At 74.0% G+C, this 115,343-nt stretch carries 100 protein-coding genes, 1 tRNA gene, 1 pseudogene and 1 riboswitch (2 of these 103 only partly in view); of the genes and pseudogenes, 43 read left to right on the forward strand and 59 right to left on the reverse strand.

From position 1 onward, the window contains the following. Positions 1–138, forward strand: the 3' end of a protein-coding gene (locus PP1_RS04255) for an MBL fold metallo-hydrolase (RefSeq protein WP_010225571.1). 537 nt of this gene lie to the left of the window's left edge; the window shows 138 of its 675 coding nt (coding positions 538–675); the start codon falls outside the window, past its left edge; it ends in the stop codon at positions 136–138. A 24-nt stretch (positions 139–162) separates the two neighbouring features. Here the strand turns inward: PP1_RS04255 and PP1_RS04260 are convergent, their stop codons facing one another. After that, positions 163–993: an AraC family transcriptional regulator gene (locus PP1_RS04260; RefSeq protein ID WP_010225574.1), complete on the reverse strand. Its 831-nt coding sequence runs from the start codon at positions 991–993 to the stop codon at positions 163–165. A gap of 49 nt (positions 994–1,042) precedes the next feature. Here PP1_RS04260 and PP1_RS04265 point away from each other — a divergent pair, with 49 nt between their 5' ends. After that, complete coding sequence (locus PP1_RS04265) at positions 1,043–1,498, forward strand: DUF2000 domain-containing protein (RefSeq protein ID WP_010225576.1); 456 nt, start codon at positions 1,043–1,045, stop codon at positions 1,496–1,498. Here the strand turns inward: PP1_RS04265 and PP1_RS04270 are convergent. After that, complete coding sequence (locus tag PP1_RS04270) at positions 1,473–1,805, reverse strand: hypothetical protein (RefSeq protein ID WP_010225578.1); 333 nt, start codon at positions 1,803–1,805, stop codon at positions 1,473–1,475. The two genes, PP1_RS04265 and PP1_RS04270, sit on opposite strands and share 26 nt — an antisense overlap. Positions 1,806–2,468: 663 nt before the next feature. Between PP1_RS04270 and PP1_RS04275 the strand changes: the two genes are divergently transcribed. The 11 genes from PP1_RS04275 to pqqE all read left to right on the forward strand — a co-directional run bounded on the left by PP1_RS04275 (position 2,469) and on the right by pqqE (position 13,351). After that, on the forward strand, positions 2,469–3,116 hold the full coding sequence (locus tag PP1_RS04275; RefSeq protein WP_139323859.1) for a hypothetical protein: 648 nt from the start codon (positions 2,469–2,471) through the stop codon (positions 3,114–3,116). Positions 3,117–3,134: 18 nt separating this feature from the next. Continuing rightward, positions 3,135–5,753: a ribonuclease HI gene (gene rnhA / locus PP1_RS04280; protein ID WP_010241638.1), complete on the forward strand. Its 2,619-nt coding sequence runs from the start codon at positions 3,135–3,137 to the stop codon at positions 5,751–5,753. A 249-nt stretch (positions 5,754–6,002) separates the two neighbouring features. Beyond that, a complete protein-coding gene (locus PP1_RS04285; protein ID WP_010241637.1) occupies positions 6,003–6,224 on the forward strand; it encodes a rubredoxin in 222 nt (73 codons plus the stop codon). Between the two features lie 13 nt (positions 6,225–6,237). Next, on the forward strand, positions 6,238–7,005 hold the full coding sequence (locus PP1_RS04290) for a ribonucleotide-diphosphate reductase subunit beta (protein WP_010241636.1): 768 nt from the start codon (positions 6,238–6,240) through the stop codon (positions 7,003–7,005). A 982-nt stretch (positions 7,006–7,987) separates the two neighbouring features. Then, positions 7,988–8,452, forward strand: a complete 465-nt coding sequence (locus PP1_RS04295; RefSeq protein ID WP_010241632.1) for an MSMEG_3727 family PQQ-associated protein — start codon at positions 7,988–7,990, stop codon at positions 8,450–8,452. A 12-nt stretch (positions 8,453–8,464) separates the two neighbouring features. Further along, on the forward strand, positions 8,465–10,153 hold the full coding sequence (locus tag PP1_RS04300; protein ID WP_010241631.1) for a PQQ-dependent dehydrogenase, methanol/ethanol family: 1,689 nt from the start codon (positions 8,465–8,467) through the stop codon (positions 10,151–10,153). 53 nt (positions 10,154–10,206) lie between these two features. After that, positions 10,207–10,296: a pyrroloquinoline quinone precursor peptide PqqA gene (gene pqqA / locus PP1_RS04305; protein ID WP_249265973.1), complete on the forward strand. Its 90-nt coding sequence runs from the start codon at positions 10,207–10,209 to the stop codon at positions 10,294–10,296. 66 nt (positions 10,297–10,362) lie between these two features. After that, positions 10,363–11,256: a pyrroloquinoline quinone biosynthesis protein PqqB gene (gene pqqB, locus PP1_RS04310; protein WP_010241627.1), complete on the forward strand. Its 894-nt coding sequence runs from the start codon at positions 10,363–10,365 to the stop codon at positions 11,254–11,256. A gap of 1 nt (position 11,257) precedes the next feature. Further along, a complete protein-coding gene (gene pqqC / locus PP1_RS04315) occupies positions 11,258–11,971 on the forward strand; it encodes a pyrroloquinoline-quinone synthase PqqC (RefSeq protein ID WP_010241625.1) in 714 nt (237 codons plus the stop codon). 4 nt (positions 11,972–11,975) lie between these two features. Beyond that, entirely contained in the window at positions 11,976–12,272 is a 297-nt protein-coding gene (gene pqqD / locus PP1_RS04320) for a pyrroloquinoline quinone biosynthesis peptide chaperone PqqD (protein ID WP_029239985.1), read from the forward strand. Further along, entirely contained in the window at positions 12,269–13,351 is a 1,083-nt protein-coding gene (pqqE, locus tag PP1_RS04325) for a pyrroloquinoline quinone biosynthesis protein PqqE (protein WP_010241623.1), read from the forward strand. Before pqqD ends, pqqE begins: the two co-directional genes overlap by 4 nt. Before the next feature lie 69 nt (positions 13,352–13,420). Here pqqE and PP1_RS04330 read toward each other — a convergent pair whose 3' ends face one another. Both PP1_RS04330 and PP1_RS04335 read right to left on the reverse strand, forming a co-directional pair. After that, positions 13,421–14,503: a sodium:calcium antiporter gene (locus PP1_RS04330; protein ID WP_010241622.1), complete on the reverse strand. Its 1,083-nt coding sequence runs from the start codon at positions 14,501–14,503 to the stop codon at positions 13,421–13,423. A 192-nt stretch (positions 14,504–14,695) separates the two neighbouring features. Next, the gene (locus PP1_RS04335; RefSeq protein WP_010241621.1) at positions 14,696–15,319 is read right to left on the reverse strand and encodes an SMI1/KNR4 family protein; all 624 of its coding nucleotides are present in this window, start codon (positions 15,317–15,319) and stop codon (positions 14,696–14,698) included. Positions 15,320–15,495: 176 nt separating this feature from the next. Here PP1_RS04335 and PP1_RS04340 point away from each other — a divergent pair, with 176 nt between their 5' ends. After that, a complete protein-coding gene (locus tag PP1_RS04340) occupies positions 15,496–15,873 on the forward strand; it encodes an FKBP-type peptidyl-prolyl cis-trans isomerase (RefSeq protein WP_010241620.1) in 378 nt (125 codons plus the stop codon). Further along, the gene (locus PP1_RS04345) at positions 15,870–16,379 is read left to right on the forward strand and encodes a metallophosphoesterase family protein (RefSeq protein WP_033200555.1); all 510 of its coding nucleotides are present in this window, start codon (positions 15,870–15,872) and stop codon (positions 16,377–16,379) included. The genes PP1_RS04340 and PP1_RS04345 overlap by 4 nt, the downstream gene beginning before the upstream one ends. Here PP1_RS04345 and PP1_RS04350 read toward each other — a convergent pair. Beyond that, on the reverse strand, positions 16,376–17,470 hold the full coding sequence (locus PP1_RS04350; RefSeq protein ID WP_010241618.1) for a TerC family protein: 1,095 nt from the start codon (positions 17,468–17,470) through the stop codon (positions 16,376–16,378). The genes PP1_RS04345 and PP1_RS04350 overlap by 4 nt on opposite strands. A gap of 379 nt (positions 17,471–17,849) precedes the next feature. On the opposite strand from PP1_RS04350, the gene PP1_RS04355 reads away from it, so the two are divergent. Together PP1_RS04355 and PP1_RS04360 are read left to right on the forward strand one after the other, a co-directional pair. Then, a complete protein-coding gene (locus tag PP1_RS04355; RefSeq protein WP_249265972.1) occupies positions 17,850–20,972 on the forward strand; it encodes an ATP-binding cassette domain-containing protein in 3,123 nt (1,040 codons plus the stop codon). Further along, a complete protein-coding gene (locus tag PP1_RS04360) occupies positions 20,969–21,895 on the forward strand; it encodes an ABC transporter permease (RefSeq protein WP_010241612.1) in 927 nt (308 codons plus the stop codon). Before PP1_RS04355 ends, PP1_RS04360 begins: the two co-directional genes overlap by 4 nt. Before the next feature lie 40 nt (positions 21,896–21,935). Here PP1_RS04360 and PP1_RS04365 read toward each other — a convergent pair whose 3' ends face one another. The 4 genes from PP1_RS04365 to uvrB form a co-directional block, all read right to left on the reverse strand. Further along, complete coding sequence (locus tag PP1_RS04365; protein WP_010241611.1) at positions 21,936–22,703, reverse strand: acetoin reductase; 768 nt, start codon at positions 22,701–22,703, stop codon at positions 21,936–21,938. A gap of 159 nt (positions 22,704–22,862) precedes the next feature. Then, entirely contained in the window at positions 22,863–24,140 is a 1,278-nt protein-coding gene (locus tag PP1_RS04370; RefSeq protein ID WP_010241610.1) for a GAF domain-containing protein, read from the reverse strand. An 84-nt stretch (positions 24,141–24,224) separates the two neighbouring features. Next, the gene (locus PP1_RS04375; protein ID WP_010241609.1) at positions 24,225–25,502 is read right to left on the reverse strand and encodes a glycosyltransferase 87 family protein; all 1,278 of its coding nucleotides are present in this window, start codon (positions 25,500–25,502) and stop codon (positions 24,225–24,227) included. 130 nt (positions 25,503–25,632) lie between these two features. Then, positions 25,633–27,861: an excinuclease ABC subunit UvrB gene (gene uvrB, locus PP1_RS04380; RefSeq protein ID WP_010241608.1), complete on the reverse strand. Its 2,229-nt coding sequence runs from the start codon at positions 27,859–27,861 to the stop codon at positions 25,633–25,635. Positions 27,862–27,935: 74 nt separating this feature from the next. Between uvrB and PP1_RS04385 the strand changes: the two genes are divergently transcribed. Continuing rightward, positions 27,936–28,478, forward strand: coding sequence for a DUF402 domain-containing protein (locus PP1_RS04385; protein WP_033200552.1), 543 nt, complete (start codon positions 27,936–27,938; stop codon positions 28,476–28,478). 12 nt (positions 28,479–28,490) lie between these two features. Here PP1_RS04385 and PP1_RS04390 read toward each other — a convergent pair whose 3' ends face one another. The 5 genes from PP1_RS04390 to rpsA form a co-directional block, all read right to left on the reverse strand. After that, the gene (locus PP1_RS04390; protein WP_075314161.1) at positions 28,491–29,306 is read right to left on the reverse strand and encodes a hypothetical protein; all 816 of its coding nucleotides are present in this window, start codon (positions 29,304–29,306) and stop codon (positions 28,491–28,493) included. Then, positions 29,303–30,076 (reverse strand): RNA polymerase sigma factor, encoded by a 774-nt coding sequence (locus PP1_RS04395; protein WP_010223728.1) that lies wholly within the window; start codon positions 30,074–30,076, stop codon positions 29,303–29,305. Before PP1_RS04395 ends, PP1_RS04390 begins: the two co-directional genes overlap by 4 nt. 213 nt (positions 30,077–30,289) lie before the next feature. Beyond that, on the reverse strand, positions 30,290–31,417 hold the full coding sequence (gene coaE, locus PP1_RS04400) for a dephospho-CoA kinase (protein ID WP_010223727.1): 1,128 nt from the start codon (positions 31,415–31,417) through the stop codon (positions 30,290–30,292). Positions 31,418–31,453: 36 nt separating this feature from the next. Continuing rightward, positions 31,454–32,269, reverse strand: coding sequence for a hypothetical protein (locus PP1_RS04405; protein ID WP_010223725.1), 816 nt, complete (start codon positions 32,267–32,269; stop codon positions 31,454–31,456). 260 nt (positions 32,270–32,529) lie between these two features. Next, positions 32,530–34,038, reverse strand: coding sequence for a 30S ribosomal protein S1 (rpsA, locus tag PP1_RS04410; RefSeq protein WP_010223723.1), 1,509 nt, complete (start codon positions 34,036–34,038; stop codon positions 32,530–32,532). A gap of 299 nt (positions 34,039–34,337) precedes the next feature. Here rpsA and PP1_RS04415 point away from each other — a divergent pair, with 299 nt between their 5' ends. Then, entirely contained in the window at positions 34,338–35,186 is an 849-nt protein-coding gene (locus tag PP1_RS04415) for a class I SAM-dependent methyltransferase (RefSeq protein WP_033198561.1), read from the forward strand. Positions 35,187–35,223: 37 nt separating this feature from the next. Here the strand turns inward: PP1_RS04415 and PP1_RS04420 are convergent, their stop codons facing one another. Together PP1_RS04420 and PP1_RS04425 are read right to left on the reverse strand one after the other, a co-directional pair. Beyond that, positions 35,224–35,817 carry a carbonic anhydrase gene (locus PP1_RS04420; protein ID WP_050802168.1) on the reverse strand — a complete coding sequence of 198 codons (594 nt, stop codon included), beginning with the start codon at positions 35,815–35,817 and terminating at the stop codon, positions 35,224–35,226. Positions 35,818–35,951: 134 nt separating this feature from the next. Beyond that, positions 35,952–36,641 carry a carbonic anhydrase gene (locus tag PP1_RS04425; RefSeq protein WP_202796279.1) on the reverse strand — a complete coding sequence of 230 codons (690 nt, stop codon included), beginning with the start codon at positions 36,639–36,641 and terminating at the stop codon, positions 35,952–35,954. 194 nt (positions 36,642–36,835) lie between these two features. On the opposite strand from PP1_RS04425, the gene PP1_RS04430 reads away from it, so the two are divergent. The 5 genes from PP1_RS04430 to PP1_RS04450 all read left to right on the forward strand — a co-directional run bounded on the left by PP1_RS04430 (position 36,836) and on the right by PP1_RS04450 (position 41,693). After that, positions 36,836–37,264: a PaaI family thioesterase gene (locus PP1_RS04430; RefSeq protein ID WP_010223717.1), complete on the forward strand. Its 429-nt coding sequence runs from the start codon at positions 36,836–36,838 to the stop codon at positions 37,262–37,264. Between the two features lie 252 nt (positions 37,265–37,516). Further along, positions 37,517–38,812 carry a branched-chain amino acid ABC transporter permease gene (locus tag PP1_RS04435; RefSeq protein ID WP_010223715.1) on the forward strand — a complete coding sequence of 432 codons (1,296 nt, stop codon included), beginning with the start codon at positions 37,517–37,519 and terminating at the stop codon, positions 38,810–38,812. A gap of 10 nt (positions 38,813–38,822) precedes the next feature. Continuing rightward, entirely contained in the window at positions 38,823–39,818 is a 996-nt protein-coding gene (locus PP1_RS04440; RefSeq protein WP_010223712.1) for a branched-chain amino acid ABC transporter permease, read from the forward strand. Further along, a complete protein-coding gene (locus tag PP1_RS04445; protein WP_010223710.1) occupies positions 39,808–40,881 on the forward strand; it encodes an ABC transporter ATP-binding protein in 1,074 nt (357 codons plus the stop codon). The genes PP1_RS04440 and PP1_RS04445 overlap by 11 nt, the downstream gene beginning before the upstream one ends. Then, the gene (locus tag PP1_RS04450; RefSeq protein WP_010223708.1) at positions 40,878–41,693 is read left to right on the forward strand and encodes an ABC transporter ATP-binding protein; all 816 of its coding nucleotides are present in this window, start codon (positions 40,878–40,880) and stop codon (positions 41,691–41,693) included. Before PP1_RS04445 ends, PP1_RS04450 begins: the two co-directional genes overlap by 4 nt. Positions 41,694–41,841: 148 nt before the next feature. Here the strand turns inward: PP1_RS04450 and PP1_RS04455 are convergent, their stop codons facing one another. The 6 genes from PP1_RS04455 to PP1_RS04480 form a co-directional block, all read right to left on the reverse strand. Then, entirely contained in the window at positions 41,842–43,155 is a 1,314-nt protein-coding gene (locus PP1_RS04455; RefSeq protein ID WP_010223705.1) for an ABC transporter substrate-binding protein, read from the reverse strand. Between the two features lie 366 nt (positions 43,156–43,521). After that, positions 43,522–44,154 (reverse strand): ANTAR domain-containing response regulator, encoded by a 633-nt coding sequence (locus PP1_RS04460; RefSeq protein ID WP_010223703.1) that lies wholly within the window; start codon positions 44,152–44,154, stop codon positions 43,522–43,524. Between the two features lie 274 nt (positions 44,155–44,428). Then, positions 44,429–44,502, reverse strand: a tRNA-Leu gene (locus PP1_RS04465). Between the two features lie 74 nt (positions 44,503–44,576). Further along, positions 44,577–45,278 (reverse strand): metallophosphoesterase, encoded by a 702-nt coding sequence (locus PP1_RS04470; protein WP_010223701.1) that lies wholly within the window; start codon positions 45,276–45,278, stop codon positions 44,577–44,579. Further along, positions 45,275–46,453 (reverse strand): class I SAM-dependent RNA methyltransferase, encoded by a 1,179-nt coding sequence (locus PP1_RS04475; RefSeq protein WP_033198554.1) that lies wholly within the window; start codon positions 46,451–46,453, stop codon positions 45,275–45,277. The genes PP1_RS04470 and PP1_RS04475 overlap by 4 nt, the downstream gene beginning before the upstream one ends. Before the next feature lie 32 nt (positions 46,454–46,485). After that, positions 46,486–48,561 (reverse strand): APC family permease, encoded by a 2,076-nt coding sequence (locus PP1_RS04480; RefSeq protein ID WP_010223697.1) that lies wholly within the window; start codon positions 48,559–48,561, stop codon positions 46,486–46,488. A gap of 149 nt (positions 48,562–48,710) precedes the next feature. Between PP1_RS04480 and PP1_RS04485 the strand changes: the two genes are divergently transcribed. Together PP1_RS04485 and PP1_RS04490 are read left to right on the forward strand one after the other, a co-directional pair. Continuing rightward, entirely contained in the window at positions 48,711–49,373 is a 663-nt protein-coding gene (locus PP1_RS04485) for a potassium channel family protein (protein ID WP_010223695.1), read from the forward strand. Next, positions 49,373–50,032, forward strand: coding sequence for a potassium channel family protein (locus tag PP1_RS04490; RefSeq protein WP_029239113.1), 660 nt, complete (start codon positions 49,373–49,375; stop codon positions 50,030–50,032). Before PP1_RS04485 ends, PP1_RS04490 begins: the two co-directional genes overlap by 1 nt. A gap of 10 nt (positions 50,033–50,042) precedes the next feature. Here the strand turns inward: PP1_RS04490 and PP1_RS04495 are convergent, their stop codons facing one another. From PP1_RS04495 to dut, 4 genes are all read right to left on the reverse strand, one after another. After that, positions 50,043–50,741: a DUF3159 domain-containing protein gene (locus PP1_RS04495; RefSeq protein WP_010223691.1), complete on the reverse strand. Its 699-nt coding sequence runs from the start codon at positions 50,739–50,741 to the stop codon at positions 50,043–50,045. Positions 50,742–50,757: 16 nt separating this feature from the next. Beyond that, the gene (locus PP1_RS04500; RefSeq protein WP_010223689.1) at positions 50,758–51,135 is read right to left on the reverse strand and encodes an OB-fold nucleic acid binding domain-containing protein; all 378 of its coding nucleotides are present in this window, start codon (positions 51,133–51,135) and stop codon (positions 50,758–50,760) included. A 238-nt stretch (positions 51,136–51,373) separates the two neighbouring features. Beyond that, positions 51,374–54,625, reverse strand: a complete 3,252-nt coding sequence (locus PP1_RS04505) for a DUF3710 domain-containing protein (protein WP_075314160.1) — start codon at positions 54,623–54,625, stop codon at positions 51,374–51,376. Further along, positions 54,625–55,140, reverse strand: coding sequence for a dUTP diphosphatase (gene dut / locus PP1_RS04510; RefSeq protein WP_010223986.1), 516 nt, complete (start codon positions 55,138–55,140; stop codon positions 54,625–54,627). Before dut ends, PP1_RS04505 begins: the two co-directional genes overlap by 1 nt. Before the next feature lie 25 nt (positions 55,141–55,165). On the opposite strand from dut, the gene PP1_RS04515 reads away from it, so the two are divergent. Beyond that, on the forward strand, positions 55,166–55,669 hold the full coding sequence (locus tag PP1_RS04515) for a DUF3093 domain-containing protein (protein ID WP_029239131.1): 504 nt from the start codon (positions 55,166–55,168) through the stop codon (positions 55,667–55,669). Positions 55,670–55,742: 73 nt separating this feature from the next. Here PP1_RS04515 and PP1_RS04520 read toward each other — a convergent pair whose 3' ends face one another. Further along, on the reverse strand, positions 55,743–56,045 hold the full coding sequence (locus tag PP1_RS04520) for a DUF4193 domain-containing protein (protein ID WP_010223990.1): 303 nt from the start codon (positions 56,043–56,045) through the stop codon (positions 55,743–55,745). A gap of 317 nt (positions 56,046–56,362) precedes the next feature. Here PP1_RS04520 and PP1_RS04525 point away from each other — a divergent pair, with 317 nt between their 5' ends. Next, on the forward strand, positions 56,363–57,457 hold the full coding sequence (locus PP1_RS04525; RefSeq protein ID WP_010223991.1) for a phosphotransferase family protein: 1,095 nt from the start codon (positions 56,363–56,365) through the stop codon (positions 57,455–57,457). Next, positions 57,457–58,092: an envelope integrity protein Cei gene (gene cei, locus PP1_RS04530; protein WP_010223994.1), complete on the forward strand. Its 636-nt coding sequence runs from the start codon at positions 57,457–57,459 to the stop codon at positions 58,090–58,092. The genes PP1_RS04525 and cei overlap by 1 nt, the downstream gene beginning before the upstream one ends. Positions 58,093–58,099: 7 nt before the next feature. On the opposite strand, the gene PP1_RS04535 is transcribed toward cei, so the two are convergent. After that, positions 58,100–58,933 (reverse strand): inositol monophosphatase family protein, encoded by an 834-nt coding sequence (locus tag PP1_RS04535; RefSeq protein WP_010223996.1) that lies wholly within the window; start codon positions 58,931–58,933, stop codon positions 58,100–58,102. A gap of 232 nt (positions 58,934–59,165) precedes the next feature. Here PP1_RS04535 and PP1_RS04540 point away from each other — a divergent pair. Then, a pseudogene (locus PP1_RS04540) lies at positions 59,166–60,593 on the forward strand (RNA polymerase sigma factor); the annotation flags it as partial. A 165-nt stretch (positions 60,594–60,758) separates the two neighbouring features. Here PP1_RS04540 and PP1_RS04545 read toward each other — a convergent pair. The 5 genes from PP1_RS04545 to PP1_RS04565 are packed head-to-tail and all read right to left on the reverse strand — an operon-like array spanning position 60,759 to position 65,126. Next, on the reverse strand, positions 60,759–61,727 hold the full coding sequence (locus PP1_RS04545) for a vWA domain-containing protein (RefSeq protein ID WP_249265971.1): 969 nt from the start codon (positions 61,725–61,727) through the stop codon (positions 60,759–60,761). Next, positions 61,724–62,623: an AAA family ATPase gene (locus PP1_RS04550; protein ID WP_075301432.1), complete on the reverse strand. Its 900-nt coding sequence runs from the start codon at positions 62,621–62,623 to the stop codon at positions 61,724–61,726. Before PP1_RS04550 ends, PP1_RS04545 begins: the two co-directional genes overlap by 4 nt. Then, on the reverse strand, positions 62,620–63,432 hold the full coding sequence (locus PP1_RS04555) for a mycofactocin-coupled SDR family oxidoreductase (RefSeq protein ID WP_010232311.1): 813 nt from the start codon (positions 63,430–63,432) through the stop codon (positions 62,620–62,622). Before PP1_RS04555 ends, PP1_RS04550 begins: the two co-directional genes overlap by 4 nt. Before the next feature lie 13 nt (positions 63,433–63,445). Next, entirely contained in the window at positions 63,446–64,282 is an 837-nt protein-coding gene (locus PP1_RS04560; protein ID WP_010232312.1) for a mycofactocin-coupled SDR family oxidoreductase, read from the reverse strand. 37 nt (positions 64,283–64,319) lie between these two features. Further along, complete coding sequence (locus PP1_RS04565) at positions 64,320–65,126, reverse strand: SDR family oxidoreductase (protein WP_033199827.1); 807 nt, start codon at positions 65,124–65,126, stop codon at positions 64,320–64,322. Between the two features lie 149 nt (positions 65,127–65,275). Here PP1_RS04565 and PP1_RS04570 point away from each other — a divergent pair, with 149 nt between their 5' ends. Both PP1_RS04570 and PP1_RS04575 read left to right on the forward strand, forming a co-directional pair. Next, positions 65,276–65,995: a helix-turn-helix domain-containing protein gene (locus PP1_RS04570; protein WP_010232316.1), complete on the forward strand. Its 720-nt coding sequence runs from the start codon at positions 65,276–65,278 to the stop codon at positions 65,993–65,995. Positions 65,996–66,057: 62 nt separating this feature from the next. Further along, a complete protein-coding gene (locus PP1_RS04575; RefSeq protein ID WP_212592098.1) occupies positions 66,058–69,567 on the forward strand; it encodes an ATP-binding cassette domain-containing protein in 3,510 nt (1,169 codons plus the stop codon). A gap of 20 nt (positions 69,568–69,587) precedes the next feature. Here the strand turns inward: PP1_RS04575 and PP1_RS04580 are convergent, their stop codons facing one another. From PP1_RS04580 to PP1_RS04595, 4 genes are all read right to left on the reverse strand, one after another. Next, the gene (locus PP1_RS04580; RefSeq protein WP_075314158.1) at positions 69,588–70,394 is read right to left on the reverse strand and encodes an alpha/beta fold hydrolase; all 807 of its coding nucleotides are present in this window, start codon (positions 70,392–70,394) and stop codon (positions 69,588–69,590) included. Positions 70,395–70,597: 203 nt separating this feature from the next. Then, positions 70,598–71,533 (reverse strand): cation diffusion facilitator family transporter, encoded by a 936-nt coding sequence (locus PP1_RS04585; RefSeq protein WP_010240302.1) that lies wholly within the window; start codon positions 71,531–71,533, stop codon positions 70,598–70,600. Positions 71,534–71,619: 86 nt separating this feature from the next. Further along, entirely contained in the window at positions 71,620–74,124 is a 2,505-nt protein-coding gene (locus tag PP1_RS04590; RefSeq protein ID WP_010240303.1) for an ATP-dependent Clp protease ATP-binding subunit, read from the reverse strand. Between the two features lie 78 nt (positions 74,125–74,202). Further along, positions 74,203–75,102 carry a hypothetical protein gene (locus PP1_RS04595; RefSeq protein ID WP_139323857.1) on the reverse strand — a complete coding sequence of 300 codons (900 nt, stop codon included), beginning with the start codon at positions 75,100–75,102 and terminating at the stop codon, positions 74,203–74,205. Between the two features lie 251 nt (positions 75,103–75,353). Between PP1_RS04595 and PP1_RS04600 the strand changes: the two genes are divergently transcribed. Next, on the forward strand, positions 75,354–76,829 hold the full coding sequence (locus tag PP1_RS04600) for an amino acid permease (RefSeq protein WP_029239895.1): 1,476 nt from the start codon (positions 75,354–75,356) through the stop codon (positions 76,827–76,829). A gap of 10 nt (positions 76,830–76,839) precedes the next feature. On the opposite strand, the gene PP1_RS04605 is transcribed toward PP1_RS04600, so the two are convergent. Beyond that, complete coding sequence (locus PP1_RS04605) at positions 76,840–78,102, reverse strand: FAD-dependent monooxygenase (RefSeq protein WP_010240311.1); 1,263 nt, start codon at positions 78,100–78,102, stop codon at positions 76,840–76,842. 95 nt (positions 78,103–78,197) lie between these two features. Beyond that, positions 78,198–79,463, reverse strand: a complete 1,266-nt coding sequence (locus PP1_RS04610; RefSeq protein WP_029239896.1) for an FAD-dependent monooxygenase — start codon at positions 79,461–79,463, stop codon at positions 78,198–78,200. A 260-nt stretch (positions 79,464–79,723) separates the two neighbouring features. Here PP1_RS04610 and PP1_RS04615 point away from each other — a divergent pair, with 260 nt between their 5' ends. Continuing rightward, a complete protein-coding gene (locus PP1_RS04615; RefSeq protein ID WP_010240316.1) occupies positions 79,724–81,109 on the forward strand; it encodes a lipopolysaccharide biosynthesis protein in 1,386 nt (461 codons plus the stop codon). Positions 81,110–81,157: 48 nt separating this feature from the next. On the opposite strand, the gene PP1_RS04620 is transcribed toward PP1_RS04615, so the two are convergent. Continuing rightward, positions 81,158–82,060, reverse strand: a complete 903-nt coding sequence (locus PP1_RS04620) for an ATP-grasp fold amidoligase family protein (protein ID WP_010240318.1) — start codon at positions 82,058–82,060, stop codon at positions 81,158–81,160. Positions 82,061–82,317: 257 nt separating this feature from the next. On the opposite strand from PP1_RS04620, the gene PP1_RS04625 reads away from it, so the two are divergent. The 3 genes from PP1_RS04625 (at position 82,318) to PP1_RS04635 (ending at position 86,054) form a co-directional block, all read left to right on the forward strand. Beyond that, positions 82,318–83,319 carry a glycosyltransferase family 2 protein gene (locus tag PP1_RS04625; protein ID WP_157179021.1) on the forward strand — a complete coding sequence of 334 codons (1,002 nt, stop codon included), beginning with the start codon at positions 82,318–82,320 and terminating at the stop codon, positions 83,317–83,319. Positions 83,320–83,374: 55 nt separating this feature from the next. Then, complete coding sequence (locus PP1_RS04630; RefSeq protein WP_010240321.1) at positions 83,375–84,595, forward strand: MFS transporter; 1,221 nt, start codon at positions 83,375–83,377, stop codon at positions 84,593–84,595. 97 nt (positions 84,596–84,692) lie between these two features. Further along, complete coding sequence (locus PP1_RS04635) at positions 84,693–86,054, forward strand: MFS transporter (RefSeq protein WP_075314157.1); 1,362 nt, start codon at positions 84,693–84,695, stop codon at positions 86,052–86,054. Between the two features lie 95 nt (positions 86,055–86,149). Here PP1_RS04635 and PP1_RS04640 read toward each other — a convergent pair whose 3' ends face one another. Continuing rightward, positions 86,150–87,622 carry an MFS transporter gene (locus PP1_RS04640; RefSeq protein ID WP_075314156.1) on the reverse strand — a complete coding sequence of 491 codons (1,473 nt, stop codon included), beginning with the start codon at positions 87,620–87,622 and terminating at the stop codon, positions 86,150–86,152. A gap of 116 nt (positions 87,623–87,738) precedes the next feature. On the opposite strand from PP1_RS04640, the gene PP1_RS04645 reads away from it, so the two are divergent. Next, a complete protein-coding gene (locus PP1_RS04645) occupies positions 87,739–89,295 on the forward strand; it encodes an acetolactate synthase large subunit (RefSeq protein WP_075315048.1) in 1,557 nt (518 codons plus the stop codon). 54 nt (positions 89,296–89,349) lie between these two features. Further along, positions 89,350–90,723, forward strand: a complete 1,374-nt coding sequence (locus tag PP1_RS04650; RefSeq protein WP_083697103.1) for an MFS transporter — start codon at positions 89,350–89,352, stop codon at positions 90,721–90,723. Between the two features lie 7 nt (positions 90,724–90,730). Here the strand turns inward: PP1_RS04650 and PP1_RS04655 are convergent, their stop codons facing one another. From PP1_RS04655 to PP1_RS04670, 4 genes are all read right to left on the reverse strand, one after another. Then, positions 90,731–91,789 carry an alpha/beta fold hydrolase gene (locus PP1_RS04655; RefSeq protein ID WP_010239719.1) on the reverse strand — a complete coding sequence of 353 codons (1,059 nt, stop codon included), beginning with the start codon at positions 91,787–91,789 and terminating at the stop codon, positions 90,731–90,733. Then, positions 91,786–93,033, reverse strand: a complete 1,248-nt coding sequence (gene fmdA, locus PP1_RS04660; protein ID WP_029239853.1) for a formamidase — start codon at positions 93,031–93,033, stop codon at positions 91,786–91,788. Before fmdA ends, PP1_RS04655 begins: the two co-directional genes overlap by 4 nt. Positions 93,034–93,058: 25 nt before the next feature. Then, positions 93,059–93,343, reverse strand: a complete 285-nt coding sequence (locus PP1_RS04665) for a zinc ribbon domain-containing protein (RefSeq protein ID WP_060576176.1) — start codon at positions 93,341–93,343, stop codon at positions 93,059–93,061. 62 nt (positions 93,344–93,405) lie between these two features. Continuing rightward, positions 93,406–94,461 carry a substrate-binding domain-containing protein gene (locus PP1_RS04670; protein WP_010225987.1) on the reverse strand — a complete coding sequence of 352 codons (1,056 nt, stop codon included), beginning with the start codon at positions 94,459–94,461 and terminating at the stop codon, positions 93,406–93,408. 41 nt (positions 94,462–94,502) lie between these two features. Between PP1_RS04670 and PP1_RS04675 the strand changes: the two genes are divergently transcribed. Continuing rightward, positions 94,503–94,973 (forward strand): MarR family winged helix-turn-helix transcriptional regulator, encoded by a 471-nt coding sequence (locus PP1_RS04675; protein WP_082398998.1) that lies wholly within the window; start codon positions 94,503–94,505, stop codon positions 94,971–94,973. A gap of 53 nt (positions 94,974–95,026) precedes the next feature. Here the strand turns inward: PP1_RS04675 and PP1_RS04680 are convergent, their stop codons facing one another. The 9 genes from PP1_RS04680 to PP1_RS04720 form a co-directional block, all read right to left on the reverse strand. After that, complete coding sequence (locus tag PP1_RS04680) at positions 95,027–95,572, reverse strand: YbhB/YbcL family Raf kinase inhibitor-like protein (RefSeq protein WP_010225983.1); 546 nt, start codon at positions 95,570–95,572, stop codon at positions 95,027–95,029. Next, complete coding sequence (locus PP1_RS04685; protein WP_033198903.1) at positions 95,569–97,140, reverse strand: GMC family oxidoreductase; 1,572 nt, start codon at positions 97,138–97,140, stop codon at positions 95,569–95,571. The genes PP1_RS04680 and PP1_RS04685 overlap by 4 nt, the downstream gene beginning before the upstream one ends. 2 nt (positions 97,141–97,142) lie before the next feature. Next, positions 97,143–97,529, reverse strand: a complete 387-nt coding sequence (locus tag PP1_RS04690; protein ID WP_010225979.1) for a hypothetical protein — start codon at positions 97,527–97,529, stop codon at positions 97,143–97,145. 239 nt (positions 97,530–97,768) lie between these two features. Then, positions 97,769–101,362, reverse strand: coding sequence for a cobaltochelatase subunit CobN (gene cobN, locus PP1_RS04695; RefSeq protein WP_010225977.1), 3,594 nt, complete (start codon positions 101,360–101,362; stop codon positions 97,769–97,771). Positions 101,363–101,453: 91 nt separating this feature from the next. After that, a riboswitch (cobalamin riboswitch) is annotated at positions 101,454–101,529 on the reverse strand. A gap of 53 nt (positions 101,530–101,582) precedes the next feature. Then, positions 101,583–102,188, reverse strand: coding sequence for a hypothetical protein (locus PP1_RS04700; protein WP_010225975.1), 606 nt, complete (start codon positions 102,186–102,188; stop codon positions 101,583–101,585). 16 nt (positions 102,189–102,204) lie between these two features. After that, entirely contained in the window at positions 102,205–103,524 is a 1,320-nt protein-coding gene (locus PP1_RS04705; protein WP_010225973.1) for an MFS transporter, read from the reverse strand. Positions 103,525–103,562: 38 nt separating this feature from the next. After that, positions 103,563–104,093 (reverse strand): 3-isopropylmalate dehydratase, encoded by a 531-nt coding sequence (locus PP1_RS04710; RefSeq protein ID WP_010225971.1) that lies wholly within the window; start codon positions 104,091–104,093, stop codon positions 103,563–103,565. Beyond that, complete coding sequence (locus PP1_RS04715) at positions 104,090–105,358, reverse strand: 3-isopropylmalate dehydratase large subunit (protein ID WP_170918886.1); 1,269 nt, start codon at positions 105,356–105,358, stop codon at positions 104,090–104,092. The genes PP1_RS04710 and PP1_RS04715 overlap by 4 nt, the downstream gene beginning before the upstream one ends. Positions 105,359–105,360: 2 nt before the next feature. Beyond that, on the reverse strand, positions 105,361–106,212 hold the full coding sequence (locus PP1_RS04720) for an isocitrate lyase/PEP mutase family protein (RefSeq protein WP_010225967.1): 852 nt from the start codon (positions 106,210–106,212) through the stop codon (positions 105,361–105,363). A gap of 154 nt (positions 106,213–106,366) precedes the next feature. On the opposite strand from PP1_RS04720, the gene PP1_RS04725 reads away from it, so the two are divergent. After that, positions 106,367–107,137 carry an IclR family transcriptional regulator gene (locus tag PP1_RS04725; protein ID WP_227012633.1) on the forward strand — a complete coding sequence of 257 codons (771 nt, stop codon included), beginning with the start codon at positions 106,367–106,369 and terminating at the stop codon, positions 107,135–107,137. A gap of 13 nt (positions 107,138–107,150) precedes the next feature. On the opposite strand, the gene PP1_RS04730 is transcribed toward PP1_RS04725, so the two are convergent. Beyond that, entirely contained in the window at positions 107,151–108,719 is a 1,569-nt protein-coding gene (locus PP1_RS04730; RefSeq protein ID WP_170918885.1) for a PucR family transcriptional regulator, read from the reverse strand. Positions 108,720–108,817: 98 nt separating this feature from the next. On the opposite strand from PP1_RS04730, the gene speB reads away from it, so the two are divergent. Then, complete coding sequence (gene speB, locus PP1_RS04735) at positions 108,818–109,759, forward strand: agmatinase (protein ID WP_010223879.1); 942 nt, start codon at positions 108,818–108,820, stop codon at positions 109,757–109,759. A gap of 8 nt (positions 109,760–109,767) precedes the next feature. Next, the gene (locus PP1_RS04740; RefSeq protein ID WP_010223876.1) at positions 109,768–111,195 is read left to right on the forward strand and encodes a sodium:solute symporter; all 1,428 of its coding nucleotides are present in this window, start codon (positions 109,768–109,770) and stop codon (positions 111,193–111,195) included. Between the two features lie 148 nt (positions 111,196–111,343). Here PP1_RS04740 and PP1_RS04745 read toward each other — a convergent pair whose 3' ends face one another. The 4 genes from PP1_RS04745 to PP1_RS04760 form a co-directional block, all read right to left on the reverse strand. Continuing rightward, positions 111,344–112,609 carry an HNH endonuclease gene (locus PP1_RS04745; protein WP_010223872.1) on the reverse strand — a complete coding sequence of 422 codons (1,266 nt, stop codon included), beginning with the start codon at positions 112,607–112,609 and terminating at the stop codon, positions 111,344–111,346. A 97-nt stretch (positions 112,610–112,706) separates the two neighbouring features. Further along, a complete protein-coding gene (locus PP1_RS04750) occupies positions 112,707–113,774 on the reverse strand; it encodes an ABC transporter ATP-binding protein (RefSeq protein ID WP_010223869.1) in 1,068 nt (355 codons plus the stop codon). Further along, positions 113,762–114,649 (reverse strand): nitrilase-related carbon-nitrogen hydrolase, encoded by an 888-nt coding sequence (locus PP1_RS04755; protein ID WP_010223867.1) that lies wholly within the window; start codon positions 114,647–114,649, stop codon positions 113,762–113,764. Before PP1_RS04755 ends, PP1_RS04750 begins: the two co-directional genes overlap by 13 nt. 13 nt (positions 114,650–114,662) lie before the next feature. Continuing rightward, a protein-coding gene (locus tag PP1_RS04760; RefSeq protein ID WP_010223865.1) for a hypothetical protein crosses the window boundary here: on the reverse strand, positions 114,663–115,343 show its 3' portion. 486 nt of this gene lie beyond the right edge of the window; 681 of the gene's 1,167 nt are visible here — the last part of the coding sequence; the start codon falls outside the window, past its right edge; the stop codon is at positions 114,663–114,665.

Genomic DNA, 115,343 nt, shown 5'->3' on the forward strand with positions numbered 1-115,343 from the left:
CAGCTGCTCACCGATCTCGAGGGCCGCGTGTTCGACACCCTGCCGGACGACACCTGGTTCTACCCCGGCCACGGCGACGACTCGACGCTCGGCGAGCAGCGCCCGGGCCTGCCGGAGTGGAAGTCGCGCGGCTGGTGACGCAGGAGGGCCGCCCGGTCGTCGTCAGCGCGTCGCCGGTGCGCCCGGTCGTGACCGGGAGTACCGCCCGGGGGTGACGCCGAGCAGCCGGACGAACCGCCGGTGCAGGTGCGCCTGGTCGTGGAACCCGGCGGTGACGGCCGCCGTCGCCGGGGCCATGCCGTCCAGCAGGAGCCCACGGGCCCGTTCGACGCGGCGGGCGTCCAGGTAGCGGTGCGGGGGCAGCCCGAACCGCCGGGAGAACGCCCGCACCAGGTGACCGGGATGGGCGTGCAGCAGGCGGCCCGCCTCGTCGAGGGTGATCCCGTCCGCCGTGCGGGCGTCGAGGAGGTCGCGCAGCCGCCCGGCGAGGCCGTCGCCGGGCGGCCCCGGATCGGGCGTCCCGGCGGGGGCGAGGTGCCGGGCGAGCCGCTCGGTGACGAGTGCCAGCCGGCTCTCCGCGTGCAGGTCCGTCCCGGACGCGGTCAGCACCCGGTGCAGCTCGTCGAGGCGACGGCGCAGCACCGGGTCGCGCACCCCGGGGTGGTCGACGGCGGGCCCGATCCCGTGGTGCCCGAGCAGCCCGGGCTCGAGGTAGAGCACCCGCTTGCGGAAGCCCGCCCCGCTCGCTGCGCGGCCGTCGTGCGCGACGCCCGGGGGCAGCAGCGTCACCGGGGCCTCCTCGGTCCCGTGCGGCCGCCGGTCCAGGTCGTAGCGGACGGCACCGTCGTCGACGATCAGCAGCGTCCACGTCGCGTGCGCGTGCACCGGGTAGCGGTGCGTGCCGAACCGGGCGTGCAGGACCTCGGCGATCCCGGGGACCCGTTCCGGGCGCCAGGCGACGACGTCGTCCGGTGCCCGCTCCGCTCGGGACATGTGAGGAACGTACAAGACCCGCCGGGCCCGCCACCGGAGGATCGGCCGGGTGACCGCACCCGACACGACGACCGTCCCCGCCCCGGCCCCGGTCGAGCGCCCCGCGACGAAGATCGTGGTGGTGCTCCGCGACGATCTCGCCGGCTGGCAGGTCGCGAACGTGACCGCCTTCCTCTCCGCCGGCGTCGCCACCGCCGTCCCGGAACTGATCGGCGCCCCCTACGCCGACGCCGACGGCAACACCTACCTCCCCACACTCGGCCTCCCGGTGATCGTCCGGGCGGCCGACGCCGCGACGCTCGGGACCTGCCGGGCCCGGGCCGTCACCCGCGGGCTGCCGGCCGCGATCTACACCTCGGCGATGTTCGGCACCGGCAACGACGACGACAACCGGGCCGTCGTCGCCGCCGACCGGGCCGAGGAGCTCGATCTCGTCGGTGTGGCCGTGCACGGGCCGCGGAACGCCGTCGACAAGATCGTCAAGGGGACGCGCGTCCATCCGTGATCCGCGGCGCCGCCTCGTCCGTGACCGCCGCGCCGGGCGGGACGGGGAGCCCGGCCGCCGCGAACAGCTCGGCCCAGCGTGCGGGGCCCAGCCGGTCGATGGCGTCGTCGGCCCCCGCCCAGGCCTGCCGGACCGCCGCGGGGAGGAGCTCGTCGTCCAGCAGGCCCGCGTCGTCCAGCTCGGCGAGCAGCAACGGCACCCGGTTCCCGCCGACGCGGGCGGCCGCCGCGTCCCACTCGGCGGCCGTGAGCGGGCGGTCGCGGTCGAGCAGCGCGTTCACGGTGATCTCGTAGAGGGCCTGGCTCACCCGGCCAGGATGCCGTGACGCGCGGGCCCCGTCGGCGACCGGGCCCGTCCGAGCGGCGTACGGGCTCCGGTCGTGCCGGCGGTACGTCCGTCGCTGTCGTTCACGCACGGTCATCGTTGCAGGACGACCGGCCGCCGTTACTGCTCCGAACGGACGCTGTGCGCGACCACGAGGTGCACTTACCGTGCCCGATCGATGAGCGCTCCCCACGCCGACGACCGTGCCCACGACCGAACCGAGGACCGCCGCAACGGCCATCCGGCCGCCGGTGTGCTCGACGGACCACCGTTGCCGCGTCCCCGTCCGGCACCGTCGCCCGGCGCCGGCGCCGATCGCCGCGCCGCCCCGGACGGAGCGGGCGTTCCCGGCGGCCCCGGTGAGGCGGGGACGCCGGACGGGCCGGGCGCCCTCGGGCAGGCCGACTTCCCCGGGGTAGCCGGTGTCCCCGGCCCGCGCCGCGACGCCGGACCGATCGCTCCACCGCGCCCACAGGTCCCGGGTCCGCGTGCACCCGGGACCGCCGGACCGGCCGGACACGGGCCCGCCGCACCGGCGGGCCCGGCCCCCGGGGCGACCGAGCTGACCGGCCCCGTCCAGGGCCCGCCGGCCGGCCCGCGCACTCCCCCCATGCCCTGGCCTGCGGTCCCGCCGCCCGGAGCGCCCGTGCCGCAGGTGTACCCCGGCGGCCGTCCGCAGCACGACCAGGACCGGCAGGCGGGCCGGTGGAACCCCCTCGTCGCCCTGCGTGCCGTCGACACCGAGCGGTTCACCGGGACGCTCCGGTCCGCGGTGCCGCACCGGACCGCCGCGGTCGCCGTCGGCGCGACGCTGGCGCTCGCCGTCGGCGTCGTCGTCGCCGCCTACGCGGGGACCGGCTCCGGGACGGACGCCGCCGGTGTGGGTGCACCGACGACGGACGCGACCGTCCCTGCCCCGGCCGACCTGGTCGCGGGCAGCACCGCCGCCGACCCGGCCGCGTTCGGCGACGTCGCGGCCTTCACCTCCCCGACCGGCAACATCACCTGCCGCGTCGACGGCGGCGAGGCGCGCTGCGACGTGCGGAACCGGCAGTGGACCGCCGAGGGCACCGACGGCTGCACCGACCCCGGCCTCGTCGTCGGCCGCGCCGGCGGCGCGCGGGCGAGCTGCGACGGAGTCCCGGCGCCGACCGACGGGACGGCCCTCGGCTACGACACGCACGTGACACGCGGCGACGTCACCTGCGTCAGCCGCCGGACCGGTGTCGAGTGCCGTGATGCGGCGTCCGGCCACGGCTTCAGCGCGGCCCGGGCGTCGTACCGCCTGTACTGACGGCTAGCGTCGCGGCCCGTGACGGTGGTCGTGGAGATCTTCACCGACGGTGCCTGCGTGCCGAACCCGGGTCCCGGTGGCTGGGGTGCGGTGCTGCGTTACGGCGAACACGAGCGGGAGCTGCACGGCGGGGAGCCCACGACCACGACGAACAACCGGATGGAGCTCACCGCGCCGATCCGCGCGCTGGAGGCGCTCACCCGGCACAGCGTCGTCCACCTGCACACCGACAGCACCTACGTGCGCAACGGGATCACCCAGTGGCTGCCGCGCTGGAAGACGCGCGGCTGGCGCACCGCCGCCGGGGAGCCGGTGAAGAACGACGACCTCTGGCGCGAGCTGGACGCCGCCGTCCGGCGGCACGACGTGACCTGGTTCTGGGTGAAGGGCCACTCGGGGCACCCGGAGAACGAGCGCGCCGACCGGCTGGCGGCGCAGGGCTGCGCGGAGGCCGGTGGCCGGGCGGCGCCGGCGCGCACGGCCGCGACGGGGCGTCGGATACGGTCCGGCTCGACCCCGGACCTCCCCGGAGAGACGCCCGTGACGGACACGTTCCCCCGCCTGCACGCCCGCACCCGACGGTTCTCCCTCGGCGTCCCCCGCGGGTTCACCGTCGCCCCGGACGGGTCCCGCGCGGTGTTCCTGCGCACCCGGTCGGGGACCGACCCGGTGACGTGCCTGTGGTCGGTCGACGCGGCGACCGGCGAGGAGCGGCTGCTGGTGGACCCGGCGCAGGTCCCGGGCCTGCCGGGCGAGGAGGACCTGCCCGCCGCGGAGCGCGCCCGCCGGGAGCGGGTGCGCGAGCAGGCGGGCGGCGTCGTCGGGTACACGGTGGACGCCGCCGTCGAGCGGGCCGTGTTCGCGCTGTCCGGGCGTCCGTTCACCGTCGCGCTCACCGGGGACCCGCAGGTCCGCCCGCTCGACGTGGGCGCGGTGGAGGCCGTCGTCGACCCGCGGATCGACCCCACCGGTTCCCGGGTCGCGTTCGTCGCCGACCGAGCACTGCACCTGCACGACCTCGCCACCGGTACGACGACGCGGCCGGCCGTGCCCGACGCCGACGACGTGTCCTACGGACTCGCCGACTTCGCCGCGGCCGAGGAGATGGGCCGCACCCGCGGCTTCTGGTGGTCCCCCGACGGCGACGCGCTGCTCGTCGCCCGGGTCGACGAGTCCCCCGTCGCCCGCTGGCACATCGCCGATCCGGCCCACCCGGACCGGGTCCCGGCCGAGGTCCGGTACCCCGCGGCGGGCACTCCGAACGCCGTCGTCGGCCTGGAGATCGTGACCCTCGACGGCACCCGTACGCCGGTGCGCTGGGACGCCGGCGCCCACGAGTACCTCGCCACCGCCGGGTGGGACGCGCACGGCCCGCTGCTCTCGGTGCAGCCGCGCGACCAGCGGGAGGTGCGCACCCTCGCCGTCGACCCCGCGACGGGCACCACGACCACCCTGCACTCGCAGACCGACCCGGTGTGGGTGGAGAACGTCCCGGGCGTGCCGGCCCGCACGGAGTCCGGTGCGCTCGTCCGGGTCACCGACGACGGCGGGGCGCGCCGCCTCGTGCACGGCGACACCATCCTCACCGGACCGGACCTGCAGGTCCGCGACGTCCTCGGGATCGACGGCGAGACCGTCCTGTTCCGGGCGTCGGCCGACCCGACGTCGGTGGCGCTGTACTCGGTCGCCCCCGGCGGTACGCCCGTCCTGCTCTCCCCCGCCGACGGCCTGCACTCGGGGACCGCGGCGGGCGGCACCCTGGTCCGGACCTCCCAGGACCTGGTGACCGCGCCGCACGCGGTGCTGGTGACCGCGGACGGCACCGAGCACCCGGTCGCCGGGCACGCCGTCGAGCCGGGCCTTTCCCCCGCGCCCGCGCTGCACGCGTTCGGCGAGCGGGCGCTGCGGACCGCGGTGTTCCTGCCGTCCGGGCACGTCCCGGGGACGAAGGTCCCGGTCCTGCTCGACCCGTACGGCGGGCCGCACTCCCAGCGCGTCGTGCGGTCCCGCAACGCGCACCTGACCAGCCGCTGGTTCGCCGAGCAGGGTTTCGCGGTGGTCGTCACCGACGGCCGCGGCTCGCCGGGGCGCGGCCCGGAGTTCGAGCGGGCGATCCACGGCGACCTCGCGGGTCCGGTGCTGGAGGACCAGGTCGCGGCGCTGCAGGCGGCCGCCGACGAGTACCCGGACCTGGACCTGACCCGGGTCGGCATCCGCGGCTGGTCGTTCGGCGGGTACCTGGCCGCGCTCGCGGTGCTGCGCAGGCCGGACGTGTTCCACGCGGGTGTGGCGGGCGCGCCGGTCACCGACTGGGCGCTGTACGACACCCACTACACCGAGCGCTACCTGGGGCTGCCCGGCGGCGAGTCGTACACCCGGTCGTCGATCGTCGACGACGCCGCGACCCCGCCGACCGCGGACGCCCCGCACCGCCCGCTGATGATCGTCCACGGCCTGGCCGACGACAACGTCGTCGCCGCGCACACGCTGCGCCTGTCCTCGGCGCTGCTCGCCGCCGGCCGCCCGCACCAGGTGCTGCCGCTGTCGGGGGTCACGCACATGACCCCGCAGGAGGTCGTCGCGGAGAACCTGCTGCTCCTGCAGGTCGGGTTCCTGCGCGAGGCCCTCGGCGGCTGAGTCCCGCCCCCGGTGCACCCGGTGCCGGTACCGGGCACCGCGACGGGCCGCATCACCCGAAACACGTGTTTCGCGGTGGACCTTGCGAGGGCGGCACGTGGTGTGGCTCCCTGGTCACAGGACGACCGTGACCGGCCTCGTGCGGCGCGGCCGGTGTCGTCCGGTGGTACGGCAACGACGCCGTGGGAGGCACATGACGATGCACGAACACACCACGCGGCGCCGGTCCGGTCCGGTCCGGAGCGGCGTATGAGCGGCGGCGGGACGGCGGTCGCCGAGGCGCAGGCCCGGCTGTGGTTCTGCGAACCGTGCGGTTTCGTCTACGACCCGGCCGAGGGCGATCCGGACAGCGGCATCGAGCCCGGCACCCCCTTCGAGGACATCCCGGACGACTGGATGTGCCCCATCTGCGGCGCCTCGAAGTCGGACTTCCGCGAGCTCGAGCCGGGCGAGGAGTTCCCGGGACTGTGAGGACGGTGCGGTCATGGCCATGATCGGCAGCTACGACCACTTCGTGACGCTGGCCGCGTCGCTGCAGTGGGACGAGACGGAGATCGACTTCTCGGAGGACCGCGCCGCCTGGCCGGCGCTGACCGAGTGGGAGCACGAGCGGGTCCTCGGGCTCATCGCGGGCTTCTGCATCGCCGAGACCTCGGTGGCGGGACAGCTCGGCTCCTACCAGGCGGCGGCCCGTGAGGACTCGATGGAGGCGGCGTTCCGGGCGCAGGCCCGGGACGAGGCGCGGCACGCCCGCTTCTTCGACCGGGTCGCCTCGGACGTCGCCGGGATCCCGGGGGCGAACCCGGCCGCGCGGCAGGACGTGCTGCGCGCGCAGGTCGGTGCCGAGCTCGTCGACCTGTTCGAGCACCGCCTGCCGGCCACCGCGCGGCAGCTGGCCGAGGACCCGGCCGGATTGACGGGGGCCGTCGGGCTCTACCACATGGTCATCGAGGGGGTCGTCCTGCTGGCCGGGCAGCACGCGATGCTCGACACCCTGGAGGGCCTGTCCCGCCCGCTGCCGGGGGTGCGGAAGGGGATGGAGCTCGTCCTGCGCGACGAGCGGTGGCACATCGGGTTCGGCTCCCGGATCGTGCAGTGCGCCGACATCGGCCGTGAGGACGCCGACGCGCTGCTGGAGCAGGGCGAGAACGCGGCGAAGGTCTGGGGCGACCTGATCACCCCGGAGGCGATCGACACCGCGGTGCGTCAGCACCGCCGGCGACTGAAGGCGGCCGGCATCAAGTTCTGGTGACGACGACCGGACGGCACGAACGGCGGCGACCCTGACCGTAAGGTCAGGGTCGCCGCCGTCTTTCCGCCCGCCCGTGGCGGGTCCGCCGCCACGGCCGCCACCTGCGGGCACCGGGCCCGGCGCCGTGTTCCTGCCCTCCCGCGCCGTCCCTGTCCCGGGCCCCGCGCCCGCACCACGGTGACGCCTCGCCGGAACCGACCCGGGAAACACATGTTTCATTCGCCCCGGTACCGCGCGGACCAGCGGGAAATACCTCCCGGCACCGCCCCGGGACGCGCCGGGAGCGGGCGTCGCACTCGATGTCCACATCAGACAGAGCGACCACCGGACGATCTTCGTCTACGGGAACGCTGCACGTCACAGCGTCACGGGCCGGGCCCGCTGGAGTGACGGGCGCCACCCACCGGGCGACGGAATCGCACACCGGACAGAAGCCGGAACGAATTCCGGAAAGCTCACCGACACAGGCTCGACGTTTCTTCCCGGCCAGAGGTGCGGTGTCCGGAGAAATGTGTTCGAACACGTCCCGGAGCAATTCCCGGAACAGCTACGAACGGCACTTCCGGATCAGCACCCGGTGCTCGGGCGCACCACCGGAGCGGACGACCTCGACGCCCGGCCCCGATCCCCCGGCCCCCACCCACCCGCGCCCCGGCGCGCCGCCACGGCCGACCACGCCGTCGACCGTGCACCGCCGTGACCAGGAAGATCCTCCCGTGGAGCGTGCCGGTGCCGGCGGACACCACGTCCCACCGGCAGCGCCCCGGCGCCGGACCGGCCACCCGGACCTGCTGCGCGACACCGGACGGTGAGCCCCTCGCGAAGCCTGCGGGAGCGCCGTCGTATTCACGTCCGGATCGCCCCCGGGGGACCGCGTGATCGTTCTCCGGAATTCCCACGATCCTGGGGTTGACGGCCGTACCGACCAGTGTGAAAGTGATCACGCAACCCGCCGACGAATTGCGCTCGGGAGGATATGTCAATGACGACGACTTCAGGTGATCGGACGGCCGAACTGGCCGCTGCGGGCCTGGACGGGCAGAACAGGACCGCACTCGGCCGACTGCTCAACACCGGGAGCATCGGCAACGCCGAGGAGGGTGCCGACGGTGTCCTGCGCGCCACCATCCGGATCCCGGAGGACGAGCTGCGCTACGACCCCGCCATCCTCGTCCTCCCGCACGGCGGGGACATCGAGCTGACGCTGATCAACGACGACAAGAACACCCACTGTGCGGTGCTGCCGAGCAACGGCGACCCCAAGTTCATCTGGCTGGTGAACCACTCCAAGGGCACCGCGAAGCTCAACCTGGACGGGCCGGGCACCTACTACTACGGCTCCGCGAGCGGGAACGACGAGGGCCGCGGTCTCACCGGGGCGATCGTCATCGGTGGCGAGGTCCCCGACAGCGCCAAGCTCGACCGACCCCCGCAGCCGCGCCCGTAGGAAGGAGACGAGATGACCGACTACGTCGACGCGGGCGAAGCCATCCCGCACGCACAGCTCAGCAACGTCAAGGGCGAGGCCCCGGCCACCCGCAACGTGGACTACGACCGGATCCTCGGTGCCCGCTCGGAGCCGGACAACTGGCTGACCTACTACGGGACCTACGACGGTCAGCGCTACAGCGAGCTCGACCAGATCAACAAGGACAACGTCCGCCGCCTCACCCCCGCGTGGGTGTTCCAGGCCGGCGCGGTGGGCATGCAGTCCGGCGCCTCGACCTACTCGTTCGAGGCGTCGCCGATCGTGGTCGAGGGCGTCATGTACGTCTCCGGCCCGGACGGCCGGGCCTGGGCGATCGACGCCAAGACCGGCGAGGAGCTCTGGCGCTACAAGCACGCCTCGCCGTACGACGTGTCGCTGTGCTGCGGCAACGTCAACCGCGGCGTCGCCGTGGGCCACGGCAAGGTGTACATGTACACCCTCAACGCCCACCTCATCGCGCTCGACGCGCGGACCGGCGAGAAGGTCTGGGACGTCGTCAACGGTGACGTACGTGCCGGCGAGAGCGGCTCGGTCGCGCCGCTGATCGTCAAGGACATGGTGATCTGCGGCAGCGCGGGCGGCGAGTTCGGCGTCCGCGGTCACCTGGACGCCTTCGACGCGCAGACCGGCGAGCGGCGCTGGCGCTGCTACATGGTCCCGAAGCCGGGCGAGCCCGGCTCGGAGACCTGGCCCGACGACGGCGAGGCGTGGCAGCGGGGCGGGGCGAACTGCTGGGTCACACCCACCTACGACCCGGAGCTGGAGCTGCTGTTCCAGGGCACCGGCAACCCGGCGCCGGACTTCGACGGCGCGGTCCGCCCCGGTGACAACCTGTACACCGACAGCACCGTCGCGGTGGACGTCAACACGGGGCAGATCCGCTGGCACTACCAGTTCACCCCGCACGACCTGTGGGACTACGACTCCACGATGGAGAACGTCCTGTTCGACGCGCCGGACGGGCGGAAGCTCCTCGCGCACGCGGACAAGAACGGCTACTTCTTCGTCCTCGACCGCACCAACGGCGAGCTCGTCCGCGTGTTCCCGTTCGTCGACCGGATCACCTGGGGTGAGATCACCCCGGAGGGCAAGGTCACGCCCAAGGTGTATCCGGACGAGGAGGGCGTCCCGGTGCACTTCTGGCCGGGTCCGGCCGGCGGCAAGGAATGGACGCACATGTCCTACAGCCGCCAGACCGGGCTGATCTACGTCCCGGTGCAGGAGGTCGGGGCGACGGCGACCCGCAGACGCCGGGAGTTCAAGGAGTCGATCCCCTACTGGGGCGCGGGCGTCGCCGTCGACCTCGAGGACTTCTACGGCTTCGTGAGCGCGATCGACCCGCTCACCGGCGAGGAGAAGTGGCGCTGGCGCAACGAGTACCCGATGTGCGCCTCGAACGTCACCACGGCGGGCGGCCTGGTCTTCCAGGGCACGCCGACCGGTGAGTTCGTCGCGCTCGACGCCGAGACCGGGGAGAAGCTCTGGTCGTTCCAGTGCGGCAGCGGTCACCACTCCAGCCCGACGGTCTTCAGCGTCGACGGCCGGCAGTACATCGCGGTGCCGACCGGCTGGGGCGGCTGGATCGAGGGCTTCCTGCCCGGCCTGCTCGGGGCCGCCGCGGGCGACGCGCTGTTCTGCTTCGCCCTGCCGGAGGACTGAGGACCGGCCATTCTGGACACGGCAGACCCGAGACCCGGAAGGAGGTGTCCGCCGTGGAGAGCATCACCGAGTGGGAGGCCCCCGACTTCGAGGAGGTCGGTTGCGCGCCCGAGGTGACGATGTACATCGCCCGCACCGCGTGACGGAGTGAACGTCCAGGGGCGCCGGAGAGGATCCGGCGCCCCTGCGGCGTGCCTACGAGGAGGAACATGCGCGTCCGGATCCTGGGTTCGGCAGCCGGTGGTGGATTCCCGCAGTGGAACTGCGGCTGCCCGGGGTGCCGGGCGGTGCGCGACGGCACGCGCCCCGCGACACCGCGTACCCAGTCGTCGATCGCGGTCAGCCCGGACGGGGAACGGTGGTGGCTCGTCAACGCCTCCCCCGACGTCCGCACGCAGCTGGCGGACACCCCCGCGCTGCACCCCACCGGCGACCGGGCCTCACCGCTGCAGGGCGTGCTGCTCACCGACGCCGAGATCGACCACACGCTCGGCCTGGTGCTGCTGCGCGAGGGCAGCGGTGTGCACGTGCACGCGACCGCCGCCTCCGAACGCACCCTGCGCGCCGGCACCGGTCTGCTGGACACGCTCGAGAAGTTCTGCCCCGTGCACTGGACACCCGTCGTCCCCGGGACCGGGCACGACCTCGGCGGGCTCGTCTACCGGGCGTTCGACGTGCCCACCGCGAAGCACGACCGGTTCGGCACCGGCGGCGACGGCGCGGGCCGGGTCGTCGGCTACCGGTTCACCGACACCGCGAGCGGCCGCAGCGCGGTGTACCTGCCCGGGGTCCAGCAGCTGACCCCCGCGGTGCTCGGCGAGCTGGCGGGTGCCGACGTACTGCTGATCGACGGCACCACCTGGCACGACGACGAGATGATCCGGCTCGGCCTGGCCTCCAAGACCGCGCACGACATGGGACACCTGCACGTCGGGGGCCCCGGTGGCAGTCTGGACGTGCTGTCCCGGCTGGGCCTGCCGCGGGTCGTCTACGTGCACGTCAACAACACCAACCCGATCCTGCTCGACGACTCGGACGAGCGCGCCGAGGTGGAGAAGGCCGGCTTCACGGTCGGCACCGACGGACTGGACCTGGAGGTCTGAGGTGAGCGCAACGCTCGACAGCGGCACCGGCACCGCGCTGGTGGAACGCCTGCGCGCCCACGCCCGCAGCTACCACAGCGCGCACCCGTTCCACCTGCGGATGAACGAGGGCACGCTGACGCCCGACCAGATCCGCGGGTGGGTCGCGAACCGGTTCGCCTACCAGGAGGCCATCCCCGTCAAGGACGCGGCGATCCTCTCGAACTGCCCGGACGTCACGGTCCGGCGGCGCTGGATCCGCCGGATCACCGATCACGACGGCACCGCCGCCGACGGCCCCACGAGCGGCGGGATCGAGGCGTGGCTGCGACTCGGCGAGGCGTGCGGCCTGAGCCGGGCGGAGATCCTCGACCACCGGCACGTCCAGCCGGGTGTCCGGTTCGCCGTCGACGCCTACGTCACCTTCGCCCGCACGAAGCCCTGGGTCGAGGCGGTGGCGTCCTCGCTGACCGAGCTGTTCGCGCCCGACCTGATGGCCGAGCGGCTGGCCGCGTTCGAGAAGTACTACACCTGGATCGAGCCGGACGGCCTCCAGTACTTCCGGAACCGGTTGTTCCAGGCACCGCGGGACTCCGAGCACGCGCTCGAGGTCGTCGTCGAGCACTGCCACAGCGCCGCCGAACAGGACGCCGCCGAGGCCGCGCTGTCCTTCAAGTGCGACGTGTTGTGGTCCATGATGGACGCGATCGACCATGCCTATCCCGATCGTGGGTGACACCGTGACGGAGGTTCCCGGCGACGCCCGTCCCCGGCTCGGCCAGTTCGTCCGGATGCGTCCGGACCGGGCCACCGGCGGGCACGTCCTGCTCGGACCGGAGACCGTCGTCGTACTGAACCCCACCGGGCACGCCGTGCTGGCGCTGTGCGACGGCGGCCGGACGGTCGACGAGATCGTCGCCGCGCTCGTCGCCGGGCACGAGGGTGCCGACGAGGCCACGGTCGCCGGCCAGGTGCGCGACTACCTGGGCCGGCTCGCGGACCGGAACCTCGTGACCCTCGGCGGAGCGGGCCGATGACCGCGCCGCGCCCGTTCGGGCTGCTCGCCGAGCTCACCTACCGCTGCCCGCTGGCCTGCGCCTACTGCTCCAACCCGATCGAGCTCGCCCGCTACGACGACGAGCTCTCCACCGCCGACTGGCAGCGGGTGTTCGCCGAGGCGGCCGACCTCGGGGTGCTGCAGTGCCACCTGTCCGGCGGCGAGCCGCTGCTGCGCCGCGACCTGACCGAGCTGGTGCGCACGGCGCAGTCCCTGGGGATGTACACGAACCTGGTCACCAGCGCGATCGGGCTGTCCCGGCCGCGTGCCGAGGCGCTGCGCGCCGCCGGGCTCGACCACGTGCAGGTCAGTGTCCAGGCCGACGAACCCGCCACGTCCGACCGGATCGCCGGGGTCCGCTCCTTCGAGCGCAAGATCGAGGCGTGCCGGCTGGTCCGGGAGCTGGGCTGGCCGTTGACCGTCAACGTCGTGCTGCACCGGCAGAACATCGACCGGATCGGCGAGATCATCACCCTGGTCGAGGAGCTGCAGGCCGACCGGGTGGAGCTGGCGAACACCCAGTACTACGGCTGGGCGTGGAAGAACCGGTCGTCGCTGCTGCCCAGCCGCGAGCAGCTCGACCGCGCCGAGGAGATCGTCACGGCGGCCCGCTCGCGGTTGGCCGGGCGCATGGAGATCGTGCACGTGCTGCCCGACTACTACAGCCGCTACCCGAAGCCCTGCATGGGCGGATGGGCGCAGCGACAGCTCACCGTCGCGCCGGACGGGCACGCACTGCCCTGCCCGGCCGCGCAGACCCTGCCGTTGCCGCCCGCGTCCGTCCGGGAGTCCTCGCTCGCCGACATCTGGACCTCCGCGCCGCTGTTCACCGCGTACCGCGGCGACAGCTGGATGCAGGACCCGTGCCGGACCTGCGACCGCAAGGAGATCGACCTCGGGGGCTGCCGCTGCCAGGCCTTCCAGCTGACCGGGGACCCGGCGGCGACCGACCCGGTCTGCCACCTCTCCCCCGAGCACGCCCGGGTGGAGGAGGCCGTGGCCGAGGCGAACCGCCCGGACCCCGTCGACCTCGAGCTGGTGCCGCGGCCGCATCGGTAGGCGCTCCGCGCTCGTGAGTGGAAAAGTGGGTCAGGGCCACGTTTTCCACTCACGGGCGCGCAGCGCCCCCTAATCGTCGTCCGCAGGGACGACCCCGAAGACGACGAAGCTGACGATCCAGTAGAGGACGTAGCCGACGAGCAGCACGACGCCGTGCCAGCGTCGCAGCCGTCCGGTCCACAACGCGTACGTCGAGAACCCGATCAGGAGGATCAGCGCCGGCAGGTGCCAGACGAAGACGTCGTCGCCCACCTCGATCGCACCGCCGGCCAGCACGATGATGCCGAGCTTGGCCGTCACCGAGAACACGACCGACCCGATGACGTTGCCGACGCCGATCAGCGGCGCACCGCGGCGGGCGGGCTCGACGGTGAGGAAGATGTCCTCCAGGGTCAGCACCAGGGTCGCGATGGTCGCGCCGAACACGGTGCCGGCGATCCCGAAGTCCTCCAGGATGCCCTCGGTGCCCTCGGCCATCACCCAGGCGCCGACGACCAGCCCGACCAGCGACAGCACCGCCAGCCCGAGCAGTGCCCAGCCGGGCAGGTGCCGCTTGGAGGTGAGTGTCATGTCGCCGGTGCGGGAGACGTCGTCGGACAGTGTGCCGCCACCTCCGTTCCCGGCCCCCTCCATGACCTCGCTGTCGCGGAACACCGCGACCGACCGGGTGCGCTCGCGCACCGCGACGTAGGCCACGAACGCGACGAACAGCGCGATCAGCAGGATCGCCAGTGCCGTCCCGATCTGGCCGACGAACGCCAGCGCCACCAGGACCAGCGGGGACGCCGCGAAGATCACGAGGTAGTCGCGGGGCACCTGGACGCGGCACGGCACCAGCAGTGCGGCCAGTGCCAGCACCACGCCGACCATCGAGATCACCGTGCCGAAGACGACGCCGAGCGCGACGTCCTCCATGCCCTCCAGGTTGAGCGCGACACCGAACACGAGGTCGTCGAACTCGATTCCGGTGAAGATCACCGCGAGGAGGAAGACGGAGATCGCGAGACCGCGGGCGGCCCCGACCAGATAGGTGATCAGTTTCTCGGCGCTGTAGATCAGCAACGCGGCACCGGCCGCGAATATGAGGATCGACATCATCGGCGGTCGCAGCCTCCTCGTCGCCACACCGCCGCGGACCAGCGCGAACGCCATCGGCGAACTCGTCGTGTGAGTATTCGTGCGCGCACCACGACACCGGCGTCACCCCACCGGGATCGATGCTGTGATAGATGCTCGCAAGAATGTGACGGCCACGACAGAGTTGATTTCCGATCCTCATCGGAGCACTATGTCCTGTTCGCGGTGATCGACACCACACCGTCCGATCCGGACCGCTGGGGCGGTTCAGCGCAGGTCGGGCAGGTCCCAGAAGCAGTACGACGACCCGCCGGGGTCGGGGTCCTGCGGTGCGGGCAGTGCGGAGGCGGCCAACCGGCGCAGGTAGTCGGTGACGCCGGCCCCGACGCGCCGGCGTTCGTCCTCGTCCGGCCCGGCGACGACGACCTGGCCCACGTCCCCGCCCGGCTCCGGGACGACGTCGACGGCGAGCGCGTTCCCACCCCCGTCGAGGGCGAGCGGCCACCAGCCCGCGTCCCAGTAGCGGGCCCGGACCGGGTCACCGGCGCGGACGGTCACGTGGTCGTGGCTGCCGTCCTCCAGCACGTCCAGCCAGCCGCGGTAGATCACCACGGCCTCCGCGACCGGGAGCATCCGGTAGGTCGCCGGGAAGAGGCTGGTGAACCGGTCCGGCTTGTACCCCGGCACCCGCGGGTGGTCGTTCCACTGACCGTCGCAGAGCAGGTAGAGCGCCCGGAGCGCGGCCGGGAACGGGCTGCCGAACACGACCTCGGCGGCGTCGACGTCGGCCGGGCCGGCGGGCGGGCGGGCGTTCTCCGATGCGGGGTAGCCGGCGGTGTCGAGGGCGGCCAGCCAGGTGGTCCAGGCGACGCGCGGGTCGGGATCGGTCATGGGGCGCAGCCTGGCACGAACCGGGTGGTCACCGGGCCGGATCGGGGACGACCGGCACCGGGCGCTCCGCGAGCGGCACGGCCCGGGGTCCGGCGCGTCCCGGTGGACCCCGTTCTGGCAGGGTCCCCGGGGACAGCCGACCGAGGTCGGGATCCAGCCCGCTGGGAGCACGCACCGTGACCGCACCGCAGAAGCCCGCCGTCGAGATCGTCGACGGCCCGCTGCCCACCGACCTGGTGGTCGAGGACCTCGCCGTCGGCGACGGCCCGGAGGCCAAGCCGGGCGACGCCGTCGCCGTGCACTACGTCGGCGTCTCCCAGTCCACCGGCCGCGAGTTCGACAACTCCTACGACCGTGGCCAGCCGCTGCAGTTCGGCCTCGGCGCCGGCCAGGTCATCTCCGGCTGGGACACCGGCGTCGTCGGCATGAGGATCGGCGGCCGTCGCCGGCTCGTCATCCCGCCGCACCTGGGCTACGGCGCCCGTGGCGCCGGCGGCGTCATCGCGCCGAACGAGACGCTGATCTTCGTCTGCGACCTGGTCGGCGTGAACTGAGCTCGCTCGTCCTGATCTCGGACACCCATGCCCCGGCCCGGGGAGGCGCCCACGAGGGCGGCCTCCCCGGGCCGGTCTGGGATGCGGTGGACGCCGCCGACGTCGTCGTGCACGCGGGCGACTGGTGCTCGGTGGAGCTGCTCGACCGCCTGTCGGCGCGGGCGGCCCGGCTGGTCGCCTGCTGGGGCAACAACGACGGCGACGACCTGCGGGCCCGGCTGCCGGAGACGGCCCGAGTGGTGATCGACGGCGTCCGGGTCGCGGTCACCCACGAGACCGGCGCGAAGCAGGGCCGGGAGAACCGGGCACTGCGGGCACACCCGGACACCGACCTGCTCGTGTTCGGGCACTCGCACATCCCGTGGGACACGTGCGCGGGCGGGCTCCGCCTGCTCAACCCGGGGTCGCCGACCGACCGCAGGCGGATGCCCACCCACACCTGGATGACGCTCACGCTGGACGACGGCCGGATCGGCGACGTCGTCCTCCACCACCTCGAGGGCTAGTCGCGCGGCGGGGACGACACGTGGTGGTCGGCCTGCTCGTCGGCGGCCACGATCCGCGCGGCCTCCTCCTTCGAGCGCGCCAGCGGCGGCGCGGTGATGGCGCTGCTCTGCTCGGCCAGCTCCGGCTTGAGGCGCACCGCGACCAGGCTGGAGATCGTGGTGATCGCCAGGACGCCGATGATGACGGCCAGCGACAGCCCGATCCCGATCTCCGGCACCGGCAGCGGCTCCCCGCCGTTCAGGAACGGCAGGTCGTTCTCGTGCATGGCGTGCAGCGCGAGCTTCACGCCGATGAAGGCCAGCAGCACGGCCAGCCCGTACGACAGGAACACGAGCTTGTTGAGCAGGCCGCCGAGCAGGAAGTAGAGCTGGCGCAGGCCCATCAGCGCGAACGCGTTCGCGGTGAAGACCAGGTAGGCCTCCTGGGTCAGGCCGAAGATCGCCGGGATCGAGTCCAGCGCGAACATGATGTCGGTGACGCCGATCGCGATCATCACGATCAGCATCGGCGTCAGCCAGCGCTTGCCGTCGATCTTCACGATCGTCTTGGCGCCCTGGTAGTCGTCGGTGACGGGGAAGACCTTGCGCACCCAGCGGAGGACGCGGCCCTCCTCCCACTCCTCGTCGTCGCCACCGGCGGCCTGCTTGACCAGCGTGATCGCGGTGTAGACGAGGAACGCGGCGAACAGGTAGAAGACCCAGCTGAACTCGTTGATCACCGCGGCGCCCGCCGCGATGAAGATGCTGCGCATGATCAGCGCGATCACGATGCCGACGAGCAGCACCCGGTGCTGGTGGATCACCGGCACCTTGAACGCCGACATGATGATCAGGAAGACGAACAGGTTGTCGACCGAGAGCGAGTACTCGGTGAGGTAGCCGGCGAAGAACTCACCGGCGTAGGTGCCTCCGGCGACGAACCAGATGCCGATACCGAAGGCCACGGCGAGCGCGACGTAGAAGGCGACCCAGCGCGTCACCTCGCCGAGCGTGACGGCGTGCGGCTTGTGGTCGTTCAGCCAGAGATCGGCGCCGATGACCAGGACGAACCCGGCGATCGTGACCAGCCAGACCCACAGGGGGACGTTCACGTACTTCCTCCAGACCAGGGCAGCATGAGACGGCCCGAGGTCTCTCCCGCCACGTCGCCGCGGTGGCGGCGCCAGGCGTGGCCGGTGGTGCCGGGTCCACCGGGAACAACGCTCCCGTCGGCACCGTGCTGACGACACCACCGCGGTAGGGATACTCCCCTGCGGTTCGCGTGGAGTGTCCACCTCAGAACCGTTGCGTGGCGAGGCGGGGTGACCGACAGCACCCGGTACCACCCGGACGGGGACCCCGTCCGTCCTTTTTGCCCGGTCCGATTCCGGATGCCGGAAGCGTCCCACCCCGGCCGGTGGCGACGTGACTCGCCGGACACCGCACCCGGCGCGGGGGCGCGGCCGGAGCGTTCTGCGTAGTTTCGGTGTGGTGCACGTCCTCCCCCGGGCCCGCCGGCTCACCGGTCCGCTCGTCGCCCTGCTCGTCGGCGGCCTCCTGGTGTCGGTCGCCCCCGTGGCCGCCGCCGCGACCGGCGACGACGGCGGTGCCGTCACCGTCTCCGAGGAGCGGGTCGCTGTGCCCGCCGGGCCCGGTGAGCCGGGGTCGGTCGGGATCGACACCTCGCTGTACGTCCCGGCCTCCGCGACGGCGGCCACGCCCGCACCCGCGGTGCTGGTCGCCCACGGCTTCGGCGGGTCGAAGCAGTCGGTCGACCGCGACGCCCGCGAGCTCGCCGCACGCGGCTACGTCGTGCAGACCTGGACCGCCCGCGGGTTCGGTGCGTCCGGCGGCACGATCGGGCTGAACGACCCGCAGCGCGAGGTCGCCGACGCGTCCCGGCTCCTCGACCGGCTGGCCGCGCGGCCCGAGGTCGCGCAGGACGGCGCCGGGGACCCGCGGGCCGGCGTCACGGGCGGGTCCTACGGCGGCGGGCTCGCACTGCTCCTCGCCGGCACCGATCCCCGCATCGATGCGCTCGCCCCGGTGATGACCTGGAACGACCTCGGGCAGTCCCTGTTCCCGAACAACGCGGTCCCGGCCGGCGAGGACCTGCCCGGCACGCCCGCCGCGGCCGCGGACGGTCCGGACGGGGTCTTCAAGAGCGGCTGGGCCGGGGTGTTCTTCGGCTCCGGTGGCCGGGTCGCCGGAGGCTCGGGCGGGTCGGGTGGCCCGGACGACTCGAGTGGTTCCGGTGGCTCGGACGGCACCGGTGACTCCGGCGGTTCCGCTGGTCCGGGTGGCTCCGGTGACTCAGCGTCCGACGACGCCGCGGGGGGCGGCGGATCGTCGGCCGGTGGCTCCGGTGGCTCCGGTGGCTCCGACGCGCCCGGAGCCGGATCGTCCGCCGGGAGCGGCGGCCCGGCCGGCGGGGCCGTTCCCGGCTCCGCCGCCCCCGGAGCCGGAGGCGTCCCCGGAGCGCCGTCCGCCGCCGTTCCGGGCGCACAGGTGACCTGCGGCCGGTTCACCGCCGACGTCTGCGCCGCCTACGCCGAGGCCGCCCGCAGCGGCCGGGTCTCCCCGGAGCTGGCGGCACTGCTGCGCCGTTCCTCCCCCGCGACCGTCACCGGCCGGATCGCCGCGCCGGCGCTGCTGGTGCAGGGCGAGCAGGACACCCTCTTCGGCCTCGACCAGGCCGACGCGAACGCCCGGGAGATCGCCGCGAACGGCACGCCGGTGTCGGTGCTGTGGTTCGCGGGCGGTCACGACGGCTCCGCCCCGGACTCCGAGGTCCGCGCCCAGATCGGCGACTGGTTCGACCAGCACCTGCGCGGGGAACCCGCCGCCGACGGCACGACCGGTGCGCTGGCGGAGGCCCCGTTCGCCTACCAGGTGCGCAGCAACGTCCGCACCCGCGGCGACACGCCGACCGGCCGCACCGTGCTCGCCGACGGCTACCCCGGTCTCACCGGTGGCGCGACCCCGGCGACGCCCGTCCCGCTGTCGGGCGGCGAGCAGGTCGTCGCGCACCCGCCCGGCGGCAACCCCGCGGCGATCACCTCGCTGCCCGGTCTGGGCTCGGCGCTCGGCTCGCTGGGGTCGCTCGGGTCGCTCTCCTCGCTCGCCGCGCCCGGACAGTCCGCACGGTTCGTCTCCGAGCCGGTCGCCGAGGCGATGCAGCCGTCCGGGGCCGCGCGGACGACGGTGCGGATCGCGCGGGTGCCGGACCAGCCGGCGCCGTCGACGGCGGTCCTGTTCGCCTCGGTGAGTGCGCTGTCCCCGGACGGCCGCAGCACCCTGCTCGGCAACACCGTCGCCCCGCTGCGGGTCGACGTCCCGGCCGACGGCAGCCCGGTGGAGGTGACGGTGACGCTGCCCGGCGTCGTCGCACCGGTCACGGCGGGCAGCCGGCTGCAGGTGCAGTTCGCGACGACCGACCAGTCCTACGACTCGGGCACCGATCCGGCGGTGTGGCGGGTCTCCCCGGGCGGGGACGGGACGCTGTCGGTCCCGCAGGTCCCCGGCCGTACCGAGTCGGCAGGCACCGTGCCCCTCTGGCCGGTCCTCGGGATCGCCGGGGTGCTCGCCGCCGCGCTGGCAGCCTGGCTGGTCACCCGGTACCGGTCCCGCCGTGCGGATCCGGACGCCGCGGACGCCGCCGCGGACGGGAGCGGCGACGAGGTGCCGCCGTTGCAGGTGAGCGGCCTCGCGAAGACCTACCGCAACGGCTTCCGGGCCGTCTCCGACGTCTCCCTGACGGTGCCCCGCGGCGCGGTGCTCGGGCTGCTCGGCCCGAACGGCGCCGGGAAGACGACCGTGCTGCGGATGCTGCTGGGCCTGATCGCACCGACGGGTGGCGAGATGCGGGCGTTCGGGCGCCCGATCCGCCCGGGGGCGGCGGTGCTGTCCCGGATCGGGGCGTTCGTGGAGGGGCCGGGCTTCCTGCCGCACCTGTCGGGGGCGGAGAACCTGCGGCTGTACTGGCAGGCGACCGGGCGCCCCCCGGAGCAGGCGCGGATGGCGGAGACCCTGGAGATCGCCGGGCTCGGCGACTCGGTGCACCGGAAGGTCGGCACGTACTCGCAGGGGATGCGCCAGCGGCTGGCGATCGCGCAGGCCATGCTCGGGCTCCCGGAGCTGTTCATCCTCGACGAGCCCACCAACGGGCTCGACCCGCCCCAGATCCACGCGATGCGGGAGCTGCTGCGCCGCTACGCCTCCGCCGGCCGCACGGTGCTGGTCTCCAGCCACCTGCTGTCGGAGGTCGAGCAGACCTGCACCGACGTCGTCGTCATGCACCGGGGAACGGTCGTCGCGTCCGGCACCGTCGCCGAGCTCACGGCGGCCGGCGGCGGGTCGTCGTTCACCGTCGACGACACCGGCCGGACCGCCGGGATCCTGGCCGGTCTGGACGGTGTGTCCGACGTGATCACCGGCGACGAACCGGGTGTGGTGCACGCCCACCTCGACGGCGTCGCGCGGGCCGACGCCGTCGCCGCGCTGGTCGGCGCGGGGATCGCGGTCAGCGCGGCCGGGCCGCGCGGGCGGCTGGAGGACGCGTTCCTGGAACTGGTGGGCCCGGAGGGCCGTGACGTGAGCGGAGGTGGCTCGTGAGCAGCGACGACGGCCGCCGGGGCGGGGACGAGCGCCAGCTGTCCACCCGGCGGGGGCACGTGGGCGATCTCGTCGAGGGCGGGGCCGCGCCACCGGCCGTCCCCGGCCGGACGCTGCCGCTGCGGACCGAGCTGGTCCGGCAACTGGAGCGGCGCCGCACGCAGGTGGCGTTCGCGCTGGTCGTGGCCATGCCGATCATCCTGTGGGCGGCGTTCTCACTGGGCGGCGACGACGACGGCGGCACGGCGAGCGGGCCGAACCTCGTCGACCTGGCGTCGGGTTCCGCGACGAACTTCGCGGTCTTCACGCTGTTCGCGTCGGCGAGCTTCCTGCTGGTGGTGCTGGTGGCGTTGTTCTTCGGGGACACGGTGGCGGCCGAGGCGTCCTGGTCGTCGCTGCGCTACCTGCTGGCGATCCCGGTGCCGCGGGCGCGGCTGCTGCGGCAGAAGGCCGTCGTCGCGGGGCTGCTGTCGGTCGCGGCCCTGCTGCTGCTCCCGGTCGCGTCGCTGGTGGTGGGCGCGATCGCGTACGGCACCGGGGACCTGGTGTCCCCGGTGGGCGAGTCGCTGCCGTTCTGGACGGCCGTCGGCCGGGTCCTGCTCGGGGCGCTCTACGTCACCGTCCAGCTGAGCTGGGTCGCGGGGCTCGCCCTGCTGCTGTCGGTGAGCACCGACGCACCGCTGGGCGCGGTCGGCGGGGCGGTGATGGCGTCGATCGTCTCCCAGATCATCGACCAGATCGACGACCTCGGTGTGATCCGGAACTTCCTGCCCACCCACTACGGCGACGCCTGGTCCGCACTGCTGGCCCGGGACATCGACTGGGCCGAGATGACCTACGGGGCGTTCTCCGCGGTCTGCTACGCGACCGTCTTCCTGGGGGCGGCGGCCTGGCGCTTCACCCGCAAGGACATCACCAGCTGAGCGGTGCCGGGCCGGGGGGCTCCCCGGCCCGGCGCGCGGCTCAGACCATGACGACCCCGCCGTCGATCATGACGGCCTGGCCGGTCATGTAGTCCGAGTCCGGTGAGGCCAGGTAGGAGACGAAGGCCGCGACGTCGTCTGCGGTCTGCACCCGTCCCAGCGGGATGCCCTGGGCGTACTGCTTCAGGGTCTCCCCCTTCGCCGCGCCGCTGCGGGCGCCCATCTGCTCGTCGATGAGGTCCCACATGTCGGTGCCGACGATGCCCGGGCAGTAGGCGTTGACGGTGATCCGGTGCGGCGCGAGCTCCTTCGCCGCGGCCTGGGTCAGCGCGCGGACGGCGAACTTGGTCGCCGAGTAGTGGCCGAGCAGGTCGAACCCGGCGTGGCCGGCGATCGACGCGGCGTTGACGATCTTGCCCCCGGTACCGCGGTCGATCATCACGCGGGCCGCGGCCTGCAGGCAGTACACGACACCGAACACGTTGACGTCGAAGATCCTCCGCAGGTCGTCGGGGGTGACCTCCAGCAGCGGCTTGACCTGGGCGATCCCGGCGTTCGCGACCATGACGTCCAGCCCGCCGAGCTCGTCGACGACCCGGCCCACCAGCGCGGTGACGGCGTCCGGGTCGGTGACGTCGCCGGGATACGGACGGGCGGTCCCGCCGGCCGCGACGATCTCCTCGGCCACCGCGGCGGCGCCGTCGGCGTTCACGTCGTTGACGGCGACCGAGTGGCCGTCGCGGGCGAGGCGCAACGCGATCCCCCGCCCGATCCCCCGCCCTGCCCCGGTGACCACGGCGACACCCATGTCGGCTCCCTTCGTCTCGGCAGACGCGCGGGACGCCGGTGCGCGCGGCGCGGCGTCCCTGCCGCGTGGGCCGGTCCCGGCCCGCCACACCGAGTCCACCGCGTGACGGCGGTCACGGCCACCGTTGCAGCCGGGTTGCAGCGGGACGGCCGCGGGCCGTCAGGCCCGGCGGAGGGCGGCGACGCCGGGCGCCGCCGAGTCGCGGACGACCCGGCTCTGCGCGACCCCGGCGAGGTCCAGCTCGACCTCCGGGGCGATCCGGTACGGGCGGGCCAGCAGGATCCCGCCGAGGCCACGCCGGAGCCGGGACATCTCCGCGCGCACCGTGACCAGGTGCGCCCGGTCGCCGTACAGGCCCTGCGACAGCGCCGCCGCGTCCAGCCCACCGGTGCCCGCGCGGGCCAGGAGGACGAGCACCTCGGCGTGCCGGGTCGACAGCGGGTGCACCCAGCGGGAGGTGCCCTCGACGACGGCGCTCGGCGGGCGGGCGTCCAGGTCCAGGCGGAGCCGCATCCGCGGGGAGCCGCCGGCGTCGGCGGGCCGCAGCAGCCACCCGCCCGGGACCGGCTCCGGGAGACACGGGCCCAGGCCGTGCACCGCGAGCAACCGGTCCGCGGTCGGTGCCGCGACCCGTTCCACACCGGGCAGCCCGGTCGCGGCGGCGACCCAGCCGTGGTCGTCGACGACCAGACCGGGCCCCGACGAGCGGGCGAGCATCGGGGCGCCGATGGTGCGCAGCATCTCCAGCCGGGCCTCGTGCCACTGCCACAGCCCGGCCTCGGCGAGGCGCACCGCGGTGTCGACCAGCGCGACCGTCGTCGGATGGATGGTCTCGGCGGGCCCGGAGATGTCGACGACCCCGAGCAGCTCCCCGCTGCGCGGGTCGTGCACCGGTGCCGCGGTGCAGGTCCAGCCGTGGTGGCTGCGCACGAAGTGCTCGGCGGAGAAGATCTGGACCGGTCCGTCCTCGGCGATCGCGGTCCCGATCGCGTTCGTGCCGACCGTGCGCTCCGACCAGTTCGCGCCCTCGGTGAAGCCCAGTGCGTCGGCACGGCGGCGGACGGAGGTGGAGCCCTCCCGCCAGAGCAGCACCCCGTCGGCGTCGGTCACCACCATCACGTGCCGCGCGTCCTCGGCGATCGAGGTGAGCGCCGACCGCAACGCCGGGAGCACCGGGACCAGCGGGGAGATGGTCCGTCGCTGCTCCACCACGCCCGCGTCGAGCGGACCGGGAGGGTCACCCGCGTCGGGGTTCACACCCTGCGCGCGGACCCGGTCCCAGGAGCGGGCCACCAGCCGCCGGGCGCGGTCGGGCACGGCGTCGCCGGACAGCACGGCGTCGTGCAGCCGGGACAGCATGCGGGCGTGCCTGCCGAGATCGGTGCCCGGACGTACCGCGCAGATGCTCGCCTCGTTCTCGACGTCGTCGTCGGCCACCGGCACCTCCCGGCCCCAGGTTAGGCGTGCCCCTGTGGCGCGCGCCATAGGGGCACGCCGAACGACGAGCCGGTCGGGGCGGGGTCAGGGCCCGACGCGGAGCATCTCCGGCGCAGGTGCCGCCGGGCCGCCCGGGCGGCCCGCCCCGCGGGTGACGTACCAGCAGCCCAGGGCGAGCGCGATCACCGCCGGGACGACGTAGCTGGCGCAGAGCAGCTGCTCGTACCAGGTCCAGCGCATCTGGACGCCCCACACGTTCGGCAGCCAGCGGAACGGCGCGAGGAAGAAGATCGTCGCGATGACCGCGCCGACCACCCCCCAGGCGACGGACCGGTACCGGATCGCGTGCGCGGCGATGCCGATCAGGGCGGGCACCACCCACACCCAGTGGTGCGACCAGGCGGTGGGCGTCGCCATCAGGACGACGGCGGCGGTCGCCGACAGCGCGATCACCGGCTCGCTGCGGCGGATCACCGGCACCGCCATCGCGAGCAGCCCGGCGACGATCAGCAGCCACAGCACGGTGAACCACGGCTCGGGCAGCCCCATCCGGGCCAGTGACGCCTGCACGGTCTCGTTGGAGAAGAACGTCGACCCGCTCACCCCGGCCGCCGGCCCCCCGACGAACCAGTAGCGGACCGACGAGTCGAGATCGACGAGGAACCCGATCCCGGTGGCGACGACTCCGGTGACGACGGCGACGCCCGCCGCCTTCCACTCACGGCGCACCAGGAAGAACAGCACCAGCCCGCCGGGGGTCAGCTTGATCGCGGCGGCGAGCCCGAGCAGCATGCCGCGCGGCCAGAGCGTGCGGGGGGCGAGGCAGTCGACGGCGACCAGCGCCATCAGGACCAGGTTGATCTGGCCGAAGGCGTAGGTCTGCGCCACGGGCTCGATCAGCAGCGTCGCCGCCAGTGCCGGCACTCCGAGGACGAGCGCGGCACGCCATCCGCCCGCCGGCCACGCCGCCCGGATCGCCAGCACGATGCACAGCGCCAGCGAGAGCAACGAGACGACGAACTGGGTGCCGAACGCGGCGCCGTACGGGATCACCGTCAGCGGGACCATCGCGATCGCCGCGAACGGCGGGTAGATGAAGGGCAGCGGGGGCCCGTTCATCGGCAACGGCAGCGGGCCGTACATGTCGCCGCCCGCCATCCACACCTGCACGCCGAGCCGGTAGACGTCGAGATCGAGCGCGTAGCCGCCGAGCCGGATGAACGACCAGAACAGTGAGACCGCCAGCAGCGGCACCGTCACCCAGAGCGTGGCCGTGGTCAGCGCCGCGGACCGCAGCCGGAACAGGGTCCCGGCGCCGGGGACGGGCACGTCCGGGTCGGGCGTGGTGCTGGTGACGGTCACGCGGGCTCCTCCGCTGCGCGCCGGGGCCGGGCCGGAGGACCCGGGCGGCCGTGTGGTGGACGAGAACGGTGGCCCACGGTAGCGGGAGGCCGTTGCACGCCCACAGCCCGGCCGCCCTACGGCACGGCCGTCACGTGACCCCGGCCGCGTCCATCCCGCGCAGCTCCTTCTTGAGGTCCCCGATCTCGTCACGCAGCCGGGCCGCGAGCTCGAACTGGAGGTCCCGGGCCGCGGTCAGCATCTGGTCGTTCATCTGCTGGATCAGGTCGGCGAGCTCGGCCCGCGGCATCCCCGCGGTGTCCTTCGCCGGCACACCGGCGCTGCCCGCCGACGGGGCCCGGCCCGCCTCGCCGGAGGCGCGCTTGCCCCGGGAGGCGTTGCGCCCGGAGCCGCCGACCGGCACCGACTCGGTGTCCTCGGCCTCGCGGTAGACCTGGTCGAGGATGTCGGCGATCCGCTTGCGCAGCGGCTGCGGGTCGATGCCGCGCTCGGTGTTGTAGGCGACCTGCTTCGCCCGGCGACGGTCGGTCTCGTCGATGGCGTACTGCATCGAGTCGGTGATCCGGTCGGCGTACATGTGCACCTGGCCGGACACGTTCCGCGCGGCGCGGCCGATCGTCTGGATCAGCGACGTGCCCGAGCGCAGGAAGCCCTCCTTGTCCGCGTCGAGGATCGCGACCAGCGACACCTCGGGCAGGTCGAGACCCTCGCGGAGCAGGTTGATGCCGACCAGCACGTCGTACTCGCCGGACCGCAGCTGGCGCAGCAGCTCCACCCGGCGCAGCGTGTCGACCTCGGAGTGCAGGTACCTGACCTTGATGCCGAGCTCGAGCAGGTAGTCGGTGAGGTCCTCGGCCATCTTCTTGGTCAGCGTGGTGACCAGGACCCGCTCGTCGCGCTCGGTGCGGTCGCGGATCTCGGCGACCAGGTCGTCGATCTGGCCCTTGGTGGGCTTCACCACGACCTCGGGGTCGACCAGCCCGGTCGGCCGGATCACCTGCTCGACGAACTCACCGCCGGTCCGGTTCAGCTCGTAGGGCCCCGGGGTGGCGGACAGGTAGACGGTCTGACCGATCCGGTCGGCGAACTCCTCCCAGGTCAGCGGCCGGTTGTCGACCGCCGACGGGAGCCGGAACCCGTACTCGACGAGGTTGCGCTTGCGGGACATGTCGCCCTCGTACATGCCGCCGATCTGCGGCACGGTCACGTGCGACTCGTCGATGACGAGGAGGAAGTCCTCCGGGAAGTAGTCGATCAGCGTCGCCGGTGCGGTGCCGGCCCCGCGGCCGTCGATGTGGCGCGAGTAGTTCTCGATGCCCGAGCAGAACCCGACCTGGCGGATCATCTCGATGTCGTACTGGGTGCGCATCCGCAGCCGCTGGGCCTCGAGCAGCTTGCCCTGGTTCTCCAGCTGCTCGAGCCGCTGCTCCAGCTCGGCCTCGATGTCGGAGACCGCACGCTCCATCCGGTCCGGGCCCGCGACGTAGTGGGTGGCCGGGAAGATCCGGATCTCGCCGACCTGCTCGACGGTGTCCCCCGTCAGCGGGTTGAGGTGGTAGAGCGCCTCGATCTCGTCGCCGAAGAACTCGATCCGCAGCGCCAGCTCCTCGTACGCCGGGATGATCTCGACGGTGTCCCCGCGGACCCGGAAGGTGCCGCGGGTGAAGGACATGTCGTTGCGCGTGTACTGGATGTCGACAAGGAGCCGCAGCAACCGGTCCCGCTCGACCTCCTCACCGACCGCCAGGGCCACCGACCGGTCCAGGTACGACTGCGGGGTACCGAGGCCGTAGATGCAGGACACCGACGCGACCACGACGACGTCGCGCCGGGACAGCAGGTTCATCGTGGCCGAGTGCCGCAGCCGCTCGACGTCGTCGTTGACGGAGCTGTCCTTCTCGATGTAGGTGTCGGTCTGCGCGATGTACGCCTCGGGCTGGTAGTAGTCGTAGTACGAGACGAAGTACTCGACCGCGTTGTGCGGCAGCATCTCCCGCAGCTCGTTCGCCAGCTGTGCGGCCAGCGTCTTGTTGGGCGCCATCACGAGCGTCGGCCGCTGCTGCTGCTCGATCAGCCAGGCCGTGGTCGCCGACTTTCCGGTACCGGTCGCGCCCATCAGCACGATGTCCTGCTCGGCGGCGCGGAGCCGCCGGTCGAGGTCCGCGATCGCCGTCGGCTGGTCCCCCGCCGGCTGGAGGTCGCTGACGACCTGGAACCTGCCGTCCTTCCGCTCGATCTCGCCGACCGGGCGGTGCTCGGAGTGCGCGAGCGGCGTGTCCGTCGGCGTGGTGCCGGCATCGGGGTGCACGTCGGCGGCGGTGCTCGCCGCGGAGCCCGGGACCTCGGTCGCGAAAGCCATGGCCCCAGGGTACGAGCGACCTCCGACAGTTTCGCGTCGTACGCCCCTGACAGCCCCTCGCCCGCCCCGGCAGGATGCACCCCGTGCACCCGCCGAAGTCGCAGCTGTTCGACCCCGACGCCCGCGCCCAGTACGACACCAAGGGCATCCGCCGCGAGATCGAGACGCTCCGTGAGGAGAGCTGGGGGCTCTACGTCTCCCGGCCGGTCGTCGCCCGGCCGAACGCCTGGTGGGTCGAGTCCTGGGTGCTGCCGGAACTCGGCGTCTGCCTGTCCGACTGGCGGTGGCGGCCCGGGCACGAGCGTGACCAGGACATGTACATCGACGTCGCGTCGCTGGTCCAGGAGGGCCGGCGGATCCGGATGACCGACCTCTACCTGGATCTCGTGGTCCACCGCGGCCGGGAGACCGAGGTCGTCGACACGGACGAGTTCGTCGCCGCGGTCGCCCAGGGCCTCCTGAAGCCCGTGCAGGCCGAGTACGCCCTGGAGCGCTCGCACGCGGTGCTCGACGGTCTCGCGCGGCACGGCCACGATCACGAGGCGTGGCTGGCCTCGCTCGGCGTCGACCTGGGGCCGCGCGCCGAGCCCGAGGCCCCCGCCGATCTCGCCGGCTGACCCGGCGCCCGGTCAGACGGCCGGGTGCTGTGCCGGGCCGAGCCCGACGGCGCTGGTGCTCGACGACTCGCCGGTCTCCGAGCTGGTGCTGGTCGGGCCGGCCGTCGTCGAGCTCGTGGTCGGGGCAGCCGAGCTCGAGGTCGTCGTCTCGGTCGGCTCCGGCGAGCCCTCCCCGTTCGACGACGACGGCGGCGTCGTCGGGTCGTCGGTGGGGGTCGGCGTCGGCGTCTCGCTCGGCGGCGGCGTCGTCGGCGGGGTGGTCGGGTCCGGCGAGCCCTCCGGCGGGTTCGTCGTCGACGGGGGCGGCGTGCTGCCACCGTCGTCGTCCCCCGGCGGCGGTGTGCCCGGACCCGGCCCCGGACCCGGTGCGGGCGGGGGCGGCGGGGCCTGTCCCCCACCGGCGGGCGGCGCCGGGGGCGGCGGCAGCACGGGCGCCGGGGCGCCCGCCACGGGGCCGGAGCCCTCCAGCGCGCCGCCCTCGGTCGCGGCGGTGGTGGGGTCGAACGACGGCGGCAGCGTCCCGTCGTCGAGCGCGGGGCTGCCCGGCTCCTCGGCCTGCACCGGCGCCGGGGTCGAGGCGCCGGTCTGCGGCGAGGCGATGGCGAACGGCGCTCCGACGAAGGAGCCGCCCGGGGCGGCGGCCGTCGCGACCGCGGTGAGCCCGCCCAGCGAGCCGACGGTCAGCACCGCGGCGGCCGCGGCGGTGGTCGCGCGCCGGGCTCCGGCGGCGCGGGCGATCACGTCGTCGATCGCCGGCAGCGGCACCGCGGCCGCCAGCACGTCGTCGAGCCGGTGGAACTCGCGGTCGATGTCGCCGTACCCGTTCATGCCCGTCCCCCCTCGACGGCGGGCGGGTACCCACCGTCCGCGCCGGGGAACGCCACGGGCGCCCCGACGATCTCCTCCAGCACCTCGGCCATGCCCTGGGTGACGATCTCGCGCCCCCGCGCCAGCCGTCGCCGGACGTCCTGCTCCCCGACCCGTTCCAGCTCCGCCACGGCGCCGACCGGCAGGCCCGCCATGTGGTGCAGCACGACCGCGCGGCGGTCCGCCGCGCCGAGCCGGCCCAGCGCCTCCAACAGGGCCCCGGTGCGCGGGTCGGTCTCCTCCGCGGAGGGACGGCGCCTGCGCCGCAGGAACCGGCCACGCATCGAGGTCCGGATCGCGACCCGGCGCACCCAGCCGACGGCCCCGTCGCCGTCGGCGCCGTGGCCGTCGTCGGCCCGCAGGTCCGACCAGCGCCGCCAGGCGCGCGAGTACGCGTCCTGCACGGCGTCGTGCGCCTCCTGCGGGTTCAGCGTGATCGCGTAGAGCTGGGCCACCAGGCGCGGGTAGTGCGTCTCGAGGTGCGCACCGAAGTCCGCGCGGAGCTCGCCGTGCGGGAGCGTGCGGTGCTGCTGCACCATCGCCCCGCTGATCGGCGGGGGCTCCTCGCCCGCCGGTCCGTCGTCCCACGCACCGCCGCCGGTCCAGGCCCCGTACTCGGCACCCGGGGCCCCTCCGACGTAGGGGTCGTACCCGTACTCGTCCGGATGGGGGACGCCGGGCACGCGACCGGGCTCGGCGTACTCGCCGCCCGCCCCGTATCGCTGCGCCACCGTGCTCAACCCCGTGTCCTCTCGTCGCCGTACCCGGTCCCCGTGCCGACCGGGCCGCGGTGCGGCCCGACCGGCGGAGACCGCCCGTACCCCGGCGGGACGGGAGCGCCGACGCTCTCTCCCCGCCTGATCGACCAACGAGCAGGAACCGTTACAGAAACGGGTGGATCTTCACGCGGGCGTCACGGATCGCATCACACCCGGACGGACGTATCACCCGGACGGGTCGTCGCGCCACGCCGCCGTGTGCGCCGAGTAGCGGATCGGGTCCGGATCGTCCCCGTAGAGCGTCGCGGCGGCCTGCTTCCGTTCGGCGTAGCCGGCACGGGCCCGCTCGTCGGCACGGAGGCGGTCCCGGATCCCGAGCGCGTGCCGCCACGCGGGGGAACCGTGGACCCGCACGACGACGACGGCCGGCCGGCCCGGATCGGCGGAACGGTGCACCCGGACGGTTCCCGCGGCGTCCGGCTCCGCCCCCGGGTCCACCGGGAATCCGGCGTCGGCGAGCGGACCGGCCAGTAGTGCGGCGTCGGAGCGCGACTCGACCGCCAGCTGCAGGTCCAGCACGTCGCGGGCGCGGAGCCCGGGTACCGCCGTCGAGCCGACGTGCTCGACGCCGCGCCCGAGCCGCCCGGCCGCGACGCCGATCCGGTCGGCGAGCCTGCGGGCCTGCCCGGCCCAGTCCGGGTCCGGCTCGACCAGGCTCGGGGCCCCGTCGGAGACCGGTCGCCCGCGGCGCAGGTTCTCCTCGAACGGCACCAGCCGCTCGTCCCACAGCGCGTCCACCCGGCGACGGGTGGAGTCCTCGTCGCCGGAGTTGTCGAGCCAGACGTCCGCAGCGGCCCGGCGCTGCGCGTCGGTGGCCTGGGCCGCGATCCGGGCGCGGGCGTCAGCCTCGGCCATCCCGCGGGCCCCGACGAGCCGACGGACCCGCTCCTCGGCGTCGACCCCGACCACGACGACGAGGGGGAACGCCGGCGCCGTCCCGCCCTCCACGAGCAGCGGGACGTCCTGCACGACGATCGCCTCCGGCGGCGCCGCGGCGACGAGCTCGTCCGAGCGTGCCCGCACCAGCGGGTGCACGATCCCGTCCAGCGTGCGCCGGGCCTCCGGGTCCCCGAAGACGATCGACGCGAGTGCGGGCCGGTCGAGCTCGCCGTCCGGCCCCAGCACGCCGTCACCGAACGCCCCGACCACCGCGGCGAGCCCCTCGGTCCCGCCCGCGACGACCTCGCGGGCGATGCGGTCGGAGTCGACCAGCACCGCCCCACGCTCGACGAGACGGCGGGCGACCGTCGACTTGCCCGCCCCGATTCCTCCGGTCAGCCCTGTCCGCAGCACACGAGCACCGTATCGGCGACGACCGTCAGGACGTGATCAGGTCGCGCCGGGTGCACCGGAGGCGGGACGGCCCGCCTGCGAGACGGGGCCGCCCGGCGTCGGCGTGGCCGGCGGCTCCGGGCGCGCCGACGGCGGCTGCGTCGGCGTGAGCGCCGGGAGGATGCGCTGGGCGAGGTCCGGCAGGGTCTCCGAGGCCGGGCGGTTCTGCCCCGGCGCCGCGACCGGCAGGATGAAGGTCAGCGTGTCGACCCCGTAGACCATCGCGAGGGTGGTCTCGTCCGGCCGCTCGATCAGCACCCCGGGGACGGTCCCGACGGTGATGTCCCGCGAGGCCGTGGCGTCCGACCGCTCGGCGTTGGCGTTGAGCTGCCACTGCCGGGTCGCCGATGCGGTGTCGCCGTACCGGCCGATGTTGAGCTGGTAGAGCACCGGGCCGCTGTTGCGGGCGCCGCCACCGCCGAACGCCTGCTCCTGCCCGCCGGCACGGTAGGTGCAGGCGGTGCGCTCGGTGCGGTTCACGGCCGGCTCGGGGACCCCGCGCACGGACTGGACCGACACGGAGCCGAGGACCTGGCCGAACAGGGCACCGGCCTGCTCCGGGTCCATGATCTGCGCACAGTCGGTGGGCAGGGCGATCGGGATCGGCGCGGACCCGGACTGGGCCGAGGCCGAGTCCTCCGCGGCGAAGGTCGGGACGGCGATCCCGGGATCACCCGACGCGGTGGCGCATCCGGAGAGGACGGCCCCGACGAGGGCGACCCCGGCGAGGAGCGCCACCCGTCCGCGACGGGTGGCGGAGAAGGACTGCAGGGCGGTGCCGGAGCGCGTCCGGCGGACGGAGCGGCCGGCCATGATGACAATCTAGAGCCCGGCGGAGATCGACTTCCCGAACGCAGCCGGAGCGTAGGGCGACCGGTGCCGAACCGTGATCTCTACCCGGCGTGTCCGACCCGACACGCCGTGCAACGGCGCAGGCATCACCCGGTCGTGTCGACACGCCGATGTACTCCCTCGGACGGCCGCCGACATGCGCCGAGCCCCGGCGACCACAGGGGTCACCGGGGCTCGGTGCGGCACTGCGATCCGGCCCGCGGGGGGGCCGGGTCACGGGATCAGGCTCCGCCGGAGAGCTTCTCCCGCAGCGCGGCGAGCTGCTCGTCGCTGGCGAGGGAGCCGCCCGACTCGGCCTGGCCACCGCCGCTGCCACCGGTGCTGCTGCCGGCGCTGGGACGCTCGTCGCCCCCGCCCGAGGAGTAGTTGGCCGGCGCGACGTCGTCGCCACCCTCCGCCTCGGCCTCGGCGGCCTTGCGGATCTGCGCCATGTGCTGCTCGTAGCGGGCCTGGGCCTCGGAGTACTGCTTCTCCCAGGTGGAACGGGCCTCGTCGAAGCCCTCCTTCCACTCGCCGGAGTCGACGTCGAAGCCCTCGGGGTAGATGTAGTTCCCCTGGTCGTCGTACTCGGCGGCCATGCCGTACCGGGTCGGGTCGAACTCGGTCTCGGTCGTCATGCCCTCGTTCGCCTGCTTCAGCGAGAGGGAGATGCGACGCCGGTCGAGGTCGATGTCGATGACCTTGACCATCGCGTCGTCGCCGACCTGGACGACCTGCTCCGGCACCTCGACGTGGCGCTCGGCCAGCTCGGAGATGTGGACCAGGCCCTCGATGCCCTCCTCGACGCGGACGAACGCGCCGAACGGGACGAGCTTGGTGACCTTGCCCGGGACGATCTGGCCGATCGCGTGGGTCCGGGCGTAGAGGCGCCACGGGTCCTCCTGGGTCGCCTTCAGCGACAGGGAGACCCGCTCGCGGTCGAGGTCCACGTCGAGGACCTCGACGGTGACCTCCTGGCCGACCTCGACCACCTCGGAGGGGTGGTCGATGTGCTTCCAGGACAGCTCGGAGACGTGCACCAGGCCGTCGACACCGCCCAGGTCGACGAACGCACCGAAGTTGACCACCGAGGAGACGACGCCCTTGCGGACCTGGCCGCGCTGCAGCTGGTTGAGGAACTCGCTGCGGACCTCGGACTGGGTCTGCTCGAGCCAGGCGCGGCGGGACAGGACCACGTTGTTGCGGTTCTTGTCCAGCTCGATGATCTTGGCCTCGATCTTGCGGCCGACGTACGGCTGCAGGTCGCGGACGCGGCGCATCTCGACCAGCGAGGCCGGGAGGAAGCCACGGAGCCCGATGTCCAGGATCAGGCCGCCCTTGACGACCTCGATGACGGTGCCCTCGACCGGCTCGTCGGCCTCCTTGAGGGCCTCGATCGTGCCCCAGGCGCGCTCGTACTGGGCGCGCTTCTTGGACAGGATCAGGCGGCCTTCCTTGTCCTCCTTCTGGAGGACGAGGGCCTCGACGAACTCGCCGACCTCGACGACCTCGGCGGGGTCGACGTCGTGCTTGATCGACAGCTCGCGCGAGGGGATGACGCCCTCGGTCTTGTAGCCGATGTCGAGCAGGACCTCGTCACGGTCGACCTTGACGATGGTGCCTTCGACGATGTCGCCATCGTTGAAGTACTTGATCGTCTGGTCGATGGCGGCGAGGAAGTCCTCCTCCGACCCGATGTCGTTGATAGCGACCTGCGGCGTGGTCGGGGCGGCGGTGGTGTCGGTGGACATGTAGTGGGGTGCTCCGATGGATTTCTCTGACATGGGCGGTCCGGTCCGCGCTGCTGCAGCAACGCTCACCGGTTCTGGTGCGTATAGCTGTGACGTTGTAACAGTCACCCTCTGGCGTCGATTCCCGTGGTCGGAACCTACGTGCGACGGGCGGTCGCGAGGCGGCGCAGGAGTGGCGCCGGGCGGTCGTCCGACACGTTGACCACGGTCAGGAAATCATGCTACGCGGCACCGAAAGTCCCGGGCAATGCGGGTCCGGTAAACGGGCGAACGGCCGGCACTGCGACGATCGGGTGGCGATGAGCAGCCGCGACGAGTATTCCTCCGCCGAGACCGCCGTCGGGACCGCGGGCGTGGCCCGGCGCCGGGTGTCCGGCGCCGAGTCCGAGGCCGCGGGCCGCCGGTGGTGGGACGCCGACGCCGACGACTACCTGGCCGAGCACGGTGCCGACATCGGCGAGACGGCGTTCGTCTGGTGCCCGGAGAACCTCCACGAGGACGAGGCGGAGCTGCTCGGCCCGCGGGAGTCCCTCGCCGGCAGGCAGGTCCTGGAGATCGGCGCGGGATCGGCCCCCTGCAGCCGGTGGCTCGCCGCGCACGGCGCGCACCCGGTCGCGCTGGACGTCTCCGGCGGCATGCTCCGGCACGCCGCGGCGCTCAACGGACGGACCGGGATCGCGGTGCCGCTCGTCCAGGCGGGCGCGGAGCACCTGCCGTTCGGCGACGGGACCTTCGACCTGGCCTGCTCCGCCTTCGGCGCGATCCCGTTCGTCGCGGAGCCGGAGCGGGTCATGCGCGAGGTGCACCGGGTGCTGCGCCCCGGCGGGCGCTGGGTGTTCGCGGTGAACCATCCGATGCGCTGGATGTTCCCCGACGATCCCGGCCCGGCCGGCCTGACCGTCACGCAGTCGTACTTCGACCGGACGCCCTACCTCGAGGTCGACGCGCAGGGCCGGGCCACCTACGTCGAGCACCACCGGACGATCGGCGACCGGGTGCGCGACGTCGTCGCCGCCGGGCTGGTCCTCGAGGACCTGGTGGAGCCGGAGTGGCCGGAGGGGCACGACCGGGTGTGGGGCCAGTGGTCGCCGCTGCGGGGCGAGCTCTTCCCGGGCACCGCGATCCTGGTGACCCGCAGGCCCGCGTGAGCGCCGGGCGGGCCGGCGCACCGGCCCGCCCGTGCGGTCAGAGCCCGACGACCGCGCCGGTCTCCAGGTCGTAGCGGGCGCCGACGATCGTCAGCCGCCCGTCGCGCACCAGCTCGGCGAGCGCCGGCTCGGTGCCGAGCTGCGCGACCTCACGGCGGACGTTGGCGTCCACCGCGGCGGCCACGGCCTCGTCGCCCTCACCCGAGCAGACGGGCGCGATGTCGCCGACCAGCCACCCCAGCGGCGCGGGTGCCGGGGTGTCACCGCCGGCTGCCACCGAGACCGCCGCCTTCACCGCACCGCAGTGCGAGTGACCCAGCACGACCAGCAGCGGGATGCCCAGCGCACCCGCCCCGTAGGCGAGGGTGCCGCGCACCGCGTCGTCCACGACCTGACCCGCGGTCCGGACGACGAACAGGTCGCCCAGGCCGAGGTCGAACACCAGCTCCGCGGGGACCCGGGAGTCCGCACAGGACAGCACCATCGCCGCGGGCGCCTGGCCGCCGACGGCCGACTCCCGGTCCCGGGCCGTGCGGTGCGGCCCGGTGGTCTCGTCGCGCTGCCAGCGCCGGTTGCCCTCGAGCATCGTCGACCACGCCTCGGTCGCGGTCGGCCTGCCGTCGTTCGCCATGAACCTCTCGTTCCGCTCGGGATGCACCGTCGGTGATCACGATCGCGGGAACCGGTCGGATCGGGCAAGTGCGCACGCCGCGATGTGTCGAGCACCGCGGCCGTACGGGAGGGCCGGGCCGGACCGGCTGCGACTCAGACGATCCGGTCGACCCGCCCGGTCCCCAGGTCGTAACGGGCACCCACCACCGTCGGCACCCCGCCGGACCCCGGCCCCGACAGGTCCGGGTCGGCCCGCAGTACCGCCACGATCCGCCGGACGTTCTCGTCCACCCCGGCGGCGATCCGCTCCTCGCGCGTGCCGGACGCGGGGAGCGCCGGCGCGATCGCGTCGACCAGGAAGCCGAGACGGCCGGACGGCTCCTCCCCCGCCGCCGCGGCGTCCACGGCCGCGGCGACGGCGCCGCAGGACGTGTGACCGAGCACCACGACCAGCGGGATCCCCAGCTCGGCCCGGCCGAACTCCAGGCTGCCCTGCACGGCGTCGTCGAGCACCTGGCCCGCGGTCCGGACGGTGAGCAGGTCACCGAGCCCCTGGTCGAACACGAGCTCGGGCGGCACCCGGGAGTCGACGCAGCAGAGCACGGTCGCGAAGGGGTGCTGCCCACCGACCAGCCGGGTCCGGACCTCGGCGCCCTCGTGCGGGTGCTCGGGATGCAGGTCGCGCCAGCGCCGGTTGCCCTCGACGAGGCGCCGCAGTGCCCCGTCGGCGTCCGGCACGGCCTCCGGGATCCCCGGTGCCGCGGCGCGCGCCGCTCCGCCGGGTGCCGCGGCGGCCGCCGTGGCGGGCACGCCCGCACCGACCAGGGCCAGTCCTGTCCCCACCGCGCCCCGCAACACCTGACGCCGTCCGATCCCGTCCATCTGCCGCCCCCGTCGCCGACCAAAAGTTTGCAATGCTCTCTATTGTGGAACGAAACGCTATCGCCACCCCTTCGAGTGATCAAGGGGATCCGGAGTCGCCGTCGTCACCGCGTCCCTGCGTCCGGCGGGCCCGCAGGGGTCGTAGGGTCGCTCCCGTGCCGATCGACGCCGCCGAGCTCCCCGAGATGTCCCCCGAGCACTCCGCCGAGCAGCTGGGCGAGCGGATGGGCATCGAGCTGCTCACGACGACCGCCGACGAGGTCGTCGGGCGGATGCCGGTCGCGGGCAACCGTCAGCCGTACGGCCTCCTGCACGGCGGCGCGAGCGCGGTGCTCGCCGAGACCCTCGGCTCGGTGCTGGCAGCACTCAACGCACTGCCCGAGCGGTTCCCGGTCGGCCTCGAGCTGTCCTGCACCCACCACCGGTCGGCCACCTCGGGACACGTCACCGGCACGGCCCGCGCGATCCACATGGGACGGTCCACGTCGACGTCCGAGATCGTGCTCGTGGACGACGACGGGCGTCGCGTCTGCACCGCGAAGCTCACCTGTCTGCACCGGGACACACGACCGCTCGTGTCCTGATCCTCGCCCTGCGGTACCGCCGCGTTACGTCTCGGCTACGGCCTCGTTCGAGACGTTCGTACCAGTCCTCTCCTCGGCTAGGTTCCGTCCGATCACCCACCCGGGTGTCGTACGACGCCCCACGAGGACGGACGAACGTTGCCACCACCCCGCACACCGCTCCGGAGGAGCGCCCCACGCGCGGGTGACGTCCGCGCGGGCGCCCCACGGCGGTCCCCGACCCCGGCCGCGATCCGCTGGCTGATCGGGCTGATGATCGCGCTGATCGGCACGATCACGCTGTCCGGCACCGCGCTCGCCGCCGCCGCGCCCGCACCCGCCCCGGCCGCCGCACCCGCGGCGGCACTCCCCGCCCAGTCCCAGGACGGCATCGACGTCAGCGGCACGCTGCGCGACCAGAACGGTCAGCCGCTCACCGGCGTCACGATCGTCGCGGCCCGCGACGGCGCCCCGGTCGCCCAGGCCACCTCGCAGGCGAACGGCCGGTGGGAGCTCACCGTCCCGGCGGCGGGGAGCTACACCTTCCGCCTCGACGAGGCCACCCTCCCGCCGGGCACCCAGGTGCTCCAGGGCGAGACGACCCGCGAGGTCGCCGAGGGCTCGCTGAACACCGTCGTCTTCCGGTTCGGCGAGGAGGTCCAGGGGGCCGCCACCGGCGGCTTCGCGACGTTCCTGCGGCTGCTGGTCGACGGCATCCGGTTCGGCCTGGTCATCGGGATCTCCGCGATCGGCCTGTCGCTGATCTTCGGCACCACCGGCCTGACCAACTTCGCGCACGGCGAGATGGTCACCATCGGAGCCGTCGTCGCCTGGTACATCAACGTCGTCGGCGGGGTCCAGCTGATCCCGGCGACGATCATCGCGGTGCTCGTCGGAGCGGCGCTCGGCGCCGCCAACGAGCTCGGGATCTGGCGCAGGCTCCGGAGGCGGGGCGCCGGGCTGATCGCCCAGCTCGTCGTCTCGATCGGCCTGTCGATCGCGCTCCGCTACCTGATCCTGATCTTCTTCGGTGGCCGGTCGGAGTCCTTCACCGACTACACCGCCCAGCAGGTGCGCAACTACGGCCCGATCGCGCTCACCGACAAGGACCTGTCGGCGATCGTCATCGCCGTCGTCGTGCTCCTCGGGGTGGCGCTGCTCCTGCAGCGCACCCGGATCGGCAAGGCGATGCGCGCGGTGTCGGACAACCGGGACCTCGCGGCGTCCTCGGGCATCAACGTGGACCGGGTCATCCTGTTCGTCTGGATGCTCGGCGGCGGGCTGGCCACCCTCGGCGGTGTGCTGTTCGCGCTGTCCGAGCTCTCCAGCACGGTGCAGTACGAGATGGGCTTCCGGCTCCTGCTGCTGATGTTCGCCGGCGTCATCCTCGGCGGCCTGGGCACGGCCTACGGCGCGCTGCTCGGATGCCTCATCGTCGGCATCCTCGTGCAGCTGTCCACGCTCGTGCTGCCGCTCGACCTCAAGTACCTCGGCGGTCTGGCGGTGCTGATCGTGATCCTGGTGTTCCGTCCGCAGGGCCTGCTCGGGTCCAAGGCCCGGATCGGCTGAGGGGGACACCGTGATCGATGTCGGACAACTCCTGACCGTCGGGTTCTCGCAGCTGATCGGCCCCTCGGCCATCTTCTTCGCGCTGCTGGCACTCGGCCTGAACATCCACTTCGGCTACACCGGACTGCTGAACTTCGGCCAGATCGGCTTCGCGCTGGTCGGCGCCTACGGCATGGGCATCTCCGTGGCCAACTTCGGTGCCCCGCTCTGGCTCGGTGTGATCATCGGTATGGCCTGCGGCGTCGCGCTGGCGCTGATCCTGGGCATCCCGACACTGCGGCTGCGGGCGGACTACCTCGCGATCGTGACGATCGCGGCCGCCGAGATCCTGCGGCTCGTCACCCGCTCCACCTCGCAGACCGACTTCACCGGCGGCACCCAGGGCCTCACCGGCTTCGCCGACGCGTTCGCCGCGGCGAACCCGTTCACCCAGCCGTCCTACGACATCCTGGGACTCGAGGTCCGCGGGCCGGACCTGTGGGCGATCCTCGTGGGCTGGACGATCGTCGGGCTGTGCGTGCTGCTCACCTGGCTGCTCGTGCGGAGCCCGTGGGGCCGCGTCCTCAAGGCGATCCGCGAGGACGAGGACGCCGCGCGGGCGCTGGGCAAGAACGTGTTCGCCTACAAGATGCAGGCCCTCTCCCTCGGTGGCGTGTTCGGCGCCCTCGGCGGGATCTTCTTCGCCCTGGCGACCCAGTCCCTCACGCCGGACTTCTACTCCCCGCCGCAGACGTTCTTCGCCTACGCCGCGCTCATCCTCGGCGGCGCGGGCCGCGTCTTCGGGCCGGTGATCGGTGCGATGCTGTTCTGGTTCCTGCTCTCCATCGCCGACGCGTTCCTGCGCCAGGCGACGGCGGGCGAGAACCCGCTGCTGCCCTTCATCTCGTCCCAGGACGTCGGCGCGATCCGGTTCGTGCTCGTCGGCGCCTTCCTGGGCCTCATGATGGTGTACCGACCACAGGGCATCTTCGGACGCCGGAGGGAGGTGCTCGGCGATGGCCGCTGACCGCGGTCCCCACGGGGACGACAGCCCAGACAGCACCGACGACACCGAGATCACCCGGGACACCGCGCTCACCGGCGCGGACACCACGGACACCGGGAACGCCCCTGCCGACCGCCCCGACCCGGGCCGCGCGCTGGCCGGCGTGTCCCCCGAGCCGGGGGTCGCCAAGCCGGACGCGGTGCTCACCGTGGACGGGGTGACCCGCACCTTCGGCGGCCTCACCGCCGTCGACGTGGGGCACCTCGAGTTCCAGCGCGGCGCCATCACCGGCCTGATCGGGCCGAACGGCGCCGGTAAGACCACCCTGTTCAACCTGCTCACCGGCTTCGACCGGGCCGACTCCGGCTCGTGGGTCTACGACGGCACGCCGCTGCAGAAGCTGCCGCCGCACCGGGTGGCACGCCGCGGCGTCGTCCGCACGTTCCAGCTGACCAAGGCCCTGGCCGGCATGACCGTCATCGAGAACATGCGCCTCGGCGCCACCGGCCAGCGCGGGGAGAGCTTCCTCGGCGCGCTGTTCACCGGCTGGGGCGCCCAGGAACGGCAGATCACCGAGCGGGCCCACGAGCTGCTGGCCCGCTTCAAGCTCGACACCAAGGCCGACGACCTGGCGGGCTCGCTCTCCGGCGGGCAGCGCAAGCTGCTCGAGATGGCGCGCGCGCTGATGATGCAGCCGAAGGTCGTCATGCTCGACGAGCCGATGGCGGGCGTGAACCCGGCGCTCACCCAGAGCCTGCTGGGTCACGTGAAGTCGCTGCGCGACGAGGGCATGAGCGTGGTGTTCGTCGAGCACGACATGGACGTCATCCGCGACATCTCCGACTGGGTCGTCGTCATGGCCCAGGGGCAGGTCATCGCGGAGGGGCCGCCGGCGGCGCTGTCGTCGAACCAGGCCGTCGTCGACGCCTACCTGGGCGCCCACCACGACCAGGTGCTCGAGTTCGACGCCGACGGCAACCCGGTGGGCGAGACCGCCGACCTGGTCGCCGAGATGGAGGCCGAGGAGCTCGGGGAGGCCGAGCACGGCCGGGACGCCCGGTCCGACGAGGAGAAGCGCACATGACCGAGAACCCCGGCCCGGGCACGACCCGGGACGCGGAGCAGGCGGCGACGCCGGAGGCACACCGCGAGCTGGCCGAGGGGGCGCTGCTGCGCGTCGACTCGCTCGTCGCGGGGTACGTGCCGGGGGTCGACATCCTCAACGACAGCGACTTCTTCCTGCGCGACGGGGAGATCGTCGGGATCATCGGCCCGAACGGCGCCGGCAAGTCCACGCTGCTCAAGGCGATGTTCGGGCTGATCCCGGTGCGCCGGGGCACGGTCCGGCTGCGCGACGCCGACATCACCGGCGCCAAGGCGCACGCCCTGGTCACCAAGGGGCTCGGCTACGTGCCCCAGCGGGACAACGTGTTCCCCTCGCTCTCGATCGAGGAGAACCTGGAGATGGGCGTGTACCTGCGCCCCCGGACCTTCGCTAAGCGGTTCGAGGTCGTCGCGGACCTGTTCCCGATGCTGGGACAGCGCCGGAAGACCAAGGCCGGGTCGCTGTCCGGCGGTGAGCGCCAGATGGTCGCGATGGGCCGGGCGCTGATGATGGAGCCGTCGGTCCTGCTGCTCGACGAGCCCTCCGCGGGCCTGTCGCCGATGTTGCAGGACGAGGTCTTCGTGCGCTGCAAGCGGATCAACGCCGCCGGCGTCTCGGTGATCATGGTCGAGCAGAACGCCCGCCGGTGCCTGCAGATCTGCGACCGCGGCTACGTCCTGGACCAGGGCCGGGCCGCCTACACCGCGGGTGGCCGGGAGCTGCTGAACGACCCGAAGGTCATCGAGCTGTACCTCGGCACGCTGGCCGGGAGCAGCGAGAAGAAGGACTGAGCCGCTCCTCCGACGACAGACGGCCCCGCACCCCTTCGAAGGGGTGCGGGGCCGTCCGTCGTTCCCGGAACCAGGTCACCGGCCCGCGGACGCCCGAGGGGCGGACCGCCGTGGCGGACCGCCCCTCGGGATCGTCGTGCGCGGTGCGTCAGCCCTGCGCGCCCACCTTGATGTAGGTGGTGTCGTCGCTGAGCTCGTTCTGCGGCGTGAAGGTCAGGACGCCGTAGGAACCGGAACCGGGCTCACCGGCGTCGGTGAAGTCCAGCGTGCCGGTGACGCCGTCGTAGTCGACGTCGCCGCCCCGGTCGAGGATCGCCTTGCAGGCCGCGAAGGTGGTGCACTTCTCGCCCTCCTTGGTGACCGCGTTGATCTGCGTCCCGATGTCGGCGCCGTTGGTGGACTTGGCCGCCTCCGCCGCCAGCGCGGAGACCACGACGGCGTCGTAGGACTCACCGGCGTAGTTGACGTCGGTCAGCGCCGGGTCCTCGGCACGCAGCCGCTGCTCGAAGTCTCCGGAGAGCTCGGTCAGCGGGGTGGTGCCCTTCATCCCGTTGAGCAGCCCGGGCGGCAGGCCCTCGCCGAGGGCGTTGCCCATGTTGCCGTCGGTCCCGTAGAGGCGCTTCTGTGCCGGGCCGATCTGCACCTCGTTCATGCGGGTGATGATCCGCTTCGACTCGTCGAAACCGATCACCGCGATCGAGTCCGGGTTGAACTGCGCGACCTGGTCGATCTCCGGGTTGAACGACGCCGCGTTCGGGTCGTAGATGATCTTCTGGATCTGGTCCTGCGGAATGCCGGCCGAGACCAGGTTCTGCTCGGTGTTGTCGGCGAGACCCGCGCCGTACGGGTCGTTCCGGGCCATGATGCTCACCCGCTGGCCGCCGTCGGCGGTGATCAGCTGCGCGAGCGCCTGCGCCTGCAGGACGTCCGGCGGTGCGGTCCGGAAGTACAGCCCGCGGTCCTGCCAGCAGGTGAACTCGTCGGAGGTGTTCGCCGGCGAGAACTGCACCACCCCGGCGCCGGTGACCTTGTCGATGACCAGCTTGGACACACCGGACGCCGCAGCACCCACGATGACCTGCGAGCCGGCCGCGAGGTGCCGGTCGACGGTCTGGTTGGCGATGTCGGTGGTGTCGTCACCGGAGTCACCGCGCAGGTGCTGGACCGGGTTGCCCAGGACACCGCCCGCGTCGTTGATCTCCTTCAGCGCCACCTCGACGCCCGCGAACTCCGGCGGGCCGAGGAAGGCGAGGCTGCCGGTCTCCGGCAGCAGGGAGCCGATCTTCAGCGGCGCGGTGCTGGGTGTCCCGGTCGCCTGGGCCTGCGGCGGGGTGCAGTCGGCACCGGCGGCGGACGGAGCCTCCGATCCACCTGCCTCTCCACCGGAGCCGGCGTCCCCACCACCGCCGCATCCGGCCAGAACCAGCGACGCCACCCCGGCCAGGGCGGCGACTCGCCACATTGATCGCGTCATACAAGTTCCCCTTCGAGCGCTCCCCCGCCGTCGACGTGGCGAGGGAGGATGGCGGAAAACTAGTACGCCCGCACCAGGAAATGGGGTCCGGTCACCGCTCGTGACACGAATGTGATGATTCGACGCACAGATGTCACGAACGGATCTTTCGATGTGTCGGCCGTGCGACGCGGGGTGACGATTTCGTTGCTCTGTGAACCGGACCACGTCCACGATCGAAGCCATTCCGGAACCGTCGGAACCGTAACGTTTCCACCCGTCCGAGCGATGCGCTCGCGCCCGTGTCACGACGCACGACGGCCCCGCCGCGCGGAGGGCGCGACGGGGCCGTCGGTGCGGGACGGGGCCCGGGTGTCAGGAGGACTTGGCGGGTGCCAGCCCGTCGACGACGGCGTCGGCGACCGCCTTCATCGTCGTCCGCCGGTCCATGGCGGTCCGCTGGATCCAGCGGAAGGCCTCGGGCTCGGACATCTTCTGGTGCGTCATGAGCAGGCCCTTGGCCCGGTCGACGACCTTGCGGGTCTCGAAGCGCTCGTTGAGCGAGGCGACCTCGTCCTCGAGCGCCTTCTTCTCCGAGAACCGGGAGACCGCGAGCTCGATCGCCGGCACGAGCTCGTGCCGGGCGAACGGCTTGACCAGGTAGGCCATGGCGCCGGCGTCGCGGGCACGCTCGATGAGGTCGCGCTGGCTGAACGCGGTCAGCATGACGACCGGGGCGATCTTCTCCTCGACGATCACGGCCGCGGCCTCGATGCCGTCCTTCTTGGGCATCTTGACGTCCATGATCACCAGGTCCGGCTCCAGCTCGCGGGCCTGGGTGATGGCGGCCTCGCCGTCGCCGGCCTCGCCGGCGACCTGGTAGCCCTCCTCGGAGAGCATCTCGGCCAGGTCCATCCGGATCAGGGCCTCGTCCTCGACGACCAGCACCCGCCACCCGGGCTGCGGGCCGTCCTCGGCCGGCGTGTCTGCGGGAACGTTGTCGGTCACCGGGGATCTCCTCACGAACGAAACGGGAACTGCGACCGGAGACTTCAGGCTACCGGCGGTGCCGCCCACGACCGAACCACTTCGGCCTTTCGTGTGCGGAAACACCCTCCGTGGGGCGCGTTACCCGTCCGGCCGGAGAGGGCGCCCCCGCCCGGCATGGCGCGGGTCACGGTGCACATCACGGCGCACGTCACCGTGCGGGCCCGGGACGTGCGGCGACACGACGCCGGAACGGCCGCGGTGGCGGCGGATCCGCCCTGCGGCGGAAGCGGTGTGCCCCTGGTGGGACTCGAACCCACACTGTATGCATTTTGAGTGCACTGGCTCTGCCGATTGGCCTACAGGGGCGTACTGCGATCAGCGCATTCAGCGCTTTTTCCACTCTAGCGGCCCCGGGGCCCGCCGCGGGACCCGGCCCGGGCTCACGGCCAGGCCAGGAACCGGGTGCGCGGCGGCCCGTCCCCCAGCACGTGGAGCGCTCCTCCGGGCACGGAGTCCGGCAGCAGGAACTCCTCCCCCGGCTCGCCGGGGAACCGGATCGCGGGTCCCACCGACGGCGCGACGACCAGCGGGTGCCCGCCGACCGTCGTCGCGACCGGCCGGTGCACGTGCCCGCACACCACCAGCGCGGGTTCCGTCCGCGCGGCCAGCACCGCCGCGAACGGCTCCGCGTCACGCAGCCGGATCCCGTCCATGAACGGGTGCCCGACCGGCACCGGCGGATGGTGCAGCGCCACCAGCAGCGGGGCCGGGTCCCGGGCGGTGTCGGCGAGCAGGTCGACCGCCCCGGCGGAGAGCGCGCCCTCCGGCGCGCCGGGCACCAGCGAGTCGAGCAGCACGACGTTCACCCCGCCCGCGCGGTGCACCCGGTCGCCCACCGGCCCGAGGACGGTGCCCATCGCGTCACGGTCGTCGTGGTTGCCGGGCACCGGCAGCACCGCGGCCCCGCCGAGGAGCTCCGCGGCCTCCGCGTACTCCGCGGGATCGCCGTGGTCGGCGACGTCGCCCGTGACGAGCAGGAGGTCCGCCCCGAGCGCGCGGGCACCGGCGACGGCGCGCACGGCCCGCTCCCGGTTGCCCGGCACCCCGAGGTGCAGGTCGGACAGCTGGACGACCGTGATCATCGGTCCGGCCGCTCCAGCAGCGCGACGGCCTCCATGTGGTGGGTCATCGGGAACGCGTCGAACGCCCGCAGCCCCGCCACCCGGTACCCGTGCTCCGCGAACAGCGCGAGGTCGCGGCCGAGCGCGGCGGGGTCGCAGGCGACGTGCACGACCCGGCGGGGCCCGCGGGTGGCCAGCGCCCGGACCGCGGCACGGCCCAGCCCCGTCCGCGGCGGGTCGGTGACGACGACGTCCGGGTCCGGCCGGAGCCGTGCGATCTCGCGCTCCGCGCGTCCCCGCACGAACGACACCTGCGGCAGGTCGGCCAGCGCCGCAGCACCGTCGGCCACCGCCGACGGCGACGACTCCACCACCAGCACCGTCCCGTCCGGGCCGACCTGGCGGGCGAGCACCGACCCGAGCAGCCCGACGCCGCCGTAGAGGTCCCAGGCCACTCCCCCGCGCGGCGCGCCCGCCCACTCGTCCACCAGCGTGGCGAGGGTGTCCGCGAGCGCCGGGTGCACCTGCCAGAACGTGCCCGCGGACAGCTCCCAGGTCCGGCCCGCGGCGTGCGCGGTCGCCCCGGAGCCGACCCGCGCGGCACCGTCGTCGCCGACGGTCACGTCCACCTCGGACTCCGGGCGGAACCGCTGCTCCAGGACCGGGCCGAGCGCGCCGTCCGGGACCAGCGGGCAGTCGGCGATCTCGCAGACGTCGTGGCTGCGGTGCGCGCGCAGGCCCGGGACACCGGCGTCGTCGACGGCGAGCCGCACCCGGGTGCGCCAGCCCAGCGCACCGCCCGGCAGCTCCTCGACGACGACCTCGTCGAACGGGAGGAGCGACAGCGGGGCCGCCGCACCGGCGAGCCGGGCCAGCTGCTCGCGGAGCACCGCCGTCTTCAGGTCCCGCTGCGCGCCGGGCGTCGCGTGCTGGAAGTCGCAGCCACCGCACCCGCCGGGGCCCGCCCACACGCAGCCCGGTTCGACCCGGTCCGGGGAGGCCTCCAGGACGGCGACGGCGTCGGCGCGGCAGAAGGCCCCGCCCGGGTCCTCCGTCACGACCGCGCGCACCCGCTCGCCGGGCAGCGCGTGCCGCACGAAGACGACCCGGCCGTCGGTGGCCGGGAGACCGTCCTCACCGGCACGGGCGACGCAGTGGCCGCCGTGCGCCACCGGCCCGACGGTCACCTCGAGCATCCGGTCGGTCCAGTCCGTCGCCGGAGCGGAGCTCACGTGTCCCCCTTCGTACCGCGGGTCGCCCCCGCGGTGCTCGTCCCCGTCGCCGGCGGGCCGTCGCGGCGCTCGCCGGGGAGCTGTTCCAGCCCCGGGTAGCCGCGCCGGGAGGCTCCCGGCGCGTCCAGCGGCGAGAGCGCCCGGGTCCGCGACGACGACGGCAGCTGCCACGGCACGCTCGTCACCATCACCCCCGGCTGGAACAGCAGCCGCGTCTTGAGCCGCAGCGCACTCTGGTTGTGCAGGACCTGCTCCCACCAGTGCCCGACGACGTACTCCGGGATGTAGACGGTCACGACGTTGCGCGGGGAGTCGGAGCGGATCCGCTTCACGTAGTCCAGCACGGGCCGGGTGATCTCCCGGTACGGGGACTCCACCACCTTCAGCGGGACCGGGAGCCTCCGCTTGTGCCACTGCTCGACGAGCTTCTTGGTGTCGGAGTCGTCGACGTTGACCGTGACCGCCTCGAGGATGTCCGGCCGGGTGGCGCGGGCGTAGGCGAGCGCGCGGAGGGTCGGCTTGTGCAGCGTCGACACCAGCACGACGGCGTGGTTGCGCGAGGGCAGGACGTCGTCGTCCTCGTCGGCGACGAGCGCGGCGGCGACCCGGTCGTAGTGCAGCTGGATCGCGCGCATCAGCACGAAGAACGCACCCATCGCGACGATCGCGATCCAGGCGCCGAGCGCGAACTTGGTGATCAGCACGGTGATCAGCACGACACCGGTCATGCAGGCCCCGAACCCGTTGATCGCCTGGCTGCGGCGGATCCGGCGCCGCTCGCGGACCCCCGGGCCGAGCTCCAGCTCCCGGTTCCAGTGCCGGACCATCCCGGCCTGGGACAGCGTGAAGGACACGAAGACGCCGACCGTGTAGAGCGGGATCAGCTTCGTGACCTCGGCCTGGAAACCGATCACCAGCAGGATCGCGAACAGCGCCAGCAGCACGATCCCGTTCGAGAACGCGAGCCGGTCGCCGCGGGTGTGCAGCTGGCGGGGCAGGTAGCGGTCCTGGGAGAGGATCGACCCGAGCACCGGGAAGCCGTTGAACGCGGTGTTCGCCGCCAGCACCAGGATCAGCGCCGTCATGACGATCACGAAGAAGTAGCCGGGCGGGAAGTTGTCGAACACCGCGTCCGCGAGCTGCGCGACCATCGTCTGCTGCTGGTAGCCGGGCGGCGCGTCCGGGAACTGGCGGGCCGGGTCCTCGGCGATCTGCACGTGGGTCAGCTGGGCCAGCGCGATCAGGCCCATGAACAGCGTGACCGACATCCCGCCGAGGAGCAGCAGGGTCGTCGCGGCGTTCCGGGACTTCGGCTTGCGGAACGCCGGCACCCCGTTGGAGATCGCCTCGACACCGGTCAGCGCGGCCGCGCCCTGGGTGAAGGACCGCAGCACCAGCAGCACCAGCGCGAGGCCGGTGAAGGTGTCGCCCTCGGCGACGAGATCGAGGTCGGCGCTGGCGGCGCGGACGTCGTCGCCGAGGATCAGGATCCGGGTCAGGCCCCAGACGATCATCGTGCCGACGCCCAGCACGAAGGCGTACACCGGGATCGCGAACGCGGTACCGGACTCCCGGATGCCCCGCAGGTTGATCGCCGTGAGCACGGCGATCGCCGACACCGCGAACAGCACCTTGTGCTCGGCGACGAACGGCACCAGCGCGCCGATGTTCGCGGCCGCAGCGGAGATCGAGACCGCGACGGTGAGCGTGTAGTCGACGAGCAGGGCGCTCGCGACGGTGAGCCCGGCGTTCTTGCCGAGATTGACGGTCGCGACCTCGTAGTCGCCGCCACCGGACGGGTAGGCGTGGACGTTCTGCCGATAGCTCGCGACGACCGTCAGCAGGACGACGACGACCGCGAGCCCGATCCACGGCGACATCACGTAGGAGGCGACCCCGGCGACCGACAGCGTCAGGAAGATCTCCTCGGGCGCGTAGGCGACGGACGACATCGCGTCCGAGGCGAACACCGGGAGTGCGACCCGCTTCGGGAGGAGCGTGCTGGTCAGGCGGTCGCTGCGCTGCGGTCGTCCGACCACGAGCCGCTTGAGAGCGACGGCGAGCTTGGACACGGTGCGCAGCCTAGGCCCCCGCGTTCCGGGCGACGCGATAGCGTGCGCGATCAGGCGCACCGGCGTCGCACGTGGTGTGCGGCGCGCTCGGTGCACCGGGAACGAATCGTACATCCCGGGCCCCCGCCCGCCGGAAGGACCACTCCACCATGCACGTCGTGATCATGGGATGCGGCCGGGTGGGCGCGTCCCTGGCCTCGGGCCTGGAGCGGCTCGGCCACGAGGTCGCGGTGATCGACCGCGACCCGCAGGCGTTCCGCAGGCTCGGGCCGGACTTCCGGGGACGCCAGGTGGTCGGCTTCGGCTTCCACCGCAGCGTCCTCGACGAGGCCGGCCTGGAGTCGGCCGACGCGTTCGCCGCCGTCTCCTCGGGGGACAACTCGAACATCATCGCCGCCCGGGTGGCCCGGGAGAGCTACGGCGTCGACAAGGTCGTCGCCCGGATCTACGACGCCAAGCGGGCCGCGGTCTACGAGCGGCTCGGGATCCCCACGGTCGCGACAGTGCCGTGGACGACCGACCGGCTGCTGCGGATGCTGCTGCCCGACGGCGTCGCGACCGCGTGGCGGGAGCCGACCGGCACCGTCGCGGTGCTGCCGCTCCCGCTGCACGAGGAGTGGGTCGGGCACCCGATCGCGGAGCTGGAGCGGGCGACGGGATCGCGGGTGGCGTTCGTCGTCCGGTTCGGGACCGGCGTGCTGCCGACGAAGGACACCACCGTGCAGGCCGAGGACACCGTGTACGTCGCGGCGATCTCCGGCACGGTCAGCGACGTGACGGCGGCCGCCTCGGCGCCGCCGGAGGAGGAGTGATGCGGGTCGCGATCGCGGGTGCGGGCGCCGTCGGGCGGTCCATCGCGCTGGAGCTGGTGGAGTCCGCGCACCGGGTGATGCTGATCGAGCGCGAGCTCGGCCAGATCGACCCGAACGCCGTCCCGGACGCCGAGTGGGTGCACGCCGACGCCTGCGAGCTCGCGTCGCTGGAGGATGCCGGCATCGAGGGCTGCGACGTCGTCATCGCCGCCACCGGCGACGACAAGGTCAACCTCGTGGTGTCGTTGCTCGCGAAGACCGAGTTCGGGGTGCGCCGGGTGGTGGCGCGGGTGAACGACCCGCGCAACGAGTGGCTGTTCGGCGAGAACTGGGGCGTCGACGTCGCGGTGTCGACCCCACGGCTGCTGGCGGCGCTGGTCGAGGAGGCCGTCGCCGTCGGAGACCTGGTGCGGCTGCTCACGCTGCGGCAGGGCCAGGCGAACCTGGTCGAGGTGACGCTGCCCGACGACACCCCGCTCGCCGGGCGTCCGGTGCGGGCGGTGACCCTGCCCCCGGACTCGGCGCTGGTGACGATCCTGCGCGGCGGACGGGTGATCGTCCCGCAGCCGGACGACGCGCTGGAGCCGGGCGACGAGCTGCTGTTCGTCGCGACGGCGGCGGTCGAGGAGGAGATCCGCGAGGCGCTGGCGCGGCCGTGAGCCGCGTCCCTCAGGTCGCGGTGCGGGGCACCCGGCGGACGATGAGGACGGTCGCGAGGATCGCCACCGCCGTCAGCGGGTAGCCCATCGCCAGGCGGGCGACGCCCAGCCAGGTCTCGGAGTCGGCGAGGTAGAGCCCGCCCTGGACGACGACCTTCGCCAGGAACGTCGCCGCCCAGACGCCGGTGGCCCAGCCGTAGGCGCGGACGAGTCGCGGGTCGTCCCGCCACTCGGTGCCGTGCCCGTTGATGCCGTGCCAGATCGCGCCCGCCAGCGGCCACCGCACCACGATCGACACGAGCGCGACGACGCCGAGGAACCCGCTGTAGAGCAGGCCCGGCAGGTAGAACCCGCGGGCCTCCCCCGTCTGGTTCGCCACCAGCGCACAGATCCCGACGCCGATCAGCCCGGAGATCGCGGGCATCACCGGGTCCCGGCGGACCAGGCGCCACAGCAGGACGAGCACGCCCGCACCGATCGCGGCGAACACGGCGGTCCGCAGCTCGGTGACGATGTTCGCCACGACGAAGACGATCACCGGGACCGTCGACGCGACGATGCCCGGCACCCCGCCCATCTGCTCCATCAGCGTCGGCGCCCGCTCGGGGGCCCCGCCGGGGACCGGTGCCCCGATGGGGCCCGTCTGCTCCTGGGGGGACTCCTCGATCCGCGGGAGCCGGGTGGTGGGGGCGTCGTGATGGTCGCTCAAGCCTGTCCGATCGGGTCTACTGCGCCTGGCAGATCTCGTAGTACGGGTTGTAGAGCACCTTCCGCCCGTCGCGGACGGAGATCCGCCCGCGGACGCGCATGGTGCGACCGGCCTCGATCCCGGGGATGCGACGCCGGCCCATCCAGACCAGTGTGACGCCCTCGGTGCCGTCGAACAGCTCGGCCTTGAGCGTGGCGTCGGCGCTCTGGGGGCAGAGCTCCACGCTGCGGATCCGGCCGAGCATCGTCACCTCCTCGCCGCAGGCGCAGTCGCGGGCCGGTCGTGCGCCGGTCTCCTCGACGTCCTCGGCGAGATCGCGTGCGTCGAGCTCGTCGACGTCGCTGGTGAGTTTGCGGAGCATCCGGCGGAACGCCCCGCCATCCGTGCTGCCCATGTCTCTCCTCGGCCCGCGCGGCCCCGGACCCTCCGGTGTCCCGCACTCGTGTGGCGACCCGACAGGGTGTCGTGTTATCGCGACGTCAGGGTAACGCGCGGACGCCGCGGTTTGTGCCCTCACCAGCGGATCGGCCCGTGCGCCGGGCCACGCCGACCGGTCCCCCGGACGCGCCCGGTGGTCGGGGCCGGCGGCACCGCGGGCGTTCCGCGGCCGGTGCCCGGATCGCCCCGCGGTGTCAGTCCCGCCGGTGCCGTCCGAGATCGCGGGGATCGGTCCCGGCGGCGCGCCGACCGGCCGGCCAGCGGCCGGTCAGACCGGTCCCACCGGCGGCACGGCCCCGGTCGCCGGGCAGGTCGCCGGTGCCGTCGCCGGCCGCGGCACGCCGGCCGGGCTCGGCGTCGTCCGGACCGTCCGCGTGGTCCGCGTCGTCGCCGTGCCGGTCCCGTCCGTTGCGGCGCCCGGCGGCGGCGCGGCTCGCCCGGTAGTCGGCGAGACCGGTGACGCCGGTCCCGTCGTCGTCCGGTGCGCCCGACGCGCTGCGCAGGAGGTCCTGCAGCGCGCTGCGGGCCTCGTCGGCCGAGGTGGGGCCGCCCTCCAGGTAGCCGCGGCCGGGCACCCCGTCGGCGGCCGACGGCGACCGGAACAGGTCGTCGTCGCCCGCGGGCCACGAGGACCCGGCCGGTCCGGCGGGCGCGGCAGGCTCGGCGTGGGCGGCGGGGACGGTGTGCGCGGCGGGCTCGGCGTGGGCGGCCGAGGCCGACGGCCGGCCGGTGTCTCCGGCGTCAGCGCGCCGATGGCCGCCGTGACCGTCGAGTCCGGACGACGCGAGCAGGTCCGCGACCGAGGTGCCCCGGCCGCCGCCGTGCCGCCCGGCCCGCCTGCTCGCCGCGATCTCCGAGGACAGCCAGTCGTCCGCGGTGCCGGAGCCGGTGCCGGCCCCGGGGACGGTGTCGGCGGGCGCGCCGCGGCGGCGCGTCCGGCGGGGCAACGGTTCGGCCGCCGACCGCGGCTGCGGCTCGGGCACCGGTTCCGGCAGCGGCTCGGGCTCGGGCTCGGGCTCGCGGTCGAGCGTCGCCTCCATCAGCGGGATGTCCGAGAGCGGGATGTCCTCGATCGCCGACGACAGCCGCTCCGCCGTGGAACGGCCGGGGCCGGCGGCCGGGGACCCGGTGTCGCGGGCGGCCAGCAGGTCGGCGGCGTCGACGCGGTCCGCGGCGTCCCGGTCGGCGGACCGGCGCCGCCGGGCGGGGGCCGGGGCCGGGACGTCACCGTCGCCGGACGCGGAGTGCTCCTCCCGGCGGGTACGACGGGCCGGACGCCGGGTCTCCGCCGTGCGGTCGCCGGTGGCGGGCCCGGCACCCAGGGCCGGATCGGCCTCGGTACCGGCCAGCAGGTCGGCGACCGACAGCGTGGTGACCGCCGGGTCACGCCGGACCGGCGGTTCCGGCGCGGGCGCGCGCTCCGGCTCGGCGGCCGGGAGCGGGGTGCGCGCGTCGAGCGGGTCGGGGACGCCGGCCGCCGGACGCGCGTACGCACCGGTGCCGGCGGGTCCGGCCAGGTCGGCCGCGGGGCGGCGGACCGGCTCGTCGGCCGCTGGGCGGCGGACCGGCTCGTCGGCGGCCGGGCGGCGGACCGGCTCGTCGGCCTCCGGGCGGACCCCGGGTGCCGGGCCGCGCCGGGTCGCCCCGGTGGAGCGGTCCGGCCGGTCCGGACGGCCGCGGCGGCGGCCGGCGCGGCCCGCGGGGGCCTCCGCGTCGGCGGCCGGGGTGAGCGGGGCGATCGCGGTGCGCTCGCCGGGCTCCTCACGCGGGACCGGGCGGGACAGCGCGGTCCGCTCGGCCTCGGCCGGGGCGGGACCGGCCGCCGCGGCGGGGCGGCGCGGCACCTGCGGCAGCGCCCGGGTGGCGGGATCGGCATCGGCGGGACGGCGGGCCGGGGCACTCGGCGCCGGGCCGGCAGCGGGGGCACGGCGGACCGGCTCGTCGGCGGCCGGGCGCGGGGTCGCGCCGGTCGTGGCCGCCGGGGTCGCGCCGGTGGTGGGCAGCGGCGTCGCACCGCTCGCGGGTGCCCTCGTGGACCCGGTCTCCCCGGCCGGGCGCGGCACCGACACGGTGATGCTCGGCTTCTGCGGTGCGACGTCGGGCTGCTCCTCGCGCAGGTGCTCGGGCAGCTCCAGCGGCAGCACCGTCCGCGGCGGGTACGGCGACTTCCCGCGGACGACGATGATCCCCCGCAGGACCCGGCGCAGCTCGACGTCGAGCGCCTCGACGGTCTCCAGCGACGCGGTCGCGACGCCGTAGACCATCCAGCGCGGACCGTCGCAGCCGACGAACACCGACGCCGCGTTCTCGGTGCGGGCGTGCAGCTCACGGCCCCAGTCACCGCGGGCGTTGCGGACGCGGGCGCCGCCCTTGCGCAGCGACTGCTCGATCTCGGCGGACAGGTCCGGCCACAGACCCGACGAGCGGGGCGCGGCCAGCGCGCTCACCGCGATCCGGCCCTCGGGCAGGAGCAGGTGGACGGCCTGCGGGCGCTCGGCGCCGGCGGGTTCCAGCTTCAGCTCGGCGCCGTAGGGCACCGGCACGTGGACGGCTCCGAGATCGACGCGGGCGAGCGCGTCGGTCATCGACGGGTCGAGCTCCTCGACGTCGGCCGGGCCCAGCGGGCGGCCGCCGCTGCCCGGCGGCGGGACGGACAGCGGCGCGTCGCCGACGCCGTACTCGTCCTCGTCGTAGGGGTCGGAGCCGTCGGGGTCGTCGTCCCCGGCCTCGTCGTACTCGTCGTACTCGTACTCGTCGGCGGCGGCGGGACGGCCGGGACGGCCCCAGTCCGGGGCGTCGGGGTCGCCACCGTCGAAGCCCTGCGGGGTCCGGTCCCGGGCGTAGGCCGGCTCCTCGGACTCGCCGCGGTGGCTCAGCAGCGGGGGCTCGTCGTCGTCCCACCGGCCGTCCGGGGCGACCCGGTCGTCGCGATCGTCGCGGTCGTCCGGCCGGTCCGGACCGGGGACGGGGGTGCGGCCGGTCCCGCCGCGGACGGCGCGGACCGCCGTCGTCGCCGCGGTCGCACCCGGGTCGCCGCCCACGCGACCGGCACCGGTGCGCGGGCCGGCGCCGTTCGCCGCCCGCCCGTTCGTCGCCCGCCCGTTCGCCGCACCGCCGCGGCCGGACCCGTTCCGTCCGGCTCCGTCCCGGGGTGCGTCCGGGTGCCCGGAACCGTTGCGGCCTGCGCCGTTGCGCCCGGCGGCACCCGGCGCGCCGTCGCCACGGGCCGCGCCGTTCGCGGGCCGGCCCGGCGGGACCGGCCCGCCGCCGGCGCCCCGTCCGTCGCGGCGGGCGTCGAACTCGGCGTAGTGCTCGTCGTACTCGTCGTAGGACTCGATGTCGGAGTCGCCGTAGCCCGGATACCCGGGATAGGCCCCGGTGCCGGAGTCCTCGACACCGTGCTCGGGACGGATGTCGAACATCTTGCCGCGCGCGCGTCCGGGCATCAGTGGCTGCCTCCCCCGTGCCCGAGCGCGGCGTTCCCGCCGGTCGAGCCGTGTCCCGCGGTTCCGCGCTCGGACCCGGGCAGTTCTGTGACCTCGACGAACCGGGCCGTCTCGACCCGCTGCACGACCAGCTGCGCGATCCGGTCGCCGCGGCTCAGCCGGACCGGCTCGGCCGGGTCCAGGTTCACCAGGCACACCTTGATCTCGCCGCGGTAGCCCGCGTCGACGGTGCCGGGCGCGTTCACGATCGAGAGCCCGCAGCGGGCCGCGAGGCCCGACCGGGGGTGCACGAACCCGGCGTGGCCCGCCGGCAGGGCGATCGCGACGCCGGTACCGACCAGCGCGCGCTCGCCGGGGGCGAGTTCGAGGTCGGACGTCGTCACGAGATCGGCACCGGCGTCACCGGGCCGCGCGTAGGCGGGCAGCGGGACGCCGGGGTCGAGCCTGGTCAGCAGCACGTCGACGGACGGTGCGACCAGCGGCTCGTCCGGGGGAGCGGGGGCGGAACCGGGCACGGCGGGCGACGCTACCCTGGAACACGTGAGCGATCGGGTTCCGGAGCCGGACTCTGCGACGTCCGGCCCCACTGCGTTCGACGAGCGGTTGTCCGTCCCGGTGTGGTGGTACCTCCTGGCCGTCGGTCTCGGCGTCCTGCTGGGCGCCCAGATCCACATGGGGTACCCGGGGCTGCGGTCCTGGATCGGCTACGCCGTGATGATCCCGCTGTGCGTCGGGACGCTGTGGTGGATGGGCCGCAGCCGCACCACGGTGCGGCCCGGTGTGCTGGTGTCGAACGGCCGCGAGCTGCCGCTGGCCGTGGCCGGGGTGACCGACACCGTGGCCAGGCGGGACAAGCAGCAGGCGATGGGGCCGGACCTCGATCCGCGCGCCTACGTGCTGCACCGCGCCTGGGTCGGCCCGCTGGTCCGGGTGGAGGTCACCGACCCCTCGTCGGACGAGCCGTACTGGGTGCTGAGCACCCGCCGTCCCGACGCGCTGCGCGCGGCCATCGCGGCGCAGGCGCCGCACCCGCAGGTTCCCTGAGCCGTCCCGCACGACAGGACGGGCCCGGCGGATTCCGCCGGGCCCGTCCTGGTGGTGCTGGTCGTGCGCCGTGTCAGGCCGCGCAGTCGCGGCAGAGGAACTGCCCGCCGGAGGTGCTCGCCAGCCGGCTCCGGTGGTGCACCAGGAAGCAGCTGGCACAGGTGAACTCGTCCGCCTGCTTCGGCAGGACGTTCACCGTCAGCTCCTCGCCGGACAGGTCGGCACCCGGGAGCTCGTAGCTCTCCGCGGTGTCGGTCTCCTCGACGTCGACGACCGCGGACTGCGCCTCGTTGCGGCGCTGCTTGAGCTCGTCGAGCGAGTCCTCGGCCATCTCATCGGCCTCGTTGCGACGCGGGGCGTCGTAGTCGGTCGCCATGGGTCTCACCCTTGCCATTCACGTCTGTGCTGTTCAGGTCGCCGCTGAACAGCAGGTCCTTCGCATCTGTCGGTCGTCGCGTGCCGCAGGGGAACGACGCGGCGACCGGGTTTGTGCCCGGTGCGGTAGTGACGCCGGTCTCACTCCGCCTGCGGTTCGGCGGTGATCGATTCGCTTCCGTCCCGGAGGGACCGGTCCGCCACCGGCGGCGGGCAGGGTAACCCAGGGTCCGGCTGGTCGCGCAGGGAGTCCCCCCGGGTGACCCCCGGGGTGTCACGCCACGGCTCCGGCGGCCACGCGCACTAGGGTCGGTCGGCGTGACGACGAGCGCCCGCACGCCCACCCCCGGCGCCGATCCCACGGCGGTCGGACGCTGGCTCGCGACGGTCCTGGACGACGAGCGGTGGGCGGACTCCGAGCTGGCCCCGATCGGCGCGGGCCGGTCGAACCTGACCTACCGGGTGTCCTCCCCCGCCGGCGCGGTCGTGCTGCGCCGACCGCCGGTCGGGACGGTCGCGGCGACCGCCCACGACATGGGCCGGGAGCAGCGGGTGATCGCGGCGCTCGCCCCGACCGCGGTGCCGGTGCCCGCCGTTCTCGCCACCCACGACGGCGGCGACGGCGGCCCGGTCGACGCGCCCTGTTTCGTGATGGAGCTCGTCGACGGCGTCGTCCCGCTCGACGAGCTGCCCGAGGGCTGGGCGGCGACCGGGGCCGGGCGCCGGGCGGCCGGGGAGGCACTCGTCGACGTCCTGGCGGAGCTGCACGCCGTCGACCCGGCCACGGTCGGGCTCGAGGGCTTCGGCCGTCCCGACGGGTTCATGGAGCGCCAGATCCGCCGCTGGAGCACCCAGTGGGCGACGGCCCGCGACGGCGACGACCCGGTCCCGGTCTCCGCCGAGGTCGAGAGCGAACTCACCCGGCTCGCCGGGCGGCTCGGCGAGGACGTCCCGGCCGCCCAGCGGCACACGATCGTGCACGGCGACTACCGGCTCGACAACTGCGTGTTCGACGCCGGTGACCCGGGCCGGATCCTGGCCGTCCTGGACTGGGAGATGTCGACCCTCGGCGATCCGCTCGCCGATCTGGGCCTGCTGCTCGTCTACTGGCAGCAGGACGGCGACGACGCGGTCTGGTCGAGCGCCCAGCCGCTGCCCTCCCCCACCGCGCTCCCCGGCTTCCCCCGGCGCGACGAGCTGGTCCGGGCCTACGCCGCCCGCACCGGCCTCGACGTCACCCCGCTGCCCTGGTACGTCGCGTTCGGCGCGTTCAAGCTGGCCGTGGTCCTCGCCGGGATCCTCGCCCGGGTCCGGGCGGGCTCGGTCCCCGCGGACATGGCGGAGGGCCTCGACGGCTCGGTCGGCCCGCTCGTCGCGCTCGGCCACCACGTGCTCGACGGAGGCTCCTTCTGATGCGGCTGCCGCTCTCCCGTTCCGCCCGGCCCTACGAGCGCCGGAGGCGCCGGCCGATCGTGATCACCTCCGCGGTGCTGGCCGCCGCCCTGGTGGTGACCTGGACCGTCGTGCTGAGCACCGCGTCCGAGGGGCCGTCGTCGACGAACTGCTCCGCCCCCGCCTCCGGGTCGCTGCCGGGCAGCGAGATCACCCGCACCGAGCTGGACGGCGTCGGCGCGGCGGCGCCGCGCGACGCGCGCTTCCAGGTGCTCAACGCGGGCGGTCAGCGCGGGCAGGCGAACCTGGTGTCCGCCCAGCTGCGGGACCTGGAGTTCGGCGAGGCGAGCTCCCCGGGCAACGACCCGGCGTTCCCGGACGGCGACCTGGGCTGCATCGGGCAGCTGCGGTTCGGGCCCGACGGCGAGGCCGCGGCCGCCGCGCTGACGCTGGCCCTGCCGTGCGTGGAGCTGATCCGGGACGACCGGCGGGGCCCGGTGGTCGACGTCGTCGTCGGGACGGCGTTCACCGACGTCGCACCGGGCCGGGGTGCCCGGGACGCGCTGGACCAGCTGGCGTCGCCGGGCAACGAGGGCGGCGCCCGTGCCGACCCGACACTGATGGCCCAGGCCCGCGAGTCGGCCTGCGCGAGCTGAGCCGGGGTCAGACCCCGGCGGCGCCGCTGCGGCGGGCGAGACCGGCCAGCTCGCGGGCGATGCCCGGTGCGGCGGCGAGCGACACGTCGTCGCCCAGCCCGTCGCCGTCGGCGCCGAGGTAGCGCACCCCGGGCGGGACGGTGATGTGCACCAGCGCGCCCGCCTCGCGGGCGATGAGCGCTCCGGCGGCCCAGTCCCACCAGTTGCTGCCGTGCTCCACGTAGCCGTCCAGCCAGCCGGCGGCGACGGCGCACAGGTCCAGCGCGGCGGCACCGGCGCGGCGGACGTCCCGCACCTCGGGCAGCATCGCCGCGACCATCCGGGCCTGCCGGGCCCGGCGCTCCGCGCGGTAGGCGAACCCGGTCCCGACCAGCGACTGCCCGAGCTCGGTGGTCCCCGCGACGGCGAGCGGGCGGCCGTCACAGGTCGCGCCGAGGCCCCGCCCGGCCGACCACAGCCGTCCCGCCGCGGGTTCGGCGACCGCGCCCGCGACCGACTCGCCGTCGGCGACGGCGGCGATCGAGATGGCGTACCAGGGCAGGCCGTAGAGGTAGTTCACGGTGCCGTCGATGGGGTCGACGACCCAGCGGGCGGTCGCCGCGTCGCCCGCGCCCTCCTCGCCGTAGACCGGGTCGCCCGGCCGCAGCGCGGCGAGCCGGTCCCGGACGAACTTCTCCACCGACGCGTCCGACTCGGTCACGACGTCGGTCGGCGAGGACTTGGTCGACACTCCTCCGTCCCGCGGCGCGGGCAGGGTGCGCAGGTGCTCTGCGGCCTCGGCGGCGACCTGCTCGGCCACGGCGCGCAGGGTGGCGGGATCGCTGGTCTCGTGCGGCGTCACGGCTCCATCCGACCACGTTCGCGGGCCCTCGGACGCGCGGGGCGGCGTGAGGTGCGCCCCGTCCCGCGGTGCGCAGTTACAATGGAACGCAGACCCCACCTCCGGGACGCGCGGCGACCTTCGACCGACGCCGGCGACCGAGGTGGTGCCAGGACAGAATTCCGGGGCGGTCCGTGGCCTCGTCTCCCCCGACGAGTGCGCCGCGACCGGCCCGAGTAACGACTCCAGCGCACGTAGCGAGAGGGCCCAGGTGGCAGCCGCAGACTCCGCAGCACGCACCGACTCGACCATCGAGCCGACGTCGGGCACCGCACCCCGCAGCCGCCGCACCTCCGCGGCCGGCACGACCGGGGCGGCGACCGCCAAGAAGCCGGCCGCACGCACCCGCAAGCCGGGCACCGCGACGAAGGCCGCACCCGGCACCGGCCCGAAGAAGCCGGCCGCCAAGAAGGCCTCCACGAAGAAGGCCGACGGCGAGGACGCCGAGCTCGAGGACGGCGACGTCGAGATCGAGGACGGCGAGCTCGAGGAAGCCGACATCGAGGCCGACATCGCCGAGGCGGCCCAGGAGGTCGACGCCGAGGACGCGTCCGACGACGACGAGGACGACGACACCAACACCGGCAAGAACCGGGTCGCCCCGACCACCCGGTCGTCGCAGCAGAAGTCGGCCGACTTCGTCTGGGACGAGGAGGAGTCCGAGGCGCTGCGGCAGGCCCGCAAGGACGCCGAGCTCACCGCCTCCGCCGACTCGGTCCGCGCCTACCTCAAGCAGATCGGCAAGGTGGCGCTGCTCAACGCCGAGGAGGAGGTCGAGCTCGCCAAGCGGATCGAGGCCGGCCTCTACGGCGCGGAGCGCATCCGCAAGCTCTTCGAGTCGAACGACAAGCTCTCCCCGCAGATGCGGCGCGACCTGCGCTGGATCGTCCGCGACGGCGAGCGCGCGAAGAACCACCTGCTGGAGGCGAACCTCCGGCTCGTGGTGTCGCTGGCCAAGCGCTACACCGGCCGTGGGATGGCGTTCCTGGACCTGATCCAGGAGGGCAACCTGGGCCTGATCCGCGCGGTCGAGAAGTTCGACTACACCAAGGGCTACAAGTTCTCGACGTACGCGACGTGGTGGATCCGGCAGGCCATCACCCGCGCGATGGCCGACCAGGCCCGCACCATCCGTATCCCGGTGCACATGGTCGAGGTCATCAACAAGCTCGGCCGTATACAGCGTGAGCTGCTCCAGGACCTCGGGCGCGAGCCCACTCCCGAGGAGCTCGCCAAGGAGATGGACATCACCCCGGAGAAGGTGCTGGAGATCCAGCAGTACGCCCGGGAGCCCATCTCGCTGGACCAGACCATCGGTGACGAGGGCGACTCGCAGCTCGGTGACTTCATCGAGGACTCCGAGGCGGTCGTCGCGGTCGACGCGGTGTCCTTCACGCTGCTGCAGGACCAGCTCCAGTCGGTGCTGGCGACGCTGTCCGAGCGCGAGGCGGGCGTCGTCCGGCTGCGGTTCGGGCTGACCGACGGCCAGCCGCGCACCCTCGACGAGATCGGCCAGGTCTACGGCGTGACCCGCGAGCGGATCCGCCAGATCGAGTCGAAGACGATGTCGAAGCTGCGGCACCCGAGCCGTTCCCAGGTCCTGCGCGACTACCTGGACTGACACGTCCCGCCGACAGGCCCCGCCGGTGTCCACCGGCGGGGCCTGTCGCGTTCCCGGCCCCGTCGCGGCAGCGGTCGGCCGACGACGCTCACCGGTTGCGGCAACGCTCAGGCGATCGCGTGAGCGTGGCCGGGTCCGGTGAGCGTCCGCGTCGGCTGTCGGACCTCAGCTCCGCAGGAGCCGGTTCAGTGCGGGGGCCACGTCACGGTGCGTGCGGACCGTGGCCAGCCGTCCGCCCCCGAGCCGTGCGACGTCCCGCCCGAGCGCGGCGTCGTGCTCGCCATCGGTCTCCAGCAGCACGTGCAGCTCCCCGAACCGCCGCGCGACGGTGCGCGGATCCGGCCCGGCATTGTGCACGACGTCGCTGAGCAGCACCGCGACCCGGCGCCGCTCCCGGGCCCCGGCGAGCTCGGCGTGGGCGACGGACAGCCCGAACCCGACGTCGGTCAGCCCGCGGGCGGGGATCCGCACGAGCCGGTCGAGCAGTACCCCCGGTGTCGCGGGTTCGTCGAGCGGGGACAGCACGGCGGCGTCGGACCAGAACGCGACGAGTGCGAGCCGGTCCCCCGTCGCCCCGGCGTCGCCGGACAGCGCCGCGACCGTCGCGGCGGCGATCCGCACCTTCTCCCCGCGCATCGACCCGGAGACGTCGACGACCAGCGTGATCGCCCGCGGGGAGCCGGTCCGTTCCCGGACGACGATGTCGGTGTCCTCGGGCACCGGGCGCTCGGTGAGCACCTCCACGGTGCGGTCGAGGTCGATGTCGTCGGACCGGTAGCGGTAGGGCTGCGGCGCGGGCGCCCCGCGTCCACGGGCCGCGCGCGGGTCCCGGGGCCGCCGCAGGGCCAGGCGCCGGGCGATCCGGCGGGCCATCGCCGTCACCTCCCGGTCGGGTGGCCGGTCCTCCAGCAGCTCGGACAGGGTCCGGGCCCGGGCGGTGCGGGACGTGGTGAGCGATCCCTGTCCGCCGGTCTCGCCGTCGCCGGGGTCGCCGCGGTCCCCGTCCACCCGCTCGACGACGACCGGTGCGCCCGGCCCGGTGCGGAACAGCTCCGGCGCGGCGGTGAGCTGCTTCGGCCTGCGGCGCAGCGGCGCGAGGGCCCGCGACCGCTCGTCGGCCGCGGGCAGGGTCACGGCACCGTCGACGTCCAGGACGTGGGGACCCGGCGCCGCACGCCGGGGCCGGAGAAAAAATGGTCCTCCCAGATCCGGGTGATCACCTCCTCCGGGGTGGTGTCGACGGCGTCGTCCACCGCGATCCGCGCGGACAGCGCCAGCAGGGCGGCGTCCAGCACGAGCCGGGAACGGTCCCCGTCATGGCTCCCGAGCCGCTGCAGCTCGACCGCGATCGCGGTCAGGTCGATCGCGCCGCGCACGCTCGACCCGCGGCGCAGGTCCGGGTGCGAGCGGGTCGCCCGGGTGAGGGCGACGGCGTCGGTGACGAGCCCGTCGTCGGTGACCCCGGTGCGGGCGCGCACGATCTCGGTCTCCTCGGCGGCGTCCTGGTAGCCGACGACGAGACGGCACCAGCGGTCGTAGACCGAGTCGGAGATCCGGGCGGTGCCGACGTCGTCGAACGGGTTCATCGAGGCCAGCACCCGGAAGGTCGGCAGCGCGGTGACCGTCCCCACCCGGGGCACCGTCAGCTCCCGCTCGGCCATGGCCGCGAGGAGCACGTTCAGGGTGTCCTCGGGGGCCCGGTTGAGCTCCTCGATGTACAGGAACCCGCCGTCCTGCATGGCGCCCACGAGCGGCCCCGGCACGAAGTTGTCGACCGAGTAGTCCTCGCGGAGCACCCGCGCCGGGTTGTGGTGCCCGACCAGCCGGGCCGGGGTGAGCTCGGCGTTGCCCTCCACGAGGACGAACGGGACGCCCCAGTGCGCGGTGATCGCGCGCAGCATCGTCGACTTCGACACGCCGGGCGGGCCCTCCAGCATCACGTCCCGGCCGGCGGACACCGCCGCGAGCACGAGATCGAGCTCACGGCGGCGTCCGACCACGGCGCGGGCGATCGCGTCCCGCGCACTCACTTCTGCAGGAACCCCGCGTCGACCGGCAGCATCGTCCCGGTGACGTAGCGGCCCTCGTCCGAGGCGAGGTAGACGACCGCGTTCGAGATGTCGACCGGCTCGACCATCTCCACCGGCAGCATGTTCTGCAGGTTCTCGCCGAACGAGGGGTCCCCGGAGATGATCCCGCCGATGTAGTCGTTGGTGACCATCGGCGTGTTCACGCCGGTCGGATGGATGGTGTTGACCCGGATCGAGTGCGGCGCCAGCTCGGTCGCCAGGTTGCGCATGAGCCCCACGACGCCGTGCTTGGCGGCGACGTAGTGACCGGTGCGGCTCATGCCCTTCACCCCCGCCGTCGAGCTGGTGAGCACGATCGCCCCGCCGTTGCCCGCGGCGATCATCGCCGGGACCGCGGCGCGGACCGTCTTCCACACCCCGGTGAGGTTGACGCCGATCATCTCGTCCCACTCATCGTCGGTGAGCGACCACGTGTTGTCGGCGAACCCGGCGATGCCGGCGTTGCCGCACACGATGTCGAGCCGGCCGAACTCCGCCACCCCGGCGTCGACGACGGCCTGCACCGCGGCGGTGTCCCGCACGTCGGCCTCCCGGGCGACGATCCGCCGGTCCAGCTCCTCGACCAGCTTCACGGTCTCGTCGAGGTCCTCGCGGCGCGACAGCGGGTAGTGCACGGTGTCGAGCGGGTGGCAGACGTCGAAGGCGATGACGTCGGCACCCTCCTCCGCCAGCCGCACCGCGTGCGACCGGCCCTGTCCGCGCGCGGCCCCCGAGACCAGCGCGACCTTTCCCTCCAGGCGTCCGGGCATCGTCGTTCCCCTCTCAGGCAGCGTTGTTCGCGTTCATGCCCGCCGCGACCGCGACGGACTCACCGGTGACGTAGCGCGCCTCCTCGGAGGCCAGGAACAGCATCGTGTTCGAGATGTCGACCGGCTCGACCCACGGGATCGGGACGTGGTTCAGCGACTGGAACGCCGGGGCCGCGTCGTCCCGGGTGGGGTTCGCCGTGCCGGGCAGGAACAGCTCGTACGCGGCGGAGTTCTGGATCATGTCGGTGTCCACGCCGGTCGGGCAGACCGCGTTGACCGTGACGCCGTTGCCCGCGACCTCGATCGCGGTCGACTTGACCAGCCCGATCACGCCCCACTTGGCCGCGACGTAGTGGGCGATGTTGGCCTGGCCCATCTTCCCGGCCATCGACGACGTCGCGACGATCCGCCCGTACCCCTGATCGATCATGGTGGGCAGCACGGCCCGGAACGCGTGGAAGACGCCCGTGAGGTTGACCGCGATCATCTCCTGCCACATGTCCTCGGACATCTCGGCGACCGTGCCGAAGGAGAAGATCCCCGCGTTGGCCAGCAGCACGTCGATCCGGCCGAGCTCGGCGCGGGTCCGGTCGGCGACGTCCTGGACCTGGTCGCGGTCCCGGACGTCGGCCCGCACGGCGACGCACCGGCGGTCGAGCTCCTCGACGAGCTTCACCGTCTCGTCGAGGTCCGCCTGGCGCGACGTCGGGTACGGGACCGTGCCGAGCTGTTCGGAGATGTCGCAGAACGCGATGTCCGCGCCCTCCCGGGCGAAGGCCAGGGCGTGCGAGCGCCCCTGCCCCCGGGCTCCCCCGGTGATCAGAACGACCTTGCCGTCGAACCGTCCCATCGCTCCTCCTCGAGCGTCGGTGGATGTCGGTGTCCGTTCAGCGGGCGAGCGCTCCCCCGTCGACCGCCAGGCAGTGCCCGGTGACGCGCCGTGCGTCGTCGCCGAGCAGCCACATCAGTGCGCCGGTGATCTCGCCGATGCTCAGCACCTCGGCGAGCAGCTGGTCGTGCAGCCAGCGCTTGTGCACCTCGTCGGGTGCGAGGCCGAGCTCGTCGGCGAGACCGGCCAGCATCGGCGAGTCGACGGCGCCCGGCAGGATCGCGTTGACCGTGACGCCTGCCGGGGCGAGCTCGACCGCCATCGCCCTGGTCAGCCCGACGACGCCGTGCTTGGCCGCCACGTAGTGCGCGAACTCCGGCACCGCGCGCACCCCTCCGGTGGAGGCGATGTTGACGATCCGGCCCCGTGGCGAGCGGCGGACGTGCGCGGCCGCGGCCCGCGCGACCCGCCACGTCCCGGTGAGGCCGATGTCGACGACGGCGTCCCACTCGGCGTCGGTGATCTCCCAGAACGGTGCGCTGGTGACGACGGCCGCGTTGTTGACGACGATGTCCAGCCGCCCGAACTCCGCGACGAGGGTCTCCACCGCCGCGCCGACCCGGGCGCTGTCGCGCACGTCGGCGACCAGGGGCACGGCCCGGCCACCCGCGGCGGTGACCGCCGCGACGACCTCCCGGAGCTCGTCCTCGGTGGCGAGTGGGTAGGCCGGGACGTCCAGGTCACGGCAGACGTCCAGCACGCCGACCGCGGCACCGGCGGCGGCCAGCGCCAGGCAGTGCCCGCGCCCCTGCCCCCGCGCACCGCCGGTCACCAGCGCGACCTGACCGGTCAGATCGGGTGCCATCGCCGCCACCCCCGAAACATGCGGAACCGTCCGGATCCGTACGGATCCGCGAGCCGTCCCCGTCGACAGACCCGGTATGTGAGGTGTAGCACCGGTGGGGGAATCCGGACGAATCGTTCCCGGACGGTTCCGGTGGGATGGGGGCTCGCATGCAGTCGGACCGCTGGTTCTCGGTGAGTGAGGCCTGCCGGATCCTCGGGATCAGCCGCACGACGTTGCTCGCCGCCGAGAGCGCGGCCGTCATCACGCCGTCGCGCACGCCCGGCGGGCACCGCCGCTACTCGGCCGGGCAGCTGGAGCGCTACCTGGGGGCCGGTGTCCCGTTGCGACCGGACCCGGGTCCCCGCCCGGCCGGGCGGGCCGCCACCGCCGTGGACGCGACCTTCACCGCCGTCGTCCGGGACGCGGTGCGCCCGCTGGCCCGCTCGCTCGACGCGGAGTGCGCGGGGTTCTACCTCCACGACGACGGCCGGTGGCAGCTCGCGGGCACCGCAGGCGTCCCCCGCTGGCTCGCCGAGCGCCTGGCCTCCTCGGCACCGCCCGCGCCCGTGACGGAGGCCCTGCAGTCCGGTGGGCCCCGGCTGTTCGGCCCCCGGGTGACCGGGTTCCCCGACGCCCGGTCACCCGGGCACGGTGTCGCCGTCCGGGTCCGCGCCCCCGACCGCGTGCACGGTGCCCTGTTCCTCGTGACGCGCCCCGGCCGCGCCCCGCTGCCCGGCGAGCTGCAGGTCGTCGGGGCGGTCGCCGACCTGCTCGGTGTGCTCGTCGAGCAGCTGGTGCAGAACGCGGACCTGCGTGGACGGCTGCGTGACATCGCTGCGCTCTGCCCGGACCGAAAACCGGCGGAAACCGTCGGGGGTCCCGGCTAGCGTCGATCTCCGGACCGGCGCCGGAGATCCCGTACCGCGGTCCGTCTCCGGGGGTGTCGAGGGTGCGCGCGCTGTCGTGGCGACGGCTGGGTGGGGCGGCGTCGGCCGTCGCGGTGACGGCGGCGGTGGTCGCCGCCGTCGCGGAGGCGGTCGCCGCGACCGTGGTCGGCGAGGTCGCGGCCGGACCGACGTCCGCCCTGGTCGGTGTGCTCGCGGTCCTCCTGCTCGGTTCCGCCGTCCTGGACACCGCGGGCCGGGTGCTGTTCTCCACGGTCGTCAGCCGGGCCGAGGGCCGGCTGCGGGCCGACCTGCTCGACGCCGCGCTCGGCCAGCCGCTCCCGCGCCTCGAGGACCAGGCGGTCGGTGAGCTGCTCGACCGCGTCGACGACGACTCCCGCCAGCTCGCCCAGCTGTTCCGCCGGATCGGGTGGGAGACCGGGCGCGCGCTGCTCCGCTCGGTCCTCGCCTGGATCGTCGCCGGTCTGGTGTTCTGGCCGGCCTGGATCGCGTTCCCGCTGGTGGCGGGCCTGATCGTGCTCGTGGCGCGGCCGTTGACGGGGGTGATCGCGCGGGCCAAGGTCGCCGAGGAGGTCGCCTGGTCGGACCACTCCGCCCAGCTCGAGGAGGCGATCGCCGGGCAGGACGACGTACGTACCTCGCTGGGCCAGCCGCACGTGATCGCCGGGTCCGCGGCCCGGGCGGCCGAGGTGCTGCGCCGGGTGCAGGTCGTCAGCCTCACCGCGACGACCGTCGGGCTGCGCACCGGGTTCGTCGCGCACGCCCTGCTCGGGGTGGTCGCGGTCGGCGGGGTCTGGCTCGTGGCGGGCGACCCCGGGGGCGTCGCGGCGCTGGTGTCGCTGTGGATCCTGGTGACCGCGTTCGTGTCGCAGGTGGACGCGATCGTCGACCGCATGCCGGACATCCAGGCCGGGGTCGGCGCGCTCACCCGGGTCGCGTCGCTGCTGCGGGCCGAGCAGGAGCCCGCGGGCGGGCGCCCGGTGCCGTCCGGCCCGGCCGGCGTCCGGCTGCGCGGGCTCACCGCGGGCTACGACGGCGGGTTCCGGCTGGGCGGGATCGATCTCGACGTCCCGGCCGGCACGACGTGCGCGCTGCTCGGCCGGACCGGGTCCGGCAAGTCGACGGTGGCGAAGGTGCTGTCGCGGGCGGTCGAGCCGGACCGGGGGCAGGTGTTCGTCGGCGGGCAGGACGTCCGCGACACCGGTCTCGACGACCTGCGGCGTGCGGTCGGCGTCGTCACCCAGCGCACCGAGATCCTGGCGGCGTCGCTGGCGGAGAACGTCGCGCTGCACGATCCCGCGGTGCCGCGCTCCGCGATCGAGCGGGCGGTGTCCGCGCTGGGGCTCGACGAGTGGGTCGCCGCCCTGCCCGACGGGCTGGACACCCGGCTCGGCAGCGGCGGGGTGACGCTGTCGGCGGGTGAGGAGCAGCTGGTGGCGTTCGCCCGGCTGCTGGTCCGGGACGTCGCGGTGGTCGTTCTCGACGAGGCGACCGCCCGGATGGACCCGCGCACCGAGATGCGGGTGACCCGGGCGTCGCGGGCGTTGCTGGCGGACCGGACCGGGATCGTCGTCGCGCACCGGCTGTCGACGATCCGGCGGGCCGACGCCGTCGCCGTCCTGGAGGACGGCCGGCTCCTGCAGCACGGTGCCCGGGAGCGGCTGGCCGTCGAGCCGGGCCGCTACGCCGACCTGCTCGCCGCGGACCGTGACGACGACGGCGGGACCGGTGGCGAGGTGCTCGGGCACGTCGCCCACGGAGGCGGTCACACCGCGACGGCGACCGCGACGCGGCCCGGGGCGACGGCGACGCTGGAGACCCCCCTCCTCCACCGCAGCGCCCGCCGCACGGTCACGGCGGAGCAGGGCCCGCGCCCGCCCGCGCTGTGGCGGACCGTGCTGCGGCTGGCGTTCGCGCACAAGCGGTGGGGCCTGACCGGCGGCCTGATGTTCACCCTGGCGACGCTCGCCGGCGCGACCGGCGTCGTGACGGGCTGGCTGTGGGGACTGGTCGCGGAGTCCTTGCAGTCCGGGGCGGCCCCCTGGGGTCCGGCACTGGGCCTCACCGGGGTCCTGCTGCTGTTCCCGCTGTGGATCGCGGTCGCGTTCCGGACGTACCCGCGCTGGTGGTCGGCGGTGACCCTGCGGCTGCGGCTGGCGGTGCTCCGCGGCCAGACCATGCAGCACCACTCCGGGCGGGCACCCGCCGGTGAGGTCGTCGCCCGTGCCCTGGACTCGGACCGGATGGTGCTCTACGTCGACCGCTGGGTGGACGTCACCAACGCCGTCCTCGTGGTGGTCGTGGCCGGGCTGGTGTCCGGCGACGTCCGGGCCGCCCTCGTCATCGGCGGCTTCCTCGCGCTCTGTGCGGCGGTCGCGGCGCTCGGGGCCCCGTTCGCGGGGCGGGCCGGGCGGGTCGCGGCCGACGCCCGGGCACGGTTCGGCACGGCGCTGGGGTCGGCGCTGGAGTCGGTGCGGACGGTGAAGCTCGCCGCCGCGACCGGTGCGGTGCGGGCGCACCTGGGCCGGGTGGACGCGCATCGGGTCCGGGCCACCGTGCGCGAGTACCGGGTCCGCACGCTCCTCGAGGGCGTGCCCGGCCTGCTGATGCAGGCCGCGGTCGTCCTGACCTGGTCGGTGTACCTGACCGGCGGCTGGACCCTCGCGACGGCGCTGCTGCTGTCGACGGCGCTCGGTGGTGCCGGGTTCCTCGGCCAGGTGTGCGCGGCCGCGGTCACCGAGGCGCCGATCGCCCGGCGCTGGCTGCGCGCGGTCGCCCCGTTCGCCGGGCCCGCGGACCTCACCCGGCTGCCCGACGGTGTCGACCTGGTGTCGGGCGCCGCGCCGGAACCGGAGCCCGCACCGCGGGAGCCGCTGCGCCGGTTGAGCCTGGAGAAGGTCACGGCCGTCCACCACGACGGCACCGTCGGCGTCGAGGGGGTGGACCTCGACATCGACGCCGGTGCGCTGGTGCTGCTGACCGGTGAGGTCGGGTCGGGCAAGTCCAGCCTGCTGGCAGGCCTCGCCGGCCTGGTCGCGCACGAGGGCGTGATCCGGTGGAACGGGCGCGCGGTGTCCGATCCGCAGCGGTTCCTGCGTCCCGGGCAGGTCGCCTACGTCGGCCAGGTCCCCCGGGTGCTGTCCGGGACGTTCGGCGAGAACGTGGCGCTCGGCCACCGGCGGCCGGTCGCCGCCGCCGTCGACGACGCTCGGCTCGGGCGCGACGTCGAGGCGGCGGGCGGGCCGGACGCCGTCGTCGGGCACCGGGGAATCCGGCTCTCCGGCGGGCAGGTGCAGCGGCTCGCGATGGCGCGGGCGCTGGCCACCGGCGCGGAGCTGATCGTCGCCGACGACGTGTCGTCGGCGCTCGACGTCCGCACCGAGATCGAGCTGTGGGCGGCGCTGCGACGCCGGGGCGGGACGGTCGTGGGGGCCAGCACGAAACGGGCCGCGCTGGCCCGGGCCGACCGGGTCGTCGTGCTGGAGCGGGGCCGGGTCGCCGACGAGGGCCCCTGGTCGGAGCTGGCGGCGCGCTGGTCGCACCTGGCGGGCTGAGCCGCGGCCGCCGGGCCCGGTCAGCCCGGTGGGAGCGGGTGCGCCGCGAGGAACCGCTGCACTTCCGCTGTGGCGCGCTCCTCCAGGAAGAACGCGTGCCGGGCACCGTCGAACGCGACGAACGCGGCGCCGGGGATGCGCCCGGCGAGGCGACGGCCGTTCTCCTGCGGGGTGAACTCGTCGCCTGCGCCGTGCAGGACGAGCGTCGGTGCGGTGACGCCGGGCAGGACGTCCCAGGCGTCGTGCTGCGCGCTGGCGCGCCGGTGACCGGCGCGGGCCCGCCGGCTCATGCGGGGGTCGCCGAGCACCGGCAGCGGGCCGGTCCGGTCCGGACCGGCCATCAGCCGGCGCAGCTCCCGCGCGCCGGTGGCCGGGTCGGCGAGCCGCTCGAGCACGGCCGGGTCGGCGGGGACGGCGCCCGCGCCGCCGCCGGTGGTGCAGCCGAGCACGAGCGCGCCGACGCGTCCCGGGTGGTCGGCGGCGAGCCACTGTGCGATCCGCCCGCCCATCGACGTGCCGTAGACGTGCGCCCGACCGATCCCGGCCGCGTCGAGGACGGCGACGACGTCACCGGCGAACCGGCGGGTGCTCCATCCGTCGTCGCCGGCGTCGTCACTGGTCCCGGTGCCGGCATGGTCCAGGACGACGGTGCGGTACCCGCCGAACGACGACCGGACCGTGTCCCACCAGGCGCGGCTGTTCGCCTGCCCGGCCAGCAGCACCAGCGGTTCGCCGGGCCCGGAGCCGTCCGGCTCGCGGACGTCGAACCCGATGCGGGTGCCGTCCGGCGCGACCGCCCGCTCCCCCGGGCCCACGCTCTGGATCATGGGGACCACGGTAGTCCGGCGGTGTGCCCGGCCCCGTCGAGGCCGTCGTCGGCCGATCGGTCGTCGGTGCCGCCTTGAGTGCCGCCTTCAGTGCCGCCTTCAGTGCCCTCTCCGAAATCGCTTCCTCGCGCAGCGATTCCAGCGCAGGGACCGGTGGGGCACGACGGCCACCGTTCCCCCGGACGCCCCGAGGCGCTCGGTCCTCAGCCGCAGTGGTTCTCGTGCCCCACGTGGGCCGCGTGCTCGACCTGCAGGGTCGAGTGGTCCAGCCCGAACCGCTCCCGCAGGACGTGCGTCGCGGTGTCGAGCACCGACGCGTCCCCGCAGTGCACGGAGTGCTCCTCGGCGACGACGAGGTGCGCCGACATCGCCGGGGTCCGGTCGTTGATCGCCCACAGGTGCAGGTCGTGCACCTCGGTGACCCCGGGCAGTGCGAGCAGTGCGTCGCGGACCTCGTCGGCGTCGACGCCCTTCGGGGCACCCTCCAGCAGCACGTGCGCCGCCTCGCGCAGCAGCGACACCGCGCGCGGCAGGATCAGCGCGACGATGAACAGCGACGCGACGGTGTCGGCCCAGGGCCAGCCGGTCGTCATCAGCACCACGGCCGCGGCGAGCACGCCGACGGAGCCGAGCGCGTCGCCGAGGACGTGCAGCATGGCGCCGCGCATGTTCATGTTGCCGCGGTCCCCGCCGGACAGCACGGCCAGCGAGACCAGGTTGCCGACCAGGCCGAGCGCACCGATGACCAGCAGCGGGACGCCGGGGATCTCGACCGGCTCGAACAGCCGCTGCACGCCCTCGACCGCCACCCAGACGACGACGGCCACCAGCGTCAGCGCGTTCAGCGCCGCGACCAGCACTTCCGCCCGGCCCATCCCGTAGGTCCGCCGGGCGGTCGCCGGCCGGGCCGCGAGGATCGTGGCGATGAGCGCGGCGACGAGCGCGCCGGCGTCGGTCAGCAGGTGCCCGAGGTCCGCGAGCAGTGCCAGCGAGCCGGTGAGCACCGCCCCGGCCGCGCCCAGCACCGCCGTCACCAGGGTGACGCCGAGCGCGACCGCCAGCCGCCGCCGGTCGGTCCCCGCACCGGCGTGCCCGTGGCCGCCGTGCGGCTGCCCGCCGTGACCGTGTCCGTGACCCATGCACGACACCCTATACATGCACGTATTCGCATGTCTAAACGGATGAGGCTCCGGCTGATCGGCACCTGACCGGTGGGACGGGTGGACTACGCCGCGGCGTCGATCTCCAGCTCGCCGTCCCGCACCCCGACCCGGACGGTCGTCCCGGGGCCGATCCGGCCGTCCAGCAGCATCGACGACAGCGGGTTGTCGAGCTCCCGCCGGATCGTCCGGCGCAACGGACGGGCCCCGAACTCCGGCTGGTGGCCGCGCTCGGCGAGCAGCCGGACGGCGTCGCCGGAGATCTCGAAACCGATCTCGCGGGCGGCGAGCCGCTCCCGGGTGTCGTCGAGCAGCAGCCCGGTGATCTCGGTGAGCTGCTCGGTGTCGAGCCTGCGGAACACGATGGTCTCGTCGATCCGGTTGAGGAACTCCGGCCGGAACACCTCGCGCAGCCGCGGGGTGAGCCGCTCGCGGAGCACCGCGTCCTCGCGCTCGGAGGCCGTCGACTCCTGCGAGGCCGCCGAGCCGAACCCGAGGGTCATGCCGTGCCCGGTGATCAGCTCGGACCCGACGTTCGACGTCATGATGATCACGGTGTGCCGGAAGTCGACGGTGCGTCCCTGGCCGTCGGTGAGCCGGCCGTCGTCGAGTACCTGCAGCAGGGTGTTGAACACGTCGGGGTGCGCCTTCTCGACCTCGTCGAGCAGCAGCACCGAGTACGGCCGGCGGCGGACGGCCTCGGTGAGCTCGCCGGACTCGCCGTAGCCGACGTAGCCGGGCGGGGCGCCGACCATCCGCGCGACGGTGTGCTTCTCGCCGTACTCGCTCATGTCGAGGCGGACCATCCGGTCCTCCTCGCCGAACAGCGCGACGGCGAGCGCCCGTGCCAGCTCGGTCTTCCCGACGCCGGTCGGGCCGAGGAACAGGAAGCTGCCGACCGGCCGGTCGGTGTCCCCGAGACCGGAGCGCGAGCGCCGGATCGCCTCGGCGACCGCGGTGACGGCCGCGTCCTGCCCGACGACGCGACGGTGCAGCTCGTCCTCCAGCCGCAGCAGCCGGTCCCGCTCGGCCTCCGTGAGCTGGGTGGCCGGGATGCCGGTCGCCCGCGAGACGACCTCGGCGATCTCGTCGACACCGACCACCGGCGCCTTGCCCTGCGGGTCCGCCGGGTCGGCGGACAGCTTGTCCCGGGCGACGGTGATCTCGTCGCGCAGCTGCGAGGCCCGCTCGTAGTCCTCGTGCGCGACGGCCTGGTCCTTGTCCCGGGTCAGCTGGTCGATCTGCTGCTCGATCTCGCGGTGGTCCACGGTCGGTGTGCGGGTACGCAGCCGCACCCGGGCGCCGGCCTGGTCGAGCAGGTCGATCGCCTTGTCGGGCAGGAAACGCTCGGTGACGTAGCGGTCGGACATCTCGACCGCGGCGCGCAGCGCCTCCGGCGTGTAGCGCACCTGGTGGTGGGCCTCGTAGCGGTCCGCCAGCCCGCGCAGGATCGCGACGGAGTCCTCGATCGACGGCTCCGGCACGAGCACCGGCTGGAACCGGCGGGCGAGGGCCGAGTCGGACTCGATGTAGCGGCGGTACTCGTCGAGCGTCGTCGCGCCGATGACGTGCAGCTCGCCGCGGGACAGGGCGGGCTTGAGCAGGTTGCCGGCGTCCATCGCGCCGCCGCCCTCGCCGCCGCCGGTACCGGCGCCGACCATGGTGTGCAGCTCGTCGATGAACACGACGAGGTCGTTCGAGTGCTCGCGGATCTCCTCGATCAGGGTCCGCATCCGCTCCTCGAAGTCGCCGCGGTACTTCGTGCCCGCGACCACACCGGCCAGGTCCAGCTGCACGACCCGGCGGCCGCGCAGGGTGTCGGGGACCTCGCCGTCCGCGATGCGCTGCGCGATGCCCTCGACGACGGCGGTCTTGCCGACACCCGCCTCGCCGATCAGGACGGGGTTGTTCTTGGTCCGCCGGGAGAGGACCTCGATCGTCTGCTCGATCTCCTCCTCGCGGCCGATCACCGGGTCCAGCCGCCCGCCGCGCGCGGCCACGGTGAGGTCCTGGCCGTACTGGTCGACGGTCGGGGTCGACGTCGGCTCCTGCTCCGCGGCCGTCCCGCCGCCCGGCGGCCCCGCCTGCGGGGCCGGGGTGCCACCACCGGTGGTCATCGAGCCGGGACTGAACCTGGACCGGGCGAGCAGCCGTCCCGCCGCGGACTCCTCGTTCGCGGCGAGGGCCAGCAGCAGGTGCTCGGGTCCGATGTAGGTGGACCCCAGCGACCGCGAGACCTGGTGGGCGTCGAGCAGCGCGCGCTTCGCCGACGGGGTCAGCGACGGAGGCCGGCTCGGGTCGACCTCGGCCCCGGGGCGCGGGAGCCGCTCCTCCAGCGTGCGGGCGATGGCGTCGGGATCGCCGCCTGCCCGGGTGATCCACCGCCGGGTCGTCTCGCTGCGCGCGCACGCGAGGAGGATGTGCGTGGCGTCCAGATCGGTGTCCCCGCGCTGCACGGACTCCTGCGCGGCGCGGGCCATGATCTCCCGCGCGCCCGCGCTCATCAGGCGGGTCAGGTCGATCCGGTGGACGGGTCCACGCGGGTCGCCCGGGCCGAAGAAGCCGGTCATGGGTCACCTCTCGTCGGGGACGGACGCCGAGGTGGTTTCCCCGCGCCCGCCGCGCCGAAACGGGGACGGCCCCGAGGTTCAGCCGGCTGCGACGGCCAGCACGTCGTCGGCGACGTCGCGGCAGGCCGCCCAGCCGTGCTCGACACCCCGGTCGGCCGGATAGCTCAGCAGCACCGCGAGCGCCCGGTCCTCCCAGGCCAGCACGCAGTTGACGTTCCAGGTCCCGGCGCCGTGCAGCGTCCAGCCGTTCTTCTCGGCGACGGGGCCCGGCAGGGTCGCACCGATCCCGGAACGTCCGTCCGGGGTGATCGAGGCCAGGTCGGCGAGCAGCTCGCCGCCACCCGGCCACTCGGGTGCCCGGTCGCGCACGCACGCCAGGATCCGGGCCGCGTCGACGGCGGTGAGCTGGGTGAACGACCACCACCCCCGGCGCGACGTCGACACCTCGACCCCGCACTCGCCGTCCAGGCGGGCGGTGCTCGCGTCCCGGCCCAGCCGCCGGTAGAGCCGCTCGGCCGCGTCGTCGTCGCTGGCACGGACGGCGGCCGTGATGTCGGCGCGCTCGGCCGCCGTGACCGGCCGGCCGGCCTCCGCCGCGGCGCGCAAGGTGTCCGCGGCGAGCCATGCCTTGATCGTCGCCTCGGCCTCGGTGCGGCGTTCGGCGGCGTCCGCGGAACCGGTCCACTCCCCCGTCGCGGTGTCGAGCAGCGCCCAGGACAGTGCCAGGCCGTCCTCGTCCGCGCGGGACACCGCGACCGAGCCGGGCGGGCGGGTGACGACGTCGACGGCCTCCACACCGCTCAGCGCCCCGGCGAGCCCGGCCGGGGCCACCGGCCCGGCGACCCGTGGCGCCTCGGCCGCCGCACCGACCGTGACCGGCCCGGGCGACGGAGGTCCACCGGCCACGAGGACCGGCGTCGTGACCGCGACGACCACGGCCAGGACGCCGGCACAGGTCCGTAGGCGACCTCGGGGCACCGCTCCCCCGTTCCCGACCGGCAGGCGGCGGGGACGCCGCGCGGGACACCGATACCACCCGATCGTGACGCGGCCCGGGGGGTTCCGGACAGCGGGCACGGAACGTTCACACAGGATTATCAGGAACGATCACCGACAGCGTCCGCCACCGGACACCGCGTGATGATCCGGACACCGTCCCGGGCCCGTCCGGCGTGCGGGGGCCGGTCGGCATACCGTCACGCAACAGTCGAGCGAACGGGGGATGTCGGGTGGGATGGACGCGCACGATGCCGGTGGAACGGATCCTGGCGCGCACCGGGGACGGGTCCGGCAGCGATCTGCGACGCACGCTGAAGGCCCGCGACCTGGTCGGGTTCGGGGTCGGGATCATCATCGGCACGGGGATCTTCACTCTGGCCGGGGTGGAGGCCAGGCAGCACGCCGGACCGGCCGTCACGTTGTCGTTCCTCGTCGGCGCCGTCGTCGCCGGCCTGGCCGCGGTCTGCTACGCCGAGCTCGCCTCGTCGGTCCCGACCGCAGGATCGGCCTACACCTACGCGTTCGCGACCCTCGGTGAGGTCTTCGCGTGGATCATCGGCTGGGACCTGCTGCTGGAGTTCGGGCTGGGCCTCGCCGTCGTCTCACGCAGCTGGTCGGGCTACCTCGCCGAGCTGTTCGGGCTGCCGGCCGCCTGGTTCGGCGAGGACGCGACGGTCAACGTCGGCGCCGTCGCGATCATCGCGGTCCTGACCGCGGTCGCCGTGTCCGGTATCCGGGAGTCGTCCCGGCTGACGAACCTGCTCGTGCTGGTGAAGCTCGCGGTGTGCGTGCTGATCCTGGGCATCGGCGCGTTCTACGTGGACCCGGACAACCTCACGCCGTTCGTCCCGCCGGCCCAGCCGCCCGAGGGCGGGGGCACCGTGTTCACCCAGCCGATCATCTCCGGGGTGTTCGGCCTGGAGCCGACGGTCTTCGGTGTCGGCGGGATGCTCACCGCCGCCGCGGTCGTGTTCTTCGCCTACACCGGGTTCGAGGCCCTCGCCAACCTCGGCGAGGAGGCGAAGCGGCCGGACCGCGACCTGAAGATCGGCCTGCTCGGCGCGCTCGCCGTCTGCGCGGTGCTCTACGTCGGCGTCTCGCTGGTGCTGACCGGGATGGTCCCCTACACCGAGATCGACACCGGTGCTCCCCTCGCCGCGGCCTTCTCGTCGGTCGGGCTGCCGTGGATCGGCGCGCTGATCGCGATCGGCGCCGTCACCGGCCTGACGTCGGTGATGATGGTCGAGCTGGTCACGATCGGCCGGATCGGGTTCGCGATGGGCCGGGACGGCCTGCTCCCGGAGTCGATCGGGACGGCGCACCCGCGCTGGGGCACCCCGCACCGGATGACGATCATCGGCGGCGCCGTCTGCGCCGTGATCGCGGCCTTCACCCCGATCACCGCGCTCGCCGACATGGTCTCGATCGGCGCCCTCTCGGCGATGATCATCGTGGCGATCGCGGTCCCGGTCCTGCGACGCAGGCGTCCGGACCTGGACCGCCCGTTCCGGGTCCCGTTCTCGCCGGTGGTCCCGGCGATCACCGCCGTCGCGTGCCTCTACCTGATGCTGAACCTCAACCTCGACACCTGGATCCGGTTCGTCGGCTGGCTGGTCCTCGGGCTGGTCGTCTACGCGTTCTACGGCCGGAAGCACTCGTTCCTGGCCCGGGACCGCCGGGAGGCCGAGGAGGACACCCCGGCCTGATGCCCGGGCCTCAGCCGTTCAGGAGCTCCGACGGGGCCTGGGACCGGCCGATCTCGCCCCGCCCGACGGCGCGCCGCACCCGTCGCGCGGTGGTGAGCCGGCGCCGGACCTCGCGGACCGGTTCGATCTGGGTGATGTCGTGCAGGCGGCGGTGCAGCCGGCCCTGGTCCCCGCGGCGGTCCAGCAGCGACCAGGCGAAGTCGATCGGGTCGGTGCCGTCGAGCCGCTGCGGGACCGTCTCGAACCACTCCATGCTGCGCCGGGCCATCCGCTGGATCGGCGCCATCGTCGCCCGGCGACGGGCGTCGTACCCGGCGAGCGCGGCCTCGACGTCGTCGGTGCCGGGCAGCCCGCCGGGGTACAGCTCCTCGGCCAGCGCGATCGCGTCCGCGACGGCGAGGACGGTGCCCGAGCCGATCGCGAAGTGCGTGGTGTGTGCGGCGTCGCCGAGGAGCACGACCTCGCCGTCCCGCCAGGACATGTTGCGGACCTCGCGGAAGGTCAGCCACGGCGAGGCGCCCATGCCGGGCGGTGCGATCAGCGAGTGGCCGTCCAGCGAGCGCTCGAAGATCCGCTCCAGGAACCGCATCGCCTCCTGCGGGTCCATCGCGTCGAGGCCGAGCCCGGTCCAGGTCTCCGGCGTGCACTCGACGATGCAGGTGCTGACGCAGTCCGCGGCCGGGTACGCGTGGAACCAGATCCAGCCGGCCGCGGTGCGCTCGAAGGCGAACGTGAAGGGCCGGAACGCCTTGGTGGTGCCGAACCACACGTAGCGGTTCGCGCCGTGCGCGACCCGGGTGCCGAACGCGTCCGTGCGGCGCTGGCGGATCGCCGAGCCCACCCCGTCCGCGGCGACGACGACGTCCGCGTCCGCGGTGAGCGGGTCGGCCGCCGTGTCACCGTCGGCGGCGGCCGCCGTCTCGAAGTGCAGCCGGACCCCGACCTGGCGGGCCCGCTCGGCGAGCACCTCCAGCAGCCGGGAGCGGCCGATCGAGTAGCCGTAGCGCCCGCCGAGGTGCACCGTCCGGCCGGCGATCTCGACGACCTGCGAGTCCCAGACGTGCGCGGCGGCCCGCACCCGGTCGGCGCCGACCGGATCGGTCCGGTAGAGCTCGTCGAGAATGTCCTCACCGAGGGTCACGGCGAAGCCGGACGCCGTGCCCGGCGCGTTGCGTTCGACGAGGACGACCTCGTCGCGACCACCGGACCACAGGCGAGCCAGGATCGACAGGTAGAGCCCGGCGGGCCCACCGCCGACACATACGATCTTCACGCAAGACCCCAATCGGCATCCGTCCGGCGACCGTCCGGACGCACGTTACGAGACCGTGATCGGGGGACGGTGGGCGGGGCACCGCCCCCTGATGGTCACTGTCCGTGACTCTCGCCGGACGGCCGGCTGCTCCCCTCACGGAGCGCGGCACGGCGGACCCGGCGGGCGGTCGTCAGACCGCGGCGCACCTGGCGCAGCGGCCCGATCTGGGTGGCCTTGTGCAGCTGGTAGTGCAGCCGGCCCATGTCACCGCGCCGGTCGGTCAGCGACCAGGCGAACTCGACGGGGTCACCGACCTGCTCCAGCTGCCGGCCCGCCTGCTCGAACCACTGCATGTTGCGGCGGGCGGCGTCCTGCACGGGGCGGACGACGGCACGGCGGCGCGCGTCGTAGGCGGCCAGTGCGGCGCCGCGGCCGTCGGGCCGGTCCAGCTCGACGACGTCCCGCGGGCTGCCCGGGGCCCCGTAGAGGGAGTCGGCCAGCGCCAGCGAGTCCTGCATCGCCAGCACGGTGCCCGAGCCGATGCCGAAGTGCGTGGTGTGCGCGGCGTCGCCGACCAGGACGAGATCGCCGTCGCGCCAGGTGCGGTTGCGGACCTCGCGGAACCGCAGCCAGGGCTTCTCGGCGAGCCCGCCCGGCGGCTCGACCAGCCGGTGCCCGCCCAGCGTCCGCGGGAACAGCGACGTGATCATGCGGACGCCCTCGTCCGCCGCCATGGTGTCCAGCCCCAGGCCGGTCCAGGTGTCCGGCTCGCACTCGACGATGCAGGTGCTCAGCCCGTTGGACGACGGGTAGAGGTGGATCCAGATCCACCCGGCGTCGGTCCGCTGGAAGTCCCAGACGAAGGTGTCCGAGTCGCTGTCCGCGCCGAGCCAGATGTAGCGGTTCGTGCCCTCGTCGATCGTCGTGCCGAAGTGCTCGGCCCGCCGGGTCCGCAGCCTGCTGGAGATCCCGTCCGCGGCGACGACGATGTCGGCGTCGACGTCCTCACGGCCGGCCGGCGCCGCATAGCGCACGTCGACCCCGAGCTGCTCGGCCCGGCGCGCCAGCACGTCGAGCAGCTCCACCCGGGCGATCGAGTAGCCGTACTTGCCGCCGACGTGCACCGGCCGGGCGTCACCGACGCGGATCTCCTGGGCGTTCCACAGCCGCGCGGCGCGGCGCAGGGCCTGCCCGCCGTCGGGATCGTTCCGGAACGCGTCGTCGAGCAGGTCCTCGCCGAAGGTCACGGCGAAGCCGTGTGTCTCGCCGGGCCGGTTCCGCTCGTGGACGACGACCTCGTCGCGGCCACCGGACCGCAACTTGGCGAGAATCGCGAAGTAGAGGCCCGCGGGCCCCCCTCCTACGCACGCGATACGCACGCGAACCCCCTCCGGTTCACCGCTTCACTCCAACGGAGGGACCGTAGCGCAGCACTTGCGGTACCCGATCGGGTGTGCTGTGCCGGGCCGCTCCACAGGGGACGGCGCCCGAGGTCGGCCCGGGTCGGGCACGGTGCGGCGCGACCCGGCCGGTTGCGCGCACCCGAACGGCCGACCCCGGAGCGTCACGGTTAGCGTGGTCGGGTGGTGCACACCAGCAACGCCGTGATCCGACGCGCCCCCCGCGGGGCGGGTGACCGGTGAGCGTCGGGACCGTGGTCGCCGGGCGCGTGCGCTCGGCGCGCCGGGAGATGGCCAACCCGCTGTACCGCAACGCCTACGCGCTGATGCTGAACACGATCGTCAACTCCGGGTTCGGCCTGCTGTACTGGATCTTCGCCGCGCGGGTGTTCACCACCGAGGAGGTCGGCCGGGGCAACGCCCTGGTCAACCTCATGATGATGATCTCGGTGCTGACCTCGCTGAACTTCGGCCAGGCGATCGTCCGCTTCCTGCCGACCGCCGGGCGCGACTCGGCGTCGCTGGTCCGGCTCGCCTACGCGATCTCGACGGGCACGGCCGTACTCGGCTCGGCCGGGGCGATGATCTACTGCCACCTCGCCTACGCGCCCGGTGACCCGCTGTACGTGGCGCCCGGGTTCGGTGCCTGGTTCGTCGTCTCCACCGCCGCCTGGTCGATCTGGAGCCTGCAGGACCAGATGTTCACCGGGCTGCGCTCCGCGATGTGGGTGGTGCTCAAGAACGGGGTCTACGGCCTGGTCAAGCTGGGCCTGCTCGTGGTCGTGGCGCTGCTCGCCGTCGAGGACGGCGTGTTCACGTCGTGGTCCGCACCGGTGATCGCCATGCTGGTGCCCTTCGCCCTGCTGATCGCCCGGCGGCTGCTCCCGCGGCACTCCGAGGAGTCCGCGGCGATGGCCGACGCGGGCGCACCGGACCGGCGGACCCTGAGCCGCTACATGGCGGGCGACTACCTCGGCCAGGTCTTCAACCAGGCCATGTCGTCCTTCCTGCCGGTCCTGGTCGTCATCGTGATCAGCCAGCAGGCGAGCGCGTTCCTGCTGCCCGCCCAGACCGTCTTCCTCGCCATGAGCATGCTGTCGGTCGCGATCACCTCGGCGCTGGTCGTCGAGGGTGCGCGCGACCCCGAGCGGGCGCACGTGTTCGCCCGGGCCGTGCTGCGGCGGATCTGCGTGATCGTGCTGCCCTCGGCCGTGGTGATCGGGCTGGCGGCACCGCTGCTGCTGTGGTTCTACGGACCGGAGTACGTCGAGAACTCGACGCTGGTGCTGCAGCTGCTGATGGTGTCGATGTTCCCGCGGGTCGTCGTCACGCTGTGGATGACCAAGTCCCGGCTCGCGAACCGCACCGGCGGGCTGGCCGTGCAGCAGCTCGTGCACGCGACCATCGTGCTCGGCGGGATCCCGCTGCTCGCACCCACGCTGGGCGTCGACGCCGTCGGCTGGGCATGGCTGGCCGGCGAGCTGCTGCTCGCGATCGTGTTCGCCCCGTCGGTGATCCGCTGGCTGCGCCGGCCGGCCCCGCCGACCCGCCCGGCGGACGACGACACCCGCCCGATCGGTGGCCCCGACGAGCGCACCCACGAGTTCCCCCGCGTCGAGGACTGACGGGCCGGCGAGGACCGACGGGCTCCGGCCCGGGCGGGCCGGAGCCGCTCAGCGGGTCGCGGCGGCCCGGTCGATGAACTTCTCGGGGATCGGGGTGCCGTGGCGCCACAGGTTCCCCAGTGCCCGGTCGAACGCCCGCGGGCGCAGCCGGACCAGGCCCCCGCCGGGGTTGTGCGTGATCTCGCCGAAGTAGACGTGGCCGTCGACGTCGTAGAGGTCGATCCGGGCGAAGGTGAAGTCCTTGCCGAGGGTGCGCGCGATCTCCAGCATCCGGTCGTAACAGGCCGGCTTCTCCGGGAGCGCCTCCGCCTGCGCGAACCGCCCGGCGATCCGGAACGGCACCCAGTCGGGGTGCAGCATCGTGGAGGTGTGCGCGACGAACCGGTTCTGGTCGACGACGACCATCGCCGGCTCGCCGTGGAAGACGAAGAACTTGTAGTCGTTCGGCGCGCCCGTCCCGTCGCCGATCATCTCCTCGACGACCGCCCGCGGGGTGAGCCCCTCGTAGGGCCGCTCCCGCCAGCCGTGCCGGAAGAAGTCGGTGTTCAGCCACCGGGCCACCGCCGAACGGATCTTCGCGTGGTCGGCGGCGGCCGGGTGCGGCACGAGGATCGTCATGTCGCAGCCGTGGGTGCCCTTCACGACGTAGGGCTGCTGCGGTGCCTCCAGGTCGAGGTCCTCCGCGCGCTCGACGACCTGGACCAGCGGGATGAGGTGCTCGGCCCCGATCCGGTCGGCGACGTGCTCGCGCACCCGGTACTTGTCCGCCGTGATGTGGACGAGTTCGGACTGTTCACCGAGATTCTTCTTCGCGAGGAGTTGCGCGTAGGTCCTCGGTTTCCGCAGCGTCGATATTTCACCCTGGAACAGCGCATGGTGCATGATCGCGAATGCGCGGTGCGGCAGGAATCGGAGCCGGCGGGACAGCATCACCCGGGCGTCGAACGACATTCTGTGGACGATAGCGGGCGCCGCTCGGCGCACCCCGCGGAGGTCCGGTGACGCCCGGTCACCGCACCGGACGGTGCTTTCGCCGCGGGGGGCGTAACCCTCCGGAGCCGGGATCCGTTGTGAATTGCAGGGAATGGTCACCTCGTCGGCCCAGCGGCCGGCGCCGGCCATGCCGCTGCGTCACACCTGTTCGTCCGTCCGCCCGGAGTGGTATCGGCCGAGCGTGATCCCGAGGGAGTCTTGATAACGTGCCGATCGTGCGGAACCGCGACGTTCTGGTGACGGTGATCACCCCTGCCTACAACGTGGGCCCGTGGATCGGCGAGTCGATCGATTCCGTGCTCGCGCAGACCGAGTCACGCTTCGAGTACCTGATCGTCGACGACGGCTCGACCGACGACACCGCCGAGATCGTGCGGGCCCGCGCGGAGCGCGACCCCCGGATCCGGCTCCTGCAGGTCGAGAACGGCGGGTCCGGCGCCGCGCGCAACCGGGCACTGGCCGAGAGCGCCGCCCCGTTCGTCGCGTTCCTCGACGGCGACGACCGCTGGCACCCGCAGTTCCTGCGGCACATGCTCGAGACGATGTACACCGCGCCGCCCGGGGTCGGCATGGCGTACTGCCACACCCGCGTGATGCTGGAGAGCGGCCAGGTCGTGGCGCTGCGCTGGCAGCCCTCCGGCGTCGTCGACATCGACAAGCAGCTGGTGGAGAACAACCCGCCGCACAACGGCAGCTCGCTGATGATCCGCCGGGCCTGCTTCGACCAGGTCGGCGGCTTCGACTCGTCGCTGCCCTCGGCCGTCGACTTCGAGATGTGGCTGCGGATCGCGGCCGGGTCGAACTACCCGCTGATGTGGGGCACCCGCCGGTTCCTGCTCGACATGCGCCTGATGCGGGCCGGGTCGATCAGCTCGAACCGCCAGCGCCGCTTCGAGTGCCTGGACAAGGTGATCGCCGAGTACGCGCCGTCGATGCGCCGCAAGCACCCGGGTCTGGCCTACATCCGGCCCGCCGTGTTCGCCTACCGCGACGGGCTCGACGACTTCGGCGACCGCTGGTCGCTGCTGGCCCGCGAGGCCGGCGCGAAGGAGCTCGCCCGCGACTCGTGGGGCCGGTCGCTGCTGGCGTGGAGCAGCGCGGGCCGGGAGCGCCGCGCCCAGCTGCGCAACCTGCGTGACGGCGCCCGCAGCGGCGCCTACAAGGGGATGTCCGGCGCGCTGCGCACCGCCGGGAGGATCAACGCGATGCGCGGGTGACCGCCCGGGAGAACCGGGTACGGGGCCACCCGGTGCGTCCTGCATCATCGGTGCCGTGACGGGACGAACGACCGCGCCGCCACCCGGACGGACCGAGCGACGCGCGCGGGCCGGCGTCGGGCTGGTGTTCCTCACCAACGGGCTCGTCTACGCGAACCTCCTGCCGCGGTTCCCGGAGATCAAGGACGACCTGGGGCTGAGCAACGCCCAGCTGGGCGTGGCGGTGGCCGCGATGCCGTTCGGCGCGCTGCTCGCGGGTCTCACGGCGGGCGCGCTGATCGCCCGGTTCCGTTCGTCGCGGGTCGCGTCGTTCGGGATGGCCGCGATCGCGGTCGGTGTCGTGCTGGTGGCGTTCGCCCCGTCGTGGGGGCTGTTCGCCGCCGCGATGTTCCTGGTGGGCGCGGCGGACGCCGTCGTCGACGTGGCGCAGAACGCGCACGGCCTGCGGGTGCAGCGCCGGTACGGGCGGTCCATCCTCAACTCGTTCCACGCGGTGTGGTCGGTCGGGGCGGTGGCCGGCGGGCTGATGGGTTCGGCGGCGGCCGGGACCGGGGTGCCGCTCGGCCTGCACCTGGGCCTGTCGTCGCTGCTGTCGGTGCTGATCGCCGTCTCGGTGTACCCGCTGCTGCTGCCGGGCCCGGAGGAGACCGAACGCCCGGCCGACGAGGACGAGCCCGCCGCCACCGGGCGGACGCGGCGTCCGTGGGCCGGCCTCGCCGGGCGCACCGTGCTGCTGCTGCTCGTGTTCGGCGTGATCGCCAACTCGGGGACCCTCGTCGAGGACTCCGGGGCCACCTGGGCCGCCGTGTACCTCCAGGGGCTGGGCGCAGGCGCGGCGGTCGCCGGCCTCGGGTTCGTCGCGCTGCAGGGCTGTCAGTTCGTCGGGCGGCTGCTCGGCGACCGGATGGTGGACCGCTTCGGGCAACGGCTGGTCGCCCGGACCGGTGGCGCGCTGGTGCTGGCCGGAATGGGACTCGCGCTGGCGTTCCCGACGGTGCCCGGCACGATCGCCGGGTTCGGGATCGCCGGGTTCGGCGTCGCGACGCTGGTCCCGGCCGCGATGACGGCCGCCGACGCGCTGCCCGGCCTCGCCCCGGGCACCGGGCTGACCGTCGTCACCTGGCTGATGCGGATCGGGTTCCTGGCCTCTCCCCCGGTCGTCGGCGTGATCGCGGACGCCACCGAGCTGCGCGTCGGGCTGCTCGTCGTTCCGCTCGCGGGGCTCGTCGTCCTGCTCGTCGCGGGGGTGCTGACGGGCCGGTCCGCGAACCGCTGACGCGGCGTGTACGCCGATCGACAGCATCGCGACCCGCTGCGACAGGATCAGCCGTGCATCTCGACATGATCCGGGCGCGGACATACCGTCCTCGGCCATGTCCGCCACCGTCCCGCCGGCGTCGCCGGGACAGCCCGCAGCACCTGCGCTCCGGTCGTCCCGCAAGGTCGCCACCGCCAGCCTCATCGGTACCACCATCGAGTGGTACGACTTCTTCATCTTCGGCACGGCCGCCGCACTGGTGTTCGGCCAGGTGTTCTTCCCGTCCGTCGATCCGCTGACCGGCACGCTGTCGGCGTTCGGCGCGTTCGCGGTCGGCTTCATCGCCCGCCCGGTCGGCGGCGCGGTGTTCGCGCACTTCGGTGACCGGATCGGCCGGAAACCGATGCTCGTGTACTCGCTGCTCCTGATGGGGGCGGCGACGGTCGGCATGGGCCTGCTGCCGGGGTACGACACGCTCGGCATCTGGGCGCCGATCCTGCTGGTGACCCTGCGGTTCCTGCAGGGCTTCGGGGTCGGCGGTGAGTGGGGCGGGGCGGCGCTGATGGCCGTCGAGCACGCCCCGGCGAACCGCCGCGGGTACTACGGCAGCTGGCCGCAGGTCGGCGTCCCGCTCGGCCTGGTGATGGGGACGGCGACCTTCGCCGTGCTGTCGGCGCTGCTCACCGACGAGCAGTTCCTGGCCTGGGGCTGGCGGGTGCCCTTCATCGGCAGCATCGCGCTGATCGGCGTCGGCATGTGGATCCGGCTCGGCGTCCACGAGTCGCCGGTGTTCCAGAAGACGATGGACGAGAAGGCTGCGAACCGGATGCCGGTGGTCGAGGCGCTGCGCACCTACCCGAAGGAGATCCTGCTCGCCGCCGGGTCGTTCCTCGCGACGAACTCGACGTTCTACGTCGGCTCGGTCTGGCTGGTCACCTACGCCACCCAGGAGCTCGCCTACGAGCGGACGACGATCCTCACGGCGAACGCGTTCCTGTCGCTGTCCGACATCCCGATGATCCTGCTGTTCGGGCTGCTGTCGGACCGGCTCGGCAGGCGGCCGATGTTCCTGGCCGGGATGGGGTGCCTGGCGCTGTTCGCGGTGCCGTACTTCTGGCTGGTCTCGACGTCGAACGTGTGGCTGTTCATCCTCGGCGGGCTCGTCGTGCAGGCCTGCCGGTCCGCCGTCTACGGGCCGCAGTCGGCGTTCTTCGCGGAGCAGTTCTCGACCCGGATGCGGTACTCCGGGGCGTCGCTGGCCTACCAGATCGCCTCGATCCTGGGCGGGGTCGCGCCGCTGCTGTGCACCGCGCTGGTGGCCTGGACCGGGTCGCTCTACGCGGTCGCCGGGTACGTCGCGTTCATCGCACTGGTGTCGATGGGCTGCTCGTACCTGATGACCGAGACGCTGCGGACGGGGCTGCGCGACGAGACGGCCACCCCGGCGGCCGTCGACGGCCGTACCGGCACCCCCTGACCGGCGTCCCGCCCCCCCCCGGATGGATGATCGTCGCGGCACGGGCCGGCGAGGTGCCGGCCCGGCCGGGATCCGGGGGACACGAGAGTCCCGGGTCAGTCACCGCCGGTCGGCGAGGGTGGCCCGGGGTCGTGGGCGGCCCCGGCCGGCGTCCGCCCGCGGCGGCGCGCCGCGACGAGATCGGCCACGCCGAGGACGAGCGCGACCGCGACCAGCCCGACGGTGATCATGAGGCCGCGGGAGATCGCCGACGCCCAGTCGCCGGTCGCGCTCAGCCGGCCGAAGAAGACCGCGCCGACGGCGGACAGGCCCACCGCCGTCCCGATCCGCTGCCCGGTCTGCAGCACGCCGGCCGCGGTGCCGCCGGACGCCGGCGGGATCTCGGCGAGCGCGAGGGTCTGGTTCGGTGCGACGACGAGCCCGCCGCCCGCGCCGGCCACCAGCAGGGTGCCGGCGATCGCGGCGCCGGTCGCCGCCGCGTCGCCCGCGGTGGCGGCGAGCGCCACGTCGGTGGCGATCAGCCCCAGCAGGACGACGGCGAGCCCGACGACCACCATCGGCTGCCCGAACCGCGACACCAGCCGGCCGCCCAGCGCGGACGTCACCGCGGACCCGAGCGCGAACGGCGTCATCGCCAGGCCGGTCTGCAGCGGCGTGTAGCCGAGACCGTTCTGCAGGTAGAGCGTGAGCACGAAGAAGATCGAGGTGAACCCGGCGAAGTAGGTCATGCCGAGCGTGGCGCCCGCCGCGTAGCTGCGGGTCCGCAGCAGCGCGAAGTCGACCAGCGGGTGCCCGTGGCTCCGCTTCGCCCGCCGTTCCCAGGCCACGAACGCGGCCAGCGCCGCCACCGAGACCGCGAGCAGCCACCACGGGGCGCTCGCCGGGTCTCGTTCGGAGAGCACCAGCGGCAGCATCAGGCTCACCACACCGACGCCGAGCAGCACCGCCCCGGGAAGGTCCAGCGGCCGGCGGGCGGCGCGGCCGACCCCGTCCGCCGGGAGCAGCCGGGCCGCGAAGACCAGCGCGGCCACGCCGATCGGGATGTTCACGAAGAACACCCACCGCCAGCCGCCCGCGTCGCCGGTCCACGCCAGCAGCAGGCCGCCGAGCAGCGGCCCGACCGCCGTCGAGATCCCGACGACGGCGCCGAACATCCCGAACGCCGTCCCGCGCTCGGGGCCGCGGAACAGGTCCTGGATGAACCCGACGACCTGCGGGGACAGCAGCCCGGCCGCCACCCCCTGCAGCAGGCGCACCGCGACCAGGACCTCGGGGGTCGGCGCGAGACCGGCTGCGGCGCTGGTGAGGGTGAACAGCCCGAGGCCGAGCAGGAACATCCGGCGGCGGCCGCGGTCGTCGCCGAGGCGCCCCGCGGCCACCAGGACCAGGCCGAACGTCAGCGCGTAGCCCGACACCACCCAGGACAGCTGTGCTGCGGACGCGCCCAGGCCCGCCTGCATCGACGGCAGCGCCACGTTGACGATGCTGACGTCGAGCAGGCTCATGAAGCCCGCGACGAGGCAGACGGACAGGGCCCGCCAGCGCCGCGGGTCGGGTTCGGTACTCACAGGGGTCCATTCCCCGCCGTCACGGTGCTCGGCGCAACTCGGGACCCGGGTTCTCCGGGCGGTGTCACAGGGTGTGGACTGGGGATCATGACGACGACGTGGGTGAGGGCCGTCCGGTGAGGGGCGCCCAGGCGCTGGTCGGATCGCTGGTCGGGGCGGGTGTCGAGGTGTGCTTCATGAACCCCGGCACCTCGGAGATGCACTTCGTGCAGGCACTGGACGACGTCCCAGGGATGCGGGGCGTGCTGACCCTGTTCGAGGGGGTCGCCACCGGGGCGGCGGACGCCTACGCGCGCATCGCGGGGCGACCGGCGGCCGTCCTGCTGCACCTCGGGCCGGGCCTCGGGAACGGACTGGCGAACCTGCACAACGCGCGCCGGGCCGGCACCCCCCTGCTGTGCGTGGTGGGTGCGCACGCGACCGACCACGTCCGGCACGACGCGCCGCTGGAGTCCGACATCACCTCCGTCGCGCGGACCGTGTCGGGGTGGGTGCACACCTCCGGCGACGTCCGCGACGTCGCCGACGACGCCGTCCGCGCGGTCGCGGCGACCTCGGAGCGCGGCGGGCAGGTCGCGACCCTCGTACTGCCCGCCGACGTCTCGTGGTCCGAGGGCGGCGCGCCCGCACCGGCCCGGACGGCCGCCGTCCCCGAGCCACCGTCGGAGCAGCGGGTCGCCGACGCGGCGACGGCCGTCGGCACGCCGGGCGCGGTGATCCTGCTGGGCGGTCCGGGCCTGACCGCCCGCGGGGTCGACGCGGCCGGCCGGATCGCCGCCGCGACCGGGACCCGGCTGCTGGTGGAGACGTTCCCCCGACGCTGGGAGACCGGTGCCGGGCGCCCCCGCATCGACAAGCTCGGGTACTTCGCCGAGCAGGCGATCGACCAGCTCTCCGGCGCGTCCTCGCTGGTCCTGGCCGGTGCGCGGTCGCCGGTGTCGTTCTTCGGCTACCCCGGTGTGCCGGGAGACCTCGTGCCGGACAACTGCCCGGTGGTGGGGCTGGCCGACCCGTCGTCGGACGCGGAGGCCGCGCTGGTGGCGCTCGCCGACCGGGTCGCCGCCGACGCCGTCGCCGAGCCGGCACCACGGGCGGCGGCCGAGCCCGGGCCGGGCCCGCTCGACGTCCGGTCGCTGTGCGCGGCGGTCGCGGCGACCCTGCCGGACGACGCGATCGTCGTCGACGAGTCGCTCACCGCCTCCGCGGTGCTCGCGCCCGCCCTGCAGACCGCCGCCACGCACACCCAGCTCGCGCTGACCGGCGGTGCGATCGGACAGGGCCCGCCGGCCGCGGTGGGGGCCGCGATCGCCGCCCCGGACCGTCCGGTGGTGGCGGTCCAGGCCGACGGCAGCGCGCTCTACACCCTGCAGGCGCTGTGGACCCAGGCCCGTGAGCAGCTCGACGTCACCACGGTGCTGATCAACAACGCGGCGTACGCGATCCTGCGGGTCGAGCTGGCCCGCACCGGGGCCGGGGAGGCCGCGCACTCCGGGCGTGCCGGGCGGATGCTGAGCCTGACCGACCCGACCCCGGACTTCACCGCGCTGGCGACCGGCCTCGGCGTCCCGGCCCGGCGGGTCACGACGACCGAGGAGCTCCTCGAGGCGCTGTGCTGGGCGCGCGCCGAGCCGGGACCGCACCTGATCGAGGCGATCGTCCCGGCGCCGGGCTGAGGCCGACGGGGCCGCCGTAACCGGCTTGACCTCGACCGGGGTGCAGGGCGCAGGGTGTCCCGTGTGGTCGGGACGGTCGGGGGGCGAGCAGGTCAGGAGCCCGGCGTCTGGTCGGCGGACCGGGCCCCGACGACCGTCGGGATCCTGCTGCTGATCAGCCTCACCGCGTTCGAGGCGATGGGCGTCGGCACGGCGATGCCGGAGATCGTCGCCGATCTCGGCGGCGTCACCCTCTACGCCTGGCCGTTCGTGCTGTTCCTCGCCGCCGCGGTGTTCGGGACGGTCGCCGGCGGCCGCTGGTGCGACGCCCGCGGCCCCCGCGTGGCGCTCGTCGTGGCCCCGGTGGTGTTCGGCGCCGGGCTGCTGGTCGCCGGGTCCGCGGAGGCGATGGGCACGCTGCTGGCCGGGCGGGTGTTGCAGGGGCTCGGCGCCGGGGTGCAGGGCGTCGCGGTGTACGTGCTGGTCGCCGAGGTGTACCCGGCGCGGCTGCGGCCCGCGGTGTTCGGGCTGATCTCCTCGGCGTGGGTGCTGCCGTCGCTGGTCGGCCCGCCGCTCGCGGCCGTCGTCACCGAGCGGTTCTCCTGGCACTGGGTGTTCCTCGGGCTGCTGCCCGTCGTCGGGTCGGCGCTGGTCCTCGTCCTGCCCGCGGTGCGCCGGCTCGGTCCACCGGCCCCGCGCCCGCCCGGCCCCGCCGGGACGCCGACGGTGCTCGCCGCGGCCGGTGCCGCGCTCGGGGTGGCGGGGCTGAGCTGGGCGTTCGAGAACGTCGACGTCCACGGCGCCGTGGTGGGGACGGTCGCGCTGGTGCTGCTCGTCCCGTCGCTGCGGCGGCTGCTGCCCCGCGGGACGTTCACGGCCCGCCCCGGGATCCCGGCCGTCGTCGCCGCCCGGGGCCTGGTCGCGGGCGCGTTCCTCTCCGTGGTGTCGTTCCTGCCGTTGATCCTCACCGCGACGCACGGCTGGTCGCTCTCCGCCGCCGGGATCCCGCTGATCGTCGCCTCGCTCGGCTGGTCCGCGGCCGCGGCCTGGCAGGGCCGCCACCCGGACCGGGACCGATCGGCGATGCTGCGCGCCGGGTTCGTGATGATCGCGGTCGGTCAGGTGGGTCTCCTCCCGGTCGCCGCCGGCTGGCTGCCGGGCTGGGTCGCGGTCGTCGCCTGGGGGTGCGCGGGGCTCGGGATGGGCGTCGCGTTCTCCGCGGTCGCCTACCTGACGCTGGCGCACTCCGCCCCGGCCGACGTCGGCGGCCACTCGTCGGCCGCGCAGCTGCTCGACCAGCTGGCGAACGCGTCGTTCGTCGGGCTGGGCGGTGCGCTGCTGGTGCTGCTGGCCTCCCCGGCCGTCGCGATGCCGGTGCTGCTCGGGGCGGTGGCGGTCCTGGCCCTGACCGGCGCCGCGACCGCCTCCCGCACCCGCCTCCCCGGCTGATCCGCCGTCAGATCCCGGAGGGCCCGGCCAGGAGCTCGGCGACGGCGGCGTCGATGAACAGCGTGTCGGGGTTGTCCGGCGCCCGCTCCCCCGGCCCGCCGCCGGCGAAGTGCCCCCAGACGCCCGGGATCACCCGCAGCTCCGCGCCGTTGGTCATCTGCGACACCGCCCAGGCCTCGTCCTCGGGCGGGAAGTAGAGGTCCTTCTCGGCCGGCATGACGATCGCCCTCGCCCGGATCGAGGCGAGCGCCTCCTCGGTGGAGCCGAAACCGGGCGTCGCACCGACGTCGCCGTGCCACCAGGTGTCGAGCATCGTGAGCAGGTTGTTCGGGTCCCGCCCGTCCAGGAAGAACCCCTCCCAGAAGCCGACGACGAAGTCCTCCAGCGAGGTGAACCCGAGCTCGCGCCAGCGCTCCTCCCAGTAGAACGCCTGGGAGAACCCCCAGCCCGCATAGATCCGGGCGAAGGCGCGCAGCCCCTGGACCGGCGGCGTCGTGTAGCGGCCGCCGTCGAACCCGGCCGAGGCGGTCAGGGCAGCCCGCAGCGAGTCGAGGAAGACGCGGTTGTGCGGTGCGGTGCGCGGCGACCCGCAGAACGGCAGCATCCGCTGCACCATCTCCGGGTGGCTGACGGCCCACTGGTAGGTCTGCCCGGCACCCATCGACCAGCCCAGCACGAGCGCGAGCCGCTCGATCCCGAACAGCTCGGTGACCAGACGGTGCTGGGCCGCGACGTTGTCGATCACCCGGATCGGCGGGAAGCTCGGCCCGTCGTCGGGGTGCGGCACGGTCGACGGTGACGTCGACAGGCCGTTGCCCAGCATGTTCGGCACGATCACGAACCAGCGCGCCGGGTCGAGCGCCCGGCCCTCGCCGATCAGCCACTCGTTGTCCCAGTGCCGGCCCGAGTACCAGGTCGGGTACAGGACCGCGTTGCTCCGGCCGGCGTTCAGCTGGCCGTAGGTGCGGTAGGCGATCCGGGCCGGGCGCAGCGTCCGGCCGCAGGCCAGTTCGAGCTCCCGGATCTCGAAGACCTCGTGCGGGACCTCGCGGCCGTAGTGCGTCACGACGACACCGCGCAGCTCCCCCGGTCCCGGCGGGCCGGGCCGGCCGCCGACGGGCGGATGTCGTCGTCGAAGATCGCCGTCGGCAGGTAGAGCGAGCAGCACGCGTTCGGGATGTCGACGACGCCCGACACCCGGCCCTCGATCGGCGCCGACCCGAGCAGCAGATACGCCTGCGGGCCCGAGTACCCGAACTTCTCCAGGTAGGTGACGGCGTTGAGGCACGCGTTGCGGTAGGCGACGGTCGCGTCGTTGTAGAGCTGGGTGTCGGTGGTGTGGTCGACGCCGATCCCGATGAAGGTCACGAACTCGGAGTAGCGCGGCTCGACGTTGCCGGGCATCAGGATCGGGTTGGTGGTGACGCCGTAGGTCGCCATCCCGCCCTTGATCAGGTCGACGTGGAAGTCGATGAACCCGCCCATCTCGATGGCGCCGCAGAAGGTGATCTCGCCGTCGCCCTGGGAGAAGTGCAGGTCACCGCCCGAGAACAGGGCGCCGGGCACGTGCACCGGGTAGAACACCCGGGAGCCGCGGGTGAAGTTCTTGATGTCGTGGTTGCCGCCGTTCTCCCGGGCGGGGACGGTCCGTGCGCCGTCCCGGGCGATCCCGGCCAGCACGTCACCCGACGCCGTCCCGCCGAGCACCTCGTCCTCCAGCGGCGGCAGGGCCAGCGCCGGCACCCGGTCCGGGTCGGTCGCGATCAGCGCCCGCTCCCGGGCGTTCCAGCGGGCCAGCAGTTCCGGCGACGGCGCGGTCCCGAACAGCCCGGGGTGCGTGATCCCGGTGTAGGACACGCCGGGGACGTGCCGGGAGGTGGCCTTCTGGCCGGCGAAGTCCCAGATGGCCTTGTAGGCGTCCGGGAACGTGTCGGTCAGGAACCCGCCGCCGTTCTGCTTGGAGAAGATCCCGGTGTAGCCCCAGCCCTGACCGGGTGCCGGGCCGGTCTCCTGCGGCACCGGCCCGAGATCGAGTATGTCGACGACGAGCAGGTCACCCGGCTCGGCACCCTCGATCGCGATCGGCCCGGACAGCATGTGCGCGCCGCGCAGGTCGACATCGCGGACGTCGTTCGCGGAGTCGTTGTTGCCGATCTGCCCGTCGGTCCACTCCCGGCACTCCACGCGGATCGTCGAGTCGGGCCGGACGGTGACGGCGGGCGGGATGTCCGGGTGCCAGCGGTTGTGGCCGGGAACGGCCTGGTCGCGCATGGACTTCGCCTGGTCGACGGTGAACACGACATCGGGCACGGCGGTACTCCTGTCTGTGCTGGGCTCAGGGGCGCGGCAGGCGGGCGTGGCGCGGGTCCCGGGTCACCGGGGTGGCGCGCCGCGACCGGCCGGGCACCGAGGACACGACGGCCGGGGCGTCGGCGCTCGCGGCGGAGTCGTCGAGCGCGCGGCGCAGGGCGGGATCGACGCCGCGCAGCGCCGGTGCCCCGAAGACCCGCCGCGCGTCCGCGCCGCAGCCCGGGCAGGACGCCCCGGCGCCGGAGCGGGCCATCGGACGGACCAGGTCGAACTCGCCGCAGTCCGGGCAGTGGTGGGTGTAGGTCGGCACGCGGGGCCCCATCCGACGCGGTTACTGTCAGATGGAAATATGTCGATCGATACGACCTGGTGTCAAGCGAGCCGGTCGAGAACGTCGAAGGACAGGCCGTCCGCACGGGCCAGGTAGACGTCCTGGCGCAGGTGCCCGTCGTGCAGCGACACCGCGCCGCGGGGACCGTCGAACCCCGTGGACTCGGCGACGGCCAGCAGCGCGGCCGGATCGGTCGACCGGGCCCGCCCGGCGAGCGCACCGAGCAGGGTGACCGCCTCGAAGCACGACTCGGCGAGCGCCCCGGGCACCGGCGCCCGGACGCCGAACCGCGCGGCATAGCGGCCGGAGAACTCCAGCGCCGACGCCGTCGCGAGCGTCTCGAACCAGCCGGCCGCCGCGTAGAGCTCGCGGGTGGCCTCCGCCCCGGTCGCGAGCAGCATGTTCTCCTCCATCAGCGGGGAGAACCGCACCCGGCCGCGGTCCGCGCCGGCCGCGGCGAAGGCCCGGTTGAACCCGACCGCGTCGGAGCCGACCAGGAACATGAGCACGCCCTGCGCACCGGAGCGGCGCACCCGTTCGACCGCGGGACCGAAGTCGTCGGTGCCCAGCGGGAGGAAGGTCTCGTCGAGCACCCGGACGTCCGGCGTCCCGCGGGCCCAGCGGCGCACCACCCGGGCGGAGCCGCGCGGCCAGACGTAGTCGTTCCCGACCACGCACCACGTGCGGACGCCGAGCTCCGCGGCCATCCAGCGCAGCCCGGGGAGCACCTGGTTCTCCGGTGTCTCGCCGGTGAGGAAGATCCCCGGCGTCCGCTCGCCGCCCTCGTAGAGCGGCGCGTAGACGTAGGGCACCCGGCCGCCGACGACCGGTGCGAGCGCCTGGCGGACCGCCGAGATGTGCCAGCCCGAGACCGCGCCGACGACGCCGGCGTCGAGCAGCCCCGCCACCTCGGCCGCGACGGCGGCGGGTGCGCGGCCGCCGTCGACCGGGTGCAGGCGGACCTCCCGCCCGAGCACTCCCCCGGCCTCGTTCAGCTCGGCGGCGGCGAGGTCCCCGCAGGCCTCGCAGGCCGGCCCGAACAGCCCGGCGGGCCCGCTGCGCGGGACCACGAAGGCGACGTCGAGCGTGGTGGCCACGGGCGTCACCTCCGGATCCGTTCGAGGTGACAGTGTTTACGATGACAGCGACCACGTCACTACGCCCGACTGCCGAGGAGGACGTGTTGAGCGCCGCCGAGCCGCGCACCGCCGGTGCCGCCGCCGCGCTGGGCCGCGCCGCGAACCGGGTGGAGCGGCGCATCGAGGAGCTCGTGCGGCCGCCGCACGGCCCGGGTCTGGACGCCTGGCGGGTGCTGGACCTGCTCGCCGACGGCGAGGGCCACCCGATGTCGGAGATCGCCGCGCACGCGATGGTGCCGGCGCCGACCCTGACGAAGATCGTCGACCGGCTGGTGGAACGCGGCCTGGTCTACCGCCGCCCGGACGAGATCGACCGGCGACGGGTGCTGGTGCTGCTGGCCGCGCGGGGCCGCGAGCTGCACGGATCGCTGCGCGCCGGTGTCGACGCGGTCGAGCGCGAGGTCCACGACGCCCTCGGGCCGGACGCGGACCTCGTGCTCGCCGCGCTGGAGCGGCTCCGCCACTCGTGAGTGGTCGTGGCGGTCCTGGCCGCCACGACCACTCACGAGCGGCGCCGGCCGCCTCAGCGCTCGTACTCGGCGACCACCGTCGCCCGGGCGAGCGTGTGCGAGAACAACAGGAACCCGAGGTAGGACCCACCGGCGTCACGCGGGATCCCGATCCGCGGCACGTCGACCGCGTGCACCACGAAGTAGTAGTGGTGCACGCCGTGCCCCTCCGGCGGGGCCGCGCCCAGGTACCGGTGCAGACCCGCGTCGTTGCGCAGCGCGAGCGCACCCTCGGGCAGCAGCCAGCCGTCGTCGGAACCGGCTCCGGCCTCGAGTCCGGTGACCGACGCCGGGATGTCGGCCACCGCCCAGTGCCAGAAGCCGGCGGCCGTCGGCGCGTCCGGGTCGTAGCAGGTGACGGCGAAGCTGCGGGTCGCGCTCGGATGGCCGTGCCAGCTCAGCGCCGGCGACCTGTCCTCACCGCCGGCGCCCATGATCCCGCTGACCTGCGGCGCAGCGAGCGGGGTGCCGTCGGCGACGTCGGTGCTGGTCACGGTGAAGGTCGGGACGGCGGGCAGGAACGCGTACGGGTCGGGTGGCGCGCTCGTCGGTGCGGTCATGCTGCGAGCTCCTTGTCCAGCTCGGTCGCGATGTACTCGGCCTGCCGCAGGGCCAGCGCGACGATCGTCAGCGTCGGGTTCGCGGCGGCACCGGTGGTGAACACGCTGCCGTCGGAGACGAACAGGTTCGGTATGTCGTGGGTCCGGCCGAACCGGTCGACGACGCCGTCGCGGGGCCGCTGGCTCATCCGGCACGTCCCGAGGTTGTGCGTCGACGGGTAGGGCGGCGTCTCGATCGTGCGGTGCGCGCCGACGGCCCGGTAGACCGCGGCGCCCTGCGTCTGGCCGTGCCGGCGCATCGCGACGTCGTTGGGGTGGTCGTCGAAGTGGACGTCGGCGACGGGCAGCTTGTGCGCGTCGACCGTCTCCCCGCTGAGCGTGATCCGGTTCCCCGCCTGCGGCATGTCCTCGCCGACGATCCACATGCCGGCGGTGTTCCGGTAGCCGTCGAGCAGCTCGGTCAGCTGCGAGCCCCACTTGCCGGGCGCGACGAACTTGGCGAGGAACGCCGGGCCCAGCGAGATCGTCTCCATGTAGTAGCCGCCGACGAACCCGCGCGAGGGGTCGTGCCGGGACTCGTCGGAGATCACGCCGGCCATCGTCTCGCCGCGGTACATGTGGACGGGCTTGTCGAACTGCCCCCACACCGTCCCGGTGGTGTGCCGCATGTAGTTGCGTCCGACCTGGCCCGACGAGTTGGCGAGCCCGTCGGGGTGCTGCGGCGACTCCGACAGCAGCAGGAGCCGGGCGGTCTCGATCGCGTTGCCCGCCACGCACACCACGGCGGCGCGCTGGCGGCGCAGGGCACCGTTGCGGTCGACGTAGAGCACGCCGGTGGCGCGGCCCGACGCGTCGTGCAGGATCTGGGTGGCGTGCGAGTCCGGGCGCAGGTCGAGGTTGCCGGTCGCCTCGGCCTTCGGCAGCTCCGCGACCAGGGTCGACCACTTGGATCCCTGCTTGTCGCCCTGGAAGTTGAACCCGTCCTGGACGGTGGCCGGTCGGCCGTCGTACGGCTCGGCGTTCGTGGCGTAGGGGCCCGTCGCGTAGTACTGGTAGCCCAGCTTCTCGGCGCCGTTCGCGAACACCTTGTAGTTGTTGTTCGCGGGCAGCGGGGGCCGTCCGTGCCGGTGGCTGACCCCCATCCTGATCTCCGCCTGGTCGTAGTACGGCTCCAGCTCGGCCAGCGCGATCGGCCAGTCGAGCAGGGTCGCGCCCTCGATGTCGCCGTACGTGCTGCGTGCGGCGAGCTCGTGGGCCTTGAACCGCGGGCACGCGCCGGCCCAGTGGGTGGTGGTCCCTCCGACCGCCTTCACCAGCCAGGCCGGCAGGTTCGGGAAGTCCTGCGCGATCTGCCAGCTGCCGGACGTGGTGCGCGGATCGGTCCAGGCCATCTGAGCGAACGCGGGCCACTCGTCCTGGTGGTAGTCGGCGCCGGTCAGGTGCGGACCGGCCTCCAGGACGACCGTCCTGATGCCGCGCCGGCAGAGCTCGGCCGCGACGGTCCCGCCGCCCGCACCCGACCCGATCACGACGACCACGTCGGCGTCGTCGTAGGCGAACCTCGGCATGGTCACACCCCTTCCCGGTGCTCGATGCGCGGCTCCGGGAGCCAGTCGAGGTCGTCGAACCCGCGGTCGACGTAGCCACCCCTGTCGAAGGAGGGGCCCTCGTAGCCGAGCAGCTCCCACACCTCCGGGTCGCTGTAGAGCGTCACGATCGCGCTGTCGACGATCGCGGTGACGAACGGGCTGCCGTCGGCACCGCGCAGCACGGCGGCCGCGGTGTCGAGGTCGAGCTCGGCGAACGGGACGTCCCGCTGGGCGTCGAGCTCGCCGAGGCCCTGCACGAGCTGCGCCAGCATGCGGGGGTCGGTCGCCGCCTGTTCGATCACGGCGTCCGCGGCCCGCTGGTAGGGGCCGACCGGGAAGGTGCGGTGCGGGAAGGCCGCGTAGACCACCCTCGTGAGCGTCTGCCTGTCCTGTCTCGACAACAGATACGTCATTGTCTCCGTCATCCTCTCCTCCGGCTCCGGACACACGTGTCCCCCGGCCGGAATCCGAACGATTCTCCGGATTCCGGCCGGAGCAGATCCGGCCGGAATCCGACGCCGCGGAGCGACGTGCTCGACAGTGACAGAGCTAACAGCTTAGGGCAGCCTATCCTTGTCTCATTCTGAGACAGGCTCTGCCCCGGGACCTACTCGTCGTCCTCGAGGTCGCCCTCCGACTCGAGGTACGCCTGGCGCAGCGCGTCCAGCGTGGCGGGCTCGGGCGACTCCCACAGTCCGCGGTCGACGGCCTCCAGCAGCCGCTCCGCCATCCCGTGCAGCGCCCACGGGTTGGACTCGGTGAGGAACTTGCGGTTCTCCGGGTCCAGCACGTACTCGCTGGTCAGGGTCTCGTACTGCCAGTCGGCGATGACGCCGGTGGTGGCGTCCCAGCCGAACAGGTAGTCGACGGTCGCGGCCATCTCGAAGGCGCCCTTGTAGCCGTGCCGGCGCATCGCGGCCATCCAGCGCGGGTTGACCACCCGGGCACGGAACACCCGGGACGTCTCCTCGTGCAGGCTGCGGGTGCGGACCGACTCGGGCCGCGTGGAGTCGCCGACGTACGCGGCCGGCGCGGAGCCGGTGAGCGCGCGCACCGTGGCGACCATGCCGCCGTGGTACTGGTAGTAGTCGTCGGAGTCGGCGATGTCGTGCTCACGGGTGTCGATGTTCTTCGCCGCCACCGCGATCCGCCGGTAGGCGTTCTCCATGTCGTCCCGCGCGGGGACGCCGTCGAGGCCGCGGCCGTAGGCGTAGCCGCCCCAGGTCGAGTAGACCTCGGCCAGGTCGGAGTCGCCCCGCCAGTCGCGCGAGTCGACCAGCTGGAGCAGGCCGGCGCCGTAGGTGCCCGGCTTGGAGCCGAAGATCCGGGTGCGGGCGCGGCGGTCGTCGCCGTGCCGCTCGCGGTCGGCGAGCACGTGCGCGCGGACGTAGTTCTGCTCGGCCGGCTCGTCGAGCTCGGACACCAGCTTCACGGCGTCGTCGAGCAGGGCGAGGACGTGCGGGAACGCGTCCCGGAAGAACCCGGAGATGCGGACGGTCACGTCGATCCGGGGGCGGCCGAGCTCGTCGAGCCCGATCGCCTCGAGGTCCCGCACGCGACGCGACGCCTCGTCCCAGACGGGGCGGACGCCCAGCAGCGCGAAGACCTCGGCGACGTCGTCGCCGGAGGTCCGCATGGCGCTGGTCCCCCACACCGACAGCCCGACCGAGCTCGGGTACTCGCCGTGGTCGGCCTTGTAGCGCTCGACGAGCGACTCGGCCATCGCCTGCCCGGTCTCCCAGGCGAGCTTCGACGGGACGGCCTTCGGGTCGACCGAGTAGAAGTTCCGCCCGGTCGGGAGCACGTTGATCAGCCCGCGCAGGGGCGAGCCGGACGGCCCGGCCGGGACGAAACCGCCGTTCAGGGCGTGCAGCACCCGGTCCAGCTCGTGCGCGGTGGCGTCGAGGCGGGGCACGACCTCGTCGGCGGCGAACCGCAGGATCGTCTCCACGGCGGCGAGATCCGCCCCGGGGAGCTCCTCGGCCGAGGCGACGACGTCCGGGGCGGCGCCGGCGTCCCAGCCGCGGTTCTCCATCCCGGCGACCAGGGCGCGGGCCACCGTCTCGACGGCGTCGGTGCGGGCGCCGGTCTCGGAGCCGTCCTCCACCAGGCCGAGTGCCTGCCGCAGGCCGGGCACCGACTGCTCGCCGCCCCACATCTGGCGGGCGCGCAGCATCGCGAGCACCAGGTCGACCCGCTGCTCGCCGGCCGGGGCCAGGGCGAGGACGTGCAGGCCGTCCCGGATCTGGACGTCCTTGATCTCGCACAGCCAGCCGTCGACGTTCATGAGCATGTCGTCGAAGACGTCCTCGTCCGGGCGCTCGTCGAGGCCCAGGTCGTGGTCCATCTTCGCCGCGGTCATCAGCGTCCAGATCTGCTGGCGGATCGCGGGCAGCTTGGCCGGGTCGAGCGCGGAGATGTTGGCGTGCTCGTCGAGCAGCTGCTCGAGCCGCGCGATGTCGCCGTAGCTCTCCGCGCGGGCCATCGGCGGGATGAGGTGGTCGACCAGCGTCGCGTGTGCGCGCCGCTTGGCCTGGGTGCCCTCGCCCGGGTCGTTGACCAGGAACGGGTAGACCATGGGCAGGTCGCCCAGCACCGCGTCGGTGCCGCACGACGCCGACATCCCCAGCGTCTTGCCGGGCAGCCACTCCAGGTTGCCGTGCTTGCCGATGTGCACGATCGCGTGCGCGCCGAACCCGCCGTCCGGCACCGGCGCCGCCAGCCAGCGGTAGGCGGCCAGGTAGTGGTGCGACGGCGGCAGGTCCGGGTCGTGGTAGATCGCGACCGGGTTCTCGCCGAACCCGCGCGGCGGCTGCACCATCAGCGTCACGTTGCCCGAGCGCAGTGCCGCGACGACGATGTCGCCCCCGGACACGTAGTGCTCGCCGGGCGCGTCGCCCCAGTGCCCGGTGACGCCGTCGCGGAAGTCCGCCGGCAGCGTCTCGAACCAGGACCGGTAGGTCTCGCCGGAGATCCGGATCGGGTTCCCGGCGAGCTTCTCCTCGGTCAGCCAGTCCGGGTCCTGCCCGCCGGCCTCGATCAGCGCGTGCATCAGCGCGTCGCCGTCACCGGCCTCGACACCCGGGAAGTCCCCGGTGTCGTACCCCGCGGCCGCCATCGTCCGCAGCAGCGCGATCGCGCTCGCCGGGGTGTCCAGGCCGACCGCGTTGCCGATCCGGGCGTGCTTGGTCGGGTAGGCCGACATCATGAGCACGATCTTCTTGTCCGCGTTCGGGACGCGGCCCAGGTTCGCGTGGTTCACCGCGATCCCGGCGACCCGGGCGGCCCGCTCGTGGTCGGGGACGTAGACCGAGAGGCCGTCGTCGTCGGTCTCCTTGAAGGAGAACGGGACGGTGATCAGGCGGCCGTCGAACTCCGGCACCGCCACCTGGGTGGCGACGTCGAGCGGGGACAGGCCGTCGTCGTTCTCCTCCCAGGTCGCGCGGGAGGAGGTGAGGCACAGCCCCTGCAGGATCGGGACGTCGAGTGCGGCGAGCTCGGTGACGTCCCACTCCTCGTCCTCGCCACCGGCCTGCGCCGAGGCGGGCTTCGTGCCGCCGGCGGCGAGGACGGTGACGACCATGGCGTCGGCGTCGCGCAGGGTGTCCAGCAGCGCGGACGGCGCCTGGCGCAGCGACGCGCACCAGATCGGCAGCGGGCGCCCGCCCTTCGCCTCGATCGCGTCGCAGAGCGCCTCGATGTAGGTGGTGTTCCCGGCCAGGTGCTGGGCCCGGTAGAAGAGGACGGCGACGGTGGGGCCGTCGAGCTCGGCGGCGTCGCGCGCGAGGATCCCCCACTCCGGCAGCTCCTCCGGGGGCTCGAAGCCCTCACCGGTGAGCAGCACGGTGTCGGAGAGGAACGCGTGCAGCTGCCGCAGGTTCCCGGTCCCGCCCTGGGCGAGATAGGTGTGCGCCTCCGCCGCGATGCCGGCCGAGGTGGAGGACAGCTCCATCATCTCGGCGTCCGGGGCCATCTCCCCGCCCAGGCAGACCAGCGGGGTGGACCGGGTCCGCAGCAGGTCCAGGCCCTCCTCGAAGTACCGGTAGCCACCGAGCACCCGGACGACCACGACGTCGGCCTCGTCGGCCATCGCCGCCAGCTCGTCGTGCACCACCCGGTTCGGGTTGGCGAGCCGGTAGTCGGCGCCCGAGGCCCGGGCGGAGAGCAGGTCGGTGTCGGAGGTCGAGAGAAGGAGGATCACCGGGCGTCGTCCCCGGTCGTGGCGCGCGTCATCGCAAAGGACCTTCCTCGGGATCCTCGTCCCGGGTGGAGGTGGGCGCGGCGGGCGGGCGCAGTGTCTGGCTCCCCTCCCCCGGAGGGCGAGGGCTCACAGTGGCGGGACCGCGCCGGACTCGCGCCGGCTTCCTGCGGACCCGTCCGCCGTCTTCGGTTGTCGGATCACCTTCACGGGCGGGCTCACGTCACGTCAAGGCACGCTCGACCAGGGTGGTGATCCGCACGTGCGACGGGCAGGCGGGCGCCGAACCGAACCCGAACCGCACCGCCGGGACGACGGGTGCGAGGCCGCCGAGGTCCACGCCGTCCCAGCGGACGACGGCGGCCGCGATCCGGTGCAGGTCGCGGGCTCCGTAGTACTCGCGGCGCCCACCACCCGCGCTGCCGACGGTCCGCACACCCGGCTGGACGCGGCGGGCCAGCGGGTCGATCGCCCGCAGCCAGTACCGGTTCACGGCGACCGGCCCGGGCACGGCCGCCAGCAGCAGACCGAGCGGCGGGCGCGGGCCGACCCGCCAGGCGACCTCCAGCGGGCCGGCGACGACCTGGCGCCGGTCGCCACGCACGGTGTGGGTCACCGGGACCACCCGGACCTCGTCGAACGTGTAGGTGGCGGACACGAACGTCGCGACGTCGCCGGAGGGCGCCAGCAGCGTCCGGGTGCCACCGGCGTCCTCCGTCATCACGTCGGTGAAGGACCCGAGCGGGGACCGTGGCCAGTGCCCGACCACGATCCGCCGCCCCTCCTGCGTGCCGAGTCCGGAGATCCAGCCGTCGAACCGGTCGATCATGGCTCCGGTGTACCCGCTACACCGGCAGGCGCTCCCGGCCGGTCTCGCGCAGCGTCAGGACGGTGACGACGCCGACGAGCGCGACGCCCAGCACCCAGAACGCGGGCGACATCGGGTTCCCGGTGCTCTGCACGAGCTGCGCGGACACGTACGGGGCCGTGCCACCGGCGAGGATCGTGCCGATGTTGAAGCCCAGCGCGACGCCGGTGTAGCGGACGCGACGCGGGAACAGCTCGGTGAACTGCGGGAACGCCGGGACCTGGGCGAGACCGTTGACCGCCATGTAGACGACGTAGACCAGCGTCACCACCACGATGCTCGACGTCGCCCCGAGCAGCGCGAACGCCGGCCAGGCGATCACCAGGTAGAGCGCGTAGGCCGACAGCAGCACGGGCTTGCGGCCGAACCGGTCGGTGAGCATGCCCGCCAGCGGGTAGGTGGCGCAGGCCAGCGCGATGCCGATCGCCGAGGCCCAGTACACCGCCTGCTTGTCGAACCCCTGGGTCTGGATCAGGTAGGTGCTGAAGTACGTGAGGCCGACGTAGCCGGTCCCGTTCATCGCGATCGCGATGCCGACCACCCGCAGCACCGCACCGGGCCGCTCCCGGACCACGCTGAGCAGCGGGCTGCGCACGACCTCCTTGCGCTCGGCCATCGACTCGAACTCGGCGGTGTCCTCCAGCTTGACCCGCACCCACAGGCAGACGACCGCGAGCGGGACGGCGATCAGGAACGGGATCCGCCAGCCCCAGGCGGACATCTGTTCGGGTGTCGTGAACGCGGTGACCAGGCCGACGACGGCGGCGGCGACCGAGAACCCGAGCGTCGAGCCGACCGGGGTGAGCGAGCCGTAGAGGCCGCGCTTCCCGGGTGGCGCGGACTCGGCGACGTAGGTCGCCGCGCCGCCGATCTCGCCGCCGGCGGAGAAGCCCTGCGCGAGGCGGACCAGCACGAGCAGGACCGGGGCGAGGACGCCGGCCGTCGCGAAGTCCGGCAGCAGGCCGAGGACACCGGAGAAGACGCCCATCGTGACGACGGTGACGACGAGCGCGTGCTTGCGTCCGCGACGGTCGCCGAGGCGGCCGAAGAACCAGCCGCCGATCGGGCGCATGACGTAGGCGGACCCGAACACGGCGAGCGTGAGCAGGATGGAGACCCCGGGCTCGTCGCTGGGGAAGAACAGCGGGCCGAGGGTGACGGCGAGGAAGGCGTAGACGCTGAAGTCGTAGTACTCGATCAGCGTTCCCACGCCGCCGGCGAGGGCGGCCCGGCGGGCGGAGAGGGTGGACGGCGGCGCGGAGGTCCCGGCGCCGGGCGGCGAGGTCGTCTCGGACACGTGTGCTCCAGATCGGCGGTGATCGAGGTGGTGGGGTGTCAGGTGCGCGCGTGCTCGGCGAGCAGCAGCTTCAGCGAGCCGCCCGCCTCGATGACCCGGGCGACCCGCTCGGCGGGCGGGGTGCCCTGCAGCGTCCGGCCGCCGGGCAGGGTGACGGCGGCGGCACGCCAGTCGAGGCTCAGGTCGTCGCCGGTGGCCACGGCGGCGGTGATGCCGGGGACCGTGATCAGCGGCATCCCGTTGTAGGTCTCGCCGCGCCAGAACCCGGGCGAGAACGACTCGGCGAGCACCGCGGCGATCCCGAGGTCGCGCAGCGCGACCATCGGCGGGTAGTGCGGGTGGCCGTAGCCGAAGTTCCGGCCACCGACGATCACGTCGCCGGGCCGGACCCGGTCGGCGAAGCCCGGGTCGTAGGCCTGCATGACGACGCCGCGGAGGAACGCGGCGTCGTAGGACTTGATGTTCTCGACGCCGGTCACGAGGTCGATGTCGAAGTCGTCGCCGAACACCCAGGCCACGCGGCCGGTGATCACGTCGGGCGGCGGCGGGTAGTCGCGCTTCGCGCTCACCGGTCCGTCCCCTCCCCGGCGGCGGTGATGCTGCCGGCGACGGCGCTGGCGGCGACCGTCGACGCCGATCCCATGTAGATGTTGGCGGCGGTGCTGCCCATCCGGCCGGAGATGTTGAGGACGCCGGTGGAGATGCAGTTCTCCTCGGGCTGCAACGGCTTCTGGTAGCCGAAACAGAAGTCGCAGCTCGACCGGGCGATCTGTGCCCCGGCCGCGCGGAGCACGTCGAGCAGGCCCTCGTCCTCGGCCTGCCGGTGCACCGCCTCCGAGGTCGGGACGACGTTCAGCTCGACGCCGGGCGCGACGCGGCGGCCGTCGAGGACGAGCGCGGCCGCCCGGATGTCCTCGATCCGGCCCGACGCGCAGGAGCCGATGAACGCCTTGGTCACCGCGGTCCCGCCCAGGTCGGCGGCGTCGCGGGTGTGCGCGGAACGGGCCGAGCCGGGCAGGACCACCTGCGGTGTGATCGTCGACAGGTCGTAGTGGTGGACGGCCCGGTACTCCGCGTCCGGGTCCGGCGACTGCGGCACGAGATCCGTGGCGCCGGTCCGGCGGGCGTACTCCAGTGCCGCCTCGTCCGGTTCGAACACCGCCGACACCGCGCCGGTGAACATCGCCATGCCGCACAGGCCCTGCCGCTGGTCGATCGGCATCGCCCGGGCGCCCGGCCCGCCGAACTCCATCACCTGGTGCGCGCAGCCGTCGGCGCCGTGGTCGCCGATGATGCGGTGCACCAGGTCCCGGCTGTCGACGCCGGGCCGGAACTCCCCGGTCAGCTCGAACCGGGTCGTGGCCGGGACGTCGAGGAAGATCTGCCCGGAGACCCACGCCTCCAGCAGGTCGCGGCGCACGCCCCAGCCGAGCGCGCCGAACGCGCCCGCCCCGGAGACGTGCCCGTCGAAGTGGACGAGGAAGTTCCCGGGCCGGGCGTAGCCGAGCTCGGCCATCACCTGGTGCCCGATCCCGCGGGCCTCGTGCAGGGCGATCCCGTAGTACTCGCACCAGTCCCGGGTGACCTGGTGGACCTCCTGCTCGCGGGCGTCGCCGCGGGTGAGCATGTGGTCGATGAAGACGACGTAGCGCTCCGGCTCGGCGAGCTCGCGGATGCCGAAGTCGTCGTGCATCTGCCGGAACATCACGTCGGTGTAGCCGGGGAAGTCGTACGCGATCATGTGGTCGGGGCGGACCGGAAGGTTCTCCCCGGCCCGCACCGACTCCACCCCCGCGGCCCGGGCGAGGATCTTCTCGGTGATCGTCGAGCCCATGGTCACACCGTCGCGGGCAGGTAGGCGTGCTGCTGGCGCTCGATCTCGTCCATCCCGATCAGGCCGACGAAGTCGTGGTGCCCCATGCCGTCGGCGCTCACCGACGCCGGCGGCTCGCCCGCGGCCAGGCGCTGCAGGCAGCGCTGCGCGGCCCCGGTGACGGCCATCAGCACCTGGGTCGGCAGCAGCGCGAGCCGGACCCCGACCTGCTCCATGACCTCCGGGGTGAACTCGCGCTCGGTCCACGCCGATGCCGTGAGGGTCGCCGTCAGCGGGACGCCGGCGACCTCCCGGCAGCGGGCCCACTCCTCGACCGTGGAGAACGTCTTCGTCACCGGCATGATCATGTCGGCACCGGCCTCCACGTACGCCTCGGCCCTCCGGAGTGCGTCCTCGCCCTGCGCGTCGGTGCGGGCGATGACGATCATGTCGCCGGCCGCGTCCTTCACCGCCCGGACCTTGCCCGCGGCCTCCGCGACGCCGACGAGATCGACCGCGGCCCCCGGGATCAGCGGGCAGCGCTTCGGGGAGCGCTGGTCCTCCATGAACACCGCGGCCACCCCGGCGTCGGCGAACCGGCGCGCGGTCCGGGCCGCGTTGACCGCGTTGCCGTAGCCGGTGTCGATGTCGGCGACCACCGGCAGCGCGCTGGCCTCCCGCACCGTGCGCACGGCCTGCAGGTTCTCCGACATCGTGTACAGCTCCGCGTCCGGGTAGCCGAGCGCCGCGGAGATCGCGAAGCCGGACGCGCACAGCGCTCCGAAGCCGGCCTGCTCGGCCAGCCGTGCGGTCAGCCCGTCCCAGACACCGGGGGCCCGGACGAGTTCCGTCGAGATCATCTCGCGCAGTTCCACTGATCACCTCTCTGTGTATCGTGATGCGATACGCGTTCCGAAAATGTGGCCGGAGGAGAGGCGATGTGTCAAGACGTCGACAGCGAGCGGGCAGCACCGATCGACGAGCCGCTCGATAACCTGAGGCCCCGACGACACGACCAGTGAGGTGACCGTGGCCGGTGAGAGCCGGGAGACCGTCGGCTCGGTGCTGCGGGCCTGCCGTCTGCTCGAACACTTCGGCGCCGACCGCCCGGTGATCACCCTCGCCGAGCTGACGGCCGCGAGCGGGCTGAACAAGCCGACCGTGCACCGGCTGATGACCTCGTTCGTCGAGGCCGGGTGGGTGCACCGCGACGCGGCGGGGGCCTACCGGATCCGGATGCCGGTCTTCGCCGTCGGCGCCGCCGCGCTGGCCGAGTTCGACCTGCGCACCGAGGCGCGACCCGCCCTGGAGGAGCTCGCCGCCCGGTTCGGTGACACCGCGTTCCTGATGGTGCCCGCCGACGCGGGAGCGGTCTGCATCGACCGGGTCGAGGGCGGGAAACCGCTGGTCGTGGCCGGTATCGGGATCGGGACGGTGCTGCCGTACCACGCGGCGGCGGCGCCGGTCGTGATGGCGGCGTTCGATCCGGCGCTGCGCGAGCGGGTGCTCGGTGGCGAGCTGCGGGCCTTCACCGGTTCCACGCACGTCGACCCGGCGGAGCTGGCCGCGCACCTCGACGAGGCCCGGGCGAGCGGGATCGCGGTGAGCCGGGACGACTACCTGGGCGGGGTGTCGGCCGTCGCCGCGCCGATCCTCGGGGCGGACGGCGCGCTCGTCGCGACCGTCAGCCTCGGCGGGCGCAGCGAGGACTTCACCGGCCCCGACGGCGAGGCGCGGGCCGCCGCGGTCGCGGAGGCCGGGCGGGGGCTCAGCACGACGATCGGCGCCCGGCCGGCCTGATCCGCGGGCTCGGTCAGGGGGCCCCGGCACGGCCGAGGTCGCGAGCCCGCAGCGCCAGCCACAGCTCGTGCCGGTCCTGCGCGGACCCGAGCCGCCGCCCGCTCACCCCCTCGGCGGTCTCGATCCGGTTCCGCACGGTGTGCCGGTGCACGCCCAGCGCCGACGCGGTGGCCGCCCAGTGCCCGTTGTGCTCGACGAACGCGGCGACCGCCCGCAGGAGCTCCGCACCCCGCGGGTCGGCGTCGAACGGACCGAGGACGGCGTCGGCGAACGCGCGCAGCCGGTCGTGGTCGAGCAGGGCGAGCAGCATCCGGCTGGACGCGACGTCGTCGGCGTGCGCGGGCCGCCCCGTCAGCCGGGCGACCGGCAGCGCGGAGCGGGCCTGCCGCAGCGACACCGCCAGCGCCCCGGGCCGCACGGCGATCCCGATCCCGGCCGGGCGGTGCGCGGCGAGCGCGCCGAGCACGGCGACCAGGTCCACGCCGGCCGGCGCCGCGAGCTCCACCCGCCCGTCGGCGTCCCCGGGGTCGGCGGGGCCGGGGACGACCCGGACCAGGGCGTCCGGCAGGACGGCCGCGAGGTCGGCGGCGAGCTCGTCCGGCCGTGGGGCGGCGACGACCGCGGCACGCAGCGGCGTCTCGGGCAGCCCGGCGGCGGCGAGCCGGCGTCCGGCGACGTCGTCATCGACCACGCCGCGGTCCAGGGTGGCGAGCAGCCGTTCCCGGCCCCGGCGGGCGGCCGCGTCCAGGCCGAGCCGCCGTTCCAGTTCCAGGGACAGCAACGAGACGAGGTCGCCGGTGACCTGGTGGGAGTGCGGGCCGGTGGCCGGGCCGTCGATCAGCAGCAGCGCCCGGATCCGGCGGGAACCCAGCGGGTGCACCTCGCGCCGGCGCACGTCGTCGGCGCCGGGGACCGGGCCGACCTCGACCGCGGCGCCGAGCAGCCCCTGCCGGCGGACGGTGCCGATCGTCGGTCCCAGCTCGGCGGCCAGCTCCGCCGCACCCTCCACCGGCGCGGCGGCGAGCACCCGGCCGAGGAGGTCCACCACCACCGCCGACCGTCCGGTCGTCGCCGCGTGCACCGCCAGCACCGGCTCCGCCCCGCCCGGGCTGACGGCCGCGGCGGTCAGCGCCCGCTGGGTGCGGAGCGCCCACTGGAGGCGGGTGCGCTCGGCCGCGTCCCGGTGCGCGAACACCGCCTTGGTGACGGCGACGAAGGGGACGCCGTCGGGGACGGACAGCAGCGGCAGCCCGGTGCGGCGCGCCGCCGTGACCAGCGCGGGCGGCGTCCGCCGGTGCGGCAGGCCGGTGCCGAGACCGACCGCCAGCGCGACGACGCCGTGCGCCCGCAGGTGCCGCGCGTAGGTGGTGAGGTCGTCGGCGCTCGTCGGCAGCAGGAACCCGACGGTCAGCAGCAGCTCCCCGCCCTCCAGCCAGACGCCCGGTTCGACCAGCTCCGACACCGCCGCCGCGGACACCGCCAGATCGAGGTCGGTCTCCTCGACCGCCGCCCGGCCCAGCCGCAGGGCCGGATCGTCCAGCAGGGTCCGCAGGGTCACCCCGGCCGGAGGCATGGACGTCATGTCGAGCATGATCGCGCCGGGTTCGACGTTCTGTCACTTCTGCCGGGCCGGTCCGGGGAGGACGGTGTGCGGAACCCGAGGACACCCGAGGAGGTCCGATGCCCGTCGGCCCCGTGGACGCCAGCGCCGTCCCCCGTTTCGCAGGCCCCACCACGTTCGCCCGGCTCCCCCGGCTCGACGAGGTGGAGCGCGCCGACGTGACCGTGCTGGGGCTGCCGTTCGACACCGGCGTCTCCTACCGGCCGGGTGCCCGGTTCGGCCCCGCGCACGTGCGGGCGTCGTCGAAGTTGCTGCGGCCCTACCACCCGCCGCTGCGGGTCTCCCCGTTCGCGGCGCAGCAGGTCGCCGACGCCGGTGACCTGGGGATCAACCCGTTCGACATCGGCGAGGCGATCGCGACGATCGAGCAGGCCGCCGACCGGCTGCGTGCCGGCGGCTCCACGCTGCTCGCCCTCGGCGGGGACCACACCGTCGCGCTCCCCCTGCTGCGCTCGGTGGCCCGCACCCACGGCCCGGTCGCCGTCGTGCACTTCGACGCGCACCTCGACACCTGGGACACCTACTTCGGCGCGGACATCACCCACGGCACGCCGTTCCGCAACGCGGCCGAGGAGGGCCTGCTCGACCCGCAGCGCTGCCTGCACGTCGGGATCCGCGGGCCGCTCTACGGCGAGCACGACCTCACCGACGACGAGGTCCTCGGCTTCCAGGTGATCGGCACCGACGCGTTCCAGACCGACGGCGTCCCGGCCGTCGTCGAGCGGATGCGACGGCGGCTGGGCACCGGCCCGGTCTACGTCTCGGTCGACGTCGACGTCCTCGACCCGGCGCACGCGCCCGGCACCGGCACCCCGGAGGCGGGTGGTCTGACCACCCGGGAGCTGCTGCACGTGCTGCGGTCCCTGGTCGGGGTGGACGTCGTCGGGGCCGACGTCGTCGAGGTCGCCCCGGCGTACGACCACGCCGAGATCACCGGGATCGCCGCGGCGCACGTCGCCTACGAGCTGCTGTCCGTGCTGGCCGCCAACCGGAAGGGCTGATCCGGGACATGGACATCGCCGTCGTCGTCCTCTACCTGGCCGCGATGATCGCCTTCGGGTTCTGGGGGCGGCGCCGCACCCGGGACCGCAGCGACTTCCTCGTCGCGGGCCGGCGGCTCGGGCCGTGGCTGTACTCGGGGACGATGGCCGCCGTCGTCCTCGGTGGAGCTTCCACCATCGGCGGGGTCGGGCTCGGTTACGAGTACGGGATCTCCGGGATGTGGCTGGTCGTCGCCATCGGCAGCGGGATCCTGGTGCTGTCGCTGCTGTTCTCGGCGCGGATCCAGCGGCTGGGCGTGTTCACCGTCGGCCAGATGCTGGAGCTCCGCTACGGCTCCGGCCTGGGCGCGCCCGCCGGGATCGTGATGTGGGCGTACACCCTGATGCTGGCGGTGACGTCGACGATCGCCTACGCGACGATCTTCGGGGTGCTGCTGGACCTGCCGCGGGTGCCGTCGATCCTGATCGGCGGGGCCGTGGTGGTGGCCTACTCCACGCTCGGCGGGATGTGGTCGGTGACGCTCACCGACTTCGTCCAGTTCCTGATCAAGACGGTCGGGATCTTCCTGGTCCTGCTGCCGGTGGTGCTGTGGCGGGCAGGCGGATGGGACGGCCTCGCCGCCGCGGTCCCGGCCGACGCCCTGTCGCTCACCTCCATCGGCGGCGGCACCATCGTCACCTACTTCGTCACCTACGGCTTCGGGCTGCTGATCGGCCAGGACATCTGGCAGCGCGTGTTCACCGCCCGCTCCCCCGCCGTCGCCCGCTGGGCCGGGACCGGGGCGGGCCTCTACTGCCTGGCCTACGGCGTCGCGGGCGCGCTGATCGGGACGGCCGCGCAGGTGATCGTCCCCGGCCTCGCCGAGCGGGACGACGCGTTCGCCGCGATCGTCGAGGCCGCGATGCCCCCGGTCGCCGCCGGCCTGGTGCTCGCCGCGGCGCTGTCGGCGGTCATGTCGACCTCCAGCGGTGCGCTGCTGGCGACGGCGACCGTGTTCAACCAGGACCTGGTCGGCCGGTTCCGCCGGCCGTCCGGCGACGACGAACTCGCCGGGAACCGGTGGGCGGTCGCCGGGTTCGGGGTGGTGATGATCGCGGTGTCCTGCCTGCTCCAGGAGGTCGTCGCCGCACTCACCCTCGCCTACGGGATCCTCGTCGGCGGTCTGCTGGTGCCGGTGCTCGGCGGGCTCGTGTGGCGGCGCGCCACCCGCGCCGGGGCACTGGCCGCGATGGCGACCGGGACCGTCGCGACACTCGGGACGATGCTGGCCCTCGGCGACCTCTACGCGAACGAGCCGGTGTTCGCCGGGATCGGGTCGGGGCTGGTCGTGTTCGTCGTGGTGTCCCTGCTGACCCGGCCGACCGGCGACGACGTCCGGGCCGAGTGGGAGCGCCGCAGCGGGCGGACGCGGGTGGGTCAGCCGGACTCGGGATGACGCGGACGCCGGTCGTCGATCGTCAGCCCGTCCGGGGTGGCGAGGAGCTCGACCGAGCCGTGGTCCGGCCGACCGAGTCCGGTCCACCGTTCGTACGCACGCTCGACGGCGTCACCTGCCCGCAGGTGCGGGAGTCGCCCGTGGTCCTTCAGCCGGGTGCGAGGTAGGTGTGCCCGGTCGGGGTCGTGGTCCGCACCCCGCCGTCCGGCCCGCGGGCGACGCGCCAGCCGGCTTGTTCGCGGACGTGGTTGTGGAACTCGCACACCCCTCGACCGTTGTCGAGCTCGGTCGCCCCGCCCTCGGCATCCCGGTGGATGTGGTCGATGTGGCGTACCGGGGCGTCGCAGTACGGCTCGGTGCACCGGTTCCCCGCCCGCGCCCGCACCAGCCGGGCGAGGAGCCCGGTGAAGGTGCGCTGGCGGGAGTCACCGCCGATCACGACTCCGTCGGAGGTGATCAGGCGGCGCAGGGTCTTCCTCCCCTCGCCCGTGGCCAGGAGGTCGACCGGGACCGGGCCGTGGCCGGGGACCTCCGCCGGGAGTGGCGAGTCCGGGTCCAGCAGCGCCTCGATCGGGACGACGACCTGGACCTCGACGTCCACATCGGTCGCGATCGCCTGGCCGGTGAGGCGCTCGACGAGGGTGTCGGCCATGACCTGCCCGCGGGTCCGGGTCAGGGGTGCGGGGTTCACCGACACCTCGGTTAAGGCCTTGTTCAGGGCGGCGAGGCAGGCCACGCCCTGCTCGACCGGCAGGTACGCGGTCAGATACGTCATCGCGTCCGGCGCCGGGCGCAGCGTCACACGCCGCTCGGCGCGGGCGGACTCGACCCGGGCGCGGAACTTCTCCGGCGCGACCTCGGCGGCGAACTTGCGTGCGAGGTCCTGCAATCGCCGGATCCCGAGCCGGGTCAGATCGTGGCCGGCCAGGCGCAGGTCCACTGCGGCGCGTTCGGCGCGGTCGAGATCCGAGCAGGCGGTCACCACCGCCGCCGCCTTCAGTGCCGAGAGCTCCCCGGCGGCGAACAGCCCACGGACGTGATCGAGGCCGTCGTGCAGGTCCCGGGCGGTACTCACCCGGCGGCGGGCCTCGGTCGGTGAGACCCGGCAGGCCAATCCGACCTGGGCGACCACCCCACGTTGCAGCCGATCCGGGTCGGTCTGTCCGGCCGTGATGCCGTTCTCCACGTGGAGCCGGGCGAACGCGCGGACCCGGGTGGCCTGGAGCGCGGCCAGGGAGTGCTGCACGGATTCGAGCTGCTGGATCTGGTCGATCAACTCGGCTTCGGAGACCCCGGACAGGTCGTCGTGCGCGGCCTGTTCCACCGCCAGCTGCACCAGCGCCAGATCGACCTGAGGGAACCCCGGATCCCCGGCGGGGAGGCCGGTGCGTGGGGGTTCCTGGACCGCGGTCATGTCGTCGATCGTACTCGAACACATGTTCGAATAGCTAGTAGTCGTTCGCCCCCCATCCCACCGACGACGGCGGGCCGGCCCGGTGCACGCGGCGGGATCAGCCCAGCCGCAGCCCGTCCGCGCCGAACAGGTGCGTGCGCTCAGGATCCGGCACCAGGTGCACGGTGCCACCCCGGGCCGGGGGACGGCGCCCGTCGACCCGGGTCACCAGCTCGTGCTCGGCGCCGTCGATCCGCGTGCGGCCGTAGACGTAGGCGTCGGCACCGAGCTCCTCGACGAGGTCGACCTCCAGCGGGAGGCCCTCGTCGGCGAGCTTCAGGTCCTCGGGCCGCACACCGACGGTCACGCTCTCGCCGGCACCGGCCAGCAGGTCCCGCTCCACCGGCACCGGAACGTCGCCGAGCCGGATCCCGTCGCCCGTCACCGGCACGGTCAGCAGGTTCATCGCCGGGGACCCGATGAAGCCGGCGACGAACACGTCCGCCGGGCGGTCGTAGAGCTCACCGGGCGGGGCGCACTGGTGCAGCAGCCCGTCCTTCAGGACGGCGACCCGGTCCCCCATCGTCATGGCCTCGACCTGGTCGTGGGTGACGTAGACGGTGGTGACGCCGAGCCGCCGCTGCAGCGACGCGATCTGGGTGCGGGTCTGGACGCGCAGCTTGGCGTCCAGGTTGGACAGCGGCTCGTCCATCAGGAACACCTGCGGCTGGCGCACGATCGCGCGGCCCATGGCGACCCGCTGGCGCTGGCCGCCGGACAGCGCCTTCGGCTTGCGGTCGAGGTACTGCTCGAGATCGAGGATCCGCGCCGCCTCGGCGACCCGGCGGGCGATCTCCGCCTTCGGCGTCCCCGCGATCTTCAGCGCGAACCCCATGTTGTCGGCGACCGACATGTGCGGATACAGCGCGTAGTTCTGGAACACCATCGCGATGTCGCGTTCCTTGGGTGCGACACCGGTGACGTCGCGGTCCCCGATCCGGATCCGGCCGCCGTCGATGTCCTCCAGGCCGGCGAGCATCCGCAGCGAGGTGGTCTTGCCGCAGCCGGACGGCCCGACGAGTACCAGGAACTCGCCGTCGGCGATCTCGAGGTCGAGGGCGTCGACGGCAGCCCGGGGGGATCCCGGGTACCGACGGGTCACCGCGTCGTAGGTCACGCCGGCCATGGTGGTGCTCCTTCCGGAAGGGGGACGGTCTCGCGGTACAGCTCGGGCCTGCGGTCGCGCAGGGCGTGGTTGTGCGGGCCGAGGCGCTTGTCCCGCGCCCCGGCCGGGTCGAGCCGGGCGTACAGCACGCCGGGCTCCCCCGGCGGTGGTCCGCCGGGTCCGGCGAGCAGGTGGCCGTCGGCCCCGCAGACGACGCCGGCGCCGAACCAGGCGACGCCGCGTTCGGTGCCGCAGCGGTCGGCGGCGACGACGTGCACCCGGTAGGCCCCGGCGGCCGCCCGGACCTTGGCGACCTCCAGCGGGTGCTGCCCGTCCGGGGTGGGCCGCCACGGCCAGTTCACCGGTGCGGCGACGATCTCGGCGCCGGCCTCGGCCGCGGCCCGCACCCACTCCGGGAACTCCAGGTCGTAGCAGACCATCGGGGCGATCCGCCCGGCCGCGGTCGCGACCACCGGCGGCGGGGCGTCGCCGGGCGAGAACAGCTCCGCCTCCCGGTCCCACAGGTGGACCTTCCGGTAGGCGGCGCGCAGCTCACCCCCCTCGACGACGACGGCGCTCGAGTACACCCGCCCGTCCGGTGCGAGCTCGGCCAGCCCGGCGACGAGCACGCAGCCCAGCTCCGCGGTCAGCCGCGCGAACCGTCCGACGGTGGGCCCGTCCAGCGGTTCGGCGGCCGCGCGCGCCTCGGCCGCGTCGGTGAAGGCGTAGCCGCAGACCGCGAGCTCCGGCAGCACGACGAGCCGGGCCCCGCCCGCGACCGCCTCGCGCACGCTGCGCTCGGCGATCGCAGGGTCGGGGCGGTCGATCCGGGCCGGGATCCGGCACGCGGCGACCGTGACCGGGCCGGTCGGTCGCTCCGTGGTCGCCGCGTCCATCGGTGCCGGGCCCTCAGTCGTCCTCGGTCGCGAACGCGAGGACGGCCGCGGGGGCGAGGTAGCCGTCGGCGTCGAGCATCCGGCCGCGCTCCCGCGCGCCGGCGACGACGTCGTCGCTCCACTCCGGACGGACCCGCCCGTCGCCACCGGTGACGACCAGCAGCTCGCCGGTGCCGGACGTCGCGGACCGGCCCGGGCCGGCGTCGAGCAGGCGGACCGAGCGCCACGCACCGGGCGGGACCGACACGGTGTCCAGCGGTCCGATCTCGACGGTGCGCTCGTCGTCACCGGTGTTGAGGGTGACGGCCCAGCGCCCGGCCTTCGCGGTGAGGACCTGGGTCGCGTCGTGCCGGTGGGTGAGCACGCCCTCCCCCGGCTCGGCGCGCAGCCAGGCCAGGCTGAAGCCGTGCGGCTCGGCGAGCCGGGGCACGGCGGTGCGGCTCTCGACCGTGCCGTACCCGATCACCGGGCTGAGCTCGGCGGCCCCGCCCGGCACCCGCGAGCAGAGGTAGGGCTCGTCGACCCAGGTGCGGTCGGCCTCGTGCACGACGCGGCCGCGGAACTGCTCCGCGGTGTAGACGTCGAGCTTGTCGATCTCGGCCTGGGCCATCGGCCGGATCAGCGCGACGTCGTCGGGGACCTCGTCGCCCGCCACCGTGTCGATCAGCCGGTTGTCGGCGGTGAGGTAGAGCCC

Source organism: Pseudonocardia sp. P1 (genome assembly GCF_000178675.2).
Taxonomy (GTDB): Bacteria; Actinomycetota; Actinomycetes; order Mycobacteriales; family Pseudonocardiaceae; genus Pseudonocardia.

Coding starts and splice junctions, on each gene's coding strand:
- PP1_RS04260 (WP_010225574.1), bottom strand. CDS start 993: ATGTCCCGAGCGGAGCGGGCACCGGACGACGTCGTCGCCTGGCGCCCG.
- PP1_RS04285 (WP_010241637.1), top strand. CDS start 6,003: ATGAGCGGCGGCGGGACGGCGGTCGCCGAGGCGCAGGCCCGGCTGTGG.
- PP1_RS04290 (WP_010241636.1), top strand. CDS start 6,238: ATGGCCATGATCGGCAGCTACGACCACTTCGTGACGCTGGCCGCGTCG.
- PP1_RS04295 (WP_010241632.1), top strand. CDS start 7,988: ATGACGACGACTTCAGGTGATCGGACGGCCGAACTGGCCGCTGCGGGC.
- PP1_RS04300 (WP_010241631.1), top strand. CDS start 8,465: ATGACCGACTACGTCGACGCGGGCGAAGCCATCCCGCACGCACAGCTC.
- pqqB (WP_010241627.1), top strand. CDS start 10,363: ATGCGCGTCCGGATCCTGGGTTCGGCAGCCGGTGGTGGATTCCCGCAG.
- pqqE (WP_010241623.1), top strand. CDS start 12,269: ATGACCGCGCCGCGCCCGTTCGGGCTGCTCGCCGAGCTCACCTACCGC.
- PP1_RS04330 (WP_010241622.1), bottom strand. CDS start 14,503: ATGGCGTTCGCGCTGGTCCGCGGCGGTGTGGCGACGAGGAGGCTGCGA.
- PP1_RS04335 (WP_010241621.1), bottom strand. CDS start 15,319: ATGACCGATCCCGACCCGCGCGTCGCCTGGACCACCTGGCTGGCCGCC.
- PP1_RS04365 (WP_010241611.1), bottom strand. CDS start 22,703: ATGGGTGTCGCCGTGGTCACCGGGGCAGGGCGGGGGATCGGGCGGGGG.
- uvrB (WP_010241608.1), bottom strand. CDS start 27,861: ATGGCTTTCGCGACCGAGGTCCCGGGCTCCGCGGCGAGCACCGCCGCC.
- PP1_RS04385 (WP_033200552.1), top strand. CDS start 27,936: ATGCACCCCGTGCACCCGCCGAAGTCGCAGCTGTTCGACCCCGACGCC.
- PP1_RS04390 (WP_075314161.1), bottom strand. CDS start 29,306: ATGAACGGGTACGGCGACATCGACCGCGAGTTCCACCGGCTCGACGAC.
- PP1_RS04405 (WP_010223725.1), bottom strand. CDS start 32,269: ATGGCCGGCCGCTCCGTCCGCCGGACGCGCTCCGGCACCGCCCTGCAG.
- rpsA (WP_010223723.1), bottom strand. CDS start 34,038: ATGTCCACCGACACCACCGCCGCCCCGACCACGCCGCAGGTCGCTATC.
- PP1_RS04415 (WP_033198561.1), top strand. CDS start 34,338: ATGAGCAGCCGCGACGAGTATTCCTCCGCCGAGACCGCCGTCGGGACC.
- PP1_RS04420 (WP_050802168.1), bottom strand. CDS start 35,817: ATGGCGAACGACGGCAGGCCGACCGCGACCGAGGCGTGGTCGACGATG.
- PP1_RS04435 (WP_010223715.1), top strand. CDS start 37,517: ATGATCGCGCTGATCGGCACGATCACGCTGTCCGGCACCGCGCTCGCC.
- PP1_RS04445 (WP_010223710.1), top strand. CDS start 39,808: ATGGCCGCTGACCGCGGTCCCCACGGGGACGACAGCCCAGACAGCACC.
- PP1_RS04450 (WP_010223708.1), top strand. CDS start 40,878: ATGACCGAGAACCCCGGCCCGGGCACGACCCGGGACGCGGAGCAGGCG.
- PP1_RS04455 (WP_010223705.1), bottom strand. CDS start 43,155: ATGTGGCGAGTCGCCGCCCTGGCCGGGGTGGCGTCGCTGGTTCTGGCC.
- PP1_RS04470 (WP_010223701.1), bottom strand. CDS start 45,278: ATGATCACGGTCGTCCAGCTGTCCGACCTGCACCTCGGGGTGCCGGGC.
- PP1_RS04475 (WP_033198554.1), bottom strand. CDS start 46,453: ATGCTCGAGGTGACCGTCGGGCCGGTGGCGCACGGCGGCCACTGCGTC.
- PP1_RS04485 (WP_010223695.1), top strand. CDS start 48,711: ATGCACGTCGTGATCATGGGATGCGGCCGGGTGGGCGCGTCCCTGGCC.
- PP1_RS04490 (WP_029239113.1), top strand. CDS start 49,373: ATGCGGGTCGCGATCGCGGGTGCGGGCGCCGTCGGGCGGTCCATCGCG.
- PP1_RS04500 (WP_010223689.1), bottom strand. CDS start 51,135: ATGGGCAGCACGGATGGCGGGGCGTTCCGCCGGATGCTCCGCAAACTC.
- PP1_RS04505 (WP_075314160.1), bottom strand. CDS start 54,625: ATGCCCGGACGCGCGCGCGGCAAGATGTTCGACATCCGTCCCGAGCAC.
- PP1_RS04520 (WP_010223990.1), bottom strand. CDS start 56,045: ATGGCGACCGACTACGACGCCCCGCGTCGCAACGAGGCCGATGAGATG.
- cei (WP_010223994.1), top strand. CDS start 57,457: ATGCGGCTGCCGCTCTCCCGTTCCGCCCGGCCCTACGAGCGCCGGAGG.
- PP1_RS04555 (WP_010232311.1), bottom strand. CDS start 63,432: ATGCCCGGACGCCTGGAGGGAAAGGTCGCGCTGGTCTCGGGGGCCGCG.
- PP1_RS04560 (WP_010232312.1), bottom strand. CDS start 64,282: ATGGGACGGTTCGACGGCAAGGTCGTTCTGATCACCGGGGGAGCCCGG.
- PP1_RS04565 (WP_033199827.1), bottom strand. CDS start 65,126: ATGGCACCCGATCTGACCGGTCAGGTCGCGCTGGTGACCGGCGGTGCG.
- PP1_RS04570 (WP_010232316.1), top strand. CDS start 65,276: ATGCAGTCGGACCGCTGGTTCTCGGTGAGTGAGGCCTGCCGGATCCTC.
- PP1_RS04580 (WP_075314158.1), bottom strand. CDS start 70,394: ATGATCCAGAGCGTGGGCCCGGGGGAGCGGGCGGTCGCGCCGGACGGC.
- PP1_RS04585 (WP_010240302.1), bottom strand. CDS start 71,533: ATGGGTCACGGACACGGTCACGGCGGGCAGCCGCACGGCGGCCACGGG.
- PP1_RS04590 (WP_010240303.1), bottom strand. CDS start 74,124: ATGACCGGCTTCTTCGGCCCGGGCGACCCGCGTGGACCCGTCCACCGG.
- PP1_RS04620 (WP_010240318.1), bottom strand. CDS start 82,060: ATGTCGTTCGACGCCCGGGTGATGCTGTCCCGCCGGCTCCGATTCCTG.
- PP1_RS04635 (WP_075314157.1), top strand. CDS start 84,693: ATGTCCGCCACCGTCCCGCCGGCGTCGCCGGGACAGCCCGCAGCACCT.
- PP1_RS04675 (WP_082398998.1), top strand. CDS start 94,503: ATGACAGCGACCACGTCACTACGCCCGACTGCCGAGGAGGACGTGTTG.
- PP1_RS04680 (WP_010225983.1), bottom strand. CDS start 95,572: ATGACCGCACCGACGAGCGCGCCACCCGACCCGTACGCGTTCCTGCCC.
- PP1_RS04685 (WP_033198903.1), bottom strand. CDS start 97,140: ATGCCGAGGTTCGCCTACGACGACGCCGACGTGGTCGTCGTGATCGGG.
- PP1_RS04700 (WP_010225975.1), bottom strand. CDS start 102,188: ATGATCGACCGGTTCGACGGCTGGATCTCCGGACTCGGCACGCAGGAG.
- PP1_RS04715 (WP_170918886.1), bottom strand. CDS start 105,358: ATGGGCTCGACGATCACCGAGAAGATCCTCGCCCGGGCCGCGGGGGTG.
- PP1_RS04730 (WP_170918885.1), bottom strand. CDS start 108,719: ATGACGTCCATGCCTCCGGCCGGGGTGACCCTGCGGACCCTGCTGGAC.
- speB (WP_010223879.1), top strand. CDS start 108,818: ATGCCCGTCGGCCCCGTGGACGCCAGCGCCGTCCCCCGTTTCGCAGGC.
- PP1_RS04740 (WP_010223876.1), top strand. CDS start 109,768: ATGGACATCGCCGTCGTCGTCCTCTACCTGGCCGCGATGATCGCCTTC.
- PP1_RS04745 (WP_010223872.1), bottom strand. CDS start 112,609: ATGACCGCGGTCCAGGAACCCCCACGCACCGGCCTCCCCGCCGGGGAT.
- PP1_RS04750 (WP_010223869.1), bottom strand. CDS start 113,774: ATGGCCGGCGTGACCTACGACGCGGTGACCCGTCGGTACCCGGGATCC.
- PP1_RS04755 (WP_010223867.1), bottom strand. CDS start 114,649: ATGGACGCGGCGACCACGGAGCGACCGACCGGCCCGGTCACGGTCGCC.